Source organism: Aquibium oceanicum (assembly GCF_001889605.1).
Classification (GTDB): domain Bacteria; phylum Pseudomonadota; class Alphaproteobacteria; order Rhizobiales; family Rhizobiaceae; genus Aquibium; species Aquibium oceanicum.
Genome location: NZ_CP018171.1, coordinates 2420378 through 2532725 on the forward strand (window position 1 = coordinate 2420378; position 112348 = coordinate 2532725).

Here is a 112348-nt window from a genome sequence, read left to right on the forward strand (position 1 = left end):
CTTCGTCGGGATAGAGTCCGCCACGGTCGGGACTGCGACCGACGCCGGGCTGGAGACGCTGACGCTTCCTGGACACAGATACGCTACCGCGTGGCACGGGGCGGAGGACGGCGACGTGGTGGAGCGCTATGGCCGGATGATCGAATGGATCCGGATGGCCGGGCACGCGCGCAGCCCGGACGGGCCGCATCATCGGGAGGAGTATCCCCGGGAAAGCGATTTCGACGCGACCCCGGTGCTGCGGCTGATGCTGCCGGTCACCTGATCGGCCCTTGCCTCGCGCGGTTCCTCCCGCCATCGTGAAAGCACCCCACCGAGATGTGAACGACGGACATCGCGCCCGACATGGGATCGTGCGGGCAGACGGGCTAGGCTGCGGCCTTCGATCGATGGAGGCCCGGCATGAGAGCTACGATACCAGTCCTGATGCTCGCGATGTTGGCGGGGAGTCTCGCAGCGGCGGCGGGGGAGGCGGATGTGGAGAACGTCCGGGTCACGGCGGCGCCCGGCGGCACCTACCGTTTCGACGTCACGGTTCGTCACGCCGACGAAGGATGGGATCACTATGCCGACCGCTGGGAGGTCGTCGGCGATGGTGGGGAGGTCCATGCGACGCGCGTGCTCCTGCACCCGCATGTCGACGAACAGCCCTTTGAGCGCAGCGAGGCCGGTGTGGCCATTCCGGACGGCATCGCGAAGGTGACCGTTCGCGCGCATGACAGTGTGCACGGCTTCGGCGGCAAGGAGATGACCGTCCCGCTCCCGGGCCGCTGAGCCTCCCCGGTCAGGCGCGGCGGCGTCGCAGCGGCCACATCGCCAGAATGCCGAGGAAGGGACCGGCCGCCATGGCCGCGAGGACCAGCGGCCACCCGAAGGCCTGGGCCGCGACGGGCGTCGCCTGCACCGTCACGATGGTCAGCGCGAAACCGATCGCGGTCTGGAAGGTGAGCAGGCTGCCGGCAAGGTGCGGCGGCGCATTGTCGGCCACGATGGCCGAGAACTGCGCCGAATCCGGGATGACGGCGATGCCCCACAGGATCACCAGCGCCATTGTGAGCGCGGGCGGTCCGCCGAAACTCGCGGCCGTCAGCAGCGCCGCAAGCCCGCTGGCACCCATGGCAAGGATCGTCACCTCGGCCTTGCCGACGCGGTCGGCCGCCCAGCCGGCGGGGATGCAGGCGAGCGCTCCGAGCGCGATGGCGAGGAAGGCGGTGAGCTTGGCGAGGCTCGCCGCCGCGTCCGGAGCCATGGTGAATGAAAACGAGGCCGCGGCTGCCGCGCCGACCCAGGCCCACATGGCGAAGAGCTCCCACATGTGGCCGAAATAGCCCAGATACGCGCGGCGGATGGCCGGATCGGTCCAGGCGAGCCCGATGGCCGACGGCTCGAACCGAGCGGCGCGGGCATGATGCGGTCCTAGGCCCGTCGCGAGCACCACCAACCCGCCGAGGCCGGCGAGCGCCGAGGCGGCGATCACCGTCAGGCGCCAGTCGGCCCCGCCGAGGAAGGCGGCGAGATAGGGCATGGAACTGCCGAGCGTCAGCGCCGCGACCAGCAGGCCGACGAGGAAGCCGCGGTCGCGCAGTCCCCAGCCGACGATGATCTTCATGCCCACCGGGTAGACGCCGGCAAGCAGTGCGCCGGTGGCGAACCGCAGCGCGATGGCGGGACCGCTGCCGACGGGCACGGCGAGCAGCGCCAGATTGGCAAGCGCGGCAGAGACCGCGCTGGCAGCGAAGACGCGCCGGGGGTCGAGCCGGTCGGCCATGCCGCTGATCGACACGACCAGCGCGCCGACGACGAAGCCGGCCTGGACGGCGCTCGACAGCAAGGCCTGGCGCGTCTCCGATATGGTCGCCTCGCGGACCATGTCGGGGAGGATGGCGGCCGAGACGAACCAGAGGCTCATGCCGCCTATCTCGGCCAGCACGAGAAGGAGGATCGAGACTGTCCTCGACGCCGCCGGCCGTGGCCGACCGCCGGCGGGCGGGATTGTCACGCAAGCACCAGCGCGCGGATGCCGTCGGCGACGAACTGGACGGCGAGCGCGGCGAGGATGACGCCGAGGAGCCGCGTCAGGATCGACCGTCCTGTCTGGCCCAAAAGGCCATCGACACGCTCGGCGAGCAGGAAGACCAGGTAGGTCAGCGCGATGCAGACGAGGATGACCCCGACGAGCACGATCTGCGCGGCGAGGCCGTCCATCGATCCGGAAAGCAGGACCGTGGCCGAGATCGCACCGGGCCCGGCGATCAGGGGGATGGCCAGCGGGAAGGCGGCGATGTTGTGGATCTGGTCGCGGGTGATGGCGGTGTCGGCGCTCTTTTCCTTCCGCTCCTGGCGGCGCTCGAAGATCATCTCGAAGGCGATGAAGAACAGGAGCAGCCCGCCCGCGACGCGGAAGGCGGGCAGGGTGATGCCGAAGACCGACAGGATCGCCGCGCCGGCGACGGCGAAGAGCGCCAGCACCAGGAAGCCGATGATGGACGCCCTGAGCCCGACCTGCCGGCGCTCGGAGCGGTTCATGCCCTTGGTGAGCGCAAGGAAGAGGGGCGCCAGCCCCGGCGGGTCGATGGTGACGAGGATCGTCACGAAGGCATTGAAGATGCTGTCGGCGCTCGGCATCGCTTCCCCCGCCGTTCCGTTGCGAACCCAGTCATATCCTCCCCGGACGCGGCGAACCAGTGCCGCGCGCGGCAGACAGGTGCGGCTGGCGGGAAACCGCGATCCGTTGACCGACATCAAGGCGGCGGTGCCGTCACTCGGCCATCATGGCTCATCGTCGGCACGCAGCCGGCTGTCTTCAACGGACGCGGGAGGAATTCGGCATGTCACATGTGGTGGTTCTGGGTGCGGGGCTGGGCGGCACGATCATGGCCTACGAGCTTCGCGACATACTGGGCAAGGCGCACCGGGTGTCGGTGGTCAACAACGGCAGCAGTTACTCCTTCGTCCCCTCCAATCCCTGGGTCGCGGTCGGATGGCGCAGCCGCGAGGCGATCGAGGTCGATCTCACCAAGGTGTTCGGGCGGCGCGGCATCGACCTGCATCCGCAGGGAGCGAAGCGGGTTCACCCTTCCGAGAAGCGGATCGAGCTCAACGACGGGCAGTCGCTGTCCTACGACTATCTGGTGATCGCGACGGGTCCGGACCTCGCCTTCGACGAGATCGAGGGTTTCGGGCCGGCAGCCAACACTCAGTCTGTCTGCCATGTCGAACATGCTCTGCAGGCCAAAACCGCGTTCGAGGAACTGGTGAAGAACCCCGGCCCGGTGATCATCGGCGCCGTGCAGGGTGCGTCGTGCTTCGGGCCGGCCTACGAATTCGCCTTCATCCTCGACAAGGCGCTGCGCGACGCCAAGGTGCGCGACAAGGTGCCGATGACCTTCGTGACGTCGGAGCCTTACATCGGCCATCTCGGGCTCGACGGGGTAGGGGACACCAAGGGCCTGCTCGAGAGCGAGCTTCGCCAGCACCACATCAAGTGGATCACCAATGCGAAGGTCGACAAGGTCGAGGCGGACACGCTGCGCGTCTCCGAGATCGCCGAGAACGGGTCGGTGCTGCGGACGCACGAACTCCCGCACCGTTTCATGATGATGCTGCCGGCCTTCCGGGGCGTGGAGGCGGTGCGTGGCATCGAGGGGCTGACCAATCCGCGCGGCTTCATCGTCGTCGACCAGCACCAGCGCAATACGGCCTATCCGGAGGTCTTCGGCATTGGCGTATGCGTGGCGATCCCGCCTGTCGGCAAGACGCCGGTCCCGGTCGGCGTGCCGAAGACCGGCTTCATGATCGAATCGATGGTGACGGCCACGGCCCGCAACATCGCCCGCCTGGTCGACGGCAAGGAGCCGGATGCGCAGGGTACGTGGAATGCGGTCTGCCTGGCCGATTTCGGCGATTCCGGCATCGCCTTCGTGGCGCAGCCGCAGATCCCGCCGCGCAACGTCAACTGGTCTGCCTCGGGCAAGTGGGTGCACACGGCGAAGGTCGGGTTCGAAAAATACTTCCTGCACAAGATCCGCTCCGGCAAGTCCGAGCCCTTCTACGAAAAGCTCGCGCTCCAGGTGCTCGGCATCGACAAGCTGAAGGAGGTCAGGATCGAGGGGGAGACGGAAAAGACTCCGGCCTGAGCGCACGCCGCGAGGACTGGCGCGCGAGCGGCGGAAAAGCGGAGGCGCGGGCTTGAACATCGTTCGACACATGCATAAGTGTTCATGTGTTCATTCAATGGAGATCCGCAATGACACTCGATCGCTCCGTCCTCGCCTTCGCCGGCTTCATGGTGCTGCTCTCGGTCGCGCTGACCGTCTGGGTATCGCCGCTCTTCGTCTGGTTCACCGTCTTCATCGGCCTGAACCTGTTGCAGTCCTCCTTCACCGGGTTCTGCCCGGCGGCGGCCCTCTTCAAGCGGTTCGGCGTGAAGCCGGGCTGCGCCTTCTGAGCGACTGGATCCCACCGATGCGCATTCTCCTGACCATCGCGGCCGTGCTGGCGGCAAGCGTTGCCTTGGCCGAGCCCTATTCCGTCGAGCCGACCACCATCACCGAATGGAAGGCGGTTTACGGCCGCGTGGAAGCGCGCGATCTGGTGCCGGCGAGGGCTCGCATCGGTGGCACGGTGGTCGACCTCATCGTCACCGAAGGCGACGAGGTTGAGGCCGGACAGCGCATCGCCACCGTGCGCGACGACAAGATCGACTTCCAGGTCGCCGCGCTCGACGCGCAGCTTCGTTCGCTGGAAGCGCAGCTTGCCAAGGCGCGCACGGAGCTCGAACGCGGCGAGACTCTGGTCAATCGCGGCATCGTCACTGCCCAGCGCCTCGACCAGCTGCGTACCGACGTGGAGGTGGCCGAGAACCAGATCGCCTCCACCCAGGCGCAACGTTCCGTCGTGGTCCAGCAGGGACAGGAAGGCGACGTGCTGGCACCCGCGGCGGGCCGCATCCTCACCGTTCCGGTGACGCGCGGAGCGGTGATCATGCCGGGCGAGACGGTCGCAACGCTCGGCGGCGGTGGTTTCTTCCTGCGCCTCGCCATCCCCGAGCGGCACTCGGCTTCGCTTGCCGAGGGATCGACGATCGCCATCAACGCCGACGGCGAAGAGCTGGCCGGCCGCATGGCCAAGATCTACCCGCAGATCGAGAACGGCCGCGTCGTCGCCGACGTCGAGGTTGACGGGCTCGATAACGCCTTCGTCGATGCGCGCGTGCTGGTCGAGGTACCGGTGGGCGAGCGGCAGGCGATCGTGGTTCCGCGCAGCGCAGTGGTCACGCGCTCGGGCATCGACTTCGTCACCGTCACCGAAGACGGCCGGCAGGTCGAACGCGCCGTCATCCTTGGCGAACCGCTGCGGGGCGATAGCGATGAGATCGAGATTCTGACCGGCCTCTCGGCCGGCGACTTGGTGCAAATCCCATGACATCTTCACAAAAGCCGCTCGGCATCGCGGGCGGCCTGACGCGAACCTTCATCGACTCGCCATTGACGCCGCTGTTCCTGATCGCAGCCTTCGCCTTCGGGCTCGTGGCGCTGATGACGCTGCCGCGCGAGGAGGAGCCGCAGATTTCCGTGCCCATGGTCGACATTCGCGTGAGCGCCGACGGGCTCAAGGCGGAAGATGCGGTGAAGCTCGTCACCGAGCCGCTGGAGACGATCGTCAAGGGCATCGACGGCGTCGAGCACGTCTATTCGCAAAGCATGGACGACGGCGTGCTGGTGACCGCCCGCTTCGTCGTCGGAACGTCGTCCGACGCCGCGGTGCTGCGCGTGCACGACAAGGTGCGCGCCAACATGGATATGATCCCCGTCGGCATCCCCGAGCCGCTGATCGTCGGGCGCGGCATTGACGACGTCGCGATCGTCTCCCTGACGCTCGCACCGAAGCCGGAAGCGGCCGACCGGATCACCGCCAACGATCTCACCCGCATCGCGCGCGAATTGCGCACCGAGGTGGCCAAGATCGACGATGTCGGGCTGACCTACCTCGTCGGCGAGACAAGCGAGCGCATCCGCGTTGCGCCCGATCCGCGCCGCCTGGCGCTCTACGGGATCACGCTGCAGCAACTGGCCGGCAAGGTGGAGAGCGCCAACCGCGTCTTTCCCGCCGGCCGGGTTCGCGACGCGGGCGAGCAGATCATGGTGGTCGCCGGCGAGACGCTCAATTCGCCCTCCCAGATAGGCAATCTGCTCCTGACGGCCCGCGATGGCCGCCCGGTCTATGTCCGCGACGTGGCCGATATCAGCTTCGCCGACGACGGCGAGGAGACCTACGTTTCGACCGTCTTGCGCGACGGCGACAGCCTGTCGCGGCTGCCATCTGTGACGCTGGCGGTGGCAAAGCGCGCCGGCTCCAACGCGGTGACCGTGGCCGAAGAGATCCTGCATCGGGTCGAGAGCCTCGAAGGCCAGCTGATCCCGGAAGAGATCGCTGTCGAGGTGACGCGCGACTACGGCGAGACGGCCAATGAGAAGGCGAACGAGCTTCTCTATCACCTGGGGCTGGCGACGGTGTCGATCATCCTGCTCGTGTGGCTGGCGATCGGGCGTCGCGAGGCGCTGGTGGTCGCCGTCGTCATCCCGGTCACCATCCTGCTCACGCTCTTCGCCTCGCGCGTCATGGGATACACGCTGAACCGCGTGTCGCTCTTCGCGCTGATCTTTTCGATCGGCATTCTCGTCGACGACGCGATCGTGGTGATCGAGAACATCGCGCGCCACTGGGGCATGGGCGATGGGCGTGACCGCAAGCAGGCCGCGATCGAGGCGGTGGCCGAGGTCGGCAACCCGACCATCGTGGCGACGCTCACCGTCGTGGCGGCGCTGCTGCCGATGCTCTTCGTGTCTGGGATGATGGGTCCTTACATGAGCCCGATCCCGGCCAACGCCTCGGCCGCGATGATCTTTTCCTTCTTCGTGGCCGTGATGGTGACGCCCTGGCTGATGCTGAAGACGGCCGGCAAGGCGCCGCTCGCCGCGCATTCCGATCACGCCCACGGAGGCATGCTCGGCCGCCTCTATGCAATGGTGGCGCGGCCGATCCTCTCGTCGAAACTCGCCAGCTGGGCCTTCCTTCTCGTCGTGGGTGTGCTCACGCTGGGCTCGCTTGCGCTGTTCTACACCAAGGATGTGACGGTCAAGCTCCTGCCCTTCGACAACAAGTCCGAACTCTCCGTCACCATCGACCTGCCGGAAGGCTCTTCCGTCGAGACGACGGACGCCGTGGCGCAGGCCGTGGCGGAAAAGGTGATGGAGTTTCCGGAGGTCCGCACCGTGCAGACGCATGCGGGCACGGCGGCACCCTTCAACTTCAACGGCCTCGTGCGGCATTCCTTCTACCGCACCGAGCCCCAGCAGGGCGAGGTCGCGATCAACCTCCTGCCGAAGGCGGAGCGCGACCGGTCGAGCCACGATATCGCGCTGGTCATCCGCGAGAGCCTGGCATCGCTCGACGTGCCCGAAGGGGCGAGCCTGAAGGTCGTGGAGCCGCCGCCCGGGCCGCCGGTGATGGCGACGCTGCTGGCCGAAATCTACGGTCCCGACGGCGAAACGCGGCGCCAGGTCGCGCAGAAGGTGGAGGCGGCGTTCCGCTCCGTTCCCTTCATCGTCGACGTCGACAATTCCTACGGCGAGCAGCCGCGCCGGCTGCGCACCACGATCTCCACCGACGACCTGGAATTCTTCCGGGTCGAGGAGGGCGACGTGTTCGACACCATCGCCATCCTCAACGGCGGCCGGACCGTCGGCTATTCGCACCGCGGCGGCGGCCGGCAGCCGATTCCTATCCGGCTCGAGCGGCCCAAGGGCGACCGGACGCTGGACGAGCGGTTCCTGACGACGCCGATCCCGGCCAACGTGCTGCCGGGCGACCGCGGCGTGGTGGAACTCGGCGACGTGGTGAAGGTGAGCGAGGACCGTGCGTCCTATCCCGTCTTCCGCCACAACGGCCGCGCGGCCGAGATGGTGACGGCCGAACTCGCCGGCGATTTCGAGGCGCCGCTCTACGGGATGCTCGCGGTGCAGGAGGCGATCGACGCGCAGGATTGGACCGGGCTGCCGAAGCCCGAAATCTCCCTGCACGGCCAGCCGCAGGACGAAACCGTCTCCACGCTCCTTTGGGACGGCGAGTGGGAAGTGACCTGGGTGACCTTCCGGGACATGGGCGCGGCCTTCATGGTGGCGCTGCTCGGTATCTACATCCTGGTCGTGGCGCAATTCGGCTCGTTCAAGGTGCCGCTGGTCATCCTGACGCCGATCCCCCTGACCTTCATCGGCATTCTCGGCGGGCACTGGCTGTTCGGCGCGCCGTTCTCGGCCACCTCGATGATCGGCTTCATCGCGCTCGCAGGCATCATCGTGCGCAACTCGATCCTGCTGGTCGACTTCATCCGCCATGCGGGCGAGGAGGGCAGGCCGCTGACCGACGTGCTGATCGAGGCGGGCTCGATCCGCTTCAAGCCGATCCTGCTCACCGCGCTGGCGGCGATGATCGGCGCGGCAGTGATCCTGACCGACCCGATCTTCCAGGGACTGGCGATCTCGCTGCTCTTCGGCCTGGCGTCGTCGACCATCCTGACCGTGCTGGTCATCCCGGCGATCTACAGGGTGCTGCGGACCTGAGCGCCCGGCGTCCGCACTTCGCGGGCGACCCGGACGATCGGGCCGCCGGCGATTGTCTCGGACTGGGCGGGCCCTGAGACAGGGACGTCCAGGTCACCCCTACACCACCGCCGTCGCCTCGATCTCCACCTTCGCCCGGTCCTCGACCAGCGCGACGACCTGGACCATGGTCATGGCGGGGAAGTGCTTGCCCATCACCGCGCGGTAGGCGTCGCCGAGTTCTGGCAGGCGGGCGAGGTATTCGCGTTTGTCGGTGACGAACCAGGTCATGCGAACGACGTGGCGGGGTTCGGCGCCGGCTTCGGCCAGCACGGCGGCGATGTTTTCCAGCGCCTGTCGAACCTGGCCGATAAAATCGTCGGTCTCGAACACCTGGTCGCCGTTCCAGCCGATCTGGCCGCCGATCCATACGGTGCGGCCCTCCGCGATCATGCCGTTGGCGTAGCCCTTGGCGGGCTTCCAGCTGGACGGGTGCAATTCCCGGTGAGGGGACGGGTTGGACATGGGTTTCCTCCTGTCACACGCCGAGATATCGGTCGCGAATGTCTTCCGAGAGGTCGCGCGGAAGGCCGTCCCACACGGTGCGGCCCTTCTCGATGATGGTGCAGCGGTCGGCCACCGGAAGCAGTTCCGCCATGGTCTTGTCGACGACCAGGATCGACTGACCCTCCTCCTTGAGCGCGCGGATCGAGGCCCAGATGTCGTGGCGGATGACGGGGGCGAGCCCCTCCGTCGCCTCGTCGAGGATCAGGAGGCGCGGATTGGTCATCAGCGCGCGGCCAATCGCCAGCATCTGCTGCTCCCCGCCCGACAGCGTGCTGGCGAACTGGCCCCGGCGCTCGGCAAGGCGCGGAAAGAGTTCCTCGACGCGCGCAAGCGTCCACTTGCCCGGGCGGGCGGCGGCCACGAGGTTTTCCTCCACGGTCAGATTGGGGAAGCAGCGGCGGCCTTCCGGCACCAGCCCGACTCCCAGGCGCGCGACGCGGAAGGCGCGCATGCCGGCGAGGTCGCGGCCGCCAAAGCGCACCGCGCCGGCACGCGGCGGGTTGAGCCGGCAGATCGAGCGGATGGTCGTGGTCTTGCCCATCCCGTTGCGCCCCATCAGCGCCACGACCTCGCCGTCGTCGACGCGAAGATCGACGCCGAACAGCGCCTGGCTGGCGCCGTAGAAGGTTTCGATGGCGGAGACCTCAAGGAGCATGGGGGGCTCCGGGGATTTTTTGATATCGGATCGGGAAATGGGTTTGTTGATACCCGGTTCGCGTTTTGGCGCGGATAATTCGGAAGCACCCCCACTCCGGCCCTTCGGGCCACCTCTCCCCCTGCCCGGGGGAGAGGAAGTGCCAGTCGGGAAGCCCGCGGGGCTCGTCCAGCCCGGTTTCCTCTCCCCCGGGCAGGGGGAGAGGTGGCTCGCGAAGCGAGACGGAGTGGGGGTGCTTCGCCTCGCGCGGAGGCAGAGGTTTGCGTACCGCGACAAAGTGAGACTGCTTCCCGCGAGGTGAGGGCATGGCGAAGTCCATCACGCTTCCTCCCCCAGATAGGCGCGGCGGACTTCGGGATCGGTGCGGACCTCGTCGACCGTGCCGGTGGCGATGATACGGCCGTAGACCAGCACCGAGATGCGGTCGGCGAGCGCGAAGACGGCGTCCATGTCGTGCTCGACGAGCAGGATCGGCGCTTCGTGGCGCAGCGCGTCGAGAAAGCCGGTGAGGGTCTTCGAGCCTTCCGAATCCATGCCGGCCATGGGTTCGTCGAGCAGGAAGGTTTTTGAGCCGAGCGCCAGCGCGATGGCGATCTCGAGCTGGCGACGCTCGCCGTGCGAGAGTTCGCCGGCCGGGATTTCGGCGCGATCGGCGAGGCCGACGCGTTCCAGCATCGCCATCGCGGGTTCGGTGAGCGAGCGGTCGCCCATGACCGGGCGGAAGAAGCGGAAGCTGGTGCCTTGCCTCGCCTGGACGGCCAGCATGACGTTGCGCAGGGCGGAGAATTCCGGCGTCAGCGAGGAGATCTGGAAGGTGCGGCCGAGCCCGAGCCGCGTGCGTTCCGGAACGCCGAGCCCGCCGATGTCGCGGCCAAGGAAGCGGATAGTGCCGGCGCTCGGCTTCAGCGTCCCCGCGATCTGGTGGATCAGGGTCGACTTGCCGGCGCCGTTGGGGCCGATCAGCGCATGAATCTCGCCGGGCCGCAGGTTAAGGCTGACGTCGTCGGTGGCGCGCAGAGCGCCGAAATGCTTCGACAGGTTGCGGATTTCCAGGATCGGCTCAGCCATGGCGCACCTTCCCCGCGGCGAGGCCGACGATGCCGCCGCGCGCGAAAAGCACGACCCCGAGCAGGATCAGGCCGAGGAAGAACTGCCAGCGTTCTGTCACCCCTCCGAGGAAGAATTCCAGCACGACGTAGAGCATGGCGCCCGCGATGGGCCCGCAAAGCCGGCCGACGCCGCCCAGGATGATGAGCACGATCAGTTCGCCCGACATGTGCCAGGACAGCATGGAAGGGCTGACGAAGCGGTTCAGGTCAGCGAAGAGCGCGCCGGCCACCCCGGTGATCATGCCCGATATGACGAAGGCCGCGAGCCGGATCCGATAGGGCGCGATGCCGACGGTCGCCAGCCGCGCCTCGTTCTGCCGCGCCGCCTGCAGCGCCGCGCCGAAGCGGGCGTCGCGGAACACGGCGAAGAGCACAAGCGCCACGAGGAGCAGCGCGTAGCAGACGAAGAAGAAGTGCAGGCCGTTCAGCGTGTTGAGGCCCGGGAAGGCGTTGCGCACGTAGATCGACAGGCCGTCCTCGCCGCCATAGGCCGGCCAGGAGATGGCGAAATAGTAGATCATCTGCGCGAAGGCGAGCGTGATCATGATGAAGTAGACGCCCGACGTCCTGAGGCTGATCGCGCCGATGGCGAGGGCGGCGATACCGGAGGCGGCGAGCGCCACCAGCCAGATCACCGGCATCGACTTGGAGCCGGTCCAGCCGAAGGCCAGCGGCTCCATGTTGAAGGCGTGCGTGGCGAGGATGCCGGCGGCGTACCCGCCGATGCCGAAGAAAGCGGCGTGGCCGAAGGAGACGAGCCCGCCCAGCCCGAGCGCGAAGTTGAGGCCCACCGCGCCCAGCGCAAGGATCGCCATGCGGGTCGCGAGCGTGACGTAGAAGGGCTCGTCGCCGGCCGTGGCGGCAAGCGGGATCGCCAGCAGCAGAAGCAGGAGCAGGGCGTTGACGATATTCTCGCGGCTCATGGCGGGCACCTCAGCCGGCTGCCGCGAAGAGGCCGCGCGGGCGGATCGCCAGCACCAGTGCCATGAAGACGTAGATCAGCATGGAGGCGAGCGCGGCACCGATCGAGGCGGCGGCCGAGGGCCCCATGAAGGCGGCGAGTGCTGCCGGCAGGAGGAAGCGTCCGAGCGTGTCGATCAGGCCGACGAGGATCGCGCCCACCAAGGCGCCCTTGATGGAGCCGATGCCGCCGATGACGATGACCACGAAGGCAAGGATCAGCACCGGCTCGCCCATGCCGACCTGTACGGATTGCAGCGCGCCGACCATGGCGCCGGCGAGACCCGCGAGTGCCGCGCCCAGCGCGAAGACGACGGTGTAGAGCGTGCGGATGTCGACGCCGAGCGCGCCGATCATCTCGCGGTCGCTCTCGCCGGCGCGGATGCGCATGCCGAGCCGGGTGCGGGAGATCAGCAAATAGAGCCCGATGGCGACGAGGATGCCGACGCCGATGATGGCGAGCCTGTAGAGCGGATACTGCGCGCCGCCGGGGATGGGCACCGCGCCCGCCAGAAGCGGCGGGATGTTGAGATAGAGCGGGAAGGAGCCGAAGAGCCAGCGCGTGCCTTCCGAAAAGACGAGGATCAGCGCGAACGTCGCCAGCACCTGGTCGAGATGGTCTCGGTCGTAGAGCCGGCGGATCACCGTTATCTCCACAATGGCACCGGCCGCGGCAGCCGCCGCCAGGCTCGCCACCAGCCCCAGCCAGAACGAGCCGGTCCACGCCGCCACCGTCGCGCAGGCGAAGGCGCCGACCATGTAGAGCGAGCCATGGGCGAGGTTGATCAGGCCCATCACGCCGAAGATCAGCGTCAGTCCGGCCGCCATCAGGAACAGCATGACGCCGAACTGGAGGCCGTTGAGAGTCTGCTCGATGAGGAGGGCGGTTTGCACGCGTCGGTCCCCGGACCGCGAGGATTGGCAATCCCTTCTCCCCGGTCACGGGGAGAAGGTGGCCCGAAGGGCCGGATGAGGGGCAGGATTGCTTGCAAAGGGTCAGCCGTGGAGCGCTTGCCGCGCCCGATGCCCCTCAACACCCTGCCGGGACCTTCTCCCCGCGAGCGGGGAGAAGGAGGCGATCACATCTTGCAGTCTTTGGCGTAGGCGTCCTGATGGTCCTCGAGCGCCGTGTCGACGATCTTGTTGGTCAGGATGTCGCCTTCCTTCACCACTTCGCGGACGTAGATGTCCTGGATCGGATGGTGGTTCGGGCCGAAGGAGAACTTTCCGCGGACCGAGTCGAAGTCGGCGGCTTCGAGCGCCTTCTGGAATGCATCGGCATCCGAGACGCTGGCTTCGCCGGCCGCCGACAGGATGAGGTTCGCCGTGTCGTAGCCATAAGCGGAATAGACCGAGGGCAGGCGGCCGTACTTGGCCTTGTAGGCCTCGACGAACTCCTTGTTGGCCGCATTGTCGATGTCCTTCGACCAGTTGGCCGTGTTCTTGACGCCGAGCGCGGCGTCGCCGACCGCCTGGAGGATGTTCTGGTCGAACGAGAAGGCCGGGCCGATCAGCGGGGTGTCGACGCCCGACTGCGCGTACTGCTTCATGAAGGCGATGCCCATGCCGCCAGGCAGGAAGAAGAAGACGCTGTCGGCGCCCGAGGCGCGGATCTGCGCGATCTCGGCGGCATAGTCGGTCTGGCCGAGCTGGGTGTAGAGCTCGTTGACGACCTCGCCCTTGTAGAAGCGCTTGAAGCCCGCCAGCGAATCCTTGCCCGCCGGGTAGTTCGGGGCGAGGATGAAGGTCTTCTCGTAGCCGGCCTTGGTGGCATAGGCGCCGGCGGCCTCGTGCAGATTGTCGTTCTGGTACGACACAGAGAAGTAGTGAGGGTCGCATCCGGCACCGGCGAGCTGCGAGGGAGCCGCGTTGACCGAGATGTAGAACTTGCCCTGCGCCACAGCCGACGGAACGACGGCCATGGCGAGGTTCGACCAGATGATGCCGGTCAGGATGTCCACCTTGTCCGACTGGATCATCTTGTCGGCGAGCTGGACGGCGATCTCCGGCTTCTGCGCGTCGTCCTCGACGACGACCTCGATTTCAGGATTGGATGCCTTCTCGATGGCCAGCATGAAGCCGTCGCGGGCGTCGATGCCGAGGCCGGCGCCGCCGCCCGAAAGCGTGGTGATCATGCCGATCTTGATCGGCTCCGCGAAAGCCAGTCCGCTGACGCTCATGGCGAGGCCGAACAGGCCGGCTGCGATGATGTTCTTCATGTTCATTCTCCCTTTTATGCCCCTCTGAGGCTCTTGAAGTCTCCGGAGCCGAAGCTCCGGCATTCCCGTTCACGGGCGATTTTTTGGGCCCGTGTTCAAAGTTCCGTTCGCACTTTCCACAATTCGGGAAAGAGTTCCACCTCGAGCATCCGGCGCAGGTAGGACACGCCGGCCGTGCCGCCGGTGCCGCGCTTGAGCCCGATGATGCGTTCGACCGTCGTGACGTGGTTGAAACGCCAGCGGCGGAAATAGTCCTCGAAGTCGACCAGCTTTTCGGCCAATTCGTAGAGCGCCCAGTGCCGTTCCGGGTGCTGGTAGACGATCTTCCAAGCCTGCAGCACATGGTCGCTTTCGCCGCGTGTCTGCCGCCAGTCGTCGCGTTCGGCGGAGCCTCCGAGATCGAAACCCTGGCGCTGGAGAAGCAGCAGTGCCTCCTCGTAGAGGCTCGGTCGCTGCAGGATAGCCTCCAGCCGCTCGCCGATGGCGGGATCGTGCGCGTGGGGCTTGAGCATCGCCGGGTTGCGATTGCCGGCGAGGAACTCGATGGCTCGGTATTGCCAGGACTGGAAGCCCGACGACTGGCCGAGCGCATCGCGGAAGCGGGTGTATTCGCTCGGCGTCATCGTTCTCAAGACGTCCCAGGCGCTGTTCAGCTGCTCGAAGATGCGCGCGACGCGCGTCAGCATCTTGAAGGCGGGCTGCAAATCGTCCTTGCAGATCGCCTCCATCGCGGAGGTGATCTCGTGAATGGCGAGCTTCATCCACAGCTCCGAGGTCTGGTGCTGGATGATGAACAGCATCTCGTCGGGCGAGGTCGACAGCGGCTTCTGCGCGTCGAGCACCTCGCCGAGCCGCAGATAGTCCGAATAGGACATGCGCTTGGCGAAATCGGTGATCGCCTCCGCTTCGGTTCCGGCGCTCATGTCACCTTCGCCCGCGCGCGGTAGTCGGCGCGGTCCCACAGTTTGTCGCGCATGACGCGCTCGATGGTTTCGGCGGCACGCACGACGTCGTCCATGCCGATATACAACGGCGTGAAGCCGAAGCGCATGATGTCAGGGGCGCGGAAATCGCCGATCAGGCCGTTGGCGATGGCCGCCTGCATGGCGGCGTAGCCTTCGCGGAAGGCGACGGAGACCTGGCTGCCGCGCGCCGAGGGATCGCGCGGCGAGGCGAGGGTCAGTTCGGGACAGCGGGCCTCGATCTCGGCAATGAAGCGTTCGGATAGTTCGATCGAGCGGTCGCGCACGTCGTCCATGGACACGCCGTCCCAGGCGTCCAAAGCGGCATCGAGGGAGGCCATCGACAGGATCGGCGGCGTGCCGACGCGCATGCGCTGGATGCCGCCCGCTGGGCGGTAGTCGAGGTCGAAGGCGAAGGGCGCCTCGTGGCCCATCCAGCCGGCAAGCACGGGATCGATCCGGTCGCCAAGCCCCGGCCTGACGTAGATGAAGGCCGGCGCGCCGGGGCCGCCGTTCAGATATTTGTAGCCGCAGCCGACGGCGAAGTCGGCATCGGCGCCAGCAAGGTCGACGGGCAGGGCGCCGGCCGAATGGGCGAGGTCCCAGATCGAGACGACCCCGTTCTCGCGGGCCTTGGCCGTCAGCGCCTGCATGTCGTGCAAGCGGCCGGTCTTGTAGTCGACCTGCGTGAGCATCAGGACCGCGACCGTGTCGTCGATGGTGCCCGCCACCTCTTCCGGCGCGACGACCTTGAGTTCATGTCCCCCGCCGAGCGCCCGCAGCGCCATCTGGGCGACGTAGAGATCGGTCGGGAAATTGCCGCTGTCGGAGAGAACCACCTTGCGCGGGCCGGCCAGCGAGACGGCGGCGGTCAGCGCCTTGTGCAGGTTGATCGACGTGGAGTCGCCCGCGACCACCGTGCCCTTCGCCGCGCCGATCAGCCGGGCGATCTTGTCGCCGACGGTCTCGGGCAGGTCCATCCAGCCGGCCTCGTTCCATCCGCGGATCAGCTTCTCGCCCCACTCCCGCGACACCTCGCGCGCCACGCGCTCGCGGGCGGCGCGGGGCAGGGGGCCGAGCGAATTGCCGTCGAGATAGACGATGCCCTCGGGCAGTTCGAAGAGAGCGCGGGTGCGGGCGAAGTCGGTCACGCCGTTGCGTCCTCCCGCAGCTTGAAGCGCTGGATCTTGCCGGTCTGGGTCTTCGGCAGCGTCTCGGTGAAAACGATCGAACGGGGATACTTGTAAGGCGCGATGGTTGCCTTGACGTGGTCCTGGAGGCGTTTGGTCATCGTCTCGTCGCCGATACAGCCGGCGACGAGCACGATGTGGGCCTGGACGATCTGGCCGCGCGCCTCGTCGGCGATGCCGATAACGGCGCATTCGGCGACGTCGGCATGGGCGAGCAGCGCGGCCTCCACCTCGGGGCCGGCGATGTTGTAGCCGGCCGACACGATGATGTCGTCGGCGCGCGCGGCGAAGTGGAAGCGGCCGTCATCGTCCTGCAGGAACGCGTCGCCGGTGATGTTCCACCCGGCCTTGACGTACTCGCCCTGGCGGTCGTCGGCGAGGTAGCGGCAGCCGGTCGGGCCGCGCACGGCGAGCTTTCCGATGGTGCCGCGCGGAACTTCGTTCATGGCGTCGTCGACGATCTTTGCCTCGTAGCCCGTCACCGGGCGGCCGGTGGTGGCGGCGTGCATGTCGTCGAGCCGGTTGGTGATGAAGATGTGCAGCATCTCGGTCGAGCCGATGCCGTCGAGGATCGGCTTGCCGGTCTTCTTCGTCCAGGCCTCGAAGACGGGGGCAGGGAGTGTCTCGCCGGCCGACACCGCGATGCGCAGCGAGGAGAGGTCTGCTCCTTCCTCCATGGCGGCCAGCATGGCGCGGTAGGCGGTGGGCGCGGTGAAGGAGATCGTCGCTTTGTACTTCTCGATGATCTCGACCATGTTCGGCGGCGTCGCGCTTTCGAGCAGCGTCGCGGCGGCGCCGAAGCGCAGCGGGAAGATCGCCAAGCCGCCGAGGCCGAAGGTGAAAGCGAGCGGCGGCGAGCCGACGAAGACGTCCTGCGGCGTGACGTTCAGGACTTCCTTCGCGTATCCGTCGGCGACGATCAGCAGATCGCGGTGGAAATGCATCGTGGCCTTGGGCACGCCTGTGGTGCCGGACGTAAAGCCGAGCAGGGCGACGTCGTCGCGGCCGGTCCTGACCGCATCGAAGAGCACGGATTTGTCGAGGGCGACACGGTCGAGTTCCGCGTCGTGGTTGGCCGTGCCGTCAAAGCCGACCACCTGCTTGAGGAAGCGGCTGGACTTGGCGCAGGCGACCATCTCGTCCAGCGCGCGGGTGTCGCAGAGCGCCAGCGACACCTCCGCCTTGTCGACGATCTTGGCGAGTTCGCCGGCGCGCAGCATGGGCATGGTATTGACCACCACTGCGCCCGCCTTGGTGGCAGCGAGCCAGCAGGCGACCACGGCGGGGTTGTTAGGACCGCGGATCAGCACCCGGTTGCCGGGCCTGACACCGTAATCCTCGACCAGCGCGTGGGCGAGGCGGTTGGTCCAGTCGGAGAGTTCTTTGTAGGTGCGGCGCCGGCCGTTGCCGATCAGCGCCGTGCGGTCGCCGTGGCCGCGCTCCACCATGCGGTCGGTGAGCTCGACGCCGGCGTTGAGCCACTCCGGATAGTCGAACCCATCGAGCAGGAATTCCGGCCACTGGTCGGTTGGCGGCAGGTTGTCGCGCGCGAAGGTGTCGGTGTGTCCGGTCGGCCCGAGCATGTCAGGCGTTCGCTTCTTCTGGAAGGAACTCGACGTCGTGCTCGGCCGACAGCGACACGATCGTCGGGATGTCGGTCTTGTCGTGCAGTTGCTCGAAGAGTTCCTTCAGCCGCCCTGCCGGGGAGACCCAGAAGAGCGCGCGGCACGGCTTGTCGGACTTGTTGAAATAGCCATGCGGGACGCCGCGCGGCATGCGCACGAGGTCGCCCGGCCCGGCCTTGCTCCAGACCCCGTCGAGCTTGAGGTCGAGTTCTCCTTCCTGCACCAGGATGAACTCGTCCTGATCGGGATGGATGTGCACCGGCACGAACTGTCCCGGCTCGCTGTTCGTTTCGAAGGCGAAGGTCGATGCGCAGACGGCCTTCGGATAGTAGACCTGACCGAGGATGTTCCATTTCACCTCGTCGAAGCCGGTCCCGTTCGACGTGATGCCCTTGTCCAGTGCCTTATCCATTTCGCAGTCCTTCCCCTCTGATTGCGGCCGAGAATTCGGAAAGTGTCTGTCGCGCGATGACGACCTTCTGCACGTCGGACGCCCCTTCGTAGATCCGCAGCGCGCGGATCTCGCGGTAGAGGCTCTCGACGATGTGTCCCTTGCGCACGCCATCGCCGCCGTGAAGCTGGACGGCGGCATCGATCACCGCCTGCGCCCGGTCGGTGGCGTAGAGCTTGGCCATCGCCGCCTCGCGGGTGACGCGCGCAGCGCCTGAATCCTTGGTCCAGGCGGCACGGTAGACGAGGAGCGCCGCGGCGTCGACGTCGAGCGCCATGTCGGCCAGGTGACCCTGCACCATCTGGAGGTCGTGGAGCGGCTTGCCGAAGAGCTCGCGGCCCCCGGCGCGCGACAGGGATTCGTCCAGCGCCCGGCGCGCGAAGCCGAGCGCGGCGGCGCCGACCGTGGAGCGAAACACGTCGAGCACCGACATGGCGATGCGGAAACCCTCGCCGGGCCTGCCGATCATGGCGGGCGCGGGCACACGCACGCCGTCGAAGGCGAGGCGGGCGAGCGGATGCGGGGCGACGACCTCCAGCCGCTCGGCGACGGTGAGGCCGGGTGTGTCGGCCGGAACGAGGAAGCAGGAGATGCCCCTGGCGCCCGGCGCCTCGCCGGTACGGGCAAAGACGGTATAGAGGTCTGCGATCCCGCCATTTGAGATCCACGTCTTCTCGCCGGACAGGATATAGCCGTCGCCGTCCCCCGTCGCCGTCATGTCCATGTTGGCGACGTCCGAGCCGGAGCGGGGTTCAGACAGCGCAAAGGCGGAAATCGCCTCGCCGCGGCGGGTCTTGTCTAGCCATCGCCGCTGCTCCGGCGAGCCGAAGAGGCTGATCGCGCCGGTGCCCAGTCCCTGCATGGCGAAGGCGAAGTCCGCGAGCCCGTCATGGCGGGCGAGTGTCTCGCGGGTGAGGCAGAGCGTGCGCACGTCGAGCGGGCCGGGCGAGGCGGGGTCGACCGCGGTGGGCATGAGCCAGCCGCCGCGCCCGAGGCTTTGGACGAGACCGCGGCAGGCAGCGTCGACGTCATGGTGGTCGACGGGGAGATTCCTTGCGCACCAGTCCTCCAGCCGCCCGGCGTGGTCGCGGTGGCGGTCCTCGAAGAAGGGCCAGGTGAGGAAGGAGCGGTCAGGCATCCCTCAATCCCCCGCGAATACCGGCTTCTGCTTAGCCACGAAGGCCTCGTAGGCGCGGCGGAAGTCGCCCGTCTGCATGCAGATCGCCTGGGCCTGGGCCTCGGCCTCGATCGCCTGGTCGAGGCTCATGGACCATTCCTGGTTCAACTGCGTCTTGGTGATGCCGTGAGCGAAGGTGGGGCCTGACGCGATCGAGCGGGCGAGGGTCATCGCCTCGGCTTCGATCTCGTCCGCCGGAACGAGGCGGTTGTAGTAGCCCCAGCGTTCGCCTTCATCGGCGGTCATGGAACGGCCGGTGTAGAGGAGTTCGGCGGCGCGGCCCTGGCCGATGATGCGCGGCAGGATAGCGCAGGCGCCCATGTCGCAGCCGGCGAGCCCGACGCGGGTGAACAGGAAGGCGGTTTTCGCCTGGGGCGTCGCCAGCCGTATGTCGGAGGCCATGGTGATGATGGCACCGGCGCCGACCGCCACCCCATCCACCGCCGAGATGATCGGCTTGCCGCAATGGATCATCGCCTTGACGAAGTCGCCCGTCATGCGGGTGAAGGCGAGCAGGCCCTTCATGTCCATGCGCGTCAGCGGACCGATGATGTCGTGCACGTCGCCGCCCGAGGAGAAGTTCCCGCCATTCGGCAGGAAGACGACGACGTCGATGTCGTCGGCGTAGACCAGCGCCCGAAACGTGTCTCGCAGTTCGGCATAGCTCTCGAAGGTCAGCGGATTCTTGCGGTCGGGCCGGTTCAGGCGAACCGTCGCGACGCCGTCTCTGGCTTCCCAGAGGAAGTGCTGCGGCTCGAGGCCTGCCATTGCGGTCAATGTTCGTCCTCCCAGTTGCTGCGGAACGTCTTCAGCATGGATGCGAGCCGGCGGGCGTCGCCCTCGGAGACGTCTCCCAGCAGCTCGCCGATCCAGCCCTCGTGCACGGCCGCCATCTCGCGAAAGACCTCCTGGCCGCGCGGCGTCAGCCGCACGATCGAGGTGCGGCGGTCGCCCTCGCGCCGGGCGCGCGCAACGAACCCGTCATTGACCAGCCGGTCGACGATGCCGGTGACGTTGCCGTTGGAGACCAGCAGGAAACGCGACAGGTCGCTCATCAGCATGCCGTCGGGCGCGCGGTTCAAGGCCGCCATGACGTCGAAGCGCGGTAGCGTGGTGTCGAACTCGCGCTTCAGGCGCTCGCGCAGTTCGTTCTCGACGATGCGCGAGGCCCGGAGCAGCCTTATCCACAGGCGCAGCCGCTCCTTCGAGGCGGGGGCGGCGTCGACGGCCGCGAGCGGCGCGCTCGCCGTCACAGCGGACCGCCGGAGATGGCGACCGGCTGGCCGGTGACCGAGATCGCCTCGTCGCTGACGAGCCACATGGCGGCGGCCGCGACCTCCTCCGGCTTGATCAGGCGGTGGTTGGGGTTGAACTCGGCAAAATTCTGCCGCGCCTCCTCGGCGCTGCGGCCGGTCTTTTCCATGACACGGGCGATCGACTGCTCCAGCATCTCGGTCTCGACATAGGCGGGGCAGATGGCGTTCACGGTGACGCCGGTCTTCAAGAGTTCCGCGGCGAGCGACTTGGTGAGGCCGATCACCCCGTGCTTGGAGGCGACGTAGGGCGCCACGTAGGCCGAACCCTTGAGGCCGGCGACCGAGGCGATGAAGACGATGCGGCCGCGCTTGCGCTCTGCCATGCCTGCGAGCGCCGGCCGGACGGTCAGGAAGGCGCCGGTCAGGTTGACGTCGATGATGCGCTTCCACTCCTCCAGCGAGGTCTTGTGGGCGGGTGCACTGGAGGCGATGCCGGCATTGGCCACCACGATGTCGAAAGGCCCGCGCGCGGCTTCCGCCTCCCGGTAGAGCGCCTCGACGGAGGCCTCGTCCGTGACGTCGGCCGTCATGGCGTGGATCTTCGGATTGCCCTGTGCCACCGCGTCGAGCGCCTCCTTGCGGCGGCCGCAGATGGTGACCTCGACGCCGGCCTTGGCGAGTGCCTCGGCGATGGCCTTGCCGATGCCGGTGGCGCCGCCGGTGACCAGCGCGTGGGTGAGGGAGATCGTCATGGTGTCCCGCCTGTCGAAATTGCCGCCATCACACCTTCCCCGTCATCTGGTCCTGCCGCTCGGCGAGCCGGTAGAGCTGGTCGCGGCCCGGCAGGTAGGGGTCGGGCCACTTGACGCCGCGGTCGCCGAGCGCCGCCGCCGCGTGGAGGGTCCAGTAGGGGTCCGCCAGATGCGGACGAGCGAGACAGACGAGGTCGGCGCGGCCGGCCATCAGTATCGAGTTGACGTGGTCCGGCTCGTAGATGTTGCCGACCGCCATGGTGGCCATGCCGGTCTCGTTGCGGATGCGGTCGGAGAATGGCGTCTGGAACATGCGGCCGTAGACGGGTTTCGCCAGCTTCGACGTCTGGCCGGCCGAGACGTCGCAGATGTCGACGCCCGCTTCCCGCAGCATGCGCGCGACTTCCACCGCCTCCTGAGGCGTGACGCCGTCCTCGCCGACCCAGTCGTTGGCCGAGATGCGCACCGAGATCGGCTTACCGGCGGGCCAGACCGCGCGCACGGCCTGGAAGATCTCCAGCGGGTAGCGCATGCGGTTTTCCAGGCTGCCGCCGTATTCGTCCGTACGCCGGTTGGTCAGCGGGGTGATGAAGGAGGAGAGCAGGTAGCCGTGGGCATAATGCAGCTCCAGCATGTCGAAGCCGCAGCGATCGGCCATCCGCGCCGAGGCCACGAACTGGTCGCGCACCATGTCCATGTCGGCGCGGTCCATCGGCTTCGGCCGGGCGTTCGCCGGCGACCACGGCACGTCGGAGGCGGCGAGTAGCGGCCAGTTGCCTTCGGGAAGCGGCGCGTCGGCTTCCTCCCAGCCCAGCTGGGTCGAGCCCTTGGGGCCTGAATGGCCGATCTGGGCGCAGATCTTCGCCTCGGTCTCGGCATGGACGAAATCGACCAGCCGCTTCCAGGCCGCCTCGTGCTCCGGCGCGTAGAAGCCGGGACAGCCGGGCGTGATGCGGCCTTCGGGCGAAACGCAGGTCATCTCGATGTAGATCATGCCGGCGCCGCCCTTGGCGCGCTCGGCGTAGTGGGCGAAGTGCCAATCGGTCGGGCAGCCGTCCACCGCCTTGTACTGCGCCATGGGCGAGACCACGATGCGGTTCTTCAGGTCCATGTCGCGCAAGCTGAACGGCGCGAACATCGGCGCGCGCGCGGTGTTGGTTTCGTTGCCGGCCTGGCGCTGGAACCAGCGCTCGGCGCTCTCCAGCCACTCGCTGTCGCGCAGCCGCAGGTTCTCGTGGCTGATGCGCTGCGAGCGGGTGAGCAGCGAATAGTTGAACTGCACGGGATCGAGGTGGAAGTAACGCTCCACGTCCTCGAACCATTCGAGCGAGTTGCGTGCCGCCGACTGGAGCTTCAGCACCTCGGTGCGGCGCGCCTCTTCGTACTTCGCGAAGGCGCCTTCGAGCGTCGGTTCGGAGGTGACGTAGTCGGCGAGCGCGATGGCGCTTTCCATGGCGAGCTTGGTGCCCGAGCCGATGGAAAAATGCGCGCTGGCGGCCGCGTCGCCCATCAGAGCCAGGTTTTCGTGCGACCAGCGCTCGCACAGCACGCGCGGGAAGTTGATCCAGGCCGAGCCGCGGATGTGGTTGGCGTTGGTCATCAGCGCGTGGCCGTCGAGGTGATCCTTGAAGATCTCCTCGCAGACGGCGATCGATTCCTGCTGCGACATGGTGCCGAAGCCGTAGTTGTTCCAGGTCTCCTCCGAGCACTCGACGATGAAGGTCGCGGTGTCGGCGTCGAACTGGTAGGCGTGCGCCCAGACCCAGCCCTTGTCGGTCTCCTCGAAGATGAAGGTGAAGGCGTCGTCGAATTTCTGGTGCGTGCCGAGCCAGACGAACTTGCAGGCGCGGATGTCGATGTCGGGCTTGAAAACGTCCGCGAAGGCGGTGCGGGTCTTGGAGTTCAACCCGTCGGCCGCGACGACGAGGTCGTACCGCTCCATGTAATATCGCGGTTCGCGCGATTCCGTCTCGAAGCGAAGATCGACTCCGAGTTCGCGGGCGCGCTCCTGCAACAGGACGAGAAGCTGCTTGCGGCCGATGCCGCAGAAGCCGTGGCCGGTCGAGACGGTGCGGGTACCGCGATAGAAGACCGAGATGTCGTCCCAGTAGGCGAAATGCGCGCGGATGCGTTCGGCGCTGACGGGATCGTTTTCGGCGAGGTTGTCGAGCGTCTCGTCGGAGAGCACCACGCCCCAGCCGAATGTGTCGTCGGCCTTGTTGCGCTCGATGACGGTAACCTCGTGCGCGGCGTCGCGCAGCTTCATCGAGATCGCGAAGTAGAGGCCGGCGGGACCTCCGCCGAGGACTGCGATCTTCATGTCGCGCCACCTCCTCCACTCGAGTGCAAGGGCAGCATGGCACCGTCGCGAAATTGTTTCAAGCATGAAATTTCATGATTGAAGCATTCCGCCGGGGCGCCTCACAGATACCAGTCGAACTCGCGCCGGGAGGGCAGGGCGAAGAAGGCGGCGAGTTCGGCCTCCTTTACGCTGGCGTAGATGGCGGGATAATCCTCGCCCAGCCACCGCGGCAGGACCGTTGCCGCCCGCAACGCCCTCAGCGAATCCCAGGGCGTCAGCGGCAAAGCGTCGTCGATCTCGGCGCCGGCATTGCCCGTATGCTTGTCGCCCGGGTCGAGCCTGTTCTCGATGCCGTGATGCATGCCCGCCAGCACCGCGGCGATGACGAGATAGGGGTTCGCCTCGGCACCGGCGATGCGGTGCTCGATGCGCCGCGACGCCCCGGAGGAGACGGGAACGCGGAAGGCGACGGAGCGGTTGTTCTCGCCCCAGTCCTTCGTCACCGGCGTGAAGTTGTTGGCCTCAAAGCGGCGGAAGACGTTGATGTTGGGCGCGAAGAGCGCCATGCCCTCCGCCATCGTAGCCTGGAGACCGGCCGCGGCATGACCGAGCATCGTCTGGCCTTGCGGGAAGCGGTCGTCGAAAAGATTTTGGCCGTCCGCGTCGAGCATGCTTGCGTGAACGTGCAGCCCGCTGCCGGCCTGGTCCGAAAAAGGCTTCGACAGGAACGTCGCCTCCATCCCATGCCTGCGCGCCACGGCCTGGACGATGCGCCCCAGCAGGCAGGCGTCGTCGGCGGCGCGCACGGGATCGTCGCGATGTTCGAGGTTCACCTCGAACTGGCCAGCGCCGTATTCGCTGATGATGGTGGAGGAGGGGACGTTCTGGCGCCGGCACGTATCCTCGATGTCGGTGAGGATCGGCTGGTACTCGTCGAGCTTGGCGAGCGACAGTACCTTGCCGGCAGATTCACGCGCGCCGGTCGCGGGCGAGCTGGGAGGGAGCGGCGCGCCGTCTTCGCCGCGCTCCCTGTCGATCAGGTAGAACTCCAGTTCGGCCGCCACCACGGGCTTCAGGCCCGCCTCGCGGACGATCCCCACCGTGCGTTCGAGCACCGTGCGCGGGTCGTACCAGAAGGGTTCGCCGGTGGCTGCGTGAACCGGCCGGCCCATGACCTGCGCGAGGCCCTCGTTCCACGGGACAGGGACCAGCGTTCCGGCAACCGGTAGAACGTTGGCATCGGGATCGCCGTCCGAAAAGCCGTACCCCATCGGGTCGGCCGTGTTGCCCTGCACGTCGACCAGCGACATCGCCGCGCAGACCGGCGAGCCCTGGTCGAAGAGCTTCGCCATGTGGGCGCGCGGCAGGCGCTTGCCGTAGGCGTTGCCGCAGAGGTCGAAGAGAACGACGTCGCAATGCGTCGTGCCAGGATTCTCCGCGAGGAATGTCTGGAGTTCGTCCCGATCGCCCATGTCGCCCTTCCCGCTGCCCGGATGTAAGCCTAGCGGTGAATTGGGGATTGGTCACCTTGGCACGTCGCATCTCGTTCAACGAAGGTTCAAAAATCCGCACTGGTCGAAACCGGTCCGCCGTAGGATCATCACGCCGAGAGGGAGACGAACATGGAAGAACATCGCGGGGCATGCCTGTGCGGAGCGGTGCGGTTCACGACGCGCGGCGCGCTGCGCGGCGTCGTCTATTGCCACTGCTCGCAGTGCCGCAAGCAGTCGGGCCATTACTACGCTGCGACGGACGTCGCCGATGAAAGTCTGACGGTCGAAGGAGCCGACAGCATCACCTGGTACAGGGCTTCGGATATTGCGCAGCGCGGCTTCTGCAAACATTGCGGTTCGGCGCTTTTCTGGAAACAGGACCGGTCAGGGAAGACCTCCGTGATGGCGGGCGCTTTCGAGGCGCCGACCGGACTGAAGGCCGAAGCGCACATCTTTGTGGCCGATAAGGGCGACTACTATTCGATCGACGACGGCCTGCCGCAGTCGGCGTCATCGCCGGGCGTCGTCGTCGCGGACAGTTGAACAGGTTCTTGCGGTTCGTTCCCGCTGAGTGAACGCTCAGTCTTCCGCTGCGAGGCTCCACGCCAGCGAGCGATGTGCCTATCTTGCGGCCAAGGAGATACCATCCATGGCCACGCTTCCCTCGCTCTTCATCTCGCACGGCGGTCCCAACATCGTCATCGACGACATCGCCGCCCGCCACTTCCTGGAAGGCATCCCGGCGCTCATCGAGCGACCGAAGGCGATCGTCATCATGTCGGCCCATTTCGAGACCGGCGGCGTCTCGGTGGTGACCGATCCGCACCCGGATATGATCTATGATTTCGGCGGCTTCGCGCCGGAACTCTACCGTATGGTCTATCCGGCGCCGGGCGAGCCGAAGCTTGCCGAGCGCGTCTTCTCTATGCTCGAGGAGGCGGGGCTGGCGCCGTCGCGCTGCGAGCGGCGCGGCTACGACCACGGGACATGGACGCCGCTGAAGCTGGCCTTCCCGGAAGCCGACATCCCGGTCGTGCAGATCTCGATCGATCCCGACCGCGACGCGCGCTGGCACTATGCCGTTGGCCGTGCCCTCGCGCCGCTGCGCGAGGAGGGCATCCTGCTGATCGGCTCGGGCCACATCACGCACAATTTGCGCGCCGTCATCAGCGTCATGCGCACCGGCCGGCCGATCGACCCGCAGATCGGGGAGCGTTTCAACGCCTTTACCGACTGGTTCGCGGAAAGATTCGCCGAGGGCGACATCGAGGCGCTGTTCGACTGGCGGCGCAGGGCGCCGTTCCCGGCCGACAATCACCCGACCGACGAACATCTGATGCCGATCTTCTTCGCGCTGGGCGCGGCCGGCGATCGCGCGAATGCCGAACGCGTTCACGCCTCGCGCGAATATGGCTTCTTCGCCTACGATTCCTACCTGTTCCAGTGAGGCGCGCGACGGCGGGCACGCCGCGGATACCGGCGCACCGCCGCGTGCCTTCTTTCATGCGCGCGTTCCTTGCTTATATTCGGCGCCTCGAAGGACCGCCGGATGAACGACATGCAAGCCGAACTCGACCTGATGAAACGCGCCGGGCTTCCGGAAGACCTGAGGTTCCTGGTCCAAAAATATCCGCGCGAGAACTGGGCAGCCCACCACAACATCGGCGGCATGGCCGGCATGTGGCTGCAGCGGCACGGCATGTTCCGCGAACTCGGCGGCATGCTGACCGGCGGCATCGCCGACTACCGCGAGGGCAGGACAAACGCGAATGAGTTCGCTCAGTGGTTCGCGCCGCGGCTCAACTTCTTTCTCGGCAATCTCGACGGCCACCACAACGTCGAGGACCAGCACTATTTCCCCGCTTTCGCGCGCGCCGAGACCAGGCTGAAGCGCGGCTTCGACATCCTGGATGCCGACCATCACATGATCCACGAGGCGCTGGAGATGAACGCCGAGACAGCGAACGGCTTCCTGCGGGCGCTGAAGGAGAACGAGGACAAGCGGCGCTTCGCGGCCGATGCCTATGCCGACGCCAACCAGCGGCTGGTCGCCATGCTGACGCGCCACCTCGACGACGAGGAGGACCTGATCATTCCGCTGATTCTGGATCGGGGCGACGCGGCTCTGGTGCCGCACTGAGCCTGCGCCGCCGGTTGGCCACCATCAGCAGACGCGCGGCGACGAGGCCCGCGACCGCCAGCCCCAGTGCGATGAACAGCCGCTCGTGCCGCTCGAAGGCTTCGCCCAGGAATTCTTCGGCACCCAGCCCGACGAAATAGCCGAGCCCGCCGAAGAGCGCCGCCCAGGAGGCGGCCGAGAGCGCGTTGAGCACCAGGAAGCGTCCGACCGGGATCGACGACAGGCCGGCCGCCACCCCGCCGACGAGGCGGAAGCCGTAGATGTAGCGGTTCGACAGGACGAAGAGGTTCGGATGGCGCTCGATCCAGGACATGGCCCGCCCGAAGGCCGGCGTTCCGCGCAGGCGCCGCAGGCGCGGGTGATCGCTGAAGCGCCGCCCGGCGATGAAGAAGATGACGTCGCCGATGAAGGCGCCCACCGCCGCCGCCGCGAAGGCCGCCCAGGGGGCGAACACGTTCTGGTGCGCGAAGAAGCCGGCCAGGATCGCCGCGGTCTCGCCCTCGGCCACGCTGCCCAGGAAGACGGCGAGCAGCCCGTAGCGCTCGACCAGCATATGGATGATGTCGCTCATGCCGGAGTACGCGTCCCCGCGCCGGGCGCAGGCGCCGGTGATCCACCGGTCTTGCTCACGGTGGACCCGCCGAACCATGAGCCGGTCGATCTGTGCGCGCGGAGGTGGACAGCGGCTGCGTTCAGCTTTTCCCCTGCCTTTCCATGAACCTGATCCGGTTCCCGAACGGGTCGATCACGGTGCACTCGAGCCCCCAGTCCTGGCGCTCGAGGCCCGGGCGGTTGTACTTGTAGTCCTTGGCGAGCAGCCCCTTCTGGAAGGCCTCCACGCCGCTCATATAGACCACCATGTTTCCGCCCGGGCTGGCGTCGCCCGCGTGTTCCGAGAGGTGCAGCGTCAGCCCGCCCAACGAGACCTGCGTGTAGAGCGGAAAGTTCTCGCCGAAGCGATGCTCCCAGTCGACGGAGAAGCCGAGGAAGCCGAGATAGAACTCGTGCGCCTTGGCGACGTCGAAGATGCGCACGATGGGAATGGCCTGTTCGAAGGCGAAAGGCGCACGCGCGCCGTTGTCTCCCGCCCCGTCGATCCTGGCCGACAGCACGTTCCAGCTCGGCAGGCCGAACTGTCTCGCCACGATCTCGAGCGCGGCTGAATGGGGGATTTCCTGTCCGCGCTCGGCGAGCGCCGCACGAAGCGACTTCGCCATCGCCTTGGCATCTGAATGGGCGAGCATTGATTTTCCGATCCTTCGCTGGCGGCGGAAAAAAGAACCGGTGCCCGCCTTGCCGATGTCCTCCGCCGTTTTCGAATGAATCGGGAAAGGATCGTCCTTCGGCGCATTCGCAATTCCCCTTGCCGGGGTGCGGGCTGCGGGCTGCGCCAGCCGCTGCGGGGACAATAGGCGCGCGCCCGCCGGCGCGTCAATCGCCGGTTCGCCTGGAACAAAACGGCACCCCTTGCTGGCCTTTCGCCCCCGAATCACTACATTCCGGGGCATGTCCGATTTCCCCGACATGCCGTTCTTCGACGAGGACGATGGTCCGCCCCGCCCGGCCGCGGCACCCGCCGGTCCCTCCGGCATCGCCGCGCGTGCCATGGCGGGCCGCCGGCAACAGGCGCCGGACTATCTTTCGGGCCTCAACCCCGAGCAGCGGCTTGCGGTGGAGACCACCGAAGGTCCCGTGCTGGTGCTGGCCGGCGCCGGCACTGGCAAGACGCGGGTGCTGACGACCCGCATCGCCCACATCCTCGCCACCGGCCGCGCCTGGCCGAGCCAGATCCTCGCCGTCACCTTCACAAACAAGGCCGCGCGCGAGATGAAGCAGCGGATCGGCGTGCTGGTCGGCTCGGCGGTCGAGGGCATGCCCTGGCTCGGCACCTTCCACTTGATCGGGGTCAAGATCCTGCGCCGTCATGCCGAGCTCGCCGGGCTGCGCTCCGATTTCACCATCCTCGACACCGACGACGTCATCCGCCTGATCAAGCAGCTGATCCAGGCCGAGGGACTGGACGACAAGCGCTGGCCGGCGCGCCAGTTCGCCCAGATGATCGACGGCTGGAAGAACAAGGGTTTCGCGCCGAAGGACATCCCCGAAGGCGACGCGCGCGCCTTCGCCAACGGCAAGGGCCGCGAGCTCTACACGGCCTACCAGGAGCGGCTGAAGACGCTCAACGCCTGCGACTTCGGCGACCTCCTCCTCCACCCCATCCGCATCCTGCGCGACCACCGCGACGTGCTGGAGGAGTATCACCGCCGGTTCAAATACATCCTGGTCGACGAGTACCAGGACACCAACACCGCGCAGTACATGTGGCTGAGGCTCTTGGCGCAGCGGCCGAAAGCCGGGCGGCCGATCTCCCCATCAGGGGGGGAGATCGATCAGACCCCGGCCTCCTCGCGAACCGAAGGTTCGCAAGGCCGACCGGCTGCCGTGCTCGATGGGGCGCCCTCGCGAAGCGGCGACAGGGTGAGCGCAAGCAAACCGCAGCAGATAAATATTTGCTGCGTCGGCGACGACGACCAGTCGATCTACGGCTGGCGCGGCGCGGAAGTCGACAACATCCTGCGCTTCGACAAGGATTTTCCGGGCGCGACCGTCATCCGGCTCGAGCGCAACTACCGCTCCACCGCGCACATCCTGGGTGCGGCCTCCCACCTCATCGCCCACAACGAAGGCCGGCTCGGCAAGACGCTGTTCACCGACCATCCCGACCCCGAGGACGCCAAGGTGATGGTGCATGCCGCCTGGGACTCCGAGGAGGAGGCCCGCGCGGTCGGCGAGGCGATCGAGCAGCACCAGCGCCAGGGCCTGCATCTCAATGACATGGCGATCCTGGTGCGCGCCTCCTTCCAGATGCGCGAGTTCGAGGACCGCTTCGTCACGCTCGGCTTGAACTACCGCGTCATCGGCGGCCCGCGCTTCTACGAGCGGCAGGAAATCCGCGACGCCATGGCCTATTTCCGGGTGGTGGCGCAGGGCGCCGACGACCTCGCCTTCGAGCGCATCGTCAACGTGCCCAAGCGCGGCCTGGGCGAAGCCGCCATCCGCCAGATCCACGACGCCGCCCGCGCGCTGCGCGTGCCCATGCTGGAAGCCGCGCGAAAGCTCGCCGAGAGCGACGAGATGAAGCCCAAGCCGCGCGCGGCGCTCCGCGAGATCGCGGCCAATTTCGCCCGCTGGCGCGACGCGCTGGACAACACCCCGCACACCGAACTCGCCGAGACCATTCTCGAAGAGAGCGGCTACACCGACATGTGGAAGAACGACAAGTCGGCCGAGGCACCGGGGCGGCTCGAAAACCTCAAGGAGCTCATCCGCTCCATGGAGGAATACGAGAGCCTGCGCTCCTTCCTCGAACACGTCGCGCTCGTCATGGACGCCGAGCAGGACGAGACCATGGACGCCGTCTCCATCATGACGCTGCATTCGGCCAAGGGGCTGGAGTTCGAGACCGTGTTCCTGCCCGGCTGGGAGGAAGGCCTCTTCCCCCACCAGCGCGCGCTCGACGAGGGCGGACGTTCGGGGCTGGAGGAGGAGCGGCGGCTGGCCTATGTGGGGCTCACCCGCGCCAAGAAGAACCTGCACATCTGGTTCGTCTCCAACCGCCGCATCCACGGCCTGTGGCAATCCACCATCCCCTCACGCTTCCTCGACGAACTGCCGGAGGCCCATGTCGAGGTCGCCGAAGCGGGCAATTCCTACGGCGGCTATGGTTCAGGCTATGGCGGCTCCTTCGGCGGCGGCTCCTTCGCGGGCGGACGCGGCGGCGCGGGCCGGCAAAACCCCTACGGCGCCTCGCGGTTCGACAATCTGGGCTCAAGCGGCAACCAGTCGGCGGGCGGCGCGCGCACCGGCTCAGCGGACGGCGGCGCCTTCTCCAACACCTACTCCACCCCCGGCTGGGCCCGCGCCCAGAAGAACCGCACCGAAGCCACCGACCGCAACTGGGGCACCCGCTCCGGCCACGCGGTGGAGCGCATCGGCTACGGCGAACCGGACTCCGGCTTCGGCGCCGGAGCCGGCTCGGTGAAGAGCCGTGTCATCGAAGGCGAACTAGTGGCGAAAAGCGTCTCCGACACCCTCTCGGCCTTCCAGGTCGGCGATCGGGTCTTTCACATGAAGTTCGGCAACGGGAATGTCGCGGCGGTGGAGGGCAACAAGCTGACGATCGACTTCGACAAGGCCGGGCAGAAAAGGGTGCTGGACGGGTTTGTGAAGGGGGTGTGAGGGTTTAGCAGTGAGAGTTTTTCCATCGTATCTTTTCATCCGGATGATGTTTGACTTCCGCGTGCCATCTTCGATATTTGCGCCCAACCGCTAAACGGAGCCGCAAGATTGAAAGACCGCGCGTTCAGAGGCGACATTCAAGCGCTTAGGGCGTTTGCCGTTGTCGTGGTACTCTTGTTTCACGTTGACGCAGGCTGGATGGCGGGCGGTTATCTCGGCGTCGACATTTTCTTCGTCATTTCCGGCTACTTGATAAGCGGAATAATCCTCAGAGATGTCGCAGGCGGTCGTACCGCATTGTGGCAGTTCTATCTTCGTCGGATCAGGCGCCTCTTGCCTGCTTCTGTTGTGACGATTGCCGCGACCCTCGTTGTGGGAGGAGTATTACTCTCGACAGACGACCTTGCCGCCGCAGCGCGATCGGGTTTAGCGGCCGCATTCTCGGCATCGAATATCGTGTTCTGGCTGGAGGCTGGATATTTCGACGAAGCTGCCGACACGAAGCCGTTTCTTCATACGTGGTCGCTTGGCGTAGAAGAGCAATTCTATCTGCTCTGGCCAGCCGCGCTTCTGGTTTTTTCGCGGCTTGGCCGGAAGGCGACAATCTGGTTCGTCGTCACTTCCGGTCTCATCTCTCTCGTGGCCGCCGAAGCTTTGCTGTCGAACCACCCCGAAGCTGTTTTCTTCCTGGTACCCTTTAGGATTTTTGAGTTTGCCGCTGGCGCCCTTCTCACGTTCGTCAATCCAGCGGCGGCGAGCAGGACAGGCCTGCTTGCATTTCTTGCCGGCGTCGCCGTGATGCTCGCGTCCTGTGTGCTCCTCGAAGCGACATTCCCGATGCCCGGGCTCGTTTCGCTGATTCCGGTCGCTGGAGCGGTACTTTGCATCTACTTCGGAAAATCAGCGCCGGCTCTTGCAATGTCGCGACCCGTAATCTTCATCGGCGACATCTCCTACTCCTTATACCTCGTGCATTGGCCTATCGTGGTCTTCTACAAGTACCGCATCGAGCCCGAACTTGGGCCCCGCGACCAAGTGCTGCTTCTGGCAGCCGCAGTCGCCGCAGGCATCGCGCTCAATATTTTCGTGGAGCGCCCCATGCGAAGCGACCTGTTTTGGAAGCGATCCGGCTATCGCGTTGCAGGCGGCTTGGCTGCGGTTGTAATCGTTTCTGCAGCGGCAACACATGCATGGTGGTCGGGTGGTTGGCAGTGGCGCATTCCCGCGGAAGTTCGTGAGGCCTCGACGAGCGTCGCCCACTATAAAAGCGAGCGCAGCGCGTACCTCCTGAAGATCCGAGACAAGAACAAGCGCTCATCTGCAGATGGTGACATCCTCTTGATCGGCGACAGCCACGGGCAGGATCTCGACATCGCCTTGCATGCTTCTGGCTATGAAGTACGGCGGCTATTCATGCCCTACGACTGCCAACCGGCGGTCGGCGAAAGACCAATCGAAGTCGGTCTTGCATCCTCGATGGTAACTAGCGCCGAAGAGGCCGAGGTCTGTCGAAAAAGGTTCGATTTACTCCTGAAGGACAAGCGGCTCAGGAATGCTAGGGCTGTTATTCTTGCCCCGCGATGGAAGCAGTGGTCCGTAGACCGGCTCGGAGCGACCATTGCCGCATTGCGCAAGACGACGGCGGCGCCGATTTTTGTCTTCGGCGCGACGTGGGAGTACGCCCCGAAAATCCCGATCATTCTTCAGCGTTATGGCAGGGTCGATGGCATCGATGAGTTCGCTGCAAAGTTCGAAAAGACGTTGCCACCGACCCTCAATCGGCAGCTCGAAAGAGCCTCGGAAACTCTAAATTTTCACTTCGTCGACAAGATGCGTGTTGCATGCCAACCTCGCTGCCCGGTATTCGTGCCTGGAACTTCTGAGTTGACGGTATGGGACTACGGCCACTGGACCGTCGCGGGCGCGAGTTATTTTGGCCGGCTATTGCTGGAGGCGGAGCCAGAACTCAAATATATTCTTCGTGCCCGAGATTAAGCGGTTTGCAGCGCGAGCTCGTTTAACTGGCCCCAAAGCGAAGTGGCTACATGACGATCTCGGATGCTCCAATCCGTAGTCGTTCTCGGTTCAGCTATGACCGCCGCTTCCGACTCGGATCGCTCGGGCGTCTCCTCCACCGCGCGCAGGCTCATCATATCGTCGGTCGTTGGTCATCCTTACATTGCTCTTGTTATCGCAAACGTGTGCCTCACCTCGAAGCCGCTCAATTGCCAACGCCGTCATCTCTGTCTGCCACAGAGCAAACCTGTCAGTCGTAGTTTCCTGCAGGCAGTCATCGTAGTGCTTGCGTGGTAGATGATCGCGCGGATTGCGTAAAATTGAACGTGCAGCGCTGCCGAGCGACTTCCGGGATAACCTCGCCGATCGCCGAAAAGAGACCGGCAGGTTCATCGGACGCCACCAGTTCGACGCACCTGAGGCCGCCCGCCATCAGTTCGACGAGGAAATCCGCCGAACCAGGACGCAGTAGGCAGCCTGAGGCGCTTCGCCTAAGGCGCTGGGCGAGATCGCGTCGCGAACTTTCAGATTCGCTTTCTGAGCTTTGGATGTCTGTCTTGTGCATGCCTCCCGAACGCGGTTCCGCTTTCGAGAGACATGTCCTAGAGCACATCCGCCAATCGATGAATCGATTGTGATGTGACTTGTAGCTTGGCTGCTGATTCTACGTCCACCTCGATGGAGGTGGATGATGGCGAGGGCACTGGGTGAGAATTTGCGGTCGCGTGTCTTGAAGGTCGCGGACGAAGGGGTGTCGGCGCGCCAGGCGGTGGCACGGTTCGGTGTGGGCGTTTCGAGCGCGATCCGCTGGATCGGCAGAGCCCGGCTGGGCGAGACCGCACCCAGACCGCAGGGGCGGCGGCGCGGCTCGCGGCTCGACGGTCATGCCGACTTCATCGTCGGGATGATCGAGGAGCCAAAGGATGTCACGGCAGAGCACTTCCGGGGATCGATGAATCGATTGTGATGTGACGCGGGTCCTTGCTGCTGACTCAACGTTCACCTCGATGGAGGTGTTCGATGGCGAGGGCATTGGGTGAGGATTTGCGGTCTCGTGTCTCTAAGGCGGTGGCCGAGGGGACATCGGCGCGCCAGGCGTCGGCTCGGTTCGGGGTGGGTGGATGGAGCGCGATCCGCTGGATCGGCAGAGCACGGCTGGGCGAGACCGCACCAAGACCGCAGGGGCGGCGGCGCGGCTCGCGGCTCGACGGCCATGCCGACTTCATCGTCGGGATGATCGAGGAGCACAAAGATGTCACGCTAAAGCACGTCGCCTCTAACCTGATTCAGGATTCCCAATCAGGCGCTGGCGTGATTCATTGAGGTTTGATGGAGAGCCGCGATGAGCAAGCCGCATCCGATGGCGTTGCGTGAGCGTGTCGCGGGTTATGTCGATGAGGGTCATGGTCACCGGGAGGCGGCGCAACATTTCCTTGTGCCGCCCCGCTTCGTGAACGATCTCATAAAGCTGCGGCGGGAAACCGGTTCGCTGAAGCCGCGCCGGCAGGGGCACGCGCCGGGCTCGGGCAAGCTGGCGCCTCACGTCGGCTTTGTGCGCAGGCGCATGGCTCAGGCCCGGGAACTGACGCTGGACGAGCTCTGCGTCGAACTGGAGGCGCGTGGCTGCGTCGTGCACCGATCGAGCGTCGGTCGACTTCTGCACCGCATCGGCCTCAGCAAAAAAAAAGCTCTGCGCGCCACCGAGCAACTGCGGCCTGAGGTCCGGGCTGCGCGGGAACTCTGGACGACGGGCCGAAAGCCGTTCTTCGCCAGAGCCTTGACCCGCCTCGTCTTCATCGACGAGACCTCGACCAACACCAAGCTGACCAAGCGCACCGGCTGGTCGCCGAAGGGCGAGCGCTATGTGACGCACGCTCCCTTCGGGCACTGGCGTACGCAGAGCTTCGTCGCCAGCCTGCGCAGTCACGGCCTCGTCGCGCCCTGGATCGTCGAGGGCGCGATGAAAGCAGAGATTTTCGAACGCTACGTCGAGACGCAACTGGCGCCGGAACTGGGCCGGGGCGACGTGGTGATCCTCGACAATGTCGGCTTCCACAAGAGCGGTCGTGCCGCAGACCTGGTGCGCCAGCGCGGCGCATGGATGTTGTTCCTGCCGCCCTACTCCCCCGATCTGAATCCCATCGAAATGGCGCTCTCCAAGCTCAAGGCCCTACTGCGCAAGAAGGCCGCACGAACCTTCGACGCCGTCGCGACGGCCATAGGCGACATCTGTGATCTCCTCGATCCGCAGCAATGCCGAGACTTCTTCAGTGCAGCCGGATATGAGGTCGATTAGATGCGACGTGCTTTGGACCAGATGGTCGAGCGGCTCCTGGCGGAGCGGGCCATGCGCGTCGGTCGCAGCAGCACGTTGAACGACTGGCTGCGCGGGCACGGCTGGACGTTCAAAAAAAGTCCGCACATGCACTGGAGCAGGAGCGTCCCGACGTCCTGAAGCGCCGGCAGGCCTGGTTCGACGGCCAACTCGATCTCGATCCGGCGAAGTTGGTCTTCATCCCCTCTCGGCGTCGCTTCGCTTGCCTGCCGGGCAATGGATGAGACCGGCCTGTCGACCAAGATGGCGCGCCTGCGCGGACGAGCGCCGTGCGGCGAGCGATGCCGGGCCGGCGTGCCGCAAGGCCACTGGAGAACCACCACCTTCACAGGCGCGCTCAGGCTGACCGGCATGACCGCGCCCTTCGTCTACGACGGCGCCATGAACGGGGCCGTGCTCCTCGCCTATGTCGATCAGGTGTTGGTCCCGACCCTGAAGCCGGGCGATGCCGTCGTGATGGACAACCTGCCGGCGCACAAGTTCGCTGCCGTGCGCGAGGCGATCGAGAAGGCCGGTGCGACATTGACGTTCCTGCCGCCGTACTCTCCCGTCTTCAACCCCATCGAGAACGCCTTCGCCAAGCTGAAGGCACTCCTGCGCAAGGCCGCCAAGCGAACGGTCCCGGCCTGTGGAACACCGTCGGAGATATCATCGACCAGTTCACGCCCGCCGAATGCGCCAACTACTTCAGGGCCGCAGGATATGAACTAGAATAAACCGGACGCGCTTTAGCTCGCCAGCGCCTCGACGGGCGGGCAGGAGCAGACGAGGTTGCGGTCGCCGGCGACGTTGTCGATGCGCGAGACCGGGGGCCAGTACTTTGCCGACGCCATGTCGCCCATCGGGAAGGTCGCCCGTTCGCGCGAATACGGGTGCGGCCAGTCGGCGGCGAGCGCTTCGGCGGCCGTGTGCGGTGCGTTGACCAGCGGATTGTCGTCCTTCGGAAACTTGCCCTGCGCCACCAAGCCGGCTTCCTCGGCGATCGCGATCATCGCGTCGCAGAAGCGGTCGATCTCGGTGAGCGGCTCGGACTCGGTCGGCTCGATCATCAGCGTGCCGGCGACCGGCCAGGACATGGTCGGCGCATGGAAGCCGTAGTCGATCAGCCGCTTGGCCACGTCCTCGACGCTCACGCCCGCCGTCTCCTTGAGGACGCGCGTGTCGATGATGCATTCATGCGCCACGCGGCCATTGCGGCCCGAATAGAGCACTGGGAACCGATCCTTCAGCCGTTCGGCGATGTAGTTTGCCGACAGGATCGCCGTCTCGGTGGCGTGCTTCAGGCCGGCCGCGCCCATCATGCGGATGTACATCCAGGTGATCGGCAGGATGGAGGCGCTTCCATAGGGCGCGCCCGACACGGCGTGGCTCGACCCCCATTCGGCGTGGCCCGGCAGGTAGTCGGCCAGATGCGTCTTGACGCCGATCGGCCCCACGCCGGGACCGCCTCCGCCATGCGGGATGCAGAAGGTCTTGTGCAGGTTCATGTGGCAGACGTCCGCGCCGATGTCGCCCGGCCGCGCGAGGCCGACCATTGCGTTCAAGTTGGCGCCGTCGAGATAGACCTGACCGCCGTGCGCGTGAATGAGCGCGCAGATGTCCTTCACGCCTTCCTCGAACACGCCGTGGGTGGAGGGGTAGGTGATCATCAGCGCGGCCAGCGCGTCGGCGTGCTGCTTCGCCTTGGCCTCGAGATCGGCAACGTCGATGTTGCCTTCGGCGGTGCACTTGACCACCACGACGCGCAGTCCGGCCATGGTGGCGCTTGCCGGATTGGTGCCGTGGGCGGAGGAGGGGATGAGGCAGACGTCGCGCGTTTTGTTCCCGTTTGCCTCGTGGAAGCGTCGAATGGCGAGCAGGCCCGCATACTCGCCCTGGCTGCCCGCATTCGGCTGCAGCGAGACCGCGTCGAAGCCTGTGATTTCGGCCAGCCACCGTTCGAGGTCGTCGGTCATCTGCCGGTAGCCGGCGGTGTGCTCGGCCGGCGCGAAGGGATGCATGCCGCCGACGCTGCCCCAGGAGACTGGCATCATCTCGGCCGCGGCATTGAGCTTCATGGTGCAGGAGCCGAGCGGGATCATGGCGCGGTCGAGCGCGAGGTCCTTGTCGGCCAGCCTCCGCAGGAAGCGCATCATCTCGGTTTCCGAGCGGCTCTCGTGGAAGACCGGCTGGGACAGGAATCCTTTCAGCGGACGCGAGGAGGGCAGGGCGGACGGGGCTTCTGCCGGTGCGGTTGCGCCGAACAGCGTGCAGAGCGCGGCGAGGTCGTCCTCGGTCGAGGTCTCGTCGAAGGTGACGCCGATGCGATCCGCGTCGACGACGCGCAGGAGCTGTCCATCGCGGCGCGCCGCCTCGGCCAGTTCCGCGGCCTTTCCCTTGGTCTTCACCACGACGGTGTCGAAGAACGCATCGCCGGCGGTGCCGTGGCCTTCGGCGCGGACGGCGGCCGAAAGGCGGCAGGCGAGCGCGTGCACATGCCGCGCCACCGCCTGAAGTCCTTCGGGGCCGTGCCAGATCGCGTAGGCGGCGGCCATGTTGGCGAGCAGCGCCTGCGCAGTGCAGATGTTGGAGGTCGCCTTATCGCGGCGGATGTGCTGTTCGCGCGTCTGGAGCGCCAGCCGGTAGCCGGGGCGGCCGTGGCGGTCCACCGACTGGCCGATAAGGCGGCCGGGCATCAGGCGGGTCAGCGGCTCCGACACGGCGAGATAGGCTGCATGCGGACCGCCGAAGCCCATCGGCACGCCATATCGCTGCATGGAGCCGGCGGCGATGTCGGCGCCGATCGCGGCCGGCGCCTCGACGAGTGCCAGCGCCAGCGGGTCGGCAACGGCGATGACCAGCGCGCCGGCCTTCTTCGCCGACGCGATGGCGGCCTTCCGATCGCCGTAGGTGCCAAAGGTGTCAGGCCACGGCACGACCAGCGCGGCGGTGTCGTCGTCCGCATCGCCCTCGACGACCGCGACTCCGAGCGCTTCCATGCGCGTCCTCACCACATCCAGCACCTGCGGGTGCAGCGCGCCGGCGAGCGCGATCCGGGCACGCTTGTCCTTGTGGTGGCGAAGCGCGACGCCGATGGCTTCGGCCACGGCGGTCGCCTCGTCGAGTAGCGAGGCGGAGGCGACGGGCAGTCCGGTCAGTTCGGCCACGAGCGTCTGGAAGTGGAAGAGCAGTTCCAGCCGGCCCTGGCTGATCTCCGACTGGTAGGGCGTGTAGGCCGTGTACCAGGCGGGGTTCTCGAACAGGTTCCGCTGGATGACCGGCGGAACGAAAGTGCCGTGATAGCCCTGGCCGATGAAGCTCCTGGCCACCGTGTTGCCGGCCATGACAGCGTTCAGTTCCGCCAGCGCCTCGGCTTCGCTCGCCGGGGCGGGCAGGTCGAGGGGACGGTCGAGCCGGATCGATTTGGGGATCGCCTGGCTGACCAGCGTCTCGCGCGAGGTGAGGCCCAGCGTCTTCAACATCGTGCGCTCGTCTTCAGGGCGCGGCCCGATGTGGCGGTCGGCGAAAGCGGCGGCGTGGTACGGGGCGGCCATGGGCGTCTCCCTATGCGATGTGCTTGGCGTAGGCGTCGGCGTCCATCAGCCCGTCAAGCTGCGACGCATCGGAAAGCCGCATCTTCCAGAGCCAGCCATCGCCCGTGGCGGCGGAATTGACGAGCGCGGGATCGGACGAGAGCGCCTCGTTGACCTCGGTGATCTCGCCGTCGCAGGGCGCGTAGACGTCGGACGCGGACTTCACAGATTCGACCACGACGGCGGTGTCGCCCTTGGCCAGCGCCTTGCCCTTCTCGGGCAGGTCGACGAAGACGAGGTCTCCCAGCTGTTCCTGGGCGTAGTCGGTGATGCCGACTGTCGCGATGTCGCCGTCGAGGCGGATCCACTCGTGGTCTTCGGTGAAACAGGTCTTGGCCATGCGGGTCATCCTCTGCGGTAGCGATGCGGCGTGAATGGGAGGCGGGCGACGGAAATGCCGATCCGGTTGCCCCGGATTTCGGCGAAGAGCTGCGTGCCGGGAGCGGCGAGGTCGGCGCGGACGTAGCCCATAGCGACCGGGTGGCCGGCCGAGGGGCCGAAGCCGCCGGAGGTGACCTCGCCGGCCGGCTCGCCGTCTGCATCCTTGATCTGCGCGCCGGCGCGGACCGGCTGGCGGCCCTCGGCCTTTAGTCCGACGCGCTTTCGCGCGGGCCCGGTGGCGATCGCGGCAGCCAAGGCTTCGGCGCCGACGAACGGTCCGCCCTCGCGCAGCGGCTTGGGGATCGCCCAGAGCAGCCCCGCTTCCACCGGGGTCGTTTCGGGTGTGATGTCCTGCCCATGGAGGCACAGTCCCGCTTCCAGCCGCAGCGAGTCGCGCGCGGCGAGACCGATCCATTCGACGTCGTCGTCGGCGAGCAGTTTTTCAACGAGGGATCGCGCGTCGGCCCCGGGCAGGGCGACCTCGAACCCGTCCTCGCCGGTGTATCCCGAGCGGGACATGAACCAGTTTTCGCGCGGCTCGATGCCCTGCATGAAGACGAGATCGCCCGTGTCGACGCCAGCGTGGACGAGCGCGGCTTCGGCGGCGGGACCCTGCAGGGCGAAGAAGACGCGGTCGAGCGGTTCGATCTTCGCGTCAAGCCCCTTCGCGCGCGCCATGAGTTCGGCTTCGTCGACGGCGGCATTGCCCGCATTGGCGACGATCATGAAGCGGTCGGCGCCGAGCCGCGTGACGATCAGATCGTCGATGATCCCGGCGTCCGGGTTCAGGAGAAAGGTGTAGCGGGAGCGCGCAAGCTCGATGCCGGCGGGATCGAGCGGGCACGATTTCGCGAGCGCGACTTCAGCGTCCTGGCCGGACAGGACGAACAGCCGCATGTGCGAGATGTCGAAGAGCCCCGCCTTCTGCCGCGCGTGCAGATGCTCCTTCATGACGCCGAGCGGGTAGGTGATCGGCATCGACCAGCCGGCGAAGCCGCCGAAGCGGGCGCCTGCCTTTTGGTGAAGATCCCCGAGCGGGAGTGTTTTCAGGCTGTCCTGGCCGGTCATCGCTTCTCCAGAGGCGTGCACGATCGGCCGCGGAATGCGGACGATTCGTGCCCCTCTGTCGGAAGCCTGAGAGACTTGCACAACCGGAACTCTGTCGGTTGTGCTTACACCTTCGGCGCGGGCATGACCCCGACTTTCCAGAGCGTCCTTCCGGCTTACGGTTCTTTTGCCTGAGAGATTTCGGGCGATTTCCCCTTCGGCGGCCTTTCGGCTCTCTCCCGCAAACCGGTGGGCGACTGAGCCCCGGACGAGTCGGACCCTAGCGGAAGGCACCGCGCTTGTCACGCGGCGGAAGGCTGGAAGATGGCGGTAAGTTTCTGGATGGTGGGCGCGACAGGGATTGAACCTGTGACCCTTCGCGTGTGAAGCGAATGCTCTCCCGCTGAGCTACGCGCCCGCCCACGGGCCTCGAGCCCGCGACAGGCGGCGATATAGGTGCGAGCACGGCTTCAAGTCAAGCGCCTGCGGACGCCCGGACGGGGAAAGTCGCCCGGGCGTTGCAGATCACGCGAAGTAGGACTGCAGCGGCCGGACTTCGAGGCTGCCCGCCTTGAGCGCGGCGATGGCTTCCGCCGCGGCGGCGGCACCGGCCATGGTGGTGTAGTAGGGCACCTTCTGCATCAGCGTGGCGCGGCGCAGCGACTTCGAATCGGAGACGGCGGTCTGGCTGTCGGTGGTGTTGAAGACGAGCTGGACCTGGCGGTTGCGGATGGCGTCCTCGATATGGGGGCGGCCTTCCAGTACCTTGTTGATCTTTTCCGCATCGACGCCGTTCTCGCGCAGGAACCGCGCCGTGCCGCCGGTGGCGAGCACGCGGAAGCCGAGATCGGCCAGCCGCTTGACCGAGGGCAGCACGGCAGCCTTGTCCTCGTCGCGCACCGAGACGAACAGGCAGCCGGAACGCGGCAGGTCGACGCCGGCGCCGAGCTGGCTCTTGGCGAAGGCCAGCGCATAGTCGGTGTCGATGCCCATGACCTCGCCCGTCGACTTCATTTCGGGTCCGAGCAGCGTGTCGACGCCGGGGAAGCGGGCGAAGGGGAAGACGGCTTCCTTGACGGCGATGTGACCGAGCGCGCGCGGGTCCGGCTTGTCGCCGTAATGCGCGAAGGCGTCGTCGAGGCTCTCGCCGGCCATGATGCGTGCCGCGATCTTGGCGATGGGCTTGCCGATTGTCTTGGCCACGAAGGGCACGGTGCGCGAGGCGCGCGGGTTGACCTCCAGCACGTAGATATCGCCGTCCTTGACCGCGTATTGCACGTTCATCAGCCCGCCGACGTGCAGAGCCTTTGCGAGTGCGGCCGTCTGCCGTTCCAGTTCGTCGACCAGCGACGGAGCCAGCGAATGGACCGGCAGCGAGCAAGCCGAATCGCCCGAATGGATGCCGGCCTCCTCTATGTGCTCCATGATGCCGGCGACATAGGTGGACGAGCCGTCGCACAGGCAGTCGACGTCGACTTCGATCGCGCCCGACAGATAGGTATCGAAGAGCAGCGGGTTTTTTCCGAGCAGCGTGTTGATCTGGCCGGTCTTGTCGTTGGGATATTTCTGCTTGATGTCCTCCGGAACGAGGCCCGGCACCGTGTCGAGCAGGTAGCTCTGGAGCATCCCTTCGCTGTGGATGATCTGCATGGCGCGGCCGCCGAGCACGTAGGAGGGGCGCACGACCAGGGGGAAGCCGAGCTCGCCCGCCACCAGCCGCGCCTGCTCGACCGAATAGGCGATGCCGTTGCGCGGCTGCATGAGGCCGAGCCGGGTCAAAAGCTTCTGGAAACGGTCGCGGTCTTCGGCCAGATCGATCATGTCGGGCGAGGTGCCGAGGATCGGGATGCCGGCCTTTTCCAGCGCCTCGGCGAGCTTCAGCGGCGTCTGGCCGCCGAACTGCACGATGACGCCGACCAGCGTACCCGCGGCCTTTTCGACGCGAAGAATCTCCAGCACGTCCTCGGCCGTCAGCGGCTCGAAATAGAGCCGGTCGGAGGTGTCGTAGTCGGTCGACACCGTCTCGGGATTGCAGTTGATCATGATCGATTCGTAGCCGGCTTCGGCGAGCGCGAAGGCGGCGTGGCAGCAGCAGTAGTCGAACTCGATGCCCTGGCCGATGCGGTTGGGTCCGCCCCCGAGGATGACGACCTTTTGCCGGTCCGACACCTTGGCCTCGTCGGCCGGCGCGCCGGCGAAGGGGCTTTCGTAGGTCGAGTACATGTAGGCCGTCGGCGAGGCGAACTCGGCCGCGCAGGTGTCGATGCGCTTGTAGACCGGGTGCACGCCGAGCTCGCCGCGCAGCCGCGCGACGTCCTCGCTGTCCTTGCGCGCGAGCGAGGCCAGACGGGCGTCCGAGAAGCCCATCGACTTCAGCATACGCAGGTTTTCCGCGTCGCGCGGCAAGCCGTGCTCGCGCACCCGCGCCTCCATGGCGATGATGGCGGCGATCTGTTCCAGGAACCACGGGTCGATGGCGCACATGGCGTGCACCTCCTCCAGCGAGGTGCCCATGCGGATGGCCTGGGCGACCATGCGCAGCCGGTCGGGGGTGGCGGTGCCCAGCGCGGCGCGGATGGCGTTGCGGTCGTCGCCGACACCGATGCCGGGAATCTCGATCTCGTCGAGGCCGGTCAGCCCCGTCTCCAGGCCGCGCAGCGCCTTCTGCAGCGATTCGGCGAAAGTGCGGCCGATCGCCATGACTTCGCCGACCGACTTCATCGCGGTGCTGAGTACCGGTTCCGCGCCCGGGAATTTCTCGAAGGCGAAGCGCGGGATCTTCGTCACCACGTAGTCGATCGACGGTTCGAAGGCGGCAGGCGTCGCGCCGCCGGTGATGTCGTTTTCGAGTTCGTCGAGCGTGTAGCCGACCGCGAGCTTGGCCGCGACCTTGGCGATCGGGAACCCCGTCGCCTTGGAGGCGAGCGCGGAGGAGCGCGACACGCGCGGGTTCATCTCGATGACCACCAGCCGCCCGTCGGCTGGGTTGACGGCGAACTGCACGTTGGAGCCGCCGGTCTCCACGCCGATCTCGCGCAGCACCGCGATCGAGGCGTTGCGCATCACCTGGTATTCCTTGTCGGTGAGCGTGAGGGCCGGGGCGACCGTGATGGAATCGCCGGTGTGCACGCCCATCGGGTCGAGGTTCTCGATCGAGCAGATGATGATGCAGTTGTCCGCCTTGTCGCGGACGACCTCCATCTCGTACTCCTTCCAGCCGAGCACGCTCTCCTCGATCAGCACCTCGGTGGTGGGCGAGGCGTCCAGACCGTTGGCGACGATGTCGAAATATTCCGCCCGGTTGTAGGCGATGCCTCCGCCCGTGCCGCCCAGCGTGAAGGAGGGGCGGATGATCGCCGGCAAGCCGACATGGTCGAGCGCCTGGGCGGCGACCGCCATGGCGTGGCTCATGTAGCGCTGCTTGCGGTCGCCCTCGCCAAGGTTCCAGCGCGTCTCCAGGTCGTCAAGCGCGGTGTCGAGGTCGTCGGGCGCCGACGCCTTCAGCGCCGCGCGTTCGGCCTCGTGGCGCTTGCGGTCCTCGTTCTTGACCTCGCTGGCATTGGCGAGCCAGGAGCGCGGGGTTTCCAGCCCGATGCGGGCCATCGCCTCGCGGAAGAGCGAGCGGTCCTCGGCCATATCGATGGCTTCGGCGTTGGCGCCGATCATTTCGACGCCGTAGCGCTCCAGGACGCCCATGCGGCGCAGCGACAGGGCGGTGTTGAGCGCGGTTTGGCCGCCCATGGTGGGGAGCAGCGCGTCCGGCCGCTCGCGCGCGATGATTTTTGCCACGACTTCCGGCGTGATTGGCTCGATGTATGTCGCGTCGGCCAGCTCCGGGTCGGTCATGATGGTGGCCGGATTGGAGTTGACCAGGATGACGCGAAAGCCCTCCTCTTTCAGCGCCTTGCAGGCCTGGGTGCCGGAATAGTCGAACTCGCAGGCCTGGCCGATGACGATGGGCCCCGCGCCGATGATCAGGATGGAGGAGATATCGGTGCGTCTGGGCATGGGAATCCGCTTTGCTCTAGCCCTGCGCGTAGCGCCGGACGCGGGGAAAGGCCCGGCCGGTGCGCGAGGGGAATCTGTCAGGCTAGGCGGGCCTTATAGGGGAGGACGAAGGGGGAGGGAACCCCGGAAATTGGGGGAGTGAGTCGGACTATTCGGCGGGAGTGGCTTCGGTGTCCGGAGAGGGTTCGAGAGGAGCGGGGCCGCAGCCTGCGGGCGGGGGGATGGGGTCGAAGTCGGAAAGCTCGAAAGAAGATTTGTTGTTGAGTTTGAGTCAACCTCGCCAACTCAGGCAGATGCAAGATCGTTTCAGGAAAGAGGTCTGTCGCATTGTTGCTGGCAGAACGGCGGAGGCCGGAGCGAGAAACGTCTACTCCCCAAGCTCTCTCACCAATTCCTCCGCCCGTTCGACGCTCGCCTTCGCTATCTCCACCGCTTCTGCCTGCTGCGCCGCAGTGAGAAGCTCCAGCGCCCGCCGGCACTGAGCCTCCGCTTCCTTCGCCACCGCGAGATCACGATCATGGCGGGCGCGCTCGGTGCGGATTTCGCAGGTAGTGTTTTCGAGGTAGCCGGCGAGTTGGGGCATCGCGGCGAAGCCGGCGCGGGCTTCGGCGGCCAGCTCTTCGGCGCGGGCGAGGCGGGCGGGGTCGAAGTCGAGGCGCAGCGCCGTCACCAGGAGGTAGGCGAGGCCGTTGGCGGCGAGCGCGCTTCCCTGGACGTTGCCGATCTCGCCGAACATGGCGTGCAGTTCCCCGTGGGCGGCGATCGCCGTTTCGAGTTCGGCGCGGTCCTTCGTCTCCAGCGCCAGCGCGGCGGCGGCATCGGTGTAGTTCTGGTAGAGTTCGAGGAAGGGCCCGATGTTGGCGGCGCGCGCGCCGAGGGCTTCGTTGCGGGCCACGCTTTCGGCCAGAAGCTGCGTGCCGCGGCGGAGTTCGGCCGTGTCGCCCGACAGGCTGGCGAGCGCGGCGAGCGTCGTGCCGAGTTCCATGTCGAGGCGCAGCGTTCCGTCGGGAGTGCCGGGCGGGACCGCCTGCCTCAGTCGCTCGAAGGTTTCGGCGGCTTGCCGCAGCGGATCAGTATCGGCGGTCTTGCGCCCTAGGGAGGACCGCGCACGGGCGGTTTCGAAGTCGACCTGCGCCCTCTGGCCCTCGCCGGTGGTCTCGGCGAGCCTGTCGAAAATGGCGATGGCCTCGCGGAGGCGCTCGTTGCCCGCTTCGCGCCGGCCGATCGCCGAAAGCGTCAGGGCGAGCCTCCATTCGGCCTCCTGCGCCGGCGCGGCGGCCTCGGCCTGGCGGAAGGTTTCGAGCGCGGCGCGCTGGACCTCCTCCGCCTGCAACAGGCCGGAGCCATCGCCGAACCTTTCCGCCCATTCGAGCGCGATGCGGCCGGCCATGCTCTTCAGTTCGGCGGCGACCAGCGGAAAGCGGTCCGCCGGGAAGATGTCGAGCGCCGTCCCGTTGATGTCGCCTGCCATCGCCAGCGCATCCGTGGCGTTCAGGCGCATGGCCAGGTCGAGGGCGATATAGGTGGCATTGGCGATGTAGCGAGCGGCGAGCGTGTCGGCCGTTTCGTCGTCGGGCAACAGCGTCATCATGCCGGCCATGTTGCCGATGAGCGTCTGGAGCAGCGCCGGGTCGGGAGCCGCGGCCCAGCGGAAATACTGCGCCTGCACGAGGCGGAAGCGCGCCTCCGCTTCCAATGCCTCGTCGCCCGCCTGCCGCGCCAGCGACGCTGCCTGCTCGAAATCGGCTTCGGCATCGGTGAGCGAGGCGACGTTGCCGTTGACGAGCGCAAGCTGGCCGGCGGCGCGGCCGTGGTCGAGCCGGATGCGGGCCTGCATTGCGGCGGGAATACCGTCGGGGGCCGACAGCGCCTGCTCGAGCAGGCCGAGCGCTTCGCCGAAGGACGAGGTGTCGCCGGCGCGCGAATTGCGCAGGAGCAGGATTAGCGCGAGCTTGTGGGCGAGTTCGGCCTCGATCGAGCGCTCGGCGGCGCCGACCCGCTCCAGCGCGTCGCGGGCCAGCGTCTCGGCTCGGTCGAGCGATGCGGGCGCGCCCTGGAGTTCGGAATGGGTCAGGTAGGCGCCGATCTCCTCCACGCCGTAGCGCAGGGCCTTCTCGCGGTCGAACTCGGCGACGATCTCGCGCGCGCCGCCGTAGTCGCGGGCGGCGTCCTCGAAGCGGAACAGGAGCTTTTTCGTCTCGGCGCTACGTGCGAAGACCTCGGCATCCTCGATAAAGCGCTGGCGAAGCGCCTCCAGCTGGTCGAGGCGGGTGTCGCGCAAGGAGGCGACGCGTTGCTTGGCCTGCTCGCGGAAATCGTCGGCGGCGTTGAGCGCGCCTTCGAGTTCGGCCTCGTCGGCCAGGCGCGTGAGGCGCTCGATCTCGGGATCGGGGTTTTCCGTCGCGTCGCGGGTGCGGCGAAGCTCGGCGAAGCGATCGAGCTCGGCCTTGAGGCGCGCCTCGATCTTCTGCGGATCGTCGGCGGGATCGAGCCCGGCCGCGCGCATCATGGCGTAGACGACGCTCATGGGAACCTGTCCGCCGCGGGCCAGGGTCTCCGCCTGCGCGCGCTGCGGGTTCGGAAGTGCGGCGATGTGGACGAGAAGCTGTCGGCGTTCGGTGAGGATTTCGCCCTCGGCGCCTTCGACCGGCTCGGGGCGGTCACCGAGATAGAGGAGCCGCCTCAGGCTCTCGTTGGTCCACGGCCTCTGCCGGCCACCGGTCTTCAGATACACTTCCTCGGCGACCATGCGCATGACGGTGCCGAACTCCTCGCCGGCCATGGCATCGATGTGGCGCAGCAGCGCGGCAGCATAGGGGCTGTGGTCGCCCGCGTCGCCGTCGAGCGCCGGCATGCCGGGCTCGGCCGCAAAACCGATCACCATGCCGAGGTTTTCGCTCCCCGAGGCTTCCGGCGCATCCAGCGCGCGAGCGCCGCGGGTCTGGGCGAGACCGCCGGCCGACAGCGGCTCGGCCGGCGCGCCGGGCCGAACATGCAGCGTCGCGTTCTCGGGAAAGGGGTTGTCGCGGCAGGCGTCGAGCAGGAGGATCGTGACGGGGATGGTCCGGCGCAGGCGGTCGAGAATGTCGGAAAGAGGGACCAGCCGGTCGGCGGCGTCGTCGAGGGCCGCGAGATCGGCGTCGACGGGAACGAGATAGTTCTCGCCGCCTGCCTCGATGCCGTGGCCGGCGTAGTAGAGCACCGCCACGTCGGCATCGCGCGCGTCCTCGACGAAGCGGTCGAGGTCCTTGCGCAGATCGTCCGCGTCGCGATCGGTGCGCCGGACGGAATCGAAGCCGAGGTCCGACAGCAGTTCCTCGATGGCGTCGGCATCGTCCGGCGGATTGGCGAGGGCGGGGAGGGCGGCGTAGTCGCCGTTGCCGATGGCGAGTGCGACGCCGCGAAGAACCGGCGCCTCGCCGTCCTCCGTGCCCAGAGCGGGCAGGGCGAGGAACGACACGAGAAGGAGGAGCGCCGCCAGACGCCAGAAAAGGGCGCGGCCCTCCAGATATCGTCGCGGTATCTCAGTCAGGAACATGGTCCGTCCGCAAGGTTCGCGACGGCGAGTATAACCCGCCCGATGCGGGTCGGGGCAAGGCTAGCGGCCGAGCGGGATGGCGTCGAGGATCTCGAAGCGCTCGCCGACCCCGATGCGGATCATGTTCAGGTCGGCTTCGCGGGTGAAGCGGAATTCCTGCAAGGTGTTGGAGCCGTCCGGCTTTCCGGACCGGAAACGGATTACGCGGGAGCCGCCGTCGGGCCACAGGACGGTTACCTCCGCATCTCCGTTCTCGCCGCGAGCGACGCTGGCGTCGCAGCGGGTCATCGGCTGGCCGACATAGCGCGCGCAGGGGATTTCGATGGTCGCGTCCTGCGACCGCTGTGGCGTCGTCGTCTGGGCCACCACGACGGGATCGAGCGTTGCAGCGGGCGGTTCCCGGGATGGCTCGGATGCCGCGGCGCGGGCGGGGGTGATAACGGCGGCGGGTGCGGCCGGCTCTTCCTTTTCGGCGGCAGCTGCCGGAGTTTCCTTCCTGGAGAAGAGGACCGCGAGCGCGGCATCGACGATGCCTCGGGACTCTTCTTTCGGCTCGAGCGCGGCCATTTCATGCTGGGGGACTGTTACCGCCTCGGACGCGGGCATTTCGGCCGGCTCTTCAATCCCGGCGACCGGCTGCTCGGGGACGTCTTCCATCGTCGGTGCAGGCGATTCGGTTGCGGCCTGCGCGTGCGGATTGGCTGGCTCCGGTTCGGGCACTTCTGCCACCGCAGGCGCGGGCATGTCCGCTGCCGCTGGGGCAGGGGTGTCCGCAACCTTCTCCTCCGGAAGCTCTGCCGGTTCGGGCTCGGCGGGGATTTCCGCAGTCGGCGCGGGCAGGCCCGCTTCCACCTCAGCGACGGGGTTTTCTGTGTCCAGCATGGCGATGTCCGTCGCCTCGGTGGCGGCTTCCGCGACCCTCTCCTCGCCCTCGATGAGGGGGCGCGGGGTCGGGATCGGGATCAGGGAAGACGCGTCGGCGGGGGCTTCGTAAGTCGCGGCCTCGGCGTCGTCGGGCGTAAACACCTCGGCCGCGAATGGCGCGTTTCGCGCTGCCATCGCCAGCGCGAAGGCGGGAGCAGTAGCGTCGATCTTGCGGCTTTCGCGCTCCTCGTCGAAGGCGAGCATTGGATCGACGCCGGACCCGGGCGCCGGGGACAGGAGCACGGTGCGGATCTCTGTGCCGGCAGATTCCTCTCCTGTGTCGAGGCCGATGCTCGGAAGCGGATCGGGCAGGATGCCGGCAACGATCTGCGAGCGGTCGAACTTCTCCGGCGGCGGCACCTTCGCCGCATCGTCCTCCTCAGTGGCGTCCGCGACGCCGGCCCTCAGGTAGCGGGCGGGAGTCCAGCCGATCAGGTGCTCCGGATGGTCGATCTCGACCCGACACCACTCGTAGCCCCTGAAATCGGCGCAATCGAGCCGCTGTAGCAGCGAGCCGTTGGGAATGCGGGTCAGGACGAGGCCGGTCGGCGAGGCGGTGGCGCGGATGTTGAGGAGATCGTCGGGCGACAGCCCCCGCACCTCGACCTCGACAGGCGCGATGTCGCCGGCCATGGCTTCTTCCGTGGCGAGCGCCGGCGCGGCAAGGCAGCAGGCGGCCAGCGCTACGGCGGACACGAATGCGCTGGCAGTCTTTCGCGGCATCCGGATACTCGGGCGACCCTGTTCGGCGGCGTTGCGGTTACGGGACGCCTATTATGCGACCCGGCTGGCGGCTGTCACCCCAATTTCGATTATCGTCCCTACAAGTTTTCAGACGGGGGCCGCTCAGGCGACGGCGTCCTGTCGCTTCGGCGGTGCCGACGAGAACCACAGATGGTCGAAGACCGCCGTCGCTGTCTCGTCCGGTTGACGCTCGCCGTGAAGCCAGACCGACCGCGTGCGCCAGGCCTCCTCCGCGGTCGGCAGGCGTCGCGCCGATGCCGTGTCGGACGCGCCGACGCAGGCGATGAACCAGGCGCGCATGAATGGCAGGCAGGCAAATCCGGCTTCGGTGCGCGTCACCAGCATGGCGAGTGCGACGTCCGCGGACGGACGCCATGGGAAGATCATGCGCGCACCCGGACGGAGTGCCTGCATCCATCCGGTCGGCGGCGCGGCGACGCCCGCGTTCACGTAGATGACATCGGAAGCGGGCAGTTCGGCCGCGGAAGCGTCGCAGGCATGCACCTCCACGTTTTCGAACGGTTCCAGGTTTTCCCGCGCCTGGTCCGCGAGGTCGGGCTCGATCTCGTAGGCGTGGACCTTCCCGGTGGGAAGCACGAGCATGGACAGGATCGCCGAATAGTAGCCGGTTCCCGCGCCGATATGGCTGACGATCTCGCCCGGCTGCGGAGCCACCCGTCCGATCCAGGCAGCATGGAGAAACGGTTCGCCGTTGTTGATCCCCTTGGTCCGGTTCAGCGCGACCAGCACGTTCTGATAGAGAAGCGAGGGATCGGCGGAGGGCGTTTCCACGCGCCGTCCATTGGCCATGATCGTCCAGGGACCGGGAGGAAGGAATGCCTCCCTCGGCACGATGCTGAAAGCCCGTTCCAGCCGGGGATCCGTCGAGCCGCTGTGAGCGGCCATCATACGAGCGTAGAGGGCCTGCATCTGCGCCAGTCCTGCCATGGCATCATGTCTCGCGTGAAGGCCCCCTCTATAGGCGTTCGCAAGCCGCTACGCACCATCGATAATGATCCCACCGGCGGAACCGGAAGGAGCAAGGGACGTTTTCGAACGATCGCAGCCCGGTCCGGGTAGCGGCAACGTGGAGGAACCCATGGGCATCGAGCAGGCACCGACACCGCAAGGCAAGGAAGGCGCGCGCGAGTTCCGCGAAAGCACCGCCCGCGAAGAGAAGAAGGTGGAATCCGAGAAGGGCAGCGACCTCAAGAAGGGCGCGGACCGGATCGACGAGCGGTCGCGCAGTTCGGACGGCAAGGGCGTCGGGACCAAGCAGCAGGACTGACCCTGCGGGCCGTATACGAAGGCGGAACCCGCTGGCCCCCGCCCCGAGCGGGTTCCGCCTCGCAGCCCCCGACCGCCGCAAGGGAGCAGTAGCCTGCGGAATGCGAGACGACTTTGCGTTGAATCAAAAGTTTCGGAAATCGATCGATGCGCCCGTCCATCGGGTGAGCGCGTGATGACGTTCGGCGAAGTCACATTCGTCATGACTTCGCACGCGCCACATACTATTCATGAACGGATATCCGACCCGCTGCACCACTGGTAGCGGCCCACAGATTCGAGGAGACCGCGATGCGCTGGAGAGGCCGTCGTCAGAGCGCCAACGTAGAAGATCAGCGTGGCCGCAGCGCCGGTTTCGGGCGCGGCGGCGGTCTGGGCCGCGGAGGCGGCATGCGTATTCCCATGGGACGATCCATCGGCGGCGGCGGCATCTCCGGCATCGTCATCCTGGTCATCGTGTTCTTCGTGCTGCGGTTTCTCGGGATCGATCTGCTCGCCATGATGGGCGAACAGCCGCGCGGCGAGACGGACGGCACGACGGTGCAGAGCGCGGCGTCGGACGAGATGGCGCAGTTCGCCGGCGTGGTGCTTGCCGAGACCGAGGATGTCTGGAACGGTATCTTCGAAGCCGGCGGCCAGGACTATCCGGAGCCGACGATGGTGCTCTTCACCGACCAGGTGCGCTCGGCCTGCGGCTTCGCCTCTGCGGCATCGGGGCCGTTCTATTGTCCGGGTGATGGGAAACTCTACCTCGATCTTTCATTCTTCGGGCAACTGGCCAGCCAGTTCGGCGCGTCGGGCGATTTCGCGCAGGCCTACGTCATCGCGCATGAGGTGGGACACCACGTGCAGAACGTCACCGGGGTCCTGCCGAAGTTCAACCGCGCACGCCAGACGATGAGCGAAGTCGAGGCGAACCAAATGTCGGTGCGTGTCGAGCTGCAGGCGGACTGCTATGCCGGCATCTGGGCGCACTATACGGAGCAGAAGGGGCTGCTGGAGCAGGGCGACATCGACGAGGCGCTGAATGCAGCCAATCAGATCGGTGACGACACGCTGCAGAAGCGGTCGCAGGGCTATGTCGTCCCCGACAGCTTCAACCACGGCACGTCGGCGCAGCGAAAGGAGTGGTTCGCGCGTGGTTTCGACAGCGGACGCATGTCCGATTGCGACACGTTCAGCGGTAGTCTCTGATTTAGAATTCGGTAATATCGGGCGGCTATCCTGAAAAACCGCAACAGGGCGTTCACGCTCCGCTAAGCATTCGACTTAGCTCCACCTTAACGCGCTACGACTAGTCTTGCCCCATAGTGAATGGAGTGGGGTAGCGTGATGTTGGCGTCTTCCATAGGCAGACTGGTGCGCGACAGGAGCGGGAATTTCGGCATCATGGCCGCCTTCGCCATGGTTCCGCTCGTTCTCGGCGCGGGCGTTGCAATCGACTTCTCGTCGCTCAGCAACCGAAAGGCCGAGTTGCAGAACGCGCTCGATGCCGCGGCGCTCGCCGTGGCCCGCGAAGGCAAGACGATCAGCGACGCCGAGGCCAACCTCATCGCGCAGCAGTTCATTCGCGCGAACTTCGACCCCAAGGACGTCGATCTCGATCTCAAGCGGACGGGAACCCGCGTCACGATCAAGGGCGGGCTGCGCCAGAAACTCGCCTTCGCAGGCCTCATCGGCTACGACACCGCCAAGGTGGGGGCCGAATCCTCTGCCGACATCGCCTACAACAAGTACGAGATCGCGCTTGTGCTCGATACCACCGGCTCGATGAAGGGCGGCAAGCTCTCCTCCATGAAGGACGCGGTGCTCGGGCTTGTCGACACCATGTCGACGCAGATCAAGGACGCCGACAAGCTGAAGTTCGCGGTCGTGCCCTTCGCCAATTTCGTCAATGTCGGCAACCATTTCGGTCCGGAATTCGATAAGAACGGCAAGCTCATCAAGAAGACCGGCGCCGATTGGCTCGATCTGAAGGGTGGGGTCGAGGTTCCGCAGCTGGAACTGAAGAAGGGTGTCAGCCGCTTCGAGGTAATGCACAACCTCAAAGACGACTGGAAGGGCTGCGTCGAGACCCGCTTCACCGCGGCGGGCGAGGACTACGACGTCTCCGACGAGCCGACCAAGAAATGGGGCGACAAGAACCGTTTCGTGCCGGCATTCTCCATCGACGAGCCGGACAGCGGCTACGGCAACAGCTACATCGCCTCGTCCGTCGATCCCCTCGACAAGAGCGCGACGGCCCAGAACAGGAAACTGCTCAAGTACGGCGTGACCAGCGTTACCGGCAGCGACGGCACCACCATTCCGATCAGCGGCGACGGCGAGTGGTTCGTTCCGGCCATGAGCAAGTATGGCGGAAAAGGCCCCAACAGGGATTGCGTGACGCAGCCGATCGTGTCGCTCAACAACGACTACAACGGCATCAAGAACAAGGTGAAGTCGCTCCAAGCCAACGGAACGACCAACATCATGGAAGGCGTCGCATGGGGCATGCGGGTCCTGTCGCCGCACGAGCCGTTCTCGGAAGGCCGGGTAAAGGAGCCCGGCGTGGAAAAGATCATGATCGTGCTGACAGACGGTTCCAACGTGTTCGGCAACAACTACACGGCGCTGCGCTCGAGCTACTCCAGCAACGGCTACCTGGTCGATGGTCGGATCGGCATCGCCAACGGCTCGTCCTCCGACACCAACAAGATCATGAACGAGAAGACGCTGGCTGCCTGCGGCAACGCGAAGAAGGACGGCATCATCGTCTACACGATCAGGCTCGAGGAGCCGGACGTGAAGACCGGCATGATGCTGAAGGACTGCGCCACGAGCCCGGCCCACTTCTTCGACGCCCCTTCGCGCAGCCAGCTGGACGAGGTGTTCCAGAAAATCCGCGAGAACGTCGTCAGGCTGCGGATTTCGTCGTAGACGCAGGGATCGCGACGAGCCCCAGAGGCCTACCGTTCCGCCAGCGCCGGCTCGCCCTTGCGCTCGCGGATCAGGTTCACGAAGCGGCGGAACAAATAGTGCGAATCCTGCGGGCCGGGCGAGGCCTCGGGATGGTGCTGGACGGAGAAGACCGGCTTACCGGCCAGCGCGATGCCGCAGTTGGAGCCGTCGAAGAGGGAGACATGGGTCTCCTCGACACCCTCCGGCAGGCTGTCGCCGTCGACCGCGAAGCCGTGGTTCATCGACACGATCTCGACCTTGCCTGTGGTGTGGTCCTTCACCGGATGGTTCGCTCCGTGATGACCCTGGTGCATCTTGGTGGTCTTTCCGCCGACGGCCAGAGCCAGCATCTGGTGGCCGAGGCATATCCCGAACATGGGGAGATCGGCGCCGAGCAGGTCGCGGATGACGGGAACCGCGTATTCGCCGGTGGCCGCCGGATCGCCCGGGCCGTTCGACAGGAAGATGCCGTCGGGCCGCATGGCGAGGATGTCTTCCGCCGGCGTGTCGGCGGGAACCACCGTCACTTCGGCGCCGAGGCCGGCCAGGAGCCGCAGGATGTTGCGCTTCACGCCGTAGTCGATCGCCACGACGTGCATGGAAGGATCGGTCTGTTCGCCATAGCCATCGTTCCAGGCCCAGGCCGTCTCCTTCCACGTCGAACTCTGGCCCGACGTCACCTCCTTGGCGAGATCGAGACCGACGAGGCCATGCCACTCGGCGGCGCGCTTCTTAAGGTCCGCGACGTCAAAGATGCCGTCGGGCGAATGGGCGATCACCGCATGCGGTACGCCGAGGTCGCGGATGCGGGCGGTGAGCGCGCGCGTGTCGATGCCGCTGATGGCGACGATGCCGCGCCGCTTCAGCCAGTCGTGCAGGTTTTCCGCGGAGCGGTAGTTCGAGGGGTTGGTGACGTCGGCTCGGAATACGGCCCCGACGGCGCCGGCGCGGGCAGCCGGCGTCAGGTCCTCGATATCCTCGCTGTTGGCGCCGACATTGCCGATATGCGGGAAGGTGAAGGTGACGATCTGACCGGCGTAGGACGGGTCGGTGAGGATTTCCTGGTAGCCGGTCAGCGCAGTGTTGAAGCACACCTCGCCGATCGCTTCGCCCGTCGCGCCGAGCCCGCGGCCCTCCACGACCGTCCCGTCGGACAGGACGAGCAGCGCCGTGGCTTTTTGCGCGCCCCAGGGCGCCGTGGAAGCGGTCATGCGGGTTTCTCCATCGAAGGCGGCCCTGCCGGGCTTGATATCGGTCGGCGAAAGGGCCATATCGCGCGGCGAATTCGGCGCGGCGCAACTATGCCCGCCCGATCCGTGCGCTAGATGTATGTCCATGCAGGATGCGGACAATAGGCAAAACGGGCGGCGCGGTCAATCGTGGCAATGAGGCCCGAAGAGAAAAGCTTTCGCAAACAAAAACAGCGGCTTGGACCCGAAAAATCGGTTTGCGTCGATACATGCCCGGCGCTATTGTCCCATGTCGCCAAAGGAGTCTTGTCCCAATGCGCGAGAAATTCGCGAAGGCGTTGAAGGACGCCCTCAAATCGCACGACAAACGCCGGATTTCCACGATCCGGCTCATCCAGACGGCCGTCAACGACAGGGACATCTCCAACCGTTCCGCCGGGAAGGACCCCGTGAGCGCGGAAGAGATCGCGCTGATTCTCGTGAAGATGATCAAGCAGCGCCAGGAATCCGCGCGCATCTACGAGGAAGGCAATCGTCTCGAACTCGCGGAACAGGAACGCGAAGAAATCGGCATCATCCGCGATTTCTTGCCCAGGCAGCTGGAGGAGGAAGCGGTCAAGCAGGCCTGCGCCCAGGTGATCGACGAGGTCGGCGCCGACGGCCTGCGCGACATGGGCAAGTGCATGAACGCGCTACGCGAAAAATTTCCGGGCCGCATGGACTTCGGCAAGGCCAGCGGCATCGTCAAGGGCATGCTGCGGTAACAAGCCGCACGTCGTTTCCGCGACGACCGCTTAACTTGCGCCGCGAGCGAAGGCTGATCGACCGGTGCTGGCGGCCTTCCGTGGTCTGAAGGTGTCGGCTTCGCAGAACAAGCCTGACCACCAAGACCGCGTCCCCAGACGCTCGGATCAAGCTGCGAACATGCGGAATACTTCGACCCTTCGACGCTGCTCGAGCCAGCGTGGTTGCATCTCGTGAAGAAAACGGGCCAAGAAATCGAAAAGACGAGCGAAATGGGCGTGAAGGATGCCGTCGAGGCGATTGGAAAATCGGGGAAGCCAGGCTTCTACGGCGGCAATGTCCTCGCCGTCGCCCCCATGATGGACTGGACGGATCGGCATTGCCGGTTCCTGCATCGACAGATCACGCGGCGGGCTTTGCTTTATACCGAGATGGTGGTGGCCGATGCGGTGATCCATGGGGAGCGCGAGCGGTTGCTCGGGTTCGACGCGGCGGAGCATCCCGTGGCGCTTCAGCTTGGCGGCAGCGATCCGGCGAAGCTCGCCGAGGCGGCGGCGATCGGGGCGGACTTAGGGTATGACGAGATAAATCTCAACGTCGGCTGCCCGTCCGACCGGGTGCAGTCGGGCACTTTCGGGGCCTGCCTGATGAAGACGCCGGAGCTGGTCGCGCGCTGCGTCGCCGCCATGAAGGCTGCGGTCGACGTGCCGGTAACCGTGAAATGCCGGCTGGGCGTCGACGAGCAGGACATCGAGACGGCGCTGGATGCGCTGGCCGACGGCGTGTTCGGCGAGGGAGCCGATGCATTGTGGGTGCATGCGCGCAAGGCTTGGCTGGAAGGGCTGAGCCCGAAGGAGAACCGGGACATCCCGCCGCTCGACTATCCGCGCGTCTACCGGCTGAAGGAGCGGTATCCCGACCGTTTCGTCGGCATCAATGGCGGCATCCCCGATCTGGAGGCGGCGAAGCGGCATCTGGGGCACGTCGACGGCGCGATGCTCGGCCGCGCCGCCTACCATACCCCCAGCGTGCTGGCGGACGCCGACCCGGTGATTTACGGCGAGGTTTCCGGTGATTTCGACTACGCGCTGCTGATCGAGCGGATGGCGGACTATGCCGACCGCCACATTGCGCGCGGCGGGCGGCTGGGCCACGTCACCCGCCACATGGTCGGTCTCTTCCACGGCCGGCCCGGCGCGCGGCGCTACCGGCAGATCCTGTCGACCGAGGCGACGCGGCCGGGCGCCGATTCGTCCGTGCTCCGCAAGGCCTTCGCCGCCGTGGATTTGGAGTCGGCCGCCGAGGCTGCATGAACCGAAAACCCGCGGCGGTAAGCTCCACCACGTCTCCACAAACGCAACGTTAAGTTTTGTCGGGCAAGGTAAACGGCAGGCAAATCCTTTCAGTTGCAGTTTATCGAGGGGGCAGATGGCGTCGCTCAATACGAAGATCACGGGCGGCGTGGCCCTCGTGGGGCTGATCAGCGCCATGACCGCGGGTACCGGGATCTACATCACCAATTCGCTGGGTGACGGACTGGAAAATTCGCTCCAGTCAGCCCATGTCCTGCGCTACCACATGCATGCAGACATGATGCACGACGCCCTGCGCGGGGACGTCGTATCCGCCATGCAGTCGTCGACGATCGGCATCGGCTTCGACAGCAAGGAAATCCGAGCCGATTTCGAGGCGCACTCCCAGGCCTTTTCCGAAGACATCGCGACGGCGAAACGGCTTGCGAGCGACCCCGCCATCATCGCTGCTCTCGATTCGGTGGCCGAGCCGCTTCGCGCCTATCAGGAAGCGGCCACGGCGATCATGAACGAGACCGAAGCCTCCACCTTCGGGGCGCAGGAAATGTTCCCCGCCTTCAAGGAGCAGTACGAGGCGCTGGAAGTCGCGATGGAGCAGGCTTTCGACACGATCGAGGCCGTGGCCGCGGCCGAGGCGAACGCGGCGGTGGCGACCGGATCGGTCGCCCAGAGCATCATGGCTGGCCTCCTGTTGATGGGCCTGCTGATCGCCGCCGCCATCGCGCTCGTCTCGCGCCGGCAAGTGGTGAAGCCGCTGCAGGAGGTCACCGACGTGCTGGACCGACTGTCGAAGGGCGACCTTTCCGCCGAACCGCCGCACACCAAGCGCAGCGACGAGATCGGCCGCATGAACCAGTCGCTGCAGGCGTTCCACAAGGCTGTGGTGGAACGGCAGGCGGAACTGCAAGCGGCGGACCAGCGCGAGGCGCTGGAAGCCGAACGCGCCCGCAGCGAAGCCCTCCGCACCGAAGCAGAACAGGCGCAGACGCAGGTCGTGTCCTCGATCGCGCAGGGGCTCGCGAGCCTCTCGCACGGCGACTTCACGGTGAGCCTCGACCAGCCGTTCCCGCCGGCCTACGAAAAGCTGCGCGGCGACTTCAACCTGACGGTTTCCACGCTCTCCGAAACGATCGGGGCGATCCTCGCCACCGTAGCTGCCATACGCGACAGCTCGGGCGAGATCTCGCGCGCGGCCGACGACCTGTCGCTGCGTACCCAGCAGCAGGCGAGCGGCCTGGAGGAGGCGGCGGCCTCGCTGGGCGAGATCACCGATACCGTGCACCAGACGTCCGCCGGGGCTCAGGAGGCCGACACGGCGGTGCGCAACGCAAACGGCGAGGTCGACCGCGGCAGCCAGGTGGTCAAGCAGGCGATCGACGCCATGAGCGGCATCGAGAAGTCGTCGGGAGAGATTTCCCAGATCATCGGCGTCATCGACGAGATCGCCTTCCAGACCAATCTGCTTGCGCTCAACGCGGGGGTCGAGGCGGCGCGCGCCGGCGATGCCGGCCGCGGCTTCGCGGTGGTGGCGCAGGAGGTGCGCGCGCTGGCGCAGCGTTCCGCCGAGGCAGCACGCGAGATCAAGGCGCTGATCTCGACCTCGACCGAGCAGGTCACCAAGGGCGTCGATTTCGTCGGCGAGACCGGCGAGGCGCTGGCCCGCATCGCCGAGCAGGTTGCGAGGGTGAATACGATCGTCTCGGGAATCGCGACCTCCGCGCGCGAGCAGGCGTCGGGAATCGGCGAGATCAATACCGCCGTCGACCAGATGGACAAGGTCACGCAGCAGAACGCGGCGATGGTGGAAGAGACCACGGCAGCGAGCCACCAGCTGGCGCGCGAGGCCGGATCGCTGGCCGAACTGGTGTCGCGGTTCCGCATCTCCGGCGACGGCAAGGCGGCCGGTCCATCGCTCTCGCCCGTGCGAGCGGCGGTCAAGATGTCCTATACGAGCGAGGGCAGCGCGGCGAAGAAGGTCAGCGTCGCGGCCGAACCGGACGGCTGGGAAGAATTCTGACCGGAACACATCGGATCAGGCGAGACGGCCGGGTTTGTGCCCGGCCGTCTTGCGTTGGGGCACGTCGCGGCGCCACATGGTCCGGTCGCCGGTACCGGCGCGCGAGGGAGACGCCGATTTGCTGCCGACCGACATGCCGTTGACGGAAATCCTGATTTTCGCCGCGGGCGTGGCGGCGGCGGGCGTGGTTTCAGGCCTGCTCGCCGGCATCTTCGGCATCGGCGGCGGCGCGGTTCTGGTGCCGGTCTTCTACCAGGCGATGGGACCGCTCGGCATCGACGAGGCGGTCCGGATGCACGTTGCGGTCGGGTCGTCGCTGGCGCTCATCGTGCCGACCTCGCTACGCTCGTTCCAGGGGCACCATGCGCGCGGCGCGGTGGACATGGAACTGCTGCGCTCCTTCCTCGTCCCGGTCCCGGCCGGCGTGGTCGTCGCGACGCTGATCGCAGCCTCCATTTCGAGCGAGGGACTGCGGCTGATTTTCGCGCTGATCGCGCTGGCCGTCGGGCTGAGGCTCGCCTTCAACAGGGAGAGCTGGCGGCTCGGGAACACCATTCCGGGCAATCCGTGGCGGGCGGTCATTGGGTTCCTGATCGGGCTCTTTTCGACGCTGATGGGCATCGGCGGGGGCGTCATGAACAACACCTTCATGTCGCTTTACGGCCGGCAGATGCACCAGGCGGTCGCCACCTCGTCGGGGGTCGGCGTGCTGATCGCGATCCCGGGCACCATCGGATACGTCTGGGCCGGATGGGGCGACCCGCTGCTGCCTGTCGCGTCGACGGGTTACGTGAACTGGATCGCCGTCGGGCTCATTTTCCCCATCACTGTTCTGGTGACGCCCTTTGGCGTGCGGATTGCGCATGCCATGAAGCGCAGGCATCTGGAGATCGCCTTCGGCAGCTTCCTTCTGTTCGTCTCGGCGCGGTTCTTCCTCAGCCTGTACGGCTAGAACCGAAAGCTCAGTCGCGCAGGATCAGCACGTCACCGCGCACGTCGAAACCCGACAGCGTGCCGATGAAGTTCATCCCGAGCAGGCTCTGCGACAGCGTGCCGGGGGCGGCGACGAGCACCGGCAGGCGGCTGCGGCTGATCGAGCCGACGCTCAATTCGTCCACGGTCGCCCGGGCGGCACGCGCGATGCCGTTGGCGGTGGAGACGGGGATGGCGAAGTTCAGCGCATCGACGTCAATCCCGACGCGCCCGGCGTCGGCTGCGCTCAGGACCGTGGTGGTGGCGCCGGTGTCGACCAGGAAATCGACCGTCACCCCGTCGACCTGCGCCCGCGCGCCGAAATGCCCGTGCGAGAGCTTGTCCAGCCGGACCGTGGCCTCGCCGTCGCCCGACGTGACCGACATCGGGCTGCCCGGCACGAAGCCCGCGGTGATGCGGCTCGCCACGTCCTGGAGCTCATAGCGGTACTGGTAGCCGCCGACGAGCACGAGCAGAATCACCAGCCAGGCCGCGACCGTCTTCAGGGTGTTTCCCATCGAGGTGCGGTGGCGCCCGACCAGGCCCGACCCGATCACCAGCGCGATGACGCCGAGATAGAGCACGCCAGCGAAGGCGCCGCTTTCCATGCCGAAAACGGAGCCGGCGTCGTTGGTGGCGATAAGGAGAACGAGCCCGCCCGCCAGGAGCGACATGACGATCCAGAAGATGGGCATCATCCTCCGTCCGCAGCACCGCGTTCTCGCGCCAGCCGGGCGCGACGCGTCTCGCGGCGGGGTCGGCGCTCGACCGTTTCCAGACGCGCGGGGAGGACGTCCATGATCTGACGGCGTTCGGCGGGGCTCATACCGATCCAGCGGCCGATCTCGTCGCGCGTGCGGCCGCATCCGAAGCAGTAGCCGGTCTTGTCGTCCACCGAACAGACGAGGATGCAGGGGGTTTCGATCATGCCGACGGGCTGCCTTCTTCGACGTTTCCACATGGTGCAGAAACGCGCCGGTTGCAAGGGACGGCGCGCCGGCTGGAAGCGCCGGCGGCGACGTTGTGCACCGGGCGTCGAAAGGCTATTGCCGCCGCAGGCGATCCATCCGACGCGAGATTTTCACGATGACGACCGGCATACCCTTCGACGATTTCCGAGTGCTCGCGGCGAACGTGGCCGATCCCGGAGACGAGATCCGCCGCACGGCCCGCGCGCGGCTCGAACGGGTCGATCCGGACGGCAGGCTGGGTGTGCTCGGCGACACGGCTCTGTGGCTGGCGATCTGGAGCGGACGCATGCCGCCGGCCGTCAACCGGCCGCAACTGGCGGTCTTTGCAGGCAATCACGGCGTGGCACGGCACGGCGTGAGTGCTCGGCCGGTCTCGGCGACGGCGGCGCTGGTCGAGCATTGCGCGGCGGGCGGGGCGCCCGTGAACCAGCTCTGCGTCGCCAACGACGTCGGGCTGAAGGTCTATGACCTCGCGCTGGATCTCGCCACTGGCGACATCACGACCGAACCGGCGCTCGACGAGCGCGGCGCGGCGGCCACGATGGCCTTCGGCATGGAAGCCACGGCGGACGGCATGGACCTCCTGTGCATCGGCTCCATCGGCGTCGGCGGGTCGACTTCGTCGGCCGCGGTGCTGGCCGCGCTGTTCGGCGGCGATACGCGGGAATGGGTTCCCGCGGAAGCCGACGGACTGGTGTACGACCGGAAGGTGTCGGCGGTCGGCCGGGCGCTGGAAACGCATGCCGGTCGGCTCGGCGATCCCTTCGAGGTGCTTCGCCGGCTCGGCGGGCGGGAAAGCGCCGCGATCGTGGGCGCCATCCTGGCCGCAAGGGCGCAGAAGATACCGGTGATTTTGGACGGCCTGACGGCGACGGCCGCGGCGGCGGCGCTTCATGCCGCCAATCCGCGTGCGGTCGAGCATTGCCGACTGGCCACCGCGCCGTCCGCCCCCGTGCACCGCAGGGCAGCCGAGCGAGCCGGCGTGCAGGCGGTGCTGTCCATCGATCTCGATCTGCAGGCGGGGGCGGGGGCCGCGTTGGCGGTCGGCTTCGTCAAGTCGGCGGCGCTGTGCCTGGCCGGCATGCAACCGCTGCCGGGGAGCGTCTGAGCGGTCCGGTCAGCCGGCAGCCTTGCGGCGGGGCGGTTCGGTCTGCGCGGTGTGCAGGACGCGTGACGCGGGGAATATGGCGATCGCCTCGGTGCCCTCACGCAGCTTGGAGTTCAGTTCCAGCCGCCCGCCGTGCATGTCGAGCAGGCCCTGGACGATCGGCAGGCCGAGGCCCGTGCCCTGTTCGGCGCTCTTGATGGCGATCGATCCCTGCCCGAAGGCCGACAGCACGATGGGGATCTCGTCGGCGGGGATGCCCGGTCCATTGTCCTTGACGGCGATGTACTGGCCGCCGCCGGCCGTCCAGCCAACCCGTACCCGAACCTCGCCGCCCGTCGGGGCGAATTTCACAGCGTTTGAGAGCAGGTTCAGCGCGATCTGGCGTACCGCGCGCTCGTCGGCCCGGAGCGGCGGCAGGTCGTGCTCGAACTGCTGCACGATGCGCAGGTCCTTGTTGCGTGCCTTCAACTCGATGAGATGGCAGCAGTCCTCGACCGTGTCGGCGACGTCCAGCGGCTCCTCCTGGAGCTGGTAGCGACCCGCCTCGATGCGCGAAATGTCGAGGATCTCGTTGATGAGATCGAGCAGATGCTCGCCGGAATCGTGGATGTCGTTGGCATAGTCGCGGTAGGTCGGGTTGGGCAGCGGCCCGAGCACTTCCTTGGCCATCACCTCGGAAAATCCGAGGATGGCGTTGAGTGGCGTGCGCAGCTCATGGCTCATCGAGGCGAGGAAGCGCGACTTGGCGAGGTTGGCTTCCTCGGCGCGCCGGCGCGCCTCGTCGGAAATCGCGTTGGCGGTCTCGAGTTCGGCGATCAGCCCGTCCTTCTCGGTGCGGAACGACAGGAGCATGACGGCCGAGCGGTGGAGATGGCTGGAGACGTAGCTGAAGAAGGGCAGGGAGGCTGTCAGGAGGGCGGCCATGACGGCCTCGACCGGCAGCCACAGGTGACTGCCCAGGATGACGTAGGCGGCCACGGGCATGGCGAAGGTCGCCTCCATGGCGCCGCGCAACGCGTAGGCGAGGATGGCAGTGGCGGCGATCGCCAGCAGGAGGATGGCTGCCTTGATGATCGGGAACTGGTCGATCTGGCAGTCGCTGCACCCCATGCCGGAGAACCAGACCCAGCAGAGCCCGGTGACCACGTGCGACGCCAAAAACCACAACCGGACTTCCGAAACCTCGATGTCGCCGGCCTCGGTGCGGCTGATCTTCTGCGCATAGTAGGAAAGGCCGGCGTAGGCGGCGGCGGTGGTGGCCGCCCACAGGACCACGATCGGTCCCATGCCGGCGAAGAGGCCAGCGAGCGCCACGACCACGGCGAGAAACGGCAGCACGATCGCGCTGCTGGTCAGCGCGCGGGCGTGCAGCTTGATCATCTCGCGGTCGAAGGCAGGGTTTCCCGGCTGTTGCGACAGGCGGTCGCGCGTTTCCCGCACGGTACGCGCGACGTCGGCGTTGCGACGCGCCTTCGTGCGGTCCACGATGTTCTTGTCCGCTGTGTTCGAGCGTGTGGGGGCCATTCAAGCCGGCACTAAAAACCATTCGATTGTTCCCGGCGAAATTACTTTCGAATGGTTAAGAGACCCTTCTGTCTCCGCGGCCGGGCGTGCGGGGCGGGTAGCGAGAGACCGCCCTCATCATGTAGGAGAGGGGCGATCGTTCGGATCGATGTCATGACGGGAGGTATCGGGTGAAACTGTTCGACGGAGGCAAGGCGCCCAATCCGCGCCGGGTGCGCGTGTTCCTGGCGGAAAAGGGCATCGAGGTGCCGCTGGAGCCGATCGACATGGGGGCGATGGGCCATCGCAGCCCCGAGGTCACCGGCCGCAACCCGCTTCAGAGGCTGCCGGTGCTGGAACTCGACGACGGGACGATCCTGACCGAATCCGTCGCCATCTGCCGCTATTTCGAGGAGCTTCATCCCGAACCGGCGCTGTTCGGTCGCGGTGCGCTAGGCAAGGCGAAGGTGGAGATGTGGCAGCGCCGCATGGAACTGAACCTTCTCATGAGCATCGCGCAGGCTTTCCGGCATGTGCATCCCGCCATGAAGGAATGGGAGGTGCCGCAGGTACCCGAATGGGGCGAGGCCAACAAGCCGCGCGCGCTCGACTTCCTGCGGCTGCTGGACCGCGAACTCGCGGAGCGCGAATTCGCAGCAGGGGACGAGTATTCGATCGCCGACATAACCGGAATGATCGCCATGGACTTCATGAAGCCGGCGCGCATCGAACTGCCGAAGGAACTCGGCAACGTGCGTCGCTGGTATTCTGCTCTGTCGGCGCGCCCGAGCGCGAAGGCCTGAGCGATCGTTGAGCGAGGGCCTCGACGATCTCGTCGCGCGGATCCGTGCCTGCCGGATCTGCCGGGACGAGCCTGAAGGCGCGCCGCTGCCGCATGAACCGCGGCCGGTCGTGGTGCCCTCGCAGCGCGCGCGGATCCTAATAGCCGGACAGGCTCCAGGGCTGCGGGTGCACGAGACGGGGCTGCCGTTCAACGACCGCTCCGGCGACCGCCTGCGCGAATGGCTCGACGTGACACGGGATGAATTCTACGATCCGGCGCTATTCGCGATCGTGCCGATGGGCTTTTGCTTTCCCGGCTACGATGCCAGAGGGAGCGACCTGCCGCCGCGCCGCGAATGCGCGCCGGCCTGGCGCGGGCAGCTGATGGCGGCGATGCCGCAGGTATCGCTGATGCTGACGATCGGCCAGTATGCGCAGGCTTGGCATCTCGGCGACTGGCGGGAGGCGTCGCTGACGGCGACCGTGGCGAACTGGCGGGCGATCTTCGAGAGCGGGGAGCATCCGCGGCAACTGCCGCTGCCTCATCCTTCGTGGCGCAATACCGGCTGGCTGAAGCGGAACCCGTGGTTCGAGGCGGAACTGCTGCCGGTGCTGAGGGCAGAAATTCGCATGCGCATGGCGGCGGAAGAATAGCAGCCATACCGTTCATATCGTCCAGCCGGAAGAAAAATTTTCTTGTGGCCGCATGGGAAAGGACTAGATTCGGGGTAGTTTTTCCCGGAGCCTTTCCCGATGGACCGCCTCGACAAGAAGATCCTGCGCCTCCTGCAGGAGGATTCCACGCTTGCCGTCGCCGACGTCGCCAAGAAGGTGGGGCTGTCGACGACGCCATGCTGGCGGCGCATCCAGAAGCTGGAGGAGGAGGGCGTCATCCAGCGCCGCGTGGCGATCCTCAATCCGCAGAAGATCAACACCCGCGTCAACGTTTTCGTGTCGATCCGCACCAACGCACACAGCCACGAATGGCTGAAGCGCTTTTCCGAGGTGATCCAGGAATTCCCGGAGGTCGTGGAGTTCTACCGGATGAGCGGCGACGTGGACTATCTGCTGCGGGTGGTCGTTCCCGACATCGCCGCCTACGACGCCTTCTACAAGAAGCTGATCGCCAAGATCGAGATACGCGACGTCTCGTCGGCTTTCGCCATGGAGCAGATCAAGTATACCACCGAGATGCCACTAGACTACATGGTGCTGGACAAGGAGACGGGTTCCAGCGCCGCGTGATGCGCGGGAGAGGGAGGACGACATGAAGAAGCTTCTGGCGGCTCTGGCCGTGATGCTGCCGTTTCTCGGCAGCCAGGCTATCGCAGCGGGCGACGACGTAATGACGGTCGAGACCGGGAACGTCTACGAGGACGTGGTGGCGGCGCTCGAAAACGCAATCATCAATCGCGGCTACCTCATCGACCACCATGGTCACGTCGGAGAGATGCTGCAGCGGACCGCCACCGACGTCGGAGCGACGAAGGAACTCTATTCGAACGCCGAGTTCTTCGCCTTCTGCTCGGCGGTTCTGTCGCGCAAGGTGATGGAGGCCGAAATCGGCGACATCGCCTATTGCCCATACGTCGTGTTTGTCTACGAACCGGCGGCCACGCCGGGCACGGTGACTGTGGGGTTCAGGAAACTGCCCGAGGGCGGCCCGCGCGATGACGTGAACGATCTCCTGACCGGCATCGTCAAGGAGGCCGCGGAAGGCTTCTAGGCGGCGGCGCCCGTCTGCGCACAGCTTTGCTTCTTGAACGCCAGCCAGGTCCAGCGAACGCCCATGGCGCGGTTCCCGGGCTGGATGGAATCGATTTCCGCGCGCCGCCGCAGCGAGAAACCCGACTGCATGGCCGCCCCGATCGTCTCGTCCGTCGAAACCGGATAGACCGGCCGGCCGGGTGCGCCCGGGCCGTGGCGCAGCGACATGACAAGTAGACATCCATCCGCTGCGAGCTGCGCCATGCGGATCATCGCGATTTCCCGCTCCTCGTCGTCGATATGCTGCCAAACGCCGCACAGCGTCATCAGGTCGAAGGGACCGTGGGCCGCGAGCTTCGACAGGTGCGGCAGCGCGTCCTCGATCCACAGGATGCCGTCGTCCCGGTGGAGCGCCATTCCGGCTTCGCGCAGCTGTCGTACGGGCTCGACGGCGACGGCATCATGTCCACGGCGGGCAGACCATGCGGCGTCCCGCCCGGTGCCGGCTCCGATGTCGGCCACGCGCGCCTTGCGGGTGGGAAAGAGGTCGAGCACCGAGGCGTAGAGGTCCGCCGGATCGAAGGCTTCGTATCTGTCGATGAGGTCGGGGGTCGCCGCGGCGGCATAGCCTTCGAGGATGTCGTTCATCGTGTCTCGCGGGCTCCGGTGGAGATACGGCCAGATCAGCGCTTGCGCGCCAAGCGCTCGAGCGTCTTTTCGGCCGAAAGCTCCTTCATGGCATCCTTGCCGATCCAGCGCGCCGTGCGATCCTGGCTTTCGGACAATGCCCGGGCCAACGCCAGTGCCGGCCCATTGAGTGCCGTGGAGCGCTTTCCGATCTGGCGGAGCGCCCAGTTGACCGCCTTCTTGACGAAGTTCCGTGGGTCGGTGGAATGCGCCTCGATCAGCGGCAGCCAGCCGATGAAGGTGGCGTCCGGCTCCTTCTTCGCGTGAACGGCGGCCCATGCCATCATGGCGAAAGCGGTGCGGCGGACGAATTCGCGGTCGTCTGAGGCGAATTCCGGGATCAGTGGATGCAGGCCGGTATCCGAAAAGAGATCGGCAGCCGTGTCGACGATCTCCCAGGAATTGAAGTCGCCGGCCCAACGGCGCGCCTGATCGGCGTCTACCTTCGTTTTCTCTTCGGTGAAGCAGGCGAGGAGCCGTGCCTCGCGCCAGCCGCTGTCCCACAACTTCAGCGCCCGCGCGTGGTCGCGGCCGATGCGGCGGGCGAGCGGACGAAGCTCGGAATTGCCGACGCCGAAGGCCTTGTCGGTGACGATCCCGTAGCGCGCCATGCCCGCGCGGTTCTCCTCCGAACCTGTCGCGCGCAGATGATCGATCACCTGACCCGCGGTCCAGTCGGGCGAGGGGGCCGGCATTGACGGCAGGCTACTTCTGGAGGCGGGCCAGCAGCGAGGAGGTGTCCCAGCGCTTGCCGCCCATGGCCTGCACGTCCTTGTAGAACTGGTCGACCAGCGACGTCACGGGCAGCCGGGCGCCGTTGCGGTTGGCCTCGGCGAGGCAGATGCCAAGGTCCTTGCGCATCCAGTCGACGGCGAAGCCGAAATCGTACTTGCCGGCCATCATGGTCTTGTAGCGGTTCTCCATCTGCCACGAGCCGGCAGCACCCTTGGAAATGACCTCGATGACCTTTTCCATGTCGAGGCCGGCCGCGGTTCCGAAGTGGATGCCTTCCGCCAGCCCCTCGACGAGGCCGGCGATGCAAATCTGGTTGACCATCTTGGTGAGCTGGCCGCTGCCGGCCGGCCCCATCAGGCCTACCATGCGGGCATAGGCTTCGATGACGGGCTTGGCCTTGTCGAAGGTCGCTTGGTCGCCGCCGCACATGACGGTAAGCACGCCATTCTCGGCCCCCGCCTGGCCGCCGGAGACCGGTGCGTCGATGAAGCCGAAGCCGCCGGACTGCGCAGCGGCGTCGAGTTCGCGCGCCACTTCTGCCGACGCCGTGGTGTTGTCGATGAAGATCGCGCCGGGCTTCATCGCACCGAAGGCGCCACCGTCGGCCAGCGTTACCGAGCGCAGGTCGTCGTCGTTGCCGACGCAGCAAAAGACGAAGTCCTTGTCCTTCGCGGCTTCCGCCGGCGTGGAGGCGGAGGCGCCGCCATGCTCGGCGACCCATTTCTGCGCCTTGGCCTCGGTGCGGTTGTAGACGGTGACGTCGTGGCCGCCCTTGTTCTTCAGGTGCCCGGCCATCGGGTAGCCCATCACACCCAGGCCCAGAAATGCCACCTTCGCCATCGTCGCGCCTCCCGTCTCATCCGAATGATGGAAGAAGGTCTATGCGAAGGGGCGGGAAGGTCAAGGGAGGATTGGTCTCCCAAGTTCGACGGAAAGTGTTGAGCGCTTGCCGAAACGCCGTTCACCGCTTCAGGTGTATCGTGATGCGGCGCTCGATCCAGTCGATGGCGTTGCGCAGCGTCTCCACGATGGCGAGATAGATAATTGCGGCCCAGAGGTAGGTCTGGAAGTCGAATGTGCGCGAATAGGCCCGCCGCGTCTCGCCCATGAGGTCGTAGACGGTGATGATGGCGACGATGGCCGAACCCTTGATCATCAGGATGATCTCGTTGCCGTAGGGGCGCAGCGCGACGATGAGCGCCTGCGGCAGGATGACCTTCTGGATCGTGCGGTACTTCGACAGGCCGAGTGCCGCGGCGGCTTCCCATTGCCCTTGCGAGATGCTGCCGACCGCGCCGCGCAGGATTTCCGCCTGATAGGCGGCGGTGTTCAGGGTGAAGGCGAAGACGGCACAGTACCAGGCCTCGCGGAAGAAGGTCCAAAGCCCTACCGCCTCAAGTTCCGGCCGGAACGAGCCGAGGCCGTAATAGACGAGAAATGTCTGTGCGAGCAGAGGCGTTCCGCGGAAGAAGTAGACGTAGCCGTAGGCGAGCGAGGCCACGACGGGGTTCCTGGAATCGCGGCAGTAGGCGATCGGGATCGACAGCAGGGCGCCGAGCACGACCGATGTGCCGACCAGTTGCAGCGTCACCAGGAGACCCGACACGTAGTAGGGCGCGTACTTCTCGTAGAGATCCGGATTCCATGCGGAGACGAGATAGGCGACGAGGCCGACGCCGCACAGCACCCAGAAGCCCATCAATGCCGTGCCGAGGATGCGCTGGCGTGTCCAGACCCGGGCGGGCGGGGGCGGCTTGACGACGTCGACGGTGGCGGCGCTGGCGTCCGTCATCGCTGCACGCCTCCCTTACCGACGCTGCGTTCGATGGCATGGATGCCGAAGGAGGAGATGATGGCGAGTGCCAGATAGATCAGGCAGGCGAAGCCGAAGAAGAGGAACGCCTCCTTGGTGACGCGCGCCGCGACGCCGCTCTGGCGCAGGATGTCGGAAAGGCCAATGGCCGAGACGAGTGCCGTGTCCTTCAGCAGAATCAGCCACAAGTTGGAGAGGCCGGGCAACGCGATGCGGATGAGCTGCGGAAGGACGACGAGCCGCATCGTCTGCCAATTGGACAGGCCGATGGAGTAACCTCCCTCGTACTGGCCCTGCGGGATGGCGCGGAAGGCCGAAAGGAAGACCTCGCTGGCATAGGAGGAGAAGACGACGCCGAGCGCGATCATGCCGGCGACGAAGCTGTTGATCTCCACGAAGGCGGTCGGGCTGAACAGGCGCACGACCTGCTGCACCGCGATCTGGGCGCCGTAGAAGACGACGAACAAGGTCAGGAGTTCAGGCAGGCCCCGGAAAATGGTGGTGTAGATGTTTCCGGCCAACCGCAGTGAACGCTCGTCGGACTGCTTTGCGAGGGCTACGAGGAAGCCGAATACGAGGCCGACGGGGAGAGTTGCGAGCGCCAGCGAGACGGTGACGAACACGCCGAAGGCGATGTCGTCCAGCCAACCTTCCGGCCCCCAGCTGAGCAGCGTCCAAACGCTCTGCATCCGCCCGTCCCTGTCCCCCTTGCCCGGCGCAGGAAGAGATGCGGCGGCGGCCGCAGCCGCCGCCGATCAATCGACGGTGCTCAGGAATCGCCGCCGTAGACGTCGAAGTCGAAGTACTTGTCGTTGATTTCCTTATACTTTCCGCTGGCACGGATGGCGTCGATCGCGGCGTTGAACTTTTCGACCAGTTCGGTCTCGCCCTTGCGGACCGCGATGCCAGCTCCCGGACCGTGGATTTCGGCGACGGGCGTCACGGTGCCGACCAGCTTGCAGCACTCGCCCTCGGGGCTGCCCAGCCACTCCTGGAGCACCGAGACGTCGTCGTTGACGGCGTCGAGGCGGCCGTTGGCGAGATCGAGCTGGTATTCCTGCGCCGTCGGATAGGCGCGGATCTCGCTGTCGGTGTAGGTCTGTTCGGAGTAGTTGAAGTGCGTGGTCGAGCCCTGCACGCCGACCGTCTTTCCGGTCAGGTCTTCTTTCGTCACGCCGGCAATGTCGGTGTCCTTCGGCGCGGCGATGGCCGGCGGGGTGTTGTAGTACTTGTTGGTGAAGTCGACCTTTTCCATGCGCTCGGGCGTGATCGACATCGAGGCGATAATGGCGTCGAACTTGCCGGCCTGGAGCGCCGGGATGATGCCGTCCCAGTCCTGCGTGACGAACTCGCACTCGGCGTTCATTTCCTCGCATAGCGCCTTGGCGATATCGATGTCGAAGCCTTCGAGCTTGCCGTCGGAGGTCAGGTTGTTGAAGGGCGGGTAGGCGCCTTCGGTACCGATCTTGAGCTGCATCTTGTCCTGTGCGCTGGCCGTGCCGACGGACAGGACCAGAGCCGCCGCCGAGACGGCGAACGCCAGACGCTTCGTGATACGCATGGATTTCCTCATTGTTCTTTTTCCCACTCTCGCGGCTGCCTTGCCCGGCGCCGCGTCTTATTGTGGCCGCGGCACTTCGCCGGACCTTGGCGCGATACTCCCACTGTTTTTTGCTCAAATGCAACCGCAAAGAGGAAAAGCGCACGCCCGATGCCGGGTTACCTCACGAGAGGTCCAGCACCTTCGCGATGAAGTCGGCGATCGACGGTATGTCGTCGAGGGAAAAGACTGGCAGGTGCTCGCCGGGAAGCGGATGGTCCGCGGCGATGGCCAAGACGTTGGGGCTCGCCGGCGACAGCGGGCGCCGTTCCTTGGCGTCCAGGCGGCGGGTCTCGATCTTGGGATGCTGGTCGCGCTTGTAGCCTTCGACGAGGACGAGGTCGCATGGGGAGAGACGCGCCAGGACGTCGTCCAGTGTGGGTTCCGTCTCGCCGCGCAGTTCGTGCATCAGGGCCCAGCGGCGGTCGGAGACGATCGCGACCTCGCCGGCGCCCGCGGCGCGGTGACGGAAGGAATCCGTGCCGGGCGTGTCGATGTCGAATTCGTGGTGGGCGTGCTTGACGGTCGAGACCGAAAAGCCGCGCGCCCGGAATTCGGCGACGAGCCGTTCGGTGAGCGTCGTCTTGCCCGAATTCTTCCAGCCGGTGATACCGAGGACGCGCCGTTCCATCTATCGAGCCAGCGGTCCCGAAACGCGATCGACGTACATGCCGTAGAGTGCCATGCAGCCGGCCGCGATGGAGGAGAGCAGCATGACCCAGAGCAGCGGAAAAGGGCCGCTTTCCACGCTCAGGAATGCGCCGGAGACGACCGAGAGCGCCGCCCCGGCGCCAATCTGCATCGCGCCGCCCAGACCCGAGGCCGAACCCGCAAGGCGCGGGCGCACGCTGACGATGCCGGCGACCGCGTTGGGCAGGGTCAGGCCGTTGCCAAGACCGACGAGCATGGCCGGGGCGAACAGCGAGAGCGGATGATAGTAGCCGAGCCAGAAGAGAATGATGGACACCATGCTGCCGACGGAGGCGAGAACATTGCCCGAAAGCATCATGATATTGATGCCGATGCGGCTGGAATAGCGACCGGTCATGTAGTTGCCCAGCATGTAGCCGAACGAAATCAGTGCGAAATAGAGGCCATAGCCGGAGGGCGCCAGGCCAAGGATCTCGCTGGAAACGAAAGGTCCACCTCCCAGGAACGCGAAGAATGCGCCGGAGGTGAAACCGGCGGTGAGCGTATAGGCCCAGAAGCGGCGCGACTTCAGGAGTTGAGGATAGGCGCTGAACTGGTCCGACAGGCTGGACGAGCGAGAATGGTTCGTTTCGTTCAAGTCGTAGTACACGATCGCCGTGGCTGCGAACCCCAAGGCGAGGGTGAGCACGAAAGTGGACTCCCAGCCGTACATCTCGTCCAGGAAGCCGCCGATGATGGGCGCGATCATCGGCACAAGTGCCATGCCCATGGTGACATAGCCGATGCGGCTCGCAGCCTCGCCGGTTCCGACCGTATCGCGGATGACGGCGCGTGACAGGACCATTCCCGCGGCGGAAAAGCCCTGCAGCACCCGGCACACCAGCAGAAACTCGATGGTCGGCGCAAAGATCGCCGCGGCCGTGCTCGCCAGGAACACGACAAAGCACCCGAGCATGACGGGCCTGCGTCCCAGCCGGTCGGATGCCGGGCCGATGAACAGTTGCAGCAAGGCGGTCGATGCCAGAAAGAGGGAAACCATCAGCTGCACGATCGCATAGTCGGCCGAGAAATGGCGTGCGATCGCGGGCATCGACGGCAGAAACACGTTCATCGCCAGCGCGCCCGTTGCCGTGGCGATGACCAGGGTGAGAATGTGCGGGGAGCGGATGGCGGGAGGCGTTGCGTCCATTACAGGCCGTCCGGTGCCATTGCGGGGCTGGTGCTCTCGGCCACCGGTCTCGTGCGCCCGACGATCTGTTCGCGGTAAAGCGCATAGAGACCCGAACCGATAATGATCGTGGCGCCGATGCTCATCGCCGCATCGGGCACGTCTCCGAATACGAGATACCCGAGCAGGATGGCCCAAAGCAGGCCGGTGTAGCGGAACGGCGCAATGTAGGAGATGTCGCCCGTGCGCATCGACAGGATGATGAACTGGTAGCCGAAGAGCAGGAGCACGGCGGCGCCGAAGAGAAGACCGGCATCCGCCAGTTCCACCGGCGACCAGCCGCCATAGGGCACCACGAGCGCGGCTCCCGTGACCGAGACGGCGCAGGCCGTCACGGTCGAGACGAACAGCGACGGCACTTCGGCATCGATGCGTTTGGTGGCGAGGTCGCGCACCACGCAGGCAAGGACACAGCCCAGCGCGAACAGCGAATAGACGCTGAACCCTTCCAGTCCCGGTCGCACGATCACGAGAACCCCGGCAAATCCGGCGCCGATCGCCAGCCATCGCCTCCAGCCCACCGGCTCCGAAAACAACAGCGCCGCGCCCATGGTCACGCCGAGCGGCAGCGCCTGGAGGATCGCGGACACGTTGGCGATTGGAAGATGCGAGAGCGCGGTGAGGAAGCAAAGCGTCGCGACGACCTCGCCGACGGCGCGGAGGACAATCCAGCGGTCGAGTATGTGGCGCGGGATCCGGAATGCGCCCCTGTGCCACGCGAGAACACCGATCAGGACGGTCGCGAACACTCCACGGATGAGCATGATCTGCGCCATGTTCATGGAATCGCTGACGACCTTGGAGAGGACGTCGTTCATGGTGAACCCCGCCATGGAGACCGCCATGAAGAGCGCGCCGCGCAGATTGGGAGAGAGGGCCAAGATGCTTCTGATCCGTTTGCCACGGCATGTAGCACCGGTCCGCGATTTCGCAACCGTGAATGAGTGGGCCAGATCGTCCACCCGAACCGGACCGCAAGGACCTACGGAGCCTTAAGGCCCTTCGAGGCTTGAACCGAGTTTGCCCGTCAGCGGATCGTATTTATCCCGCAGGGTCGGGGGGTATTTCAGAAGCATCGCGTGGATGACGTCGTCGGCTCCGAACTCGAAGCGGTAGTAGAAGATTTTTCCGTCCTCGTAGCCGGATAGGACCACCCAGTCGTCCGCTACGCGGCGGTAGGTCACCTCGAATTCGCCCTGGCCCTGGCTCGCCTGGTCGGCGAATTCGCGCGGCGAGAGGTCGAGGGCGTTGTGGGACGCGTAGACGGCGAGACTGGCGCCATCGTCCGACAGCCAGGTCATGCCGTCGCCGTTAGCCGGCGCCTCCATCTGGTCGGAGAATACCTCGGCCGGAAAGGTGAGCGAGGTTCCGAAGCGCGCGTTGCGGTATGTCAGCGTGTCGGCGAACGCGGGGGCGGCGGCGAGCGCCACAGCGCCTAGTACGGCGAGCCTGCGCGCGAGGACCATCGCTATCCCCCCGTAACGCTCATGTGTCGTGACACCGATGGCCTGTTCGTGCGGCGGTCGATGACGAAATCGTGGCCCTTCGGCTTGCGCCCGATGGCCTCGTCGATGGCGTGCGACAGAAGCTCGTTGCCTTCGGAGGCGCGAAGAGGCGCGCGCAGGTCGGCGGCATCCTCCTGGCCGAGGCACATGTAGAGCGTGCCCGTGCAGGTCAGCCGCACACGGTTGCAGCTTTCGCAGAAATTGTGAGTCATCGGCGTGATGAAGCCGAGACGGCCGCCGGTCTCGGCGACCTCGACGTAGCGGGCGGGACCGCCGGTCTTATAGGGAATGTCGGTGAGGGTGAACTGCCGCTCGAGGTTTGCGCGCAGCAGCGACAGCGGCAGGTACTGGTCGGTGCGGTCGGCGTCGATCTCACCCATCGGCATGGTCTCGATGACGGTGAGGTCCATGCCGCGCCCGTGCGCCCAGCGCATCAGGTCGGGGATTTCCGCGTCGTTGAAGCCCTTGAGCGCCACGGCATTGATCTTTACCGCGATGCCCGCTGCCTGCGCGGCGTCCAGACCCTGCATGACACGGCCGAGATCGCCCCAGCGGGTGATCGTGCGGAACTTCACTGGATCGAGCGTATCGAGCGACACGTTGATGCGCTTCACGCCGCAGTCTGCGAGCTCGCCGGCAAAGCGCGCGAGCTGCGAGCCGTTGGTGGTGAGGGTGAGTTCGCGAAGCGCGCCCGAATCGAGGTGGCGCGACAGCTGGCGCACGAGATGCATGATGTTCTTGCGCACCAGCGGCTCGCCGCCGGTCAGCCTGAGCTTGCGCACGCCCTTTTCCACGAAGGTCGTGCACAGCCGGTCGAGCTCCTCCAGCGACAGCAGGTCCCGCTTTGGCAGGAACGTCATGTCCTCCGCCATGCAGTAGGTGCAGCGGAAGTCGCAACGGTCCGTGACCGACACCCTGAGGTAGTCGATCGACCGGCCGAACGGGTCGATCATCGTAGCTGCGCCGAAATCCATCGCTTCCTTCCACGGCTGCCAGGAGGCAAACCTTTGGACCTGAATGTCGTGCCCGGACGGCCGGTCGTCAAGGCGTGGTCGGGCGATTCGCTGTATGCGGAGCAATATAACCGTCGGCGCGGGCACGACCTCCCTTGTCGCGAGATGCCTTCTCGCGCCGCCTGGATCGGAGAGCGTGTCTTACGGCTGTTCCGCCTTCGAGACACTTATGATGGCGCGCAGGAGGAGGCGGAGGTCTTCTTCGGCCGACGCCCGCTCCGCGCCGAGCGCGATCTGGAGCCTCAGGAGGCGCTTGGCCAGCCGATGCCAGTACTCGACGGCTTCCGGTCTTCGTTTTCGTGAAAGGCCGTCGCCACGCCGGAGACCAGATCCGTGCGCTCGTGAAGTGGAAGGACGCTGCCCATGTGCCCAAGCCCCCGACTCACCCGTGCTTCGAAAAGATAATGCACGGTGTCATGCCATCAAACGGATCCGGCCTTGCCCGAGGCTTGGGGCGTGCGTTTCCACAGCAAATCGGCCGGTCCCGTAGATGGGTCGCCCGCAACGCCAGCGTGGGCGGTGATTGTGTCGCGGGCGGGGTATCGCTAGGCTCGACGCCGAAACCGGGGATACGTCGAGAATGCAGGACCGCACCGCCGGGCCGATCCGTCTGCGGATGAAGAGCAAGCGGCTGCCCGCGGCGGTGTCCGGCTGGCTCGGACGGCAGTTCGACCGCATGCTGGGTTTCGCCCGCTTCAATGCGATCTATGCGGACTTCGCTCCTTGCGCTGCAGCGGAGGCTTCCCGCAATTTCCTCGACCGGCTGAACATCCGGGTGGATATGGACGGCGAACCGCTGTCCAGCGTGCCAAAAAAGGGGCCGCTGCTCTTCGTCGCCAACCATCCGCACGGACTTGTGGACGGGTTCGCGCTGGACGCGCAGCTTACGCCGACGCGACCGGACGGCTGGCTAATGGGGTTCTATGTGCTGGGAGAGGTGCCCGAGTTCCGCGAGCGCCTGATCACGGTCGATCCCGAACGCAAGCGCTCCAAGCGCAGGCGCAACCTGCGTGGCTGGCGCGAGGCCTACCGGCTGCTGGAACGCGGCGGCGCGCTCGTGGTCTTTCCCGCCGGTGCGGTATCCCGGTTCGACCGGAAGGCGCGCCGTCCACGCGACCCTGAATGGAGCCCGCACATCGCCGCGCTGGCGCGCCGCACGGGCGCGGCCGTCATGCCGTTCCACATCCACGGTCGGAACTCATGGCCCTATCTTTTCCTCGGCGCCATTTCGCCGAAGCTGCAGAACCTCCTCGTGTTTTCGGAGATGCAACGGACGCGGGGCAGGGTAGTGCGCATCACCGCCGGGCCGGTGGTCACGGCCGAGGAACTCGCGGTCCTGCCAAACAACGAGGCGGCGATCGCCTACCTCCGCGACAAAAGCGACGCCCTGGCCGGCAGGTGATCGCTACAGGCCGGGTCGGCCGTGCCGGACGAGCTTGAGGATGTTGCCGCTCACCGGCGCGGTGGAATAGGCGCCGTCGCGCGGTTCCACCGTCATCGGCACGCCGGCGCTGGGGCAGAGCGTCAGACGGTAGATGACGTCGATCTTGGAACCCGGTACGAGCGCGAGGCGGTAGCGCTGGACGATGCGCGCGAGGATCATCTTCATTTCCAGCGTCGCGAAGGCGAAGCCCAGGCAGAGCCGGGGGCCGGCGCTGAACGGGATGTAGTCGTAGGGACCGGGCTTGCTGCGCGCCCAGCGGGACGGATCGAAGACGTCCGGGTCCGGATAGACCGATGGCTCGCGGTGGGTCATGAAAGCGCTCATGATGACGCGGTCGTCGCGCTGGAGCGGCAGTCCGAGCGCATCGGTGGGTGCCGCGACCGTGCGAAACGTGTGATGCACGGGCGGCAGCAGCCGCAGGGTCTCCTTCAGGACGGCGTCGAGCAGCGGCATGGCTTCGATCTCGCCGGTGGCGGGCGGCCACGAGGTGAGCTTCGAGGCCACTTCCCGGTCGAGTTCGGCCGCGACTGACGGGTTCTGGGCGAGCAGATACATCGCCCAGGCGAGCGTACTGGCCGTGGTCAGGAAGGAGGCGCCGTGCAGGATCGCCGAATGCGCGACCAGCTCGTCGTCGCTCATGGCGAAGTCCTTGTCGCCATGGGCACGGATGAGCTGCGACAACAGGTCGTTTCCGGGCGCGCCGGCGCTGCGCTTTTCCTCGATCAACTGCCGCATCGCGGCTTCGAGCTTTTCCGCATGGCGCAGCAGGCGCCGCACGCGCGTTCCAGGCACGGTCGGGCGCAAATGGAGCGTGCGAACGTCGACGTCGAGGGTGATCCAGTCGCGGATCAGCATGCAGATTGCCAGCGAGCGCTCGAAATCCGCCTCGCCGAACAGCAGATGCGCCGCGATCCAGTTCGAAAGCGTCAGCATCTCGTGGTAGGCGTCGATCGGCTTTCCGACCTCCCACCGGTCTAGGACCTGATCAATCAGGCCGGCGATCGCGGGCGCGTAGGATGCGACCGCGAGCCTGGAGAGCGGCGGCTGCATGATGCGGCGGTGCCGGTCGTGCTCGGCCCCGTGCATGGCGAAGATGCTCCTTCGCATGCGCCGCTGCGCCGATTCGCGCGGTCCCCTCAACACCTGCCCGCCGGGACGGAAAAGGTCCGGCTGGCCGAAGACGATGCGATTGGGCACCGCGCCAAAGGCCATCACGTGCTGTCGCCCGTCCTTCAGGAACGGCAGCGGATTGCCAAGGCCGCCGACCGGCCCATAGATCTCGCGCGCCTCGAGGAAGCAGGAAATCGGGTCGCGCAGGTACTTCCCGTACCAGCGCCAGGTCTGATGGCCGTAAAGAACGTAGGGCTTGCTGACGACTTCCGCGCCTCCGGTCATCCGTTCGCCTCGCGGGGGAAGCGGCGCTGGCGAACGCCGAACGGCGCCGGCCCGGATTTCCGGTCAGTCGGCGACATGGCTGTCGGCGTCTTCGTCATGCTGTTCCAACCCCGCGGAACCGCCTCGCCTTCTGAGCCCGATGGCAGTCCATCCATCGGGCTTAGAAAGGATTGGCCGGGCCGTCAAGAAAAGCGGCGAGGTGCTACTTGATCGCCGCGGTGTCAGACGGTCTCAGGGCTGGCGGAAAGCAACGTTTGCCCGTCAGGCATTCATCGGGTCTTTCTCCAGGTTCTTCGGCAATGGCTGGCTGGAGCACTTCAGGTGCACGTCGCGCGAGATACGACGGCGCTGCTTTTCCGAATTCTCCTTGCTGGCCGCCGACATTGCGAGACCGTAGGGGCCGAGAAGGATGCCGACACCCACGCTGAGGTTCTTGTCCTCATATTCGGCGGCCGTCATGCGTGCCTTTTCGCACTCTGGCGTCTGCCATTTCGGATCGCTGGTGGGCAACGTGGCGGCATATTCGGCAGGCCGGCTGGTGCATCCCGCGATCGACGCCGCCAGCAAGCAGGCCGCCGCCTTCGAAAGTCGCTTCATGTCCGTTCGTTTCCCCGATCCGCCAGCACTTCAATCAGCGCGTGACGACAGAATGAGTTTGGCCGCACGAAAAAATTCTTAACGCGGGCGGATATCCTTTCGTCTTTGCAGGCGGGAGGGGCCGATAGCGCGGTTGGCCGACCAAGAATCAACGGCGCGGACGTGAGGCTGGCAGTTGGCACCAGCAAAAAAGGTCGGGGAGCTATCCCGACCCTTTTCTAGCGTCTCAACGGCCGATGCCAGTACATCCGTGGTCATCGGTGGAGGCGATCTGCATATGCGTGAGCCTAAATGCCGGATGGTTAACGAAAGGTTAACAGCGGCGTGCGTGGTTGAAGGTCCACGGTTCCCACCCTTTCGCCTGCCATGAGCCTACCAAAGACGACGGTAGGCAACCGAACCAAGTCAAGATATTGTTATGATGGTGAGCGCGCAGGGGCTCGAACCCTGGACCTACTGATTAAAAGTCAGTTGCTCTACCGGCTGAGCTACGCGCTCCCGACGGGCGGCGGGCGCCCCGGAAAGTGCGGCGGAACATAGGGAGCATGGCTTCGGCGGTCAACCGGAAATCCGGCGGATACGGGTCTTTGCAGCCGGTGCGGAACGCCGGCACGGACGGGCTCGCGCATGGTCGATGCGGCGAGAGGAACGTTGATCCGGCTTCGGTTCGGATGTCTGGAATTGCCGGGTGGGCGTCGCCCCCGGCTGAGAACGTCAGGTTGGCATCTCGTCCACCGTCTTGCGGCGGCGGGCGCGGAGATGGCGGGCTTTTCGCCAGGAGAAGCGGCCCATCCTGCCGGTTGCGAAGAGCATCAGCGAGGTGAGGACGAAGCCGAGCAGGCCCCAGCCGAGGCCGGCCAGCGTCACCGGCACGGCCGGCTGGAACTCGCGCCAGGTGCCTTCCAGAAGTTCGCCGTCGCCCCTCGTCAAGACCAGCGGTTGGAGGAGCGGCGGACTTTCGATGAAGTCGCTGCGCTGACTCGAAAGGCGGTCCAGCCGCTCGATCGACCGGCGGGCGCTCTGGCCTCTCGTGCGGAACAGCGTGTCGGACGCCTCGTCGTGTCGCTGAAGGGCTTGCTGGCGGGACAGCCCGCTGGCCGACGCATCCCGGTCGAAGTCCTCCACCGTGCGCGTCAGTTCGGTCACGGCGCCGCCGATGCGCTGGCGATACTGCTGCGCGAACTCGGGAAGCTGGGATGTGCAGATGGCCCCGATGATCGCGGCAGCGAAGGTGAGGTTTTGTGCGACGGCGCCCATGTCGAGCTATCGGGTCCCGGCCGGACGGGCCGGAACGCCACGCTCGGCAACGCCGGTGTCCGCCTTTGGCTCTGAATGGGGGCGTCGCGGGCCCTTGCTGGTACCGGGTGCATGTTCCGGCGCGGGTCGTCTGGATGCCGGGGTACCGGCTGCTCTCCGTTCGTCGATGATCGTTTCAGGTTCCAGTCGACGCACCGTCGCCATTGATCCGCCTCCGTGTGGCGGGACAACTCGTTCGAAGGCAGGCCGTTCCTGCGCATCGGCATTTGGCGCGACGGCCGTGGAAGCGCGCGACGCCGTGTCGGGCAAGAAATCCGGACGGGACGGGACAATTTGCCCACGCAAGGGTGATTGGCCGGGCGGTGGGGGCGGTTTATAGCGTCGCCTCGAAAGGGAAACCAAGGCGCAATGGCGGTCGATGTCGGATATGTGAGCGCGGTCGGGGCGGGGGCGTTGTCGTTCCTGTCGCCCTGCGTCTTGCCGCTGGTGCCGCCCTATCTCTGTTACATGGCAGGCGTCTCGGTCGACGAGTTCCGCGGCGAGGCAAAGCAGGAGACAGGCGGAACCCGCGCGGCGCTGCTATCGGCCTCGTTCGCCTTCGTGCTCGGCTTTTCAACCGTGTTCGTGGCGCTGGGAGCCGGCGCCTCCTCCATCGGCGGTCTGCTGCGCGCCTACCAGCAGGAACTGGCGATCGTCGCTGGCGTGCTGATCATCGTCATGGGCCTGAACTTCCTCGGAGTGATCCGCATCCCGCTCCTGTCGCGCGAGGCACGTTTCCAGTCGGGCGGCAAGCCCGCGAGCGCCTTTGCCGCTTATGTGATGGGCCTCGCCTTCGCCTTCGGCTGGACACCCTGCATCGGCCCGGTGCTCGGACCGATCCTGACGCTGGCGGGCGGTCGGGAGACTGTGGGCGAGGGGGCCGCGCTGCTCTTTGCCTATTCGCTGGGGCTCGGTATACCGTTTCTCGTGGCGGCGCTGTTTTCGGGCGCGTTCATGCGCTTCCTCGGGCGTTTCCGGGTCCATCTCGGCCGCGTGGAAAAGATCATGGGCGGGCTGCTCGTCGTGGCCGGCGTGCTCTTCCTCACCGGCGGCATCCAGCGCGCCTCCTACTGGTTGCTCGAGACTTTTCCCGGTCTCGCCAATCTCGGCTGACGGCCAAGCTCGCCGCTCCATCGGGAAGATTCCGACCCCGGCGAGGCCGATTGGATTGGCCTCCCGCCGGTGATAGACACGGTCGGGTTTTTTGCAGGCAACCGGATGATTCCGCACATGAGCGAACGCAGCTGTCTCTCGATCATTCTGGCCGCGGGCGAGGGGACGCGCATGAAGAGCACCCTGCCCAAGGTGCTGCATCCGGTGGCGGGGCTGCCGATGGTGTGCCACGTGCTCGATGCCGCGACGGCGGCTGGAAGCGGTGCGCTGGCGGTGGTGGTCGGGCACGGGGCGGATGCGGTGGCACGCACGGTGCGCGAGCGCGTGGACAATGCCGACGTCTTCCTTCAGGCCGAGCGTCTCGGAACCGCGCACGCCGTGCTCGCCGCCCGCGAGGCGATCGCGCGCGGCCATGACGATCTCCTCGTCATGTTCGGTGACACGCCGCTGATCGAAACCACCGCGCTTGACGCCGCCCGGGCCAAGCTCGCCGAGGGCGCATCCGTCGCGGTCATGGGGTTCCGAACGGAAAACCCGACCGGCTACGGCCGGCTGATCGAGCGCGACGGCGAACTGGTGGCGATCCGCGAGGAGCGCGACTGCACCGACAAGGAACGCAAGATCACCTTCTGCAATGGCGGCCTTATGGCCATCGACGGGCGGATCGCGCTCTCGCTCCTCGAGGCTGTCGGCAACGACAACGCCAAGGGCGAATTCTACCTGACCGACGTCGTCGCTGTCGCCCGCGCCATGGGACTGCGGGTCGCGGCGACCGAGGCGCCGTTCGACAACGTGCTCGGTATCAACAACCGCGCCGAACTCGCCGAGGCCGAGGCGATCTGGCAGGCGCGCAGGCGACACCGGATGATGCTCGACGGCGTCAGCCTTGTCGCGCCAGAGACGGTGCATTTCTCGCACGACACGGAGGTGGCCGCCGATACGCTGATCGAGCCGAACGTGGTTTTCGGCCCGAAGGTGAAGGTGGCCGCCAACGCCCGCATCCGCGCCTTCTGCCACATCGAGGGAGCCTCGATCGGCGAAGGCTGCGAGGTCGGCCCGTTTGCGCGGCTGCGGCCCGGAGCCCGGCTCGCAGAGACCGCCAAGGTGGGGAACTTCTGCGAGGTCAAGGAGGCCGACGTGCAGGCCGGCGCCAAGATCAACCACCTGACCTATATCGGCGACGCCACCGTCGGCGCTCACGCCAACATCGGAGCGGGCACCATCACCTGCAACTACAACGGCTACACCAAGGACCGCACCGAGATCGGCGCTGACGCCTTCATCGGCTCGAATTCGTCGCTTGTGGCGCCGGTGCGCATCGGCGAGCGCGCCTACGTTGCCTCCGGCAGCGTGGTGACCTTCGACGTGCCCGACGACGCGCTGGCCTTCGGCCGGGCGAAGCAGGTCACGAAGGAGGGCAGGGCGCCGGAACTGCGTGCCCGCTACAAGGCCGAGAAGGAAAGTCGCGCGGCGAAGAAATAGCCCGCGCCGCCCGCTCGCGCGGACTGTCATGCGCTGAAAAGAATTTTTAGTACCGTTCGGCTAGGCTCGGGCCTACATGATCGCAGTCGGCGGTCGGCAGGTCTATTCGCGGGGTCTTGGGCGCATCATGTGTGGCATCGTTGCAATCGTGGGCTCGACGCCCGTGGCTCCGCTCATCGTCGACGCGCTGAAGCGGCTTGAATACCGCGGCTACGATTCGGCCGGGGTGGCAACCATCGAGAGCGGGCACCTCGCCCGGCGGCGCGCCGAGGGCAAGCTGATCAATCTCGAAAAGAGGCTGCGCGACGAGCCGCTCGACGGACTGATCGGTATCGGGCACACCCGCTGGGCCACCCACGGCGTGCCGAACGAGACCAACGCGCATCCGCATTTCGCCAAGGACGTCGCGATCGTCCACAACGGTATCATCGAGAATTTCGCCGACCTCAGGGACGAACTGGTGGCGGAGGGCTACACCTTCACCTCGCAGACCGACACCGAGGTGGTGGCGCATCTGGTTTCGCGCGAGCTCGAGCGCGGCGAGACGCCGGAAAAGGCGGCCTTCAACGCACTGAAGCGGCTCGAGGGCGCATTCGCGCTCGCCATCATGTTCCGCGGCGACGAGGACCTGATCATCGGCGCGCGCAGCGGCCCGCCGCTCGCCGTCGGCCACGGTCATGGTGAGATGTATCTCGGCTCCGACGCCATCGCGTTGTCGCCCTTCACCAATGCCATCACCTACCTGGAAGACGGCGACTGGGCGGTGGTCCGCCGCGCGGGCATGCAGATATTCGACATGAACGGCGACCCGGTGGAGCGCCGCCGCCAGAAGTCGATCGGCACCAGCTTCATGGTCGACAAGGGCAACCACCGGCACTTCATGGAAAAGGAGATCCACGAGCAGCCGGAGGTGATCTCCCATACGCTCTCGCATTATCTCGACTTCGCCGAAGGCAAGGCCAAGCGGGAATCGCTACCGTTCGACTTCGCCAAGCTCGACCGGATCGCGATCTCGGCCTGCGGCACGGCCTATCTCGCCGGGCTGGTCTCTAAGTACTGGTTCGAGCGCTACGCGCGCCTGCCGGTGGACATCGACGTGGCCTCGGAGTTCCGCTACCGCGAGATGCCGATGCCGAAGGCGAGCGCGGCCTTCTTCGTGTCGCAGTCGGGCGAGACGGCGGACACGCTGGCTTCGCTGCGCTACTGCCGGGCCGAGGGCATCCCGATCGGCGCCATCGTGAACGTGCAGGAGTCCACGATCGCGCGCGAATCCGACTGCGTGTTTCCCACGCTCGCCGGACCCGAGATCGGGGTGGCGTCGACCAAGGCCTTCACCTGCCAGCTCTCGGTGCTGGCGGCGCTGGCGGTGCGCGCGGCTTCCGAGCGCGGGACGATCTCGGCCCAGGAGGAAAAGCAGCTGGTGCGCGAGCTTTCGGAGACGCCGCGCTATGCCACCCAGGCGCTGAAGCTCGAGGAGCAGATCGACCGCGTCGGTCGCAAGTTGTCGCAATACAAGCACGTGCTCTATCTCGGCCGCGGGACGAACTATCCGATGGCCGTCGAGGGCGCGCTGAAGCTCAAGGAAATCTCCTACATCCATGCCGAGGGCTACGCGGCCGGCGAACTGAAACACGGGCCGATCGCGCTGATCGACCGCGACATGCCGGTGATCGTGATCGCGCCGCACGACCGCGTCTTCGACAAGACGGTGTCGAACATGCAGGAGGTCGCCGCGCGCGGCGGCAAGATCATCCTGATCACCGACAAGGAGGGCTCGCGGCGCGCCGGCATCGAGACGTTCGAGACCATCGTGCTGCCGGACATGCCGGAGATCATCGCGCCGATCGTCTACGCGCTGCCGGTGCAGATGCTGGCCTACCATACGGCCGTCTTCATGGGCACCGACGTCGACCAGCCGAGGAACCTCGCCAAGTCGGTGACCGTGGAATGATGTCCGCGACGATCCGGAACCCGCGGATTATTTCGCACGTTTCATAATTTCGACCGGATGGGCTATTTATCCTGAGGGTCCCGATCCGGATTGATCTCTATGTCAGAACAGCCCAAGCACCGCGGCATGACGCGAATCAGGAATTATTTCCTGACCGGCTTCGTCGTCACGGCGCCTCTCGCCATCACGGCCTATATTGCCTGGTCGTTCATCGGCTGGGTGGATTCCTGGGTCAAACCCTACATTCCGGCGCGCTACAATCCCGACAACTACCTGCCCTTCGCGGTGCCCGGATTCGGGCTCATCGTCGCGGTGGTGCTGATCACGCTGATCGGGTTCCTGACTGCCAACTTCATCGGCCGCACCATCGTCTCCTACGGCGAGTACCTGCTCGACCGGATGCCGCTGGTACGCTCGATCTACCGGGCGCTGAAGCAGATCTTCGAGACGGTGTTGTCGAACAAGTCCGAGGTGTTCAAGAAGGTCGGCCTGATCGAGTATCCGCGCCGCGGCGCCTGGGCGATCGTCTTCATCTCCAGCGAGCGGCAGTCGGAGGTGAATTCGAGGATCGAGGCTCATGCGGAGGATTCGATCGCGGTGTTTCTTCCTTCCACTCCCAACCCGACCACCGGCTTCCTCATGTACGTGCCGCGGTCGGAACTGATCGAGCTCTCGATGACGGTGGAGGAGGCGGCCAAGCTGGTGATATCGGCTGGCCTGGTGACTCCGGAGTACCAGAAGAAGACCGAGGAACTGGTGCGGCAAGCCGACTCTCGGGTCGCGCCGCCGCTTTCGGCAGCCGAATAGCCGCCAAGCTTCAGCCCGCGCGCAGGAGCCGCACCGCTTCGTCGCGGCCGAAGAGATAAAGCAGCAGCCGCAGCGCCTTCCCCCGTTCGGACGCGAGTTCCGGATCGCGGTCGAGCAGGAGCCGGGCGTCGTCGCGCGCGATCTCCAGGAGGTCGCCATGCGCTTCCAGCCGGGCGACGAGGAAGCCAGGCGTTCCCGACTGGCGCGTGCCCAAGAGTTCGCCTTCGCCGCGAAGCTTCAGGTCCTCCTCGGAGATGACGAAGCCGTCCTCTGTCTCCCGCATGACCGACAGCCGCCGCTTTGCCGTTTCGCCAAGCGGACCCTCGTAGAGCAGCACGCAGGTGGAGGCCTTGTCACCGCGCCCGACGCGCCCGCGCAACTGGTGGAGTTGGGCGAGGCCGAAGCGCTCGGCATGCTCGATGACCATGATCGTGGCGTCCGGTATGTCGACCCCGACCTCGATCACCGTCGTTGCGACAAGGACGCGCGTCTCGCCGGCCTTGAAAGCGCGCATTGCTTCGTCCTTCTCGGCACCCTTCATCCGTCCGTGCACGAGGCCGACCAGCGGTCCGAAATGCTTCCTGAGGGACTTCGCACGGTCTTCCGCCGACATCAGACCGACATCTTCGGATTCCTCCACCAGGGGGCAGATCCAGTAGATTTTCTGGCCCTCGTCGACGGCGCGGCCGATGCGCGCGACCAGTTCGTCGAGGCGTTCGGTGGGCAGCGTCACCGTCTGGATCGGCTGTCGGCCCGCGGGCTTCTCGGTCAGGCGCGACACGTCCATGTCGCCGAAGGCGGTGAGCACCAGCGTGCGCGGGATCGGGGTGGCGGTCATGACCAGCATGTCCGGGGCGTCGCCCTTCGCGGTGATCGACAGGCGCTGGTGCACGCCGAAACGATGCTGCTCGTCGACGATCGCGAGCACCAAGTTGCGATAGGCGACGGTGTCCTGGAACAGCGCGTGGGTACCTACCACGAAGTGGATCGACCCGTCAGCGAGGCCGGCGAGGATTTCGGCGCGCTCGCGGCCCTTTTCGCGGCCGGTGAGGATGCGCACCGTCAGGCCCGCCCCTTCGGCCAGCGGCGCGATGGTGGCGAAATGCTGGCGCGCCAGGATCTCGGTCGGGGCCATCAGTGCCGCCTGGCCTCCGGCCTCCGCCGCGCGCGCCATGGCAAGCAATGCCACCACCGTCTTGCCGGCGCCGACGTCGCCCTGCAGCAGCCGCAGCATGCGCTCCGGACGGGCGAGGTCCGCTTCGATCTCGGCCACCGCCTTCTCCTGCGACCCGGTGAGGCTGTAGGGCAGGGCGGCGCGGATGCGCGCGACGAGCGAACCGTCGCCTTTGAGCGGCCGGCCGGATAGTCGCCGGATGCGCGAGCGCACCAGCGCCAGCGAGACCTGTCCGGCCAGAAGCTCGTCATAGGCAAGGCGGCGGCGAGCGGGATTGTCCAGCGAGACGTCGAGCGCGTCGCCCGGCTCGTGCAGCCGCCCAAGTGCGGCACGGAAGTCCGGAAACGAATGCCGCCGCATCAGTTCGGCATCGAGCCATTCCGGCAGCGAGGGCGTGCGCCCCAGGGCCTGCGCGAGGATGCGGCGCAGGACGCGCGGGGAAAGGCCCGCGGTCAGCGGATAGACCGGTTCCACCAGCGGCAGGTCCTCGGCGCGGTCGGCCGGCACCATGTGGTCGGGGTGGACCATGGAAGGGCGACCGTTGAACCACTCCATGCGGCCGGAGACGAGGAAGCGCTCGCCGACGGGCAGCGATTTTTCCAGCCAGTTTCCCTTGGCATGGAAGAAGGTGAGCGCGATCTCACCGGTCTCGTCGAAGGCGAAGACGCGGTAGGGCTGGTTGCCCTTGCCGCGCGGCGGCGGCTGGTGGCGGTCGATGGTGACCTCCAGCGTGACGATCGCGCCTTGCGCGGCGCCAGCGATCTCGGGCCGGCTGCGCCGGTCGATGAGCGAGTGCGGGAGGACGAAGAGCAGGTCGCCGACGCGCAGGTCGCGCTCGCCGACGTCGGCGGGCACGACCCTTTCCAGGAGGGCGAGGACCTTCGGGCCGACGCCCTCGAGCGAAGTGGCGGGCGCATAGAGGGGATCGAGGAGGGAGGGACGCATCGGCAGCGACCTTATGTGCTCGGCGGGCCGATGCAAGGCTGACACCCGCCGCGATCCACTATATATGCGCTCACCGACAGGACGGACGAGCGATGAGCGGTATGACGAGAAGCAGCGGCGGGTTGGAGATCAGGCGCAAGAAGGCGCTCTACCGGTCCTGGCACCGCGGCATGCGCGAGGTGGACCTCCTGCTCGGAACCTTTGCCGATGCCCGCATCGACACCTTGAGTTCCGGCGAACTCGACCAATATGAGGATCTGCTCGACCAGCTGGACGCCGACCTCCTGAAATGGATGACCGGTGAAGCCCCGGTTCCCGAGCAGTACGACCATCCGCTTTTCCGCAGGATCCAGGCGTTCCGCCAGGTCATGCCCTTCTGACGACAACTGAAAACATGAGCCTTATCGATTCTCTCGGCCTGAAGCCTGGCCGCACCGGGGCCGTGACGATCGGCGGCGTCGCCGACGGCTTCGAGGCCTTCGTGCTGGCGCGGATCGCCGCGGAGGCGGCGGGCGACCGGCCGGTGTTGTTCGTCGCGCGCGACGGCCAGCGCATCCCGGCCATCATCGAGGCGCTGGGCTTCGCCGCGCCCGGTCTGCCGGTGCTGGAACTGCCCGCTTGGGACTGCCTTCCCTATGACCGCGTGTCGCCCGGCGCCGACGCCGCCGCGCGGCGGCTGGATGCGCTGTCGGCGATGATCGCGTTGCGAGAGAAGCCGCACCGGGCGGTGGTGATCACGACGGTCAACGCGGTGCTGCAGCGCGTGCCGCCGGCCGCGCTGCTGGCCGCGCAGTCCTTCTCGGTGCGCCCCGGCAACCAGGTCGACATGAAGGCGCTGATCGACCGGCTGGAGACCAACGGCTTCGATCGGGTCGGCACGGTGCGCGACGTCGGCGACTTCGCCGTACGCGGCGGTATTCTCGATCTCCACGCGCCGGGCTGGCCGGAGCCGCTCAGGCTCGACTTCTTCGGCGACACGCTGGAATCGATCCGCGCCTTCGATGCGGCAACCCAGCGCACGACGGGCCAGCGCAAGGAGATGTCGCTCCAGCCGGCGAGCGAGGTGGCGCTGACGCCCGAGACGATCAGCCGATTCCGCCGCAACTATATCGAGGCCTTCGGAGCGCCCTCGCGCGATGACGCGCTTTATGCCGCCATCAGCGAGGGCCGCCGCTTTGCCGGCATGGAGCACTGGCTGCCTTTCTTCTACGACGGCCTCGAGACGATCTTCGATTACGTGCCGGACGGTCCGCTGGTCTTCGACAATCTGGCGCACGAGTCCCTGTCGGAGCGGCACACGCTGATCCTCGACCACTACGAGGCGAGGAAGCGGCAGGCCGAGGGCAAGGGGCTGGGCGACGCCACGCCCTACAATCCGACGCCGCCGGACCGGCTCTACCTGACCCCCGAAAGCATGGTGCCGGAAGCGGGCGAGCGGCTGGTCTGCGATCTCTCGCCGTTCGAGGCGCCGCCGGCCGGCGGCCGGGTGATCCTCAACGCGAAGTCGCGGGCGGGGCGCAGCTTCGCCGCCGAGCGCGCCGATCCGAACGCCAACGTCTTCGATCATGCCGTCAAGTATGTCGCCGCCGAGCGCGGGGCGGGACGCAAGGTGCTGATCGCCGCGTGGAGCGAGGGGTCGCTCGACCGGCTCGGCCAGATCCTGGACGAACACGGCCTCGGCAACATGACGCGGGTGGAGAGCCTCGCCGACCTGGAGAAGCTGCCGGCGGGCGAGGCGGGTGTGGCGATTCTTCCCGTCGAGACCGGCTTCGAGACTGCGCGGTTGGTCCTGCTCGGCGAGCAGGACATTCTCGGCGACCGCCTGGTCAGGCGCTCAAAGCGCAAGCGCGCCGCCGATTTCATCTCGGAACTCTCGTCGCTAGCGGCGGGCGACATCGTCGTCCATGCCGACCACGGCATCGGACGCTTCATCGGCCTGAAGAACATCGAGGCGGCGGGCGCGCCGCACGACTGCCTGGAAATCCACTATGCCGGCGACGGGCGGCTGTTCCTGCCGGTCGAAAACATCGAGCTCTTGTCGCGCTACGGTTCGGACGCGGCCGACACGCCGCTCGACCGGCTGGGCGGCGGCGCTTGGCAGTCGCGCAAGGCCAAGCTGAAGAAGCGCCTGCTGGAGATGGCGGGCGACCTGATCCGCATCGCGGCGGAGCGGCAGATGCGCGGCGCGCCGGCGCTGGTACCGCCGGAAGGGCTCTACGGCGAGTTCGCCGCGCGCTTCCCCTACGAGGAGACGGAAGACCAGCAGACCGCCATCGATTCTGTCATCGACGATCTCGGCGCCGGACGCCCGATGGACCGCCTGATCTGCGGCGACGTCGGCTTCGGCAAGACCGAGGTGGCGTTGCGCGCCGCCTTCCTCGCCGCCATGGAGGGCCTACAAGTTGCAGTAGTGGTGCCGACGACCTTGCTGGCGCGCCAGCACTTCAAGACGTTCTCGCAACGCTTCTCCGGCCTGCCGATCCGGGTGCGGCAGGCCTCGCGGCTGGTCGGAGCAAAGGAACTGGCGGAGACGAAGAAGGGCATCGCCGACGGAACGGTGGACATTGTCGTCGGCACCCATGCGCTGCTGGGTGCGGCGATCAGCTTCAAGAGCCTCGGCCTGCTGATCATCGACGAGGAGCAGCATTTCGGGGTCAAGCACAAGGAGCGGCTGAAGGACCTGAAAAGCGACGTGCACGTGCTGACGCTTTCCGCGACACCGATCCCGCGCACGCTGCAACTGGCGCTGACGGGAGTGCGCGAACTGTCGCTGATCACCACCGCGCCGGTCGACCGAATGGCGGTGCGCACCTTCATCTCGCCCTTCGATCCATTGGTCATCCGCGAGACGCTGCTTCGCGAGCGATACCGCGGCGGGCAGTGCTTCTACGTCGTGCCCCGCATCAGCGACTTGACGGAAGTGCATGACTTCCTGCGTGAATCCGTGCCGGAACTGAAGGTTGCCGTGGCGCACGGCCAGTTGCCGCCAGGCGAGCTCGACGACATCATGAACGCCTTCTATGACGGCAGCTACGACGTGCTCCTGTCGACGACGATCGTGGAATCCGGGCTAGACATCCCGACCGCCAACACGCTGATCGTGCACCGCGCCGACATGTTCGGCCTGGCGCAGCTCTATCAGCTGCGCGGACGCGTCGGCCGTTCCAAGGCGCGCGCCTACGCGCTGTTCACGCTGCCCAACAACCGCACCCTGACCCAGACCGCCGAGCGGCGCCTGAAGGTGCTCCAGTCGCTCGACACGCTCGGCGCCGGCTTCCAGCTCGCCAGCCACGACCTCGACATCCGCGGCGCCGGAAACCTGCTCGGCGAGGAGCAGTCGGGCCACATCAAGGAGGTCGGCTTCGAGCTCTACCAGCAGATGCTGGAGGAGGCGGTGGCCGAAATCCGCGGCACCGGCGAGGTCTCCGACGGTTCATGGTCGCCGCAGATCACGGTGGGCACGGCGGTCATGATCCCGGAAAACTACGTTTCCGACCTCCAGCTCAGGCTGGCGCTCTACCGCCGCCTGGCGGAACTGGAAACGACGGAGGAGATCGATTCCTTCGGTGCCGAGCTGATCGACCGTTTCGGACCGCTGCCGGAAGAGGTGCAGCACCTCCTCAAGATCGTCTTCATCAAGGCGCTGTGCCGCAAGGCCAACGTGGAAAAGCTCGATGCCGGGCCGAAGGGCGTGGTCATCCAGTTCCGCGACAAGACCTTCGCCGATCCGGCGGGTCTGGTGAAGATGATCGCCGAACAGGGGTCGCTGGCGAAGATAAGGCCAGACCAGAGCGTGGTCTTCATCCGCGACTGGCCGAAGCCGGAGAAGCGGCTCGCCGGTGCTGCCGTGGTGATGACACAGCTGGCTCGGCTGGCGGAGAAGGCGGACGCGGCCTGAGGCAGATCGCCGGCTCAGGTGGAGCGGTCGAAGCTCCCGTCGCCGCCCGGCAGCATCTGAGCCGCACGGCCGACCTGCGCGGGGTCGCTGCCGGTCGCCTCGCAGAAGGCCATCAGGCTCGGCTCGTGGGCGAGGAGGAAGTTGAGTACGCCGGCAAGGAAGCCGGGTTCGGCTGCCGCCCTGCGAATGTCGCTGGCCTCGATGCCGGACATGGCGAGGAAGCGCGGCATCAACACAGGGTCGGACGCTATGAAGGAGAGCGCGCTGACGGCCAGCGTCTCCGCGTCGGGAGTGGACTTCGTCGCTCCAGCGGTCCGGCTCGTCGGTCGCGTGATATCCTTCATGGGAAGGCCATAACCCGGTTCGGGAGACCGCTGCAACGGCGAAAGCCGTGTAGTGTCAGTGGCTTTCGGCTCGGGATTTGCGTTTCGTCAATCAAATCGCGCTAGCTTACCGCGAAAGCCGAATCATGTTCCGCCGTGACGAGCATTGGCGCGGACTGAAGAATCGTGCCGGGTGGGGCATCGTATGGCCAAGAAGGTGATGATCGTCGAGGACAACGAGCTCAACATGAAGCTCTTCCGCGACCTTATCGAAGCGAGCGGCTACGAGACCGTGCGCACGCGCAACGGGCTGGAGGCTCTCGACCTCGCACGCGCCCACCAACCGGACCTGATCCTGATGGACATCCAGTTGCCGGAGGTTTCAGGGCTGGAAGTCACCAAGTGGCTGAAGGAGGACGATGACCTCCACAAGATCCCCGTCATCGCCGTCACCGCCTTCGCCATGAAGGGCGACGAGGAACGGATTCGTCAGGGCGGGTGCGAGGCCTATATCTCCAAGCCGATCTCGGTCGGCAAGTTCATCGAGACGATCAAGTCCTATCTGGGCGACGCCTGATGTCCGGGCGCTCGAATTCCCGCTCCGCCGGAAAGACCGCATGACAGCGCGCATTCTCGTCGTCGACGACGTCCCCGCCAATCTGAGGCTGCTCGAAGCCCGGCTCTTGGCCGAATATTTCGAGGTGCTGACCGCCGCGAACGGGAGGGACGCGCTGGAAATCTGCGAGAATGGCAAGGTGGACGTCGTCCTCCTCGACATCATGATGCCGGAGATGGACGGCTTCGAGGTCTGCCGCCGCCTCAAGGAGGACCCTGCCACCGCGCACATCCCCGTCGTCATGGTGACGGCGCTCGACCAGGTGTCGGACCGCATCCGCGGCCTGGAGGTGGGCGCCGACGATTTTCTGACCAAGCCGGTGAACGACCTGCAACTGATGACGCGGGTGAAGAGCCTGGTGCGGCTGAAGATGCTGTCGGACGAACTGAGGCTGCGCGCTTCAACCACGCGCAACATCGGCATCGAGGAATTGCTCGCCGCACGCACGAGCGTCAACGAGGGCCCGCCCCGCGTGCTCCTGATCGACGAGAAGTCGTCGTCCTCTTCGGCCATCCGCAAGAAGCTGTCGGCCACGGCGGACGTCGACCTCGCCGACGATCCGCAGGTCGGGCTCTTCCAGGCGGCGGAAAATCCCTACGACTGCGTCGTCATCTCGACCGGCTTCGCCGAATTCGACCCGTTGCGCCTGTGCTCGCAGCTGCGCTCGCTCGACCGCACGCGATTCCTGCCGATCATCCTGATCGCCGAGATGGGCGAGGACGAGCGGATCGTGCGGGCGCTGGAACTGGGCGTCAACGACTACATCGTACGGCCCGTCGACGAGCAGGAACTCGTCGCGCGGCTAAGGACGCAGGTCAAGCGCAAGCGCTACAACGACCATTTGCGGGCATCGGTAACCCAGACCATCGAGATGGCCGTCACCGACGGGCTGACCGGGCTGCACAACCGCCGCTATCTCGACAGCCATCTCCAGACCTTGTTCGACCGGGCCATGTCGCGGCGCAGGCCGCTGTCGGTTATGATTACCGACCTCGACCGCTTCAAGGCGATCAACGACACCTTCGGCCACGACGGCGGCGATGCGGTGTTGCGCGAATTCGCCCGCAGGCTGCGCAAGAACGTGCGCGGCATCGACCTCGCCTGTCGCTTCGGCGGCGAGGAGTTCGTCGTTGTCATGCCGGACACGGACGGCGCGATCGCCGAGAAGGTGGCCGAACGCGTTCGCTCGGAGATCGAACGTGCGGTGTTCGAGGTCGGGGCGGCCGAGGGCGTGCCCGTGACCGTCAGCGTCGGGGTCGCGACCCTGAACCGCGCCGGCGACAGCGTGGAGAAACTGATGAAGAGGGCAGACGCTGCGCTCTACGACGCCAAGAACGGGGGCCGCAATCGGGTCGTGGCAAGGGCCGCCTGAGGCTTTATTGGACGACATGTGCCGTTACGGCACATTTGTTTACGTTAACGTGAGCCAACCGGCCTACATGATTAATAATCGGTTGATTTCCGCGAAATCTTGCGCGAGTGTCTGCGCGGGATGATCGAACGAGCCCATCGGCCGGCTTGCCGGTTGTAGAGACGTGTTCGAATACCCCATGATGCTCAGGTCCGCCGCATCTCCTGGGTTCCGTGGGGTTGGCCGGTCGGCGCTGACACTCAGTGGCCTCCTCGTACCGCTGTCAGATTGCCGACCGGCCCCCTTTTCCTTCAATTAGAGCGTGAAGCCGCAGCCGTAGTGCCTTGATTGCGCTCGCACGCCGCTATTGCAGCGACGCAATCCATTGCTGCCTTGGCGAAAGTGTTGGCGAAACGAAAAACGCCGCCCGAAGGCGGCGTTTGAATCGACGGCGGGGAAACCCCGGCCGGACTACTTGATCTTGGTTTCCTTGAACTCGACGTGCTTCTTGGCGATCGGGTCGTACTTGCGGAACGACAGCTTGTCGGTCTTGGTGCGGCTGTTCTTGCTCGTCACGTAGAAGAAGCCGGTGTCGGCGGTCGAGAGGAGCTTGATCTTGATGTTCGCGGCTTTGGCCATGGCAGGTATCCGTCCGTCCAGAGTGTTGGGGTTTCCGATCTCGCGCCACAAGGCGCGCGACGGCTCGACCGTCCGCGGAAAGTTGGCGGAGACATAAACGAGCGCGGACGAAAGTCAAGGGCGGCCTCGTCTCAAGCGACTTTCGATCTGCTCGTCCTACCGGCCGATCATCCTCGAGAGCGCCAGCACGAGATAGGCGGCGAAGAACAGGGCGAGCGACCAGGCGAAACCGTGCGGGCCGAAGATGTCCATGCCGGATCCGATCACCTGCGGGCCGGCGATCATGCCGACGCCGTAGCAGAAGACGAAGGCGGCGTTGGCCGAGGCGAGGTCGCGACCGCTGAGCCGCGAGCCGAGATGGGCGAGACCGATCGTATAGAGCCCGGCGACGACACCGCCCCACACGAAGAGCACGGCCGCCATGAGGTACCAGTTGTCGGCCACCATCGGGAGGACGACCATCCCCGCGAGCCCGATCAGTGCGCAGGCGGCGAGGATCGTGCGCCGGTCGCGCACCCGGTCGCTGATCATGCCGAGCGGCACCTGCAGGAGCACGTTGCCGAGCCCGATCGCGGTCAGGAGCAGGGCGGAATCCGCTTCGCTGTAGCCGATCCGGCTGCCGTAGACGGGAAAGAGCGCGAAGCCGCCGGTCTCGACGGCTCCGAAGACCAGCACGGCGGCGGTCGCGGTCGGGACGAGGAAGACGTAACGCCCGAAGCTAGCGCTCGATCCGTGGCCGGAAATATCGGGGCTCTCGCGCCAAGCGATCATCACCGGCAGCGCGGCGAGCGCGATGATGATGACGCCGACGCCGAACGGAGCGAAGCCCTCACTGCCGATCTGCGCGAAGAGCCACGGGCCGAAGGCGAAGCCGAGCGACAGGACAGTGGCATAGATGCCGAGCACCAGCCCGCGCTTTTGCGGCGGGGCGGAGGCACTGATCCAGAACTCCGACAGGATGAAGAGAACCGTCATCGCCGCGTGCATGACGGCGCGCAGCGGCAGCCACATCCAGTAGTGGTCGGCGAAATAGAAGCCGGCAAAGGAGAGCGCACCGGCGGCGATCGCGAAGACCATGGTGCGGATGACGCCGAACCGCACCGCCACTGGAATGGCGAACGGCGCCATGGCGATGGACGCGATGCCGGCGACGGCCGTGTTGAAGCCTATCGCGGTCGCCGAATGGCCACGCGATTCCAGAAGGATGCTGAGAAGCGGTATGCCGAGCCCGATGGCGACGCCGACGGCGGTGATGGAAGCAATGGCGGCGGCAAGCGACAGCCAGCGCACCCGGTCCGGCGCCGCACCCTCGTGTGATGGAACAACGCGCGCCATGATGTGCTGGGGTCAGATCGTATCGCGCACGAAGCGGTTGCGCAGCATGCGGTAGAACGGGGCAGGGGCGCCGGGCCGCAATTCGGGATCCGTCGCCAGCCGCGCCTGGAGTTCCTCCAGCACAGTGCGGGTAATCGCGGGAATCTCCAGCGTCTTGGCTTCCTCGACCGGCAGCCAGCACAGTTCCTCGAGTTCGTTGGTGGGGCCGCCGTCGGGCAGGGCGACGGCGACGTCGTCGCGCCAGGCGGCGATGAAGCGCGTGTCGAAGCGGCGCACGCGTCCGGGCGGCGTGATGGCGCGGGCGACGAAGCGCAGGCGTTCGAGCGAGGGACTGACCCCATGCTCCACGAAGCCCTGCCATCCGGGGCGGGTCGAGGCAAAGGCACCTCGCTCGCCGATCAGCAACCCGGCCTCCTCGTAGGTCTCGCGGATGGCCGAAAGCGCGATCGCCCGGGCCCGGGCGCGGGAGGCGCGGGCGTGGTGGCCGGCAATCCGCATCTCCTCTTCCGGCGGCAGCGTCGTGACGGTCGCCACGCGGCTGTCATGGGGATCGGTACGGCCGCCGGGGAAGACGAATCGCCCCGGCATGAAGGCATGCTTGTGATGGCGGCGGCCGAGCAGGACCTTCACGTCGCTTCCGGACCGGTCGAGCAGGATCAGCGTGGCCGCGTCGCGGGGCCGCATCGGCTTGCCGCCGAGGGCGAAATCCTTCGATTCGGCCTTGTCCAGTTCGGTGCGGGTCATGCCCTCCGCAACGGACTTCTTCTCCCCCACGGCCATCTCCCTCAGCCTTCGGGATGCGTTTCGAGTTCGTCCGGATGGCCGCCGAAACCGTGCATGTGGAAGGCCCATTGCAGGCCAACGACCGCGCCCTTGACCGGCTGCAGGAGGGCAATCGCCGAGACAATGGTCACCGGGACCCAGATCGCCAGATGCTGCCACATGGAGAGCTGCGTGACCGCCTCGGCGCCCATAAAGGCGCCGACCACGACGTGGCCGACGATGAAGATCACCAGATAGGCCGGAAGGTCGTCCGCCCGATGGTGGTGGAAGGCCTCGCCGCAGACTTCGCAGCTGTCATTGGTCCGGGCGAATGAGGCGAAGAGCTTGCCTTCACCGCAGTTCGGGCAGCGTCCGAGGAAGCCGCGCTTCATCGCCTGCCAAGCGCTGCGGCCGGGCTGGCCCGCCGTTTTTTGTGCGCCGAATGCCTGTCGTTCCATCATTTTCTCCTCTGGCGGACGCCTGCCCGCCGCGGTGCCTTCGACGAAAGCCGCCGGTCCCGCCGCTTCGCCTTGTGGAAGGAACGGGTGGCCGGCGGCAAGGGCCGTGGCTCGCTCAACATCTCGAACCGCATCGAACCCGCCAGCGGAGCGATCTCCACCAGCCGGACCTCTACCGCGTCGCCGAGCCGGTAACCTTTTCCGCCCCTCTCGCCGACCAGCGAATGCGCCGATTCGTCGTAGATATAGTAATCATTGCCGAGCGATGACACCGGTATGAAGCCGTCCGCGCCGAACTGCGGCAATCTGACGAAGAGCCCCGCCTTGGTGACGCCTCCGACGCGGGCCTCGAACTGCTCGCCCTTGCGCGAGGCGAGGTGGTCGGCGATCAACCGGTCGACGGTGTCGCGCTCCGCCGCCATGGCGCGCCGCTCCGATGCGGAGATGAGTGCCGAGGTGTCTTCCAGCCGCGCTTCCTCGCCCGGCGTCAGCCCGTCCTTGCCCAGCCCGAGCGCTGCAATCAGGGCACGGTGAACGACGAGGTCGGCATAACGGCGAATCGGCGATGTGAAGTGAGCGTAACGCCGCAGGTTGAGCCCGAAGTGGCCGATGTTCCCGGGCGAGTACTCCGCCTGGCTCTGCGAGCGCAGGACAACCTCGTTGATCAGCAACTCGTTTTCCTCGCCCTTTACCTTTTCGAGCAGAGCGTTGAACTGGGAGGGGCGCAGCTGCGGCCCACGCGCGAGCGACAGGTCGACGGTCTGGAGGAATTCGCGTAGCGATTCCTGCTTGGAAAGCGATGGCGCGTCGTGGATGCGGTAGATCAGCGGCTGCTTCTTCGCCTCCAGCGTCTCGGCGGCAGCCACGTTTGCCTGGATCATGAACTCTTCGATCAATCGGTGCGCGTCGAGGCGCTCCGGCACGACGACGCGGTCGACCGTTCCGTCCGGCTTCAGCTGGAGTTTGCGCTCGGGGAGGTCGAGTTCGAGGGGACCGCGATGCTGACGACCGCGCGACAGCACGGCATAGGCCTCCCAGAGCGGCCGCAGCGTGCCTTCGAGGATCGGCCCAGTCTTGTCATCCGCCGCGCCATCGATCGCAGCCTGCGCCTGCGGATAGGAGAGCCGGGCGGCGGATTTCATCATCACGCGATGAAAGGAGTGCCGCAGCTTGCGTCCGTCGGCGGCGAAGGTCATGCGCACGGCAAGGGCGGGGCGGTCCTGACCCTCACGGAGCGAGCAAAGATCGTTGGAGATGTGCTCGGGAAGCATCGGCACGACGCGATCTGGAAAATAGACCGAATTGCCGCGCTTCAGCGCCTCGCGGTCGAGCGCGGAGCCAGGCCGCACGTATGCCGCAACGTCGGCGATGGCGACGGTCACAATGACACCGCCGGGGTTCTTCTCGTCCTCGTCGGGAACGGCGTGGACGGCGTCGTCGTGGTCCTTTGCGTCGGCCGGATCGATCGTGACGAGCGGGACGGCGCGCCAATCCTCCCGGCCCTCCATTGAGGCGGGAGTAGCCTGTTCGGCCTCCTCGATCACATCGCGCGGGAAGACGTGCGGGATATCGTGGGCGTGGATGGCGATCATGGAGACCGCCTTCTCGCTCGACAGCGAACCGATGATCGACGTCACCTTGCCGCGCGGCAGGCCGTAGCGCGTCGGTCGCATGGGCTCGAGTTCGACGAGGTCGCCCGGCTGGGCGTCGTTCAGGAACTCGCCTTCGACCAGCATCTCCGGCTGGCGGCGCTCCACCGGTTCGGCGCGATGGCTGCCGTCGGGAAGGCGCCGGATGACGCCGAGTGCTGTCTCGCGGCGCTTGTCGAAGACCTTGATGATCTGCCCGGTGTAGTCCGGTCCCTGCGCTTCGTCCGCGGGAAAGATGCGGGCCAGCACGCGGTCCCCGACGCCCGGAGTAGGCCCTTTCCCGGGCATGGTCGGACGGATCGCGACGATCTCGCTCTCGAAACCCTCGCGCTCCTCCGACGGGCGCGCGAGCAGCCCGCCGTCCTCGTCGCGGCCGAAGACGTCGAGCACCGTGACGTGGGGCAGGGCGCCCGGCTTGTGCAGCTTCCTGGAACGCTTTTCCAGCACGCCCTCGGCCTGGAGGTCGCGCAGGACGGCTTTCAGCCAGATGCGGTCGTCGCCGCGCAACGAGAATGCCTTGGCGATATCGCGTTTCGAGGCGCGGTCCGGGTTCTCGGCGACGAATTTGAGGATGTCCTCGCGCGACGGCCGGTAGTCTGGCTTGTCGCCTCCCGCGCCATCCGCCGAGGCGCCGGGAGCGCGCTTCGACCTGCTGCCTGGGATGCGTCTGGCCAATCCGTCACTCTTTCTTCTTCGAAGCGGTCGCCGTCTTCTTTGCCGTCTTCTTCGCAGTGGTCTTCTTCGCTGCCGACTTCTTGGCAGGAGCCTTTTTGCCGCCCGACTTGCCCGCCTTCTCGGCGATCAGCGCTAGCGCTTCCTCGACGGTGACCGACATAGGCTCCTTGCCCTTGGGCAGCGTCGCGTTGATCTTGCCGTGGTTGACATAGGGGCCGTAGCGGCCTTCGCGGACCGTGATCTTGCCGCCGCCGTCGGGATGCTCCCCCAACTCTTTCAGGGCGGCCGGCGTTCCGCCACGGCGTCCAGCACCCCGCGACGCGGCCTTCTCGGCGATCGTGGAGACCGCGCGATTGATGCCGACCGAAAATACATCCTCGACGCTTTCGAGGTTGGCATAGGCGCCGTCGTGCAGCAGGAACGGGCCGTAGCGGCCGATGCCCGCCGAGATCATCTTGCCGGTCTCGGGATGCTTACCGACATCGCGCGGCAGCGACAGGAGCGCCATCGCTTTCTCGTGATCGATCGTCTCCGGAGCCCACCCCTTGGGTAGGCTCGAACGCTTGGCGTCCTTGCCATCGCCACGCTGCACGTAGGGGCCGAAGCGGCCGTTCTTGAGTGTGATCGCCTCGCCCGTATGCGGATCGACGCCGAGGTCACGATCGGCGGTCTCGGCGGAGCCCTCGGCATTGTCGTCCCCGAGCTGGCGGGTGTAGCCGCATTCGGGGTAGTTCGAGCAGCCGACGAAGGCGCCGTAGCGGCCGAGCTTCAGCGACAGCTGGCCGGAACCGCACTTCGGGCAGGAGCGCGGATCGGTCCCGTCCTCGCGAGCCGGGAACACCAACGGTGCGAGCGTCAGGTTCAGCGCCTCCAGCACGTCGCCGACGCGCAGTTCCTTGATGTCGTCGACCGAGGCGGAAAACTGCTTCCAGAAGTCGCGCAGGACCTCCTTCCAGGCGAGCTTGCCGTCCGAGATCTCGTCGAGCTTCTCTTCGAGCGAGGCGGTGAAGTCGTATTCGACGTAGCGCTCGAAGAAGCTTTCCAGGAACGCCGTCACGAGGCGTCCCTTGGCTTCGGGGATCAGCCTGCGCTTGTCGATTTTGACGTATTCGCGGTCCTCTAGCGTCTTCAGCGTCGCGGCATAGGTGGAGGGGCGGCCGATGCCGAGCTCTTCCATGCGCTTGATCAGCGATGCTTCCGAATAGCGCGGCGGCGGCTCGGTGGTGTGCTGGGTGGCGTCGATCGTCTCGCGCTTCAGGCTCTCGCCGGAGCGGATCTCCGGCAGGCGGCGGGCGTCCTCGTCCTCGGCGTCCTCTTCCTTCTGATCGGTATAGGCGGCGATGAAGCCGTCGAAACGAACCACCGAGCCGACTGCCCTCAGTGCCGCCTTCTTCTGCCCGTTGGCGGCCTCGATCTCCACGGTGGTGCGCTCGATCTCGGCCGGCTGCATCTGGCTGGAGATGGCGCGCTTCCAAATCAGGTCATAGAGCTTGGCCTGGTCTGCGTCGAGATACTGGCGCATCTCGGACGGCAACCGGGAGAAGTCCGTCGGGCGGATAGCCTCGTGCGCTTCCTGCGCGTTCTTGGCCTTGGCGGTGTACTGGCGCGGTTTCTCGGGTAGGTAGCGGTCGCCGAACTCCTTGCCGATGGTCTCGCGTGCGCCGGCAATTGCCTCCGGCGCCATCTGGACACCGTCGGTTCGCATGTAGGTGATGAGGCCGGCGGTCTCGCCGCCGATGTCGATGCCCTCGTAGAGACGCTGCGCCACCTGCATGGTGCGCGAGGCCGAGAAGCCGAGCCGCGAGGAGGCGGCCTGCTGCAGCGTCGAGGTGGTGAAGGGCGGACCCGGATTGCGCTTGGTCGGCTTCGCCTCGACGGACAGGACCTTGAAGGCCGCGCCCTCGAGCATCGCCTTGATGGAGTCGGCCTGCTGGCGGTTCTTGATGTCGAGCTTCTGGAGCTTCTTGCCGTCGTACTCCGTGAGCCGGGCCTCGAAGTCGTCGTTCCGCGGGGTCTTCAGGAGGGCGGCGATCTGCCAATATTCTTCGCGGACGAAGCGCTCGATCTCGGCCTCGCGGTCGCAGACCAGCCGCAGCGCGACCGACTGGACGCGGCCGGCCGACCGGGCGCCCGGCAGCTTGCGCCACAGGACGGGAGAAAGGGTGAAACCGACGAGATAGTCGAGCGCCCGACGGGCGAGGTAAGCATCGACAAGCGGCCCATCGATGTCGCGCGGATTGGCCATCGCGTCGAGCACCGACTGCTTGGTGATGGCATTGAAGACGACGCGCCGCACCGGCTTGTCCTTCAACGCCTTCTTCTGCCGCAGCACCTCGAGCACGTGCCAGGAGATCGCTTCGCCCTCGCGATCCGGATCGGTGGCGAGGATCAGACCATCGGCGTCACGCACCGCCTTTGTGATCTCGGCAAGACGCTTGGAGGAGGGACCATCGACCTCCCAGGACATGGAAAAATCCTCGTCGGGCCGCACCGACCCGTCCTTCGACGGCAGGTCGCGGACATGCCCGAATGAGGCCAAAACCTTGTAGTTTCGGCCCAGATACTTGTTGATGGTCTTCGCTTTCGCGGGGGATTCGACGACGACGACGTCCATGACGGATGCGGATTTCCCTGTGGCGCCGGTTGTGCCGGATCCTGTCCGAATACGCCGCCGATGATAAGATTCGCCCGTCACATGGCTGGGCTTTGGCGCGTGGTCAAGTCCCGAGCCCCGAATTAGGCCGCCGGTGCCACGAGAGGTTAACAAGGTTGCATTTGAAATGTTATTCAACCTAAAGTATGTTCCGCATCAATTCGGACGGGCTTTTTCGGTGGGGCAGGCGAATGCGCTACAAGGTAGAGTGCGCCGGCCTCGCGCAATCGCGAGCCCGATCGACCGGAATGGGGTCCGGAACAAGGAAAGACGCTCGATGACCGAGGACGATCGCGGCAACCGCCTGGCGACGCTCGACTATATGCATGCGATGCTGGGCCAGCTTCGAACGATGGCCGAAGCACAACGCTGCGATATGCTCGCTTATCTCATCGAGATGGCGTCTCAGGAGGCGGGCGACATCGTGCGGAACGAGAAGTCGCGAAGATTTTCCGGCAAGCGGCGGGCGGACGCGAAATGATCCTCAGTTCCGCGCATGGCTAGAATCGCGACTTTCCGCTGGGGCAAATTCGGGGTCGAGGATTAGGCCAAGGTCTTGACCGAAACCGCTCGTGATAATAGATCGCGTGCATCGCACGGGCGAGTCATCGGACAAATACGGTACATGTCACCGCTCCAACGGGGCGGGGCCAGCCTCCGTCTCGCATTTTGACTGGCCTGCGGTAGCGGTTTTTCCACGGCCTGTGTCGTCTTGAACCGCTTCGAAACCCGCATCATGTATGCGGAGCCACTCAAAGTGCTGATGAAACCAGAAGGTACGACTTGAAGAACTACAGGGATAATTTCATCGACCGGCGTCAAGACGCCATGGCGGCCAAGGCCGCGCTTCTCGAAAAATTCAAAAACCGCCCCGACGAGAACGATCCAGCCATGCAGGCCCGCATGGCGGAACGCAAGGCGATCGCCGAGGCGCGCGCCGAGCGCGAGAAAGAGCGCGAGGCACGGCGTCAGGCCAAGCTCGCGAAAGAAGCCCGCGAGAAGGCCGAACTCGAGGCGAAGAAGGAAGCCGAGCGCCAGGCGCGCGAGGAAGAAGAACGCCGTCAGGCCGAACTTCGTGCCGCCGAGGAAGCGGAGCGGGCCGCTCTTGAGATCGCCGAGGAAGCCGCACGCAAGGCCAAGCGCGACGCCCGCTATGCGGCGCGCAAGGCACGCGGACGCAAGATCGGCTGATCTTCAGCCTCGATCCATCGCCCCGGCCAGTGCCGGGGCGAGGTCTCCCGACTGGCCGATCTCGATCCCGCTCAGCCCGAGCCACCCAGCCATTCTCCGCAGTTCGACGGCGAGAACTTCCGCCGTGTGCGCCGGTGCGTGCGGTTCGGCGAAGGCCGAATGGACGCGCAGAATGCCGGCGGGACGGTCCGCCTTGATATCGAGACGCGCGACCAGCGCCTCATTCATCAGGAAGGGCAGCACGTAGTAACCGTGCACGCGCTTATGTGCTGGCGTGTAGATCTCTATCCGATAGCGAAACCCGAAGAGACGTTCGGTCCTGCCGCGTTCCCATACCAGGGGATCGAACGGCGCCAGCAGTGCTTGCGCCTCGATGCGGCGCGGCATACGCGCCTCGTGGAAGAGGAAGGCCTTCTGGCTCCAGCCCTCGACCCGCACGGGTTGCAGTTCCCCGGCCTCCACCAAATCGGCGATCCGTTCGTCCGCCTCCGCCGGTGACAGGCGGAAATAGTCGCGCAGATCGGCCGCGGTCGCCACGCCGAGCGCTCGGGCCGAAATCCGCAAGAGCTCGCGGATCGCATCCGGTGCGTCCGGGGTGGGCAGGTCAAACACGTCGCGCGGGATCACACGTTCCGGCAGGTCGTAGAGACGCTCGAAACCGCGACGGCTGGCGGTGGTGATCCGCCCCGCCCAGAAAAGCCACTCGAAGGCATGCTTGGCGTCGCTCCAGCCCCACCAGCCGCCTCCGCCTTTCTGCCCCTCGATCTGCGAGGCGGCGATCGGACCCTCTGACTCGACCCGGCGGAAGATTTCCTCGATGTAGCCCGCCTTCTCGCGTCCGAACTCGGCGAGCCGACCGTAGATGCCGCGGTTGTCGCGCGCGTTCGCCATGCGCCACTGCACGAGCGGCCAGGTCTCGACCGGCAGGTAGGAGGCTTCGTGCGCCCAATACTCGAACAGTTTTCTGGGAGAACGCGAGGCGGCCTCGTCGAGGACCGCCATGGGATAGGCGCCGATGCGCGAGAAGGCGGGCATGTAGTGGGCCCGTACCACCGCGCTGACGGAATCGATCTGGAACAGCTCGGTGTGCTTCAGCACGGATTTCAGATGCCGATAGGTCACCGGCCCCTCCGGCCGCGCCTTCCCGAAACCCTGCGCTGCGAGTGCGACGCGTCTGGCCGCGGCGAGCGAGAGTTTTTCTTTCATGGCGCCTGTTCCTGCGTGGCCGCGGCTGTCGAATGGTTTGGAAGGCGCAATCGCGTCGCGTCAACCCGAAAGGGGCGGCAACGTGAACCATCCTGACAGGCGCGGGCAGGGGGTCTGCGCCGAACCTTTGTCTTGCGTAGCAAAGCGGCCTGCGCTAACCCTCCCGCGTTGCAACACGGGCACCCGCGGGCACGGTCCAGACCGACCCATGGACGTATCGAGGGATCGAAGGTTTCCCCGGCGCGGCGGCCCTGGAAGGCTCAGGCATGAACGAACTCCTCGTTTCGTATCTACCCATAGTGATCTTCATGGCCGTGGCACTGGTCATCGGCATAGCGCTCATCGCGGCTCCCTTCGTCGTCGCGGTCAGTAATCCCGATCCGGAGAAGCTGTCGGCCTACGAATGCGGCTTCAACGCCTTCGACGACGCGCGCATGAAGTTCGACGTGCGCTTTTATCTGGTCTCCATCCTGTTCATCATCTTCGATCTCGAAGTGGCGTTCCTCTTCCCGTGGGCCGTGTCGTTCGGCGGCATCGGCTGGCTCGGCTTCTGGTCGATGATGATTTTCCTTGGCGTGCTGACGATCGGCTTCATATATGAGTGGAAAAAAGGAGCGCTGGAATGGGATTGAACGATAGTTCCCAGACCCTCGTCGCGCCGAAGCCGAAGGGCATCATCGACCCCAACACCGGTAAGCCGATCGGTTCGGACGACCGGTTCTACGGCGAAATCAACTCGGAACTTGCGGACAAGGGCTTTCTCGTCACCTCTTCGGAGGCACTGATCACGTGGGCGCGCACCGGCTCGCTCATGTGGATGACCTTCGGGCTGGCATGTTGCGCGGTGGAGATGATGCACATCTCCATGCCGCGCTACGATGCCGAGCGTTTTGGCATCGCGCCACGTGCCTCACCGCGCCAGTCGGATGTTATGATCGTGGCCGGCACGTTGACCAACAAGATGGCGCCTGCGCTGCGCAAGGTCTACGACCAGATGCCCGAGCCGCGCTACGTCATCTCGATGGGCTCCTGCGCCAATGGCGGCGGGTACTACCACTACTCCTATTCGGTGGTGCGCGGTTGCGACCGCATCGTGCCGGTCGACATCTACGTGCCTGGCTGCCCGCCCACGGCGGAGGCGCTGCTCTACGGCATCCTGCTGCTGCAGAAGAAGATCCGCCGCACCGGCACGATCGAGAGATAGGCGCGATGGCCGAGCCCGCCGACATGATCATGCCGCTGCTGCGCGAATCACGGGCGGAGAGCATCGCTCCTAGCGAAGCAATTGCGAAGCGCCTCGAGCAGATCGAACCCGTAGAACGCGTCACCGTATCGGAATTGCAAAAATGAGTGAAGCGCTCAATGATCTCGCCACCTATATCGGCGAACGGCTCAACGTCGATGTCGAGAGTTCGGTCGTCGCTTTCGGCGAGCTGACGTTGACGGTCGATGCGGGCGACATCGTCGAGGTGCTGTCATTCCTCAAGCGCGACGTGCAGTGCCAGTTCATCTCCATCATCGACATCTGCGGCGTCGACTACCCCGACCGGGACAAGCGCTTCGACGTGGTCTATCACCTCCTGTCGCCGCGTCAGAACATGCGCATCCGGGTGAAGGTGTCGACGGACGAGGACACGCCGGTTCCTTCCGCGACGCCGGTCTTTCCGGGTGCCGATTGGTTCGAGCGGGAGGCTTACGACCTTTATGGCATCCTGTTCAGCGGGCACCCCGAACTGCGCCGCATCCTCACCGACTATGGCTTCGAGGGCCATCCGCTGCGCAAGGACTTCCCGCTCACCGGTTTTGTCGAGGTGCGCTACGACGACGAGGTCAAGCGCGTGGTCTACGAACCCGTCGAACTGAAGCAGGAATTCCGCAACTTCGACTTCCTCAGCCCCTGGGAAGGCACGGACTACGTGCTGCCGGGGGACGAGAAGGCGAAGTAGCGTTGGCGACCCGCCATGGCCAGGCTGCTTTTCTTCGTTCTCGTCGCGGCTCTCGCCGTCGCCGCAATCGCTTACCTGGTGACCAAGCTGCGCGGGCGCCCGGTGGTAAACGATACGGTGGGCAAGGTCCTCGTGGCGCTGATCGTGGCCGCGCTGGCATTCTGGCTGTTCGGCGGTGGCGCCCTTCTTGGGCAGGGTATCGGCTGATGGCTGCCGCGGCGTCCATCGCGGTTCGGGAAACGGAAAAATGACCGAGCACAACGTACGCAATTTCAACATCAACTTCGGTCCTCAGCACCCGGCCGCGCACGGCGTGCTGCGCCTCGTGCTGGAACTCGACGGCGAGGTGGTGAGCCGGGTCGATCCGCATATCGGGCTCCTGCACCGCGGCACCGAGAAGCTGATCGAACAGAAGACCTATCTTCAGGCGCTGCCCTATTTCGACCGGCTCGACTATGTCGCGCCGATGAACCAGGAGCATGCCTGGTGCCTCGCGGTGGAGCGCCTGCTCGACATCGAGGTGCCCAAGCGCGGCCAGCTGGTGCGCGTGCTCTATTCCGAGATCGGCCGCATCCTCTCGCATCTCCTCAACGTGACGACGCAGGCAATGGACGTCGGCGCGCTCACCCCGCCACTGTGGGGCTTCGAGGAGCGCGAGAAGCTGATGGTGTTCTACGAGCGCGCCTCCGGATCGCGCATGCACGCGGCCTATTTCCGTCCGGGCGGCGTCCACGAGGACCTGCCTGAGAAGCTGGTCGAGGACATCGGCAAGTGGATCGATCCGTTCCACGAGACGCTCGATAATCTCGACGAACTCCTGACCGGCAACCGCATCTTCAAGCAGCGCAACGTCGACATCGGCGTGGTGAGCCTGGAAGATGCCTGGGACTGGGGATTCTCCGGCGTGATGGTGCGCGGCTCCGGCGCCCGCTGGGACCTGCGCAAGTCGCAGCCCTACGAATGCTACGACGAGATGAAATTCGAAATCCCGATCGGCAAGAACGGCGACTGCTACGACCGCTATCTCATCCGCATGGAGGAGATGCGCCAGTCGGCCAAGATCATGCGCCAGTGCGTGGAGCGGCTCCTGGGCAAGGAGAAGGTCGGCCCGGTATCGAACCAGGACGGCAAGATCGTCCCGCCTAAGCGCGCCGCCATGAAGCGTTCGATGGAATCGCTGATCCATCACTTCAAGCTCTATACCGAAGGCTATCGCGTGCCCGAGGGCGAGGTTTACGCCGCCGTTGAAGCGCCGAAGGGCGAATTCGGCGTCTACCTTGTGGCCGACGGCACCAACAAGCCCTATCGCGCCAAGTTGCGCGCGCCGGGCTTTGCCCACTTGCAGGCGATGGACTTCATGTGCCGCGGCCACATGCTGGCCGACGTCTCGGCCGTGCTCGGCTCGCTCGACATCGTGTTCGGCGAGGTGGATCGGTAGCAGCGCGCTGCGGTCGATTCGCCGGCTTTGATCCGGCGTGGTATAATTGGGTCATGACAGCTTTGACCAAGCCGAAACGGATTGAGGTCGGGGCATTCCTTGAATGGGCTGCCTCGCAGGACGCTGGCAGGTACGAACTCGTGGACGGCAAAGTGGTGGCCATGTCGCCGGAGCGGTCGCGCCATGTTGACATGAAGATGCACGCGTGGGAGATGCTGCGAAACGCGGTCAGGGATGCCGGGCTTCCCTGTTTCGTGAAGGGCGACGGCATGTCGGTCACCATAGACGAACACAATTCCCGTCAGCCCGACGTCTCCATACAATGCAGCGCGGTCGACCCGGAAGCCATGGTGCTCGATGAACCGTTGCTTGTGGTCGAAGTCGTTTCTCCTTCGAGCGGACGAAGCGACACCGGAACCAAGGTGGCGGAGTATTTTCGCATCCCCAGCATCCGTCACTATCTGATTATCGATCCTTACGGCAAACTGGTCGTGCGGATGAGCCGGAAAGAGGAGCACGGAGCGATCGAAACCAGCATACTGGCGTCCGGTGTTGCCCTGTTCGATCCCCCGGGCTTCTCGATCGATGTGGATCAGTTGCTAAACGCCTGAGCGGTGCCTCTACCCGACATTCCCGCGGTCGCAGAGGTGGGATCCGAGCGTGCGCATTCATCGCGCACCGCGCCCCCAAAATGCGGCGTCGTAGCACTGGCCTTTTGCCGAGCGTGTGTTAGAACGCAGCGCAACATAAGCCAAAAAAACATGGGTCGCCATGTCCGTACGCCGTCTCGCAGAGCCAGCCGTCCAGCCAGCCGCCTTCGCCTTCGACGAGGTCAAGACGACCGAGGCGAAGACTTGGATCGGGAAGTATCCCCAGGGGCGTGAACAGTCCGCCGTAATCCCGCTTCTGATGCTCGCCCAGGAGCAGGAAGGCTGGGTCACCAAGGCCGCGATCGAGCATATCGCCGACATGCTCTCCATGCCCTACATCCGCGCGCTCGAGGTGGCGACCTTCTATACGCAGTTCCAGTTGAAGCCGGTGGGAACACGGGCGCATATCCAGGTCTGCGGAACCACGCCGTGCATGCTGCGCGGATCGGAAGCGCTGATGGACGTCTGTCGCTCGAAGATCCACCTCGAGCAGTTCCATCCAAACGCGGACGGAACGCTTTCGTGGGAAGAGGTAGAATGCCTCGGCGCCTGCGTAAACGCTCCGATGGTGATGATCTTCAAGGACACCTACGAAGACCTGACGCCGGAGCGTCTGTCCGAGATCATAGACGAGTTCGAGGCAGGTCGAGGCGACAGCGTGCGGACGGGGCCGCAGACCGAACGCTTCTACGCCGCACCCGCATCGGGCTTCACATCCCTGAAGGACGAAAAAAACGTGCTGAAGGCCACGCGCGAAGCGCCGTCGCGCAAGGCGGGTTCGGGCGAGGGCGAGGCGGTTCCGCCGTCCAACGCCGCCAAGCCCAAGACGGACGCGAGGGTGACCAGCCCGGCACTGAAGTCGCCGTCCGACGTCAAAGTGAGCCCGAGCGTCGAAAAAGCCGAGAGCGCGCCTGCGCCTAAGGAAAACAAGGCTGCGGCGAACGCCGCCGAGCCGCTCGTGGAAGACACGAGGAAGCAGCGCTCTTCGCGGGAGCCGTCGAAGGGCGACGCGCCGACCTCCGAGCAGGTGGAGGGTGCGCCCAAAAGCCCGGACGCGGGATCGACCCTGTCGATCGCCAAGACCGCCAGCAGCCTGAGCGGCAAGTCCGCGCCGGCCGGCGACGACGTGGGCGAGATCAACCCGACCGTCGCGCTCGCCCGGACCGCCAAGGGCAAGCGCAAGCCCGAGGAGCCGGAAAAGCCGTCGTTGCTCGACAAGGACAGGCCGATCGGGATGGAACGGCCGGCCGCCCCCGACGAGTTGCAGATGATCTCCGGCGTCGGTCCCAAGATCGAGCAGATTCTGCATTCGCTCGGCATCTTTACCTTCGCGCAGATCGCCGCCTGGACGCCCGAGGAACGCGGCTGGGTGGACGGCTACCTGCGGTTCCGCGGCAGGATCGAGCGCGAGGACTGGGTGCGGCAGGCCAAAGCGCTGGCCGATGGCGGGGAGGCGGAGTACATCCGCGTGTTCGGAAAGAAACCGAGATGAGGAAGGCCGCTGCCGGCGTGCAAGCGCGCGGCCGACCTTCGTCGAGGGACGTGAATCGGAACTGATCGATGCTCCAGGACAAAGACCGCATCTTCAACAACATCTACGGCCGCTTCGACAAGTCGTTGAAGGGCGCGATGGCGCGCGGCCACTGGGATGACACGGCCGGTCTGATCGCCAAGGGGCGCGACTGGATCGTCAGCGAGATGAAGGCGTCGGGCCTGCGAGGCCGCGGTGGCGCGGGCTTTCCGACCGGCCTCAAATGGTCCTTCATGCCCAAGCAGTCCGACGGCCGCCCGAGCTATCTCGTGGTCAACGCCGACGAATCGGAACCCGGCACCTGCAAGGACCGCGAGATCCTGCGCAACGACCCGCATACGCTGGTCGAAGGCTGCCTGATCGCCGGCTGCGCGATGGGCGCCGTCGCAGCCTACATCTACGTGCGCGGCGAATTCATCCGCGAGCGCGAGGCGCTGCAGCGCGCCATCGACGAGGCCTACGAGGCCAAGCTGATCGGCAAGGGGAACAAGAACGGCTACGACTTCGACATCTATGTGCATCACGGCGCCGGCGCCTACATCTGCGGCGAGGAAACGGCGCTGCTTGAAAGCTTGGAAGGCAAGAAGGGCCAGCCGCGCCTGAAGCCACCGTTCCCGGCCAATGTCGGCCTCTACGGCTGCCCGACAACCGTCAACAACGTCGAATCCATTGCGGTCGCGCCGACGATCCTGCGGCGCGGCGCTGCCTGGTTCTCCTCCTTCGGGCGGCAGAACAACGTCGGGACCAAGTTGTTCTGCATCTCCGGACACGTCAACAACCCGTGCACCGTCGAGGAGGCGATGTCGATTCCGTTCCGTGAGCTGATCGACCGCCACTGCGGCGGCATACGCGGCGGCTGGGACAATCTGCTCGCGGTCATTCCGGGCGGCGCCTCGGTGCCGCTGGTGCCGGCCGAGCAGATCGTGGACACGCCCATGGACTTCGATTCGCTGCGCGACCTGAAGTCGGGCCTCGGCACGGCGGCCGTCATCGTCATGGACAAGTCGACCGATATCGTGAAGGCGATTGCCAGGCTGTCCTATTTCTACAAGCACGAGAGCTGCGGCCAGTGCACGCCTTGTCGCGAGGGCACAGGCTGGATGTGGCGCGTCATGGAACGCCTCGTGCGCGGGGAGGCGCAGAAGCGCGAGATCGACATGCTGCTCGACGTCACCAAGCAGGTCGAAGGCCACACGATCTGCGCGCTGGGCGACGCCGCGGCATGGCCGATCCAGGGGCTGGTGCGGCATTTCCGTCCCGAAATCGAGCGCCGCATCGACGAGTTCAGCCGCAACACCCACCGGGCCGAACCGGTGCTGGTCGCGGCGGAGTAGGTGACAAGAGGCCGAACGGCCGGTGTGATGGGGAGACGGCGGGCGAGGCAGCAAGCAACGAAAGGGAGACACGCCGATGTCGATGTTTTTCGTGCCTGATGGACTGATGCCAGACGCAAGGACCATGGAAGCCAATCTGAAGAAGATCAGCCAGGACATGGAGACCATGCTGCCGAAGAGCTTCGGCGGCAACGCCGCGCCTGCCGATCTGTTCTCCACACCGGCGGCCTTCATGGCGCTGGGTGCCGGAATGGCCGGGCACGCCTTCGGTTTCTGGCTGAGCGCGATGTCGAATTCGCTGCAGCTGGCCGAGAAGATGTCCGGCGCGGTCTATCCGCTCGCCGACCCGGACGCCGAGGCGCCGTCCTACAAGGCGCCGAAGTCGGCCGCCAGGCGCACTAGGGCCGCGATGGACACCATCGCTGCCGATACGGGCGTGGTCGCCGGCGACGTGCTCGAT

100 protein-coding genes, 2 tRNA genes, 4 pseudogenes and 1 riboswitch (2 of these 107 cut by a window edge) are annotated in these 112348 nt (G+C 66.1%); of the genes and pseudogenes, 49 read left to right on the forward strand and 57 right to left on the reverse strand.

Annotated features, from left to right (window positions below; translation table 11 throughout):
* Positions 1 to 265: the 3' portion of a GyrI-like domain-containing protein gene (locus tag BSQ44_RS11945; protein WP_072604356.1), read on the forward strand. Its footprint begins 236 nt before the window's first position; 265 of the gene's 501 nt are visible here — the last part of the coding sequence; its start codon lies beyond the left edge, outside the window; its stop codon occupies positions 263 to 265.
* A gap of 137 nt (positions 266 to 402) precedes the next feature.
* Complete coding sequence (locus BSQ44_RS11950) at positions 403 to 774, forward strand: hypothetical protein (RefSeq protein WP_072604358.1); 372 nt, start codon at positions 403 to 405, stop codon at positions 772 to 774.
* 10 nt (positions 775 to 784) lie between these two features.
* Here the strand turns inward: BSQ44_RS11950 and BSQ44_RS11955 are convergent, their stop codons facing one another.
* Positions 785 to 1909, reverse strand: a complete 1125-nt coding sequence (locus BSQ44_RS11955; RefSeq protein ID WP_083534989.1) for an MFS transporter — start codon at positions 1907 to 1909, stop codon at positions 785 to 787.
* A gap of 86 nt (positions 1910 to 1995) precedes the next feature.
* Positions 1996 to 2625, reverse strand: a complete 630-nt coding sequence (locus BSQ44_RS11960; RefSeq protein ID WP_072608022.1) for a MarC family protein — start codon at positions 2623 to 2625, stop codon at positions 1996 to 1998.
* A 203-nt stretch (positions 2626 to 2828) separates the two neighbouring features.
* On the opposite strand from BSQ44_RS11960, the gene BSQ44_RS11965 reads away from it, so the two are divergent.
* From BSQ44_RS11965 to BSQ44_RS11980, 4 genes are all read left to right on the forward strand, one after another.
* Positions 2829 to 4136 carry an NAD(P)/FAD-dependent oxidoreductase gene (locus tag BSQ44_RS11965; RefSeq protein ID WP_072604363.1) on the forward strand — a complete coding sequence of 436 codons (1308 nt, stop codon included), beginning with the start codon at positions 2829 to 2831 and terminating at the stop codon, positions 4134 to 4136.
* Positions 4137 to 4246: 110 nt separating this feature from the next.
* On the forward strand, positions 4247 to 4447 hold the full coding sequence (locus BSQ44_RS11970) for a YgaP family membrane protein (protein WP_072604366.1): 201 nt from the start codon (positions 4247 to 4249) through the stop codon (positions 4445 to 4447).
* Between the two features lie 17 nt (positions 4448 to 4464).
* Complete coding sequence (locus tag BSQ44_RS11975) at positions 4465 to 5424, forward strand: efflux RND transporter periplasmic adaptor subunit (RefSeq protein WP_072604369.1); 960 nt, start codon at positions 4465 to 4467, stop codon at positions 5422 to 5424.
* Positions 5421 to 8621 carry an efflux RND transporter permease subunit gene (locus BSQ44_RS11980; RefSeq protein ID WP_072604372.1) on the forward strand — a complete coding sequence of 1067 codons (3201 nt, stop codon included), beginning with the start codon at positions 5421 to 5423 and terminating at the stop codon, positions 8619 to 8621. The genes BSQ44_RS11975 and BSQ44_RS11980 overlap by 4 nt, the downstream gene beginning before the upstream one ends.
* A 99-nt stretch (positions 8622 to 8720) precedes the next feature.
* Here BSQ44_RS11980 and BSQ44_RS11985 read toward each other — a convergent pair whose 3' ends face one another.
* The 16 genes from BSQ44_RS11985 to BSQ44_RS12065 all read right to left on the reverse strand — a co-directional run bounded on the left by BSQ44_RS11985 (position 8721) and on the right by BSQ44_RS12065 (position 25297).
* Positions 8721 to 9125: a RidA family protein gene (locus BSQ44_RS11985; RefSeq protein ID WP_072604375.1), complete on the reverse strand. Its 405-nt coding sequence runs from the start codon at positions 9123 to 9125 to the stop codon at positions 8721 to 8723.
* Positions 9126 to 9138: 13 nt separating this feature from the next.
* Positions 9139 to 9822 (reverse strand): ABC transporter ATP-binding protein, encoded by a 684-nt coding sequence (locus tag BSQ44_RS11990; protein ID WP_072604378.1) that lies wholly within the window; start codon positions 9820 to 9822, stop codon positions 9139 to 9141.
* A gap of 318 nt (positions 9823 to 10140) precedes the next feature.
* Positions 10141 to 10890 carry an ABC transporter ATP-binding protein gene (locus BSQ44_RS12000; RefSeq protein WP_072604384.1) on the reverse strand — a complete coding sequence of 250 codons (750 nt, stop codon included), beginning with the start codon at positions 10888 to 10890 and terminating at the stop codon, positions 10141 to 10143.
* Positions 10883 to 11854, reverse strand: a complete 972-nt coding sequence (locus tag BSQ44_RS12005; RefSeq protein ID WP_072604387.1) for a branched-chain amino acid ABC transporter permease — start codon at positions 11852 to 11854, stop codon at positions 10883 to 10885. The genes BSQ44_RS12000 and BSQ44_RS12005 overlap by 8 nt, the downstream gene beginning before the upstream one ends.
* Positions 11855 to 11864: 10 nt before the next feature.
* On the reverse strand, positions 11865 to 12785 hold the full coding sequence (locus BSQ44_RS12010; RefSeq protein WP_072604390.1) for a branched-chain amino acid ABC transporter permease: 921 nt from the start codon (positions 12783 to 12785) through the stop codon (positions 11865 to 11867).
* A gap of 185 nt (positions 12786 to 12970) precedes the next feature.
* Positions 12971 to 14110, reverse strand: coding sequence for an ABC transporter substrate-binding protein (locus BSQ44_RS12015; protein ID WP_072604393.1), 1140 nt, complete (start codon positions 14108 to 14110; stop codon positions 12971 to 12973).
* A gap of 95 nt (positions 14111 to 14205) precedes the next feature.
* Complete coding sequence (kynA, locus tag BSQ44_RS12020; protein WP_072604400.1) at positions 14206 to 15033, reverse strand: tryptophan 2,3-dioxygenase; 828 nt, start codon at positions 15031 to 15033, stop codon at positions 14206 to 14208.
* Positions 15030 to 16223, reverse strand: a complete 1194-nt coding sequence (gene kynU / locus BSQ44_RS12025) for a kynureninase (protein ID WP_072604403.1) — start codon at positions 16221 to 16223, stop codon at positions 15030 to 15032. Before kynU ends, kynA begins: the two co-directional genes overlap by 4 nt.
* Positions 16220 to 17845, reverse strand: coding sequence for an AMP-binding protein (locus BSQ44_RS12030; protein WP_072604406.1), 1626 nt, complete (start codon positions 17843 to 17845; stop codon positions 16220 to 16222). Before BSQ44_RS12030 ends, kynU begins: the two co-directional genes overlap by 4 nt.
* Before the next feature lies 1 nt (position 17846).
* Positions 17847 to 18299, reverse strand: a complete 453-nt coding sequence (locus BSQ44_RS12035) for a cupin domain-containing protein (RefSeq protein WP_072604409.1) — start codon at positions 18297 to 18299, stop codon at positions 17847 to 17849.
* Positions 18292 to 19476: an acyl-CoA dehydrogenase family protein gene (locus tag BSQ44_RS12040; protein WP_072604412.1), complete on the reverse strand. Its 1185-nt coding sequence runs from the start codon at positions 19474 to 19476 to the stop codon at positions 18292 to 18294. Before BSQ44_RS12040 ends, BSQ44_RS12035 begins: the two co-directional genes overlap by 8 nt.
* Positions 19477 to 19479: 3 nt before the next feature.
* Positions 19480 to 20292, reverse strand: coding sequence for an enoyl-CoA hydratase family protein (locus BSQ44_RS12045; RefSeq protein WP_072604415.1), 813 nt, complete (start codon positions 20290 to 20292; stop codon positions 19480 to 19482).
* Entirely contained in the window at positions 20289 to 20768 is a 480-nt protein-coding gene (locus BSQ44_RS12050) for a MarR family winged helix-turn-helix transcriptional regulator (RefSeq protein ID WP_072604417.1), read from the reverse strand. The genes BSQ44_RS12045 and BSQ44_RS12050 overlap by 4 nt, the downstream gene beginning before the upstream one ends.
* The gene (locus BSQ44_RS12055; RefSeq protein ID WP_072604420.1) at positions 20765 to 21523 is read right to left on the reverse strand and encodes an SDR family NAD(P)-dependent oxidoreductase; all 759 of its coding nucleotides are present in this window, start codon (positions 21521 to 21523) and stop codon (positions 20765 to 20767) included. Before BSQ44_RS12055 ends, BSQ44_RS12050 begins: the two co-directional genes overlap by 4 nt.
* 28 nt (positions 21524 to 21551) lie before the next feature.
* Positions 21552 to 23843, reverse strand: coding sequence for a bifunctional salicylyl-CoA 5-hydroxylase/oxidoreductase (locus BSQ44_RS12060; RefSeq protein WP_072604423.1), 2292 nt, complete (start codon positions 23841 to 23843; stop codon positions 21552 to 21554).
* A 101-nt stretch (positions 23844 to 23944) separates the two neighbouring features.
* The gene (locus BSQ44_RS12065) at positions 23945 to 25297 is read right to left on the reverse strand and encodes a glutamine synthetase family protein (RefSeq protein WP_072604425.1); all 1353 of its coding nucleotides are present in this window, start codon (positions 25295 to 25297) and stop codon (positions 23945 to 23947) included.
* Between the two features lie 150 nt (positions 25298 to 25447).
* Here BSQ44_RS12065 and BSQ44_RS12070 point away from each other — a divergent pair, with 150 nt between their 5' ends.
* From BSQ44_RS12070 to BSQ44_RS12080, 3 genes are all read left to right on the forward strand, one after another.
* Complete coding sequence (locus BSQ44_RS12070) at positions 25448 to 25861, forward strand: GFA family protein (protein ID WP_072604428.1); 414 nt, start codon at positions 25448 to 25450, stop codon at positions 25859 to 25861.
* Between the two features lie 106 nt (positions 25862 to 25967).
* Positions 25968 to 26765 (forward strand): DODA-type extradiol aromatic ring-opening family dioxygenase, encoded by a 798-nt coding sequence (locus tag BSQ44_RS12075; protein ID WP_072604430.1) that lies wholly within the window; start codon positions 25968 to 25970, stop codon positions 26763 to 26765.
* Between the two features lie 102 nt (positions 26766 to 26867).
* On the forward strand, positions 26868 to 27458 hold the full coding sequence (locus BSQ44_RS12080; RefSeq protein WP_072604432.1) for a hemerythrin domain-containing protein: 591 nt from the start codon (positions 26868 to 26870) through the stop codon (positions 27456 to 27458).
* Here the strand turns inward: BSQ44_RS12080 and BSQ44_RS12085 are convergent.
* Together BSQ44_RS12085 and BSQ44_RS12090 are read right to left on the reverse strand one after the other, a co-directional pair.
* Entirely contained in the window at positions 27409 to 28029 is a 621-nt protein-coding gene (locus BSQ44_RS12085) for a DedA family protein (RefSeq protein WP_072604434.1), read from the reverse strand. The two genes, BSQ44_RS12080 and BSQ44_RS12085, sit on opposite strands and share 50 nt — an antisense overlap.
* 121 nt (positions 28030 to 28150) lie before the next feature.
* On the reverse strand, positions 28151 to 28702 hold the full coding sequence (locus BSQ44_RS12090) for a glyoxalase superfamily protein (RefSeq protein WP_072604437.1): 552 nt from the start codon (positions 28700 to 28702) through the stop codon (positions 28151 to 28153).
* 262 nt (positions 28703 to 28964) lie between these two features.
* On the opposite strand from BSQ44_RS12090, the gene BSQ44_RS12095 reads away from it, so the two are divergent.
* Together BSQ44_RS12095 and BSQ44_RS12100 are read left to right on the forward strand one after the other, a co-directional pair.
* Positions 28965 to 31697, forward strand: a complete 2733-nt coding sequence (locus BSQ44_RS12095) for an ATP-dependent helicase (protein WP_072604439.1) — start codon at positions 28965 to 28967, stop codon at positions 31695 to 31697.
* A 108-nt stretch (positions 31698 to 31805) separates the two neighbouring features.
* Positions 31806 to 33692 carry an acyltransferase family protein gene (locus BSQ44_RS12100; protein WP_072604441.1) on the forward strand — a complete coding sequence of 629 codons (1887 nt, stop codon included), beginning with the start codon at positions 31806 to 31808 and terminating at the stop codon, positions 33690 to 33692.
* A 282-nt stretch (positions 33693 to 33974) separates the two neighbouring features.
* Here BSQ44_RS12100 and BSQ44_RS27510 read toward each other — a convergent pair.
* Positions 33975 to 34164 (reverse strand): annotated as a pseudogene (locus tag BSQ44_RS27510) (transposase); the annotation flags it as partial.
* 240 nt (positions 34165 to 34404) lie between these two features.
* Here BSQ44_RS27510 and BSQ44_RS12110 point away from each other — a divergent pair.
* From BSQ44_RS12110 to BSQ44_RS26320, 4 genes and pseudogenes are all read left to right on the forward strand, one after another.
* Positions 34405 to 34650, forward strand: a pseudogene (locus tag BSQ44_RS12110) (IS630 transposase-related protein); the annotation flags it as partial.
* Positions 34651 to 34733: 83 nt separating this feature from the next.
* Positions 34734 to 35006 (forward strand): annotated as a pseudogene (locus BSQ44_RS12115) (IS630 transposase-related protein); the annotation flags it as partial.
* A gap of 49 nt (positions 35007 to 35055) precedes the next feature.
* On the forward strand, positions 35056 to 36009 hold the full coding sequence (locus BSQ44_RS12120) for an IS630 family transposase (RefSeq protein WP_072604446.1): 954 nt from the start codon (positions 35056 to 35058) through the stop codon (positions 36007 to 36009).
* A gap of 12 nt (positions 36010 to 36021) precedes the next feature.
* Positions 36022 to 36764: pseudogene (locus BSQ44_RS26320) on the forward strand (IS630 family transposase); the annotation flags it as partial.
* Between the two features lie 12 nt (positions 36765 to 36776).
* Here BSQ44_RS26320 and gcvP read toward each other — a convergent pair.
* From gcvP to BSQ44_RS12175, 8 genes are all read right to left on the reverse strand, one after another.
* Positions 36777 to 39581, reverse strand: a complete 2805-nt coding sequence (gcvP, locus tag BSQ44_RS12140) for an aminomethyl-transferring glycine dehydrogenase (protein ID WP_072604451.1) — start codon at positions 39579 to 39581, stop codon at positions 36777 to 36779.
* A 10-nt stretch (positions 39582 to 39591) separates the two neighbouring features.
* Positions 39592 to 39960: a glycine cleavage system protein GcvH gene (gene gcvH, locus BSQ44_RS12145; protein ID WP_072604453.1), complete on the reverse strand. Its 369-nt coding sequence runs from the start codon at positions 39958 to 39960 to the stop codon at positions 39592 to 39594.
* A 5-nt stretch (positions 39961 to 39965) separates the two neighbouring features.
* Positions 39966 to 41069: a glycine cleavage system aminomethyltransferase GcvT gene (gcvT, locus tag BSQ44_RS12150; RefSeq protein ID WP_072604456.1), complete on the reverse strand. Its 1104-nt coding sequence runs from the start codon at positions 41067 to 41069 to the stop codon at positions 39966 to 39968.
* Positions 41070 to 41217: 148 nt separating this feature from the next.
* Positions 41218 to 41300: riboswitch (glycine riboswitch) on the reverse strand.
* A 91-nt stretch (positions 41301 to 41391) separates the two neighbouring features.
* A tRNA-Val gene (locus BSQ44_RS12155) sits at positions 41392 to 41466 on the reverse strand.
* 107 nt (positions 41467 to 41573) lie between these two features.
* On the reverse strand, positions 41574 to 45056 hold the full coding sequence (carB, locus tag BSQ44_RS12160; protein ID WP_072604458.1) for a carbamoyl-phosphate synthase large subunit: 3483 nt from the start codon (positions 45054 to 45056) through the stop codon (positions 41574 to 41576).
* Between the two features lie 367 nt (positions 45057 to 45423).
* Positions 45424 to 48594: a caspase family protein gene (locus tag BSQ44_RS12165; RefSeq protein WP_072604461.1), complete on the reverse strand. Its 3171-nt coding sequence runs from the start codon at positions 48592 to 48594 to the stop codon at positions 45424 to 45426.
* Between the two features lie 60 nt (positions 48595 to 48654).
* Positions 48655 to 50241, reverse strand: a complete 1587-nt coding sequence (locus BSQ44_RS12170) for an SH3 domain-containing protein (RefSeq protein ID WP_072604464.1) — start codon at positions 50239 to 50241, stop codon at positions 48655 to 48657.
* 123 nt (positions 50242 to 50364) lie between these two features.
* Positions 50365 to 51210 carry a protein-L-isoaspartate O-methyltransferase family protein gene (locus tag BSQ44_RS12175; RefSeq protein WP_072604466.1) on the reverse strand — a complete coding sequence of 282 codons (846 nt, stop codon included), beginning with the start codon at positions 51208 to 51210 and terminating at the stop codon, positions 50365 to 50367.
* Positions 51211 to 51361: 151 nt separating this feature from the next.
* On the opposite strand from BSQ44_RS12175, the gene BSQ44_RS12180 reads away from it, so the two are divergent.
* From BSQ44_RS12180 to BSQ44_RS12190, 3 genes are all read left to right on the forward strand, one after another.
* Positions 51362 to 51550, forward strand: coding sequence for a hypothetical protein (locus BSQ44_RS12180; protein ID WP_072604469.1), 189 nt, complete (start codon positions 51362 to 51364; stop codon positions 51548 to 51550).
* Between the two features lie 290 nt (positions 51551 to 51840).
* On the forward strand, positions 51841 to 52743 hold the full coding sequence (ypfJ, locus tag BSQ44_RS12185; RefSeq protein WP_072604472.1) for a KPN_02809 family neutral zinc metallopeptidase: 903 nt from the start codon (positions 51841 to 51843) through the stop codon (positions 52741 to 52743).
* 138 nt (positions 52744 to 52881) lie between these two features.
* Complete coding sequence (locus tag BSQ44_RS12190) at positions 52882 to 54468, forward strand: pilus assembly protein TadG-related protein (RefSeq protein ID WP_072604474.1); 1587 nt, start codon at positions 52882 to 52884, stop codon at positions 54466 to 54468.
* 29 nt (positions 54469 to 54497) lie between these two features.
* Here BSQ44_RS12190 and carA read toward each other — a convergent pair whose 3' ends face one another.
* Positions 54498 to 55700: a glutamine-hydrolyzing carbamoyl-phosphate synthase small subunit gene (gene carA / locus BSQ44_RS12195; RefSeq protein ID WP_072608024.1), complete on the reverse strand. Its 1203-nt coding sequence runs from the start codon at positions 55698 to 55700 to the stop codon at positions 54498 to 54500.
* A gap of 293 nt (positions 55701 to 55993) precedes the next feature.
* On the opposite strand from carA, the gene BSQ44_RS12200 reads away from it, so the two are divergent.
* The 4 genes from BSQ44_RS12200 (at position 55994) to BSQ44_RS12215 (ending at position 60705) form a co-directional block, all read left to right on the forward strand.
* Positions 55994 to 56443, forward strand: a complete 450-nt coding sequence (locus BSQ44_RS12200; protein WP_072604477.1) for a GatB/YqeY domain-containing protein — start codon at positions 55994 to 55996, stop codon at positions 56441 to 56443.
* 336 nt (positions 56444 to 56779) lie between these two features.
* The gene (gene dusA, locus BSQ44_RS12205) at positions 56780 to 57736 is read left to right on the forward strand and encodes a tRNA dihydrouridine(20/20a) synthase DusA (protein WP_235633424.1); all 957 of its coding nucleotides are present in this window, start codon (positions 56780 to 56782) and stop codon (positions 57734 to 57736) included.
* 115 nt (positions 57737 to 57851) lie between these two features.
* On the forward strand, positions 57852 to 59753 hold the full coding sequence (locus tag BSQ44_RS12210) for a methyl-accepting chemotaxis protein (RefSeq protein WP_072604479.1): 1902 nt from the start codon (positions 57852 to 57854) through the stop codon (positions 59751 to 59753).
* Positions 59754 to 59886: 133 nt separating this feature from the next.
* Positions 59887 to 60705 carry a sulfite exporter TauE/SafE family protein gene (locus tag BSQ44_RS12215; RefSeq protein ID WP_114580068.1) on the forward strand — a complete coding sequence of 273 codons (819 nt, stop codon included), beginning with the start codon at positions 59887 to 59889 and terminating at the stop codon, positions 60703 to 60705.
* Positions 60706 to 60715: 10 nt separating this feature from the next.
* Here BSQ44_RS12215 and BSQ44_RS12220 read toward each other — a convergent pair whose 3' ends face one another.
* Both BSQ44_RS12220 and BSQ44_RS12225 read right to left on the reverse strand, forming a co-directional pair.
* Positions 60716 to 61423 (reverse strand): TIGR02281 family clan AA aspartic protease, encoded by a 708-nt coding sequence (locus BSQ44_RS12220; protein WP_072604482.1) that lies wholly within the window; start codon positions 61421 to 61423, stop codon positions 60716 to 60718.
* Positions 61420 to 61653, reverse strand: a complete 234-nt coding sequence (locus tag BSQ44_RS12225; protein WP_072604484.1) for a DUF1289 domain-containing protein — start codon at positions 61651 to 61653, stop codon at positions 61420 to 61422. Before BSQ44_RS12225 ends, BSQ44_RS12220 begins: the two co-directional genes overlap by 4 nt.
* A 158-nt stretch (positions 61654 to 61811) precedes the next feature.
* Here BSQ44_RS12225 and BSQ44_RS12230 point away from each other — a divergent pair, with 158 nt between their 5' ends.
* Positions 61812 to 62804, forward strand: coding sequence for a nicotinate-nucleotide--dimethylbenzimidazole phosphoribosyltransferase (locus BSQ44_RS12230; RefSeq protein WP_072604486.1), 993 nt, complete (start codon positions 61812 to 61814; stop codon positions 62802 to 62804).
* A gap of 9 nt (positions 62805 to 62813) precedes the next feature.
* On the opposite strand, the gene BSQ44_RS12235 is transcribed toward BSQ44_RS12230, so the two are convergent.
* The gene (locus tag BSQ44_RS12235; protein ID WP_072604489.1) at positions 62814 to 64328 is read right to left on the reverse strand and encodes a sensor histidine kinase; all 1515 of its coding nucleotides are present in this window, start codon (positions 64326 to 64328) and stop codon (positions 62814 to 62816) included.
* A 170-nt stretch (positions 64329 to 64498) separates the two neighbouring features.
* Between BSQ44_RS12235 and BSQ44_RS12240 the strand changes: the two genes are divergently transcribed.
* From BSQ44_RS12240 to BSQ44_RS12255, 4 genes are all read left to right on the forward strand, one after another.
* Entirely contained in the window at positions 64499 to 65110 is a 612-nt protein-coding gene (locus BSQ44_RS12240) for a glutathione S-transferase (protein WP_072604492.1), read from the forward strand.
* 7 nt (positions 65111 to 65117) lie between these two features.
* Entirely contained in the window at positions 65118 to 65744 is a 627-nt protein-coding gene (locus BSQ44_RS12245; protein WP_072604495.1) for a uracil-DNA glycosylase family protein, read from the forward strand.
* A 99-nt stretch (positions 65745 to 65843) separates the two neighbouring features.
* Entirely contained in the window at positions 65844 to 66335 is a 492-nt protein-coding gene (locus tag BSQ44_RS12250) for an Lrp/AsnC family transcriptional regulator (protein ID WP_072604497.1), read from the forward strand.
* Positions 66336 to 66357: 22 nt separating this feature from the next.
* The gene (locus BSQ44_RS12255) at positions 66358 to 66816 is read left to right on the forward strand and encodes a DUF302 domain-containing protein (RefSeq protein ID WP_072604499.1); all 459 of its coding nucleotides are present in this window, start codon (positions 66358 to 66360) and stop codon (positions 66814 to 66816) included.
* On the opposite strand, the gene BSQ44_RS12260 is transcribed toward BSQ44_RS12255, so the two are convergent.
* The 11 genes from BSQ44_RS12260 to moaA form a co-directional block, all read right to left on the reverse strand.
* Positions 66813 to 67445: a class I SAM-dependent methyltransferase gene (locus BSQ44_RS12260; RefSeq protein ID WP_072604502.1), complete on the reverse strand. Its 633-nt coding sequence runs from the start codon at positions 67443 to 67445 to the stop codon at positions 66813 to 66815. The genes BSQ44_RS12255 and BSQ44_RS12260 overlap by 4 nt on opposite strands.
* 35 nt (positions 67446 to 67480) lie before the next feature.
* Positions 67481 to 68179 (reverse strand): DNA alkylation repair protein, encoded by a 699-nt coding sequence (locus BSQ44_RS12265; RefSeq protein WP_072604504.1) that lies wholly within the window; start codon positions 68177 to 68179, stop codon positions 67481 to 67483.
* 10 nt (positions 68180 to 68189) lie between these two features.
* Positions 68190 to 69059: an NAD(P)-dependent oxidoreductase gene (locus BSQ44_RS12270; protein ID WP_072604506.1), complete on the reverse strand. Its 870-nt coding sequence runs from the start codon at positions 69057 to 69059 to the stop codon at positions 68190 to 68192.
* 121 nt (positions 69060 to 69180) lie between these two features.
* The gene (locus tag BSQ44_RS12275; RefSeq protein ID WP_072604508.1) at positions 69181 to 70011 is read right to left on the reverse strand and encodes an ABC transporter permease; all 831 of its coding nucleotides are present in this window, start codon (positions 70009 to 70011) and stop codon (positions 69181 to 69183) included.
* Entirely contained in the window at positions 70008 to 70721 is a 714-nt protein-coding gene (locus BSQ44_RS12280; protein WP_072604510.1) for an ABC transporter permease, read from the reverse strand. Before BSQ44_RS12280 ends, BSQ44_RS12275 begins: the two co-directional genes overlap by 4 nt.
* 80 nt (positions 70722 to 70801) lie before the next feature.
* Positions 70802 to 71593: an ABC transporter substrate-binding protein gene (locus tag BSQ44_RS12285; RefSeq protein ID WP_072608027.1), complete on the reverse strand. Its 792-nt coding sequence runs from the start codon at positions 71591 to 71593 to the stop codon at positions 70802 to 70804.
* A gap of 163 nt (positions 71594 to 71756) precedes the next feature.
* Positions 71757 to 72263 (reverse strand): molybdopterin-guanine dinucleotide biosynthesis protein B, encoded by a 507-nt coding sequence (gene mobB, locus BSQ44_RS12290; RefSeq protein ID WP_072604512.1) that lies wholly within the window; start codon positions 72261 to 72263, stop codon positions 71757 to 71759.
* The gene (locus tag BSQ44_RS12295; protein WP_072604514.1) at positions 72264 to 73472 is read right to left on the reverse strand and encodes a multidrug effflux MFS transporter; all 1209 of its coding nucleotides are present in this window, start codon (positions 73470 to 73472) and stop codon (positions 72264 to 72266) included.
* Complete coding sequence (locus BSQ44_RS12300) at positions 73472 to 74392, reverse strand: DMT family transporter (protein WP_072604516.1); 921 nt, start codon at positions 74390 to 74392, stop codon at positions 73472 to 73474. The genes BSQ44_RS12295 and BSQ44_RS12300 overlap by 1 nt, the downstream gene beginning before the upstream one ends.
* A 111-nt stretch (positions 74393 to 74503) precedes the next feature.
* The gene (locus BSQ44_RS12305; RefSeq protein WP_072604518.1) at positions 74504 to 74977 is read right to left on the reverse strand and encodes a hypothetical protein; all 474 of its coding nucleotides are present in this window, start codon (positions 74975 to 74977) and stop codon (positions 74504 to 74506) included.
* Positions 74978 to 74979: 2 nt separating this feature from the next.
* A complete protein-coding gene (gene moaA, locus BSQ44_RS12310; RefSeq protein WP_235633390.1) occupies positions 74980 to 75990 on the reverse strand; it encodes a GTP 3',8-cyclase MoaA in 1011 nt (336 codons plus the stop codon).
* Between the two features lie 33 nt (positions 75991 to 76023).
* Between moaA and BSQ44_RS12315 the strand changes: the two genes are divergently transcribed.
* Together BSQ44_RS12315 and BSQ44_RS12320 are read left to right on the forward strand one after the other, a co-directional pair.
* Positions 76024 to 76332, forward strand: coding sequence for a hypothetical protein (locus tag BSQ44_RS12315; protein ID WP_072604521.1), 309 nt, complete (start codon positions 76024 to 76026; stop codon positions 76330 to 76332).
* Positions 76333 to 76609: 277 nt separating this feature from the next.
* The gene (locus tag BSQ44_RS12320) at positions 76610 to 77431 is read left to right on the forward strand and encodes a lysophospholipid acyltransferase family protein (protein WP_072604523.1); all 822 of its coding nucleotides are present in this window, start codon (positions 76610 to 76612) and stop codon (positions 77429 to 77431) included.
* A gap of 3 nt (positions 77432 to 77434) precedes the next feature.
* On the opposite strand, the gene BSQ44_RS12325 is transcribed toward BSQ44_RS12320, so the two are convergent.
* The 4 genes from BSQ44_RS12325 to BSQ44_RS12340 form a co-directional block, all read right to left on the reverse strand.
* Positions 77435 to 78868 carry a cytochrome P450 gene (locus tag BSQ44_RS12325; protein WP_072604525.1) on the reverse strand — a complete coding sequence of 478 codons (1434 nt, stop codon included), beginning with the start codon at positions 78866 to 78868 and terminating at the stop codon, positions 77435 to 77437.
* Positions 78869 to 79129: 261 nt separating this feature from the next.
* Entirely contained in the window at positions 79130 to 79465 is a 336-nt protein-coding gene (locus tag BSQ44_RS12330; RefSeq protein WP_072604527.1) for a hypothetical protein, read from the reverse strand.
* A 422-nt stretch (positions 79466 to 79887) separates the two neighbouring features.
* A tRNA-Lys gene (locus BSQ44_RS12335) sits at positions 79888 to 79963 on the reverse strand.
* Between the two features lie 216 nt (positions 79964 to 80179).
* Complete coding sequence (locus tag BSQ44_RS12340) at positions 80180 to 80722, reverse strand: DUF2937 family protein (protein ID WP_072604529.1); 543 nt, start codon at positions 80720 to 80722, stop codon at positions 80180 to 80182.
* Positions 80723 to 81130: 408 nt separating this feature from the next.
* Between BSQ44_RS12340 and BSQ44_RS12345 the strand changes: the two genes are divergently transcribed.
* The 4 genes from BSQ44_RS12345 to BSQ44_RS12360 all read left to right on the forward strand — a co-directional run bounded on the left by BSQ44_RS12345 (position 81131) and on the right by BSQ44_RS12360 (position 86114).
* Positions 81131 to 81874, forward strand: a complete 744-nt coding sequence (locus BSQ44_RS12345) for a cytochrome c biogenesis CcdA family protein (protein WP_072604531.1) — start codon at positions 81131 to 81133, stop codon at positions 81872 to 81874.
* A 117-nt stretch (positions 81875 to 81991) separates the two neighbouring features.
* Entirely contained in the window at positions 81992 to 83356 is a 1365-nt protein-coding gene (gene glmU, locus BSQ44_RS12350) for a bifunctional UDP-N-acetylglucosamine diphosphorylase/glucosamine-1-phosphate N-acetyltransferase GlmU (RefSeq protein ID WP_072608029.1), read from the forward strand.
* Positions 83357 to 83483: 127 nt separating this feature from the next.
* Positions 83484 to 85307 (forward strand): glutamine--fructose-6-phosphate transaminase (isomerizing), encoded by a 1824-nt coding sequence (gene glmS / locus BSQ44_RS12355; RefSeq protein ID WP_072608030.1) that lies wholly within the window; start codon positions 83484 to 83486, stop codon positions 85305 to 85307.
* A 99-nt stretch (positions 85308 to 85406) separates the two neighbouring features.
* On the forward strand, positions 85407 to 86114 hold the full coding sequence (locus BSQ44_RS12360; RefSeq protein ID WP_114579961.1) for a DUF502 domain-containing protein: 708 nt from the start codon (positions 85407 to 85409) through the stop codon (positions 86112 to 86114).
* A gap of 10 nt (positions 86115 to 86124) precedes the next feature.
* Here the strand turns inward: BSQ44_RS12360 and recG are convergent, their stop codons facing one another.
* Positions 86125 to 88233, reverse strand: a complete 2109-nt coding sequence (recG, locus tag BSQ44_RS12365) for an ATP-dependent DNA helicase RecG (protein ID WP_072604533.1) — start codon at positions 88231 to 88233, stop codon at positions 86125 to 86127.
* A 101-nt stretch (positions 88234 to 88334) separates the two neighbouring features.
* Between recG and BSQ44_RS12370 the strand changes: the two genes are divergently transcribed.
* On the forward strand, positions 88335 to 88613 hold the full coding sequence (locus tag BSQ44_RS12370; RefSeq protein WP_418202143.1) for an FAD assembly factor SdhE: 279 nt from the start codon (positions 88335 to 88337) through the stop codon (positions 88611 to 88613).
* A 14-nt stretch (positions 88614 to 88627) separates the two neighbouring features.
* On the forward strand, positions 88628 to 92131 hold the full coding sequence (gene mfd, locus BSQ44_RS12375) for a transcription-repair coupling factor (protein WP_072604538.1): 3504 nt from the start codon (positions 88628 to 88630) through the stop codon (positions 92129 to 92131).
* A 14-nt stretch (positions 92132 to 92145) separates the two neighbouring features.
* On the opposite strand, the gene BSQ44_RS12380 is transcribed toward mfd, so the two are convergent.
* On the reverse strand, positions 92146 to 92475 hold the full coding sequence (locus BSQ44_RS12380; RefSeq protein WP_072604541.1) for a DUF3572 domain-containing protein: 330 nt from the start codon (positions 92473 to 92475) through the stop codon (positions 92146 to 92148).
* Positions 92476 to 92659: 184 nt separating this feature from the next.
* Here BSQ44_RS12380 and BSQ44_RS12385 point away from each other — a divergent pair, with 184 nt between their 5' ends.
* Together BSQ44_RS12385 and BSQ44_RS12390 are read left to right on the forward strand one after the other, a co-directional pair.
* Positions 92660 to 93031 (forward strand): response regulator, encoded by a 372-nt coding sequence (locus tag BSQ44_RS12385; RefSeq protein WP_072604544.1) that lies wholly within the window; start codon positions 92660 to 92662, stop codon positions 93029 to 93031.
* A gap of 40 nt (positions 93032 to 93071) precedes the next feature.
* The gene (locus tag BSQ44_RS12390; protein ID WP_072604546.1) at positions 93072 to 94442 is read left to right on the forward strand and encodes a PleD family two-component system response regulator; all 1371 of its coding nucleotides are present in this window, start codon (positions 93072 to 93074) and stop codon (positions 94440 to 94442) included.
* A gap of 450 nt (positions 94443 to 94892) precedes the next feature.
* On the opposite strand, the gene rpmG is transcribed toward BSQ44_RS12390, so the two are convergent.
* The 6 genes from rpmG to topA all read right to left on the reverse strand — a co-directional run bounded on the left by rpmG (position 94893) and on the right by topA (position 102553).
* Entirely contained in the window at positions 94893 to 95060 is a 168-nt protein-coding gene (gene rpmG / locus BSQ44_RS12395; protein ID WP_040995604.1) for a 50S ribosomal protein L33, read from the reverse strand.
* A 156-nt stretch (positions 95061 to 95216) separates the two neighbouring features.
* Positions 95217 to 96395: an MFS transporter gene (locus BSQ44_RS12400; protein ID WP_072604549.1), complete on the reverse strand. Its 1179-nt coding sequence runs from the start codon at positions 96393 to 96395 to the stop codon at positions 95217 to 95219.
* 12 nt (positions 96396 to 96407) lie between these two features.
* A complete protein-coding gene (locus BSQ44_RS12405; RefSeq protein ID WP_083534990.1) occupies positions 96408 to 97139 on the reverse strand; it encodes an NUDIX hydrolase in 732 nt (243 codons plus the stop codon).
* A gap of 41 nt (positions 97140 to 97180) precedes the next feature.
* Positions 97181 to 97615, reverse strand: coding sequence for a DUF983 domain-containing protein (locus BSQ44_RS12410; protein ID WP_072604553.1), 435 nt, complete (start codon positions 97613 to 97615; stop codon positions 97181 to 97183).
* Positions 97615 to 99939: a ribonuclease R gene (gene rnr, locus BSQ44_RS12415; protein ID WP_072604555.1), complete on the reverse strand. Its 2325-nt coding sequence runs from the start codon at positions 99937 to 99939 to the stop codon at positions 97615 to 97617. The genes BSQ44_RS12410 and rnr overlap by 1 nt, the downstream gene beginning before the upstream one ends.
* A 4-nt stretch (positions 99940 to 99943) precedes the next feature.
* The gene (topA, locus tag BSQ44_RS12420) at positions 99944 to 102553 is read right to left on the reverse strand and encodes a type I DNA topoisomerase (RefSeq protein ID WP_072604557.1); all 2610 of its coding nucleotides are present in this window, start codon (positions 102551 to 102553) and stop codon (positions 99944 to 99946) included.
* Between the two features lie 316 nt (positions 102554 to 102869).
* On the opposite strand from topA, the gene BSQ44_RS12425 reads away from it, so the two are divergent.
* A complete protein-coding gene (locus BSQ44_RS12425) occupies positions 102870 to 103073 on the forward strand; it encodes a hypothetical protein (RefSeq protein ID WP_072604559.1) in 204 nt (67 codons plus the stop codon).
* Between the two features lie 302 nt (positions 103074 to 103375).
* Positions 103376 to 103783 (forward strand): DUF6481 family protein, encoded by a 408-nt coding sequence (locus tag BSQ44_RS12430; RefSeq protein WP_114579962.1) that lies wholly within the window; start codon positions 103376 to 103378, stop codon positions 103781 to 103783.
* A 3-nt stretch (positions 103784 to 103786) separates the two neighbouring features.
* Here BSQ44_RS12430 and BSQ44_RS12435 read toward each other — a convergent pair whose 3' ends face one another.
* Positions 103787 to 104989: a winged helix-turn-helix domain-containing protein gene (locus BSQ44_RS12435; RefSeq protein ID WP_072604565.1), complete on the reverse strand. Its 1203-nt coding sequence runs from the start codon at positions 104987 to 104989 to the stop codon at positions 103787 to 103789.
* Between the two features lie 266 nt (positions 104990 to 105255).
* Between BSQ44_RS12435 and BSQ44_RS12440 the strand changes: the two genes are divergently transcribed.
* The 10 genes from BSQ44_RS12440 to BSQ44_RS12480 all read left to right on the forward strand — a co-directional run.
* Positions 105256 to 105621 carry an NADH-quinone oxidoreductase subunit A gene (locus tag BSQ44_RS12440; RefSeq protein ID WP_072604567.1) on the forward strand — a complete coding sequence of 122 codons (366 nt, stop codon included), beginning with the start codon at positions 105256 to 105258 and terminating at the stop codon, positions 105619 to 105621.
* Entirely contained in the window at positions 105612 to 106193 is a 582-nt protein-coding gene (locus tag BSQ44_RS12445; RefSeq protein ID WP_072604569.1) for a NuoB/complex I 20 kDa subunit family protein, read from the forward strand. Before BSQ44_RS12440 ends, BSQ44_RS12445 begins: the two co-directional genes overlap by 10 nt.
* Positions 106194 to 106198: 5 nt before the next feature.
* Positions 106199 to 106339, forward strand: coding sequence for a hypothetical protein (locus tag BSQ44_RS26880; protein ID WP_157894589.1), 141 nt, complete (start codon positions 106199 to 106201; stop codon positions 106337 to 106339).
* Positions 106336 to 106935, forward strand: coding sequence for an NADH-quinone oxidoreductase subunit C (locus BSQ44_RS12450; RefSeq protein WP_072604571.1), 600 nt, complete (start codon positions 106336 to 106338; stop codon positions 106933 to 106935). The genes BSQ44_RS26880 and BSQ44_RS12450 overlap by 4 nt, the downstream gene beginning before the upstream one ends.
* A 15-nt stretch (positions 106936 to 106950) precedes the next feature.
* Entirely contained in the window at positions 106951 to 107142 is a 192-nt protein-coding gene (locus tag BSQ44_RS12455; protein WP_072604573.1) for a hypothetical protein, read from the forward strand.
* Between the two features lie 40 nt (positions 107143 to 107182).
* Positions 107183 to 108373, forward strand: a complete 1191-nt coding sequence (locus BSQ44_RS12460; RefSeq protein ID WP_072604576.1) for an NADH-quinone oxidoreductase subunit D — start codon at positions 107183 to 107185, stop codon at positions 108371 to 108373.
* A gap of 53 nt (positions 108374 to 108426) precedes the next feature.
* On the forward strand, positions 108427 to 108984 hold the full coding sequence (locus BSQ44_RS12465) for a Uma2 family endonuclease (RefSeq protein WP_072604579.1): 558 nt from the start codon (positions 108427 to 108429) through the stop codon (positions 108982 to 108984).
* 160 nt (positions 108985 to 109144) lie between these two features.
* Entirely contained in the window at positions 109145 to 110515 is a 1371-nt protein-coding gene (nuoE, locus tag BSQ44_RS12470; RefSeq protein ID WP_072604582.1) for an NADH-quinone oxidoreductase subunit NuoE, read from the forward strand.
* A 68-nt stretch (positions 110516 to 110583) separates the two neighbouring features.
* On the forward strand, positions 110584 to 111888 hold the full coding sequence (nuoF, locus tag BSQ44_RS12475) for an NADH-quinone oxidoreductase subunit NuoF (protein WP_072604583.1): 1305 nt from the start codon (positions 110584 to 110586) through the stop codon (positions 111886 to 111888).
* A 76-nt stretch (positions 111889 to 111964) separates the two neighbouring features.
* Positions 111965 to 112348, forward strand: the 5' portion of a protein-coding gene (locus BSQ44_RS12480) for a hypothetical protein (RefSeq protein WP_072604586.1). It continues 354 nt past the right edge of the window; the window shows 384 of its 738 coding nt (coding positions 1–384); it begins with the start codon at positions 111965 to 111967; the stop codon falls past the right edge of the window.

What these genes read in the sequence shown, in the direction of transcription:
- BSQ44_RS12465 (WP_072604579.1), top strand. Translation starts at nt 108,427, where the DNA reads ATGACAGCTTTGACCAAGCCGAAACGGATTGAGGTCGGGGCATTCCTT.
- BSQ44_RS12345 (WP_072604531.1), top strand. Translation starts at nt 81,131, where the DNA reads ATGGCGGTCGATGTCGGATATGTGAGCGCGGTCGGGGCGGGGGCGTTG.
- dusA (WP_235633424.1), top strand. Translation starts at nt 56,780, where the DNA reads ATGATGGACTGGACGGATCGGCATTGCCGGTTCCTGCATCGACAGATC.
- BSQ44_RS12080 (WP_072604432.1), top strand. Translation starts at nt 26,868, where the DNA reads ATGAACGACATGCAAGCCGAACTCGACCTGATGAAACGCGCCGGGCTT.
- BSQ44_RS12460 (WP_072604576.1), top strand. Translation starts at nt 107,183, where the DNA reads ATGACCGAGCACAACGTACGCAATTTCAACATCAACTTCGGTCCTCAG.
- BSQ44_RS12380 (WP_072604541.1), bottom strand. Translation starts at nt 92,475, where the DNA reads ATGAAGGATATCACGCGACCGACGAGCCGGACCGCTGGAGCGACGAAG.
- BSQ44_RS12015 (WP_072604393.1), bottom strand. Translation starts at nt 14,110, where the DNA reads ATGAAGAACATCATCGCAGCCGGCCTGTTCGGCCTCGCCATGAGCGTC.
- BSQ44_RS12000 (WP_072604384.1), bottom strand. Translation starts at nt 10,890, where the DNA reads ATGGCTGAGCCGATCCTGGAAATCCGCAACCTGTCGAAGCATTTCGGC.
- BSQ44_RS11955 (WP_083534989.1), bottom strand. Translation starts at nt 1,909, where the DNA reads ATGAGCCTCTGGTTCGTCTCGGCCGCCATCCTCCCCGACATGGTCCGC.
- BSQ44_RS12250 (WP_072604497.1), top strand. Translation starts at nt 65,844, where the DNA reads ATGGACCGCCTCGACAAGAAGATCCTGCGCCTCCTGCAGGAGGATTCC.
- BSQ44_RS12170 (WP_072604464.1), bottom strand. Translation starts at nt 50,241, where the DNA reads ATGCCGCGAAAGACTGCCAGCGCATTCGTGTCCGCCGTAGCGCTGGCC.
- BSQ44_RS12425 (WP_072604559.1), top strand. Translation starts at nt 102,870, where the DNA reads ATGACCGAGGACGATCGCGGCAACCGCCTGGCGACGCTCGACTATATG.
- rpmG (WP_040995604.1), bottom strand. Translation starts at nt 95,060, where the DNA reads ATGGCCAAAGCCGCGAACATCAAGATCAAGCTCCTCTCGACCGCCGAC.
- BSQ44_RS12070 (WP_072604428.1), top strand. Translation starts at nt 25,448, where the DNA reads ATGGAAGAACATCGCGGGGCATGCCTGTGCGGAGCGGTGCGGTTCACG.
- glmU (WP_072608029.1), top strand. Translation starts at nt 81,992, where the DNA reads ATGAGCGAACGCAGCTGTCTCTCGATCATTCTGGCCGCGGGCGAGGGG.
- BSQ44_RS12035 (WP_072604409.1), bottom strand. Translation starts at nt 18,299, where the DNA reads ATGGATAAGGCACTGGACAAGGGCATCACGTCGAACGGGACCGGCTTC.
- BSQ44_RS12330 (WP_072604527.1), bottom strand. Translation starts at nt 79,465, where the DNA reads ATGAAGCGACTTTCGAAGGCGGCGGCCTGCTTGCTGGCGGCGTCGATC.
- kynA (WP_072604400.1), bottom strand. Translation starts at nt 15,033, where the DNA reads ATGAGCGCCGGAACCGAAGCGGAGGCGATCACCGATTTCGCCAAGCGC.
- BSQ44_RS12230 (WP_072604486.1), top strand. Translation starts at nt 61,812, where the DNA reads ATGACGACCGGCATACCCTTCGACGATTTCCGAGTGCTCGCGGCGAAC.
- BSQ44_RS11985 (WP_072604375.1), bottom strand. Translation starts at nt 9,125, where the DNA reads ATGTCCAACCCGTCCCCTCACCGGGAATTGCACCCGTCCAGCTGGAAG.
- BSQ44_RS12405 (WP_083534990.1), bottom strand. Translation starts at nt 97,139, where the DNA reads ATGACCCGCACCGAACTGGACAAGGCCGAATCGAAGGATTTCGCCCTC.
- nuoE (WP_072604582.1), top strand. Translation starts at nt 109,145, where the DNA reads ATGTCCGTACGCCGTCTCGCAGAGCCAGCCGTCCAGCCAGCCGCCTTC.
- BSQ44_RS12030 (WP_072604406.1), bottom strand. Translation starts at nt 17,845, where the DNA reads ATGCTCGGGCCGACCGGACACACCGACACCTTCGCGCGCGACAACCTG.
- BSQ44_RS11980 (WP_072604372.1), top strand. Translation starts at nt 5,421, where the DNA reads ATGACATCTTCACAAAAGCCGCTCGGCATCGCGGGCGGCCTGACGCGA.
- BSQ44_RS12120 (WP_072604446.1), top strand. Translation starts at nt 35,056, where the DNA reads ATGAGCAAGCCGCATCCGATGGCGTTGCGTGAGCGTGTCGCGGGTTAT.
- BSQ44_RS12255 (WP_072604499.1), top strand. Translation starts at nt 66,358, where the DNA reads ATGAAGAAGCTTCTGGCGGCTCTGGCCGTGATGCTGCCGTTTCTCGGC.
- moaA (WP_235633390.1), bottom strand. Translation starts at nt 75,990, where the DNA reads ATGGATTTCGGCGCAGCTACGATGATCGACCCGTTCGGCCGGTCGATC.
- BSQ44_RS12305 (WP_072604518.1), bottom strand. Translation starts at nt 74,977, where the DNA reads ATGGTCCTCGCGCGCAGGCTCGCCGTACTAGGCGCTGTGGCGCTCGCC.
- ypfJ (WP_072604472.1), top strand. Translation starts at nt 51,841, where the DNA reads ATGCGCTGGAGAGGCCGTCGTCAGAGCGCCAACGTAGAAGATCAGCGT.
- BSQ44_RS26880 (WP_157894589.1), top strand. Translation starts at nt 106,199, where the DNA reads ATGGCCGAGCCCGCCGACATGATCATGCCGCTGCTGCGCGAATCACGG.
- BSQ44_RS12220 (WP_072604482.1), bottom strand. Translation starts at nt 61,423, where the DNA reads ATGATGCCCATCTTCTGGATCGTCATGTCGCTCCTGGCGGGCGGGCTC.
- BSQ44_RS12275 (WP_072604508.1), bottom strand. Translation starts at nt 70,011, where the DNA reads ATGACGGACGCCAGCGCCGCCACCGTCGACGTCGTCAAGCCGCCCCCG.
- BSQ44_RS12390 (WP_072604546.1), top strand. Translation starts at nt 93,072, where the DNA reads ATGACAGCGCGCATTCTCGTCGTCGACGACGTCCCCGCCAATCTGAGG.
- gcvH (WP_072604453.1), bottom strand. Translation starts at nt 39,960, where the DNA reads ATGGCCAAGACCTGTTTCACCGAAGACCACGAGTGGATCCGCCTCGAC.
- BSQ44_RS11965 (WP_072604363.1), top strand. Translation starts at nt 2,829, where the DNA reads ATGTCACATGTGGTGGTTCTGGGTGCGGGGCTGGGCGGCACGATCATG.
- BSQ44_RS11975 (WP_072604369.1), top strand. Translation starts at nt 4,465, where the DNA reads ATGCGCATTCTCCTGACCATCGCGGCCGTGCTGGCGGCAAGCGTTGCC.
- BSQ44_RS12190 (WP_072604474.1), top strand. Translation starts at nt 52,882, where the DNA reads ATGTTGGCGTCTTCCATAGGCAGACTGGTGCGCGACAGGAGCGGGAAT.
- BSQ44_RS12265 (WP_072604504.1), bottom strand. Translation starts at nt 68,179, where the DNA reads ATGCCGGCCCCCTCGCCCGACTGGACCGCGGGTCAGGTGATCGATCAT.
- carA (WP_072608024.1), bottom strand. Translation starts at nt 55,700, where the DNA reads ATGACCGCTTCCACGGCGCCCTGGGGCGCGCAAAAAGCCACGGCGCTG.
- BSQ44_RS12175 (WP_072604466.1), bottom strand. Translation starts at nt 51,210, where the DNA reads ATGGCAGGACTGGCGCAGATGCAGGCCCTCTACGCTCGTATGATGGCC.
- gcvT (WP_072604456.1), bottom strand. Translation starts at nt 41,069, where the DNA reads ATGACCGGCCAGGACAGCCTGAAAACACTCCCGCTCGGGGATCTTCAC.
- BSQ44_RS12410 (WP_072604553.1), bottom strand. Translation starts at nt 97,615, where the DNA reads ATGGAACGACAGGCATTCGGCGCACAAAAAACGGCGGGCCAGCCCGGC.
- BSQ44_RS12455 (WP_072604573.1), top strand. Translation starts at nt 106,951, where the DNA reads ATGGCCAGGCTGCTTTTCTTCGTTCTCGTCGCGGCTCTCGCCGTCGCC.
- BSQ44_RS12320 (WP_072604523.1), top strand. Translation starts at nt 76,610, where the DNA reads ATGCAGGACCGCACCGCCGGGCCGATCCGTCTGCGGATGAAGAGCAAG.
- BSQ44_RS12180 (WP_072604469.1), top strand. Translation starts at nt 51,362, where the DNA reads ATGGGCATCGAGCAGGCACCGACACCGCAAGGCAAGGAAGGCGCGCGC.
- BSQ44_RS12210 (WP_072604479.1), top strand. Translation starts at nt 57,852, where the DNA reads ATGGCGTCGCTCAATACGAAGATCACGGGCGGCGTGGCCCTCGTGGGG.
- BSQ44_RS12435 (WP_072604565.1), bottom strand. Translation starts at nt 104,989, where the DNA reads ATGAAAGAAAAACTCTCGCTCGCCGCGGCCAGACGCGTCGCACTCGCA.
- BSQ44_RS12040 (WP_072604412.1), bottom strand. Translation starts at nt 19,476, where the DNA reads ATGCCTGACCGCTCCTTCCTCACCTGGCCCTTCTTCGAGGACCGCCAC.
- carB (WP_072604458.1), bottom strand. Translation starts at nt 45,056, where the DNA reads ATGCCCAGACGCACCGATATCTCCTCCATCCTGATCATCGGCGCGGGG.
- BSQ44_RS12440 (WP_072604567.1), top strand. Translation starts at nt 105,256, where the DNA reads ATGAACGAACTCCTCGTTTCGTATCTACCCATAGTGATCTTCATGGCC.
- BSQ44_RS12400 (WP_072604549.1), bottom strand. Translation starts at nt 96,395, where the DNA reads ATGGCGCGCGTTGTTCCATCACACGAGGGTGCGGCGCCGGACCGGGTG.
- BSQ44_RS12325 (WP_072604525.1), bottom strand. Translation starts at nt 78,868, where the DNA reads ATGACCGGAGGCGCGGAAGTCGTCAGCAAGCCCTACGTTCTTTACGGC.
- topA (WP_072604557.1), bottom strand. Translation starts at nt 102,553, where the DNA reads ATGGACGTCGTCGTCGTCGAATCCCCCGCGAAAGCGAAGACCATCAAC.
- BSQ44_RS12370 (WP_418202143.1), top strand. Translation starts at nt 88,335, where the DNA reads ATGACGAGAAGCAGCGGCGGGTTGGAGATCAGGCGCAAGAAGGCGCTC.
- BSQ44_RS12385 (WP_072604544.1), top strand. Translation starts at nt 92,660, where the DNA reads ATGGCCAAGAAGGTGATGATCGTCGAGGACAACGAGCTCAACATGAAG.
- BSQ44_RS11970 (WP_072604366.1), top strand. Translation starts at nt 4,247, where the DNA reads ATGACACTCGATCGCTCCGTCCTCGCCTTCGCCGGCTTCATGGTGCTG.
- BSQ44_RS12340 (WP_072604529.1), bottom strand. Translation starts at nt 80,722, where the DNA reads ATGGGCGCCGTCGCACAAAACCTCACCTTCGCTGCCGCGATCATCGGG.
- BSQ44_RS12225 (WP_072604484.1), bottom strand. Translation starts at nt 61,653, where the DNA reads ATGATCGAAACCCCCTGCATCCTCGTCTGTTCGGTGGACGACAAGACC.
- BSQ44_RS12005 (WP_072604387.1), bottom strand. Translation starts at nt 11,854, where the DNA reads ATGAGCCGCGAGAATATCGTCAACGCCCTGCTCCTGCTTCTGCTGCTG.
- BSQ44_RS12095 (WP_072604439.1), top strand. Translation starts at nt 28,965, where the DNA reads ATGTCCGATTTCCCCGACATGCCGTTCTTCGACGAGGACGATGGTCCG.
- BSQ44_RS12090 (WP_072604437.1), bottom strand. Translation starts at nt 28,702, where the DNA reads ATGCTCGCCCATTCAGATGCCAAGGCGATGGCGAAGTCGCTTCGTGCG.
- BSQ44_RS12200 (WP_072604477.1), top strand. Translation starts at nt 55,994, where the DNA reads ATGCGCGAGAAATTCGCGAAGGCGTTGAAGGACGCCCTCAAATCGCAC.
- BSQ44_RS12215 (WP_114580068.1), top strand. Translation starts at nt 59,887, where the DNA reads ATGCCGTTGACGGAAATCCTGATTTTCGCCGCGGGCGTGGCGGCGGCG.
- BSQ44_RS12295 (WP_072604514.1), bottom strand. Translation starts at nt 73,472, where the DNA reads ATGGACGCAACGCCTCCCGCCATCCGCTCCCCGCACATTCTCACCCTG.
- BSQ44_RS12260 (WP_072604502.1), bottom strand. Translation starts at nt 67,445, where the DNA reads ATGAACGACATCCTCGAAGGCTATGCCGCCGCGGCGACCCCCGACCTC.
- BSQ44_RS12085 (WP_072604434.1), bottom strand. Translation starts at nt 28,029, where the DNA reads ATGAGCGACATCATCCATATGCTGGTCGAGCGCTACGGGCTGCTCGCC.
- gcvP (WP_072604451.1), bottom strand. Translation starts at nt 39,581, where the DNA reads ATGGCCGCCCCGTACCACGCCGCCGCTTTCGCCGACCGCCACATCGGG.
- BSQ44_RS12060 (WP_072604423.1), bottom strand. Translation starts at nt 23,843, where the DNA reads ATGAAGATCGCAGTCCTCGGCGGAGGTCCCGCCGGCCTCTACTTCGCG.
- BSQ44_RS12065 (WP_072604425.1), bottom strand. Translation starts at nt 25,297, where the DNA reads ATGGGCGATCGGGACGAACTCCAGACATTCCTCGCGGAGAATCCTGGC.
- recG (WP_072604533.1), bottom strand. Translation starts at nt 88,233, where the DNA reads ATGCGTCCCTCCCTCCTCGATCCCCTCTATGCGCCCGCCACTTCGCTC.
- BSQ44_RS12360 (WP_114579961.1), top strand. Translation starts at nt 85,407, where the DNA reads ATGTCAGAACAGCCCAAGCACCGCGGCATGACGCGAATCAGGAATTAT.
- BSQ44_RS12235 (WP_072604489.1), bottom strand. Translation starts at nt 64,328, where the DNA reads ATGGCCCCCACACGCTCGAACACAGCGGACAAGAACATCGTGGACCGC.
- mobB (WP_072604512.1), bottom strand. Translation starts at nt 72,263, where the DNA reads ATGGAACGGCGCGTCCTCGGTATCACCGGCTGGAAGAATTCGGGCAAG.
- BSQ44_RS11960 (WP_072608022.1), bottom strand. Translation starts at nt 2,625, where the DNA reads ATGCCGAGCGCCGACAGCATCTTCAATGCCTTCGTGACGATCCTCGTC.
- glmS (WP_072608030.1), top strand. Translation starts at nt 83,484, where the DNA reads ATGTGTGGCATCGTTGCAATCGTGGGCTCGACGCCCGTGGCTCCGCTC.
- nuoF (WP_072604583.1), top strand. Translation starts at nt 110,584, where the DNA reads ATGCTCCAGGACAAAGACCGCATCTTCAACAACATCTACGGCCGCTTC.
- BSQ44_RS11950 (WP_072604358.1), top strand. Translation starts at nt 403, where the DNA reads ATGAGAGCTACGATACCAGTCCTGATGCTCGCGATGTTGGCGGGGAGT.
- BSQ44_RS11990 (WP_072604378.1), bottom strand. Translation starts at nt 9,822, where the DNA reads ATGCTCCTTGAGGTCTCCGCCATCGAAACCTTCTACGGCGCCAGCCAG.
- BSQ44_RS12075 (WP_072604430.1), top strand. Translation starts at nt 25,968, where the DNA reads ATGGCCACGCTTCCCTCGCTCTTCATCTCGCACGGCGGTCCCAACATC.
- BSQ44_RS12165 (WP_072604461.1), bottom strand. Translation starts at nt 48,594, where the DNA reads ATGTTCCTGACTGAGATACCGCGACGATATCTGGAGGGCCGCGCCCTT.
- BSQ44_RS12445 (WP_072604569.1), top strand. Translation starts at nt 105,612, where the DNA reads ATGGGATTGAACGATAGTTCCCAGACCCTCGTCGCGCCGAAGCCGAAG.
- BSQ44_RS12280 (WP_072604510.1), bottom strand. Translation starts at nt 70,721, where the DNA reads ATGCAGAGCGTTTGGACGCTGCTCAGCTGGGGGCCGGAAGGTTGGCTG.
- BSQ44_RS12450 (WP_072604571.1), top strand. Translation starts at nt 106,336, where the DNA reads ATGAGTGAAGCGCTCAATGATCTCGCCACCTATATCGGCGAACGGCTC.
- BSQ44_RS12270 (WP_072604506.1), bottom strand. Translation starts at nt 69,059, where the DNA reads ATGGCGAAGGTGGCATTTCTGGGCCTGGGTGTGATGGGCTACCCGATG.
- BSQ44_RS12055 (WP_072604420.1), bottom strand. Translation starts at nt 21,523, where the DNA reads ATGACGATCTCCCTCACCCACGCGCTGGTCACCGGCGGCGCCACCGGC.
- mfd (WP_072604538.1), top strand. Translation starts at nt 88,628, where the DNA reads ATGAGCCTTATCGATTCTCTCGGCCTGAAGCCTGGCCGCACCGGGGCC.
- BSQ44_RS12285 (WP_072608027.1), bottom strand. Translation starts at nt 71,593, where the DNA reads ATGCGTATCACGAAGCGTCTGGCGTTCGCCGTCTCGGCGGCGGCTCTG.